99 protein-coding genes and 1 riboswitch (1 of these 100 running past the window's edge) are annotated in these 115,343 nt (G+C 72.7%); of the genes, 76 read left to right on the top strand and 23 right to left on the bottom strand.

The features are described 5' to 3' along the window. The 7 genes from ruvA to ACIG3E_RS30045 all read left to right on the top strand — a co-directional run. Window positions 1-97, top strand: partial view of a Holliday junction branch migration protein RuvA gene (gene ruvA / locus ACIG3E_RS30075; RefSeq protein WP_399622699.1) — the 3' portion only. It extends 515 nt beyond the left edge of the window; the window shows 97 of its 612 coding nt (coding positions 516-612); its start codon lies off the left edge, out of view; it ends in the stop codon at window positions 95-97. Window positions 98-179: 82 nt separating this feature from the next. After that, the gene (ruvB, locus tag ACIG3E_RS30070) at window positions 180-1,253 is read left to right on the top strand and encodes a Holliday junction branch migration DNA helicase RuvB (protein ID WP_399622697.1); all 1,074 of its coding nucleotides are present in this window, start codon (window positions 180-182) and stop codon (window positions 1,251-1,253) included. A gap of 177 nt (window positions 1,254-1,430) precedes the next feature. Further along, on the top strand, window positions 1,431-1,907 hold the full coding sequence (yajC, locus tag ACIG3E_RS30065) for a preprotein translocase subunit YajC (RefSeq protein WP_242715563.1): 477 nt from the start codon (window positions 1,431-1,433) through the stop codon (window positions 1,905-1,907). Window positions 1,908-2,078: 171 nt separating this feature from the next. Further along, a complete protein-coding gene (gene secD, locus ACIG3E_RS30060) occupies window positions 2,079-3,902 on the top strand; it encodes a protein translocase subunit SecD (protein WP_399622695.1) in 1,824 nt (607 codons plus the stop codon). 1 nt (window position 3,903) lies between these two features. Then, complete coding sequence (gene secF, locus ACIG3E_RS30055) at window positions 3,904-5,025, top strand: protein translocase subunit SecF (protein ID WP_399622693.1); 1,122 nt, start codon at window positions 3,904-3,906, stop codon at window positions 5,023-5,025. Window positions 5,026-5,042: 17 nt separating this feature from the next. Further along, on the top strand, window positions 5,043-5,582 hold the full coding sequence (locus ACIG3E_RS30050) for an adenine phosphoribosyltransferase (protein ID WP_399622691.1): 540 nt from the start codon (window positions 5,043-5,045) through the stop codon (window positions 5,580-5,582). A gap of 190 nt (window positions 5,583-5,772) precedes the next feature. Then, window positions 5,773-8,370: a RelA/SpoT family protein gene (locus ACIG3E_RS30045; RefSeq protein WP_399622690.1), complete on the top strand. Its 2,598-nt coding sequence runs from the start codon at window positions 5,773-5,775 to the stop codon at window positions 8,368-8,370. Between the two features lie 87 nt (window positions 8,371-8,457). On the opposite strand, the gene ACIG3E_RS30040 is transcribed toward ACIG3E_RS30045, so the two are convergent. Both ACIG3E_RS30040 and ACIG3E_RS30035 read right to left on the bottom strand, forming a co-directional pair. Beyond that, a complete protein-coding gene (locus ACIG3E_RS30040) occupies window positions 8,458-9,690 on the bottom strand; it encodes a DUF349 domain-containing protein (RefSeq protein ID WP_399622688.1) in 1,233 nt (410 codons plus the stop codon). 177 nt (window positions 9,691-9,867) lie between these two features. Then, entirely contained in the window at window positions 9,868-10,695 is an 828-nt protein-coding gene (locus ACIG3E_RS30035) for a peptidylprolyl isomerase (protein ID WP_399622686.1), read from the bottom strand. Between the two features lie 181 nt (window positions 10,696-10,876). Between ACIG3E_RS30035 and ACIG3E_RS30030 the strand changes: the two genes are divergently transcribed. The 5 genes from ACIG3E_RS30030 to rpsD all read left to right on the top strand — a co-directional run bounded on the left by ACIG3E_RS30030 (window position 10,877) and on the right by rpsD (window position 16,037). Beyond that, on the top strand, window positions 10,877-11,599 hold the full coding sequence (locus ACIG3E_RS30030) for an MBL fold metallo-hydrolase (protein WP_172387622.1): 723 nt from the start codon (window positions 10,877-10,879) through the stop codon (window positions 11,597-11,599). A gap of 15 nt (window positions 11,600-11,614) precedes the next feature. Continuing rightward, the gene (hisS, locus tag ACIG3E_RS30025; protein WP_399622683.1) at window positions 11,615-12,877 is read left to right on the top strand and encodes a histidine--tRNA ligase; all 1,263 of its coding nucleotides are present in this window, start codon (window positions 11,615-11,617) and stop codon (window positions 12,875-12,877) included. A gap of 163 nt (window positions 12,878-13,040) precedes the next feature. Continuing rightward, window positions 13,041-13,682, top strand: coding sequence for a vitamin K epoxide reductase family protein (locus tag ACIG3E_RS30020; protein WP_399622682.1), 642 nt, complete (start codon window positions 13,041-13,043; stop codon window positions 13,680-13,682). 57 nt (window positions 13,683-13,739) lie between these two features. Continuing rightward, complete coding sequence (locus ACIG3E_RS30015) at window positions 13,740-15,095, top strand: replication-associated recombination protein A (protein WP_399622680.1); 1,356 nt, start codon at window positions 13,740-13,742, stop codon at window positions 15,093-15,095. A gap of 327 nt (window positions 15,096-15,422) precedes the next feature. After that, window positions 15,423-16,037: a 30S ribosomal protein S4 gene (rpsD, locus tag ACIG3E_RS30010; protein ID WP_138958578.1), complete on the top strand. Its 615-nt coding sequence runs from the start codon at window positions 15,423-15,425 to the stop codon at window positions 16,035-16,037. Window positions 16,038-16,059: 22 nt separating this feature from the next. Here the strand turns inward: rpsD and ACIG3E_RS30005 are convergent, their stop codons facing one another. Further along, window positions 16,060-18,297: an ATP-binding protein gene (locus ACIG3E_RS30005; RefSeq protein ID WP_399622679.1), complete on the bottom strand. Its 2,238-nt coding sequence runs from the start codon at window positions 18,295-18,297 to the stop codon at window positions 16,060-16,062. Between the two features lie 195 nt (window positions 18,298-18,492). On the opposite strand from ACIG3E_RS30005, the gene ACIG3E_RS30000 reads away from it, so the two are divergent. From ACIG3E_RS30000 to nusB, 13 genes are all read left to right on the top strand, one after another. Next, window positions 18,493-18,921 (top strand): DUF948 domain-containing protein, encoded by a 429-nt coding sequence (locus ACIG3E_RS30000; RefSeq protein WP_030681106.1) that lies wholly within the window; start codon window positions 18,493-18,495, stop codon window positions 18,919-18,921. 7 nt (window positions 18,922-18,928) lie between these two features. Then, complete coding sequence (locus tag ACIG3E_RS29995) at window positions 18,929-19,282, top strand: DUF6167 family protein (RefSeq protein WP_399622677.1); 354 nt, start codon at window positions 18,929-18,931, stop codon at window positions 19,280-19,282. Then, window positions 19,282-21,954 (top strand): alanine--tRNA ligase, encoded by a 2,673-nt coding sequence (gene alaS, locus ACIG3E_RS29990; RefSeq protein WP_399622676.1) that lies wholly within the window; start codon window positions 19,282-19,284, stop codon window positions 21,952-21,954. The genes ACIG3E_RS29995 and alaS overlap by 1 nt, the downstream gene beginning before the upstream one ends. Then, window positions 21,951-22,424: a Holliday junction resolvase RuvX gene (ruvX, locus tag ACIG3E_RS29985; protein ID WP_399622674.1), complete on the top strand. Its 474-nt coding sequence runs from the start codon at window positions 21,951-21,953 to the stop codon at window positions 22,422-22,424. The genes alaS and ruvX overlap by 4 nt, the downstream gene beginning before the upstream one ends. A 125-nt stretch (window positions 22,425-22,549) precedes the next feature. Then, window positions 22,550-24,214, top strand: a complete 1,665-nt coding sequence (mltG, locus tag ACIG3E_RS29980; protein ID WP_399622672.1) for an endolytic transglycosylase MltG — start codon at window positions 22,550-22,552, stop codon at window positions 24,212-24,214. Continuing rightward, complete coding sequence (locus tag ACIG3E_RS29975; protein WP_399622671.1) at window positions 24,195-25,037, top strand: shikimate dehydrogenase; 843 nt, start codon at window positions 24,195-24,197, stop codon at window positions 25,035-25,037. The genes mltG and ACIG3E_RS29975 overlap by 20 nt, the downstream gene beginning before the upstream one ends. Window positions 25,038-25,185: 148 nt before the next feature. Further along, window positions 25,186-26,370, top strand: coding sequence for a chorismate synthase (aroC, locus tag ACIG3E_RS29970; RefSeq protein WP_399622670.1), 1,185 nt, complete (start codon window positions 25,186-25,188; stop codon window positions 26,368-26,370). Between the two features lie 53 nt (window positions 26,371-26,423). Further along, a complete protein-coding gene (locus ACIG3E_RS29965; RefSeq protein WP_399622861.1) occupies window positions 26,424-26,906 on the top strand; it encodes a shikimate kinase in 483 nt (160 codons plus the stop codon). Continuing rightward, complete coding sequence (gene aroB, locus ACIG3E_RS29960) at window positions 26,903-27,994, top strand: 3-dehydroquinate synthase (protein WP_138958571.1); 1,092 nt, start codon at window positions 26,903-26,905, stop codon at window positions 27,992-27,994. The genes ACIG3E_RS29965 and aroB overlap by 4 nt, the downstream gene beginning before the upstream one ends. A 158-nt stretch (window positions 27,995-28,152) precedes the next feature. Then, entirely contained in the window at window positions 28,153-29,274 is a 1,122-nt protein-coding gene (locus ACIG3E_RS29955) for an AAA family ATPase (protein ID WP_399622669.1), read from the top strand. A 170-nt stretch (window positions 29,275-29,444) separates the two neighbouring features. Beyond that, window positions 29,445-30,545 (top strand): M24 family metallopeptidase, encoded by a 1,101-nt coding sequence (locus ACIG3E_RS29950; protein ID WP_399622667.1) that lies wholly within the window; start codon window positions 29,445-29,447, stop codon window positions 30,543-30,545. A gap of 46 nt (window positions 30,546-30,591) precedes the next feature. Beyond that, the gene (efp, locus tag ACIG3E_RS29945) at window positions 30,592-31,158 is read left to right on the top strand and encodes an elongation factor P (RefSeq protein ID WP_399622665.1); all 567 of its coding nucleotides are present in this window, start codon (window positions 30,592-30,594) and stop codon (window positions 31,156-31,158) included. Between the two features lie 2 nt (window positions 31,159-31,160). After that, window positions 31,161-31,592, top strand: coding sequence for a transcription antitermination factor NusB (nusB, locus tag ACIG3E_RS29940; protein WP_242715527.1), 432 nt, complete (start codon window positions 31,161-31,163; stop codon window positions 31,590-31,592). Window positions 31,593-31,795: 203 nt separating this feature from the next. On the opposite strand, the gene bldD is transcribed toward nusB, so the two are convergent. Then, the gene (gene bldD, locus ACIG3E_RS29935; RefSeq protein ID WP_016638847.1) at window positions 31,796-32,296 is read right to left on the bottom strand and encodes a transcriptional regulator BldD; all 501 of its coding nucleotides are present in this window, start codon (window positions 32,294-32,296) and stop codon (window positions 31,796-31,798) included. 240 nt (window positions 32,297-32,536) lie between these two features. Between bldD and pyrR the strand changes: the two genes are divergently transcribed. From pyrR to ACIG3E_RS29865, 14 genes are all read left to right on the top strand, one after another. Further along, complete coding sequence (gene pyrR, locus ACIG3E_RS29930) at window positions 32,537-33,112, top strand: bifunctional pyr operon transcriptional regulator/uracil phosphoribosyltransferase PyrR (RefSeq protein WP_030674879.1); 576 nt, start codon at window positions 32,537-32,539, stop codon at window positions 33,110-33,112. Between the two features lie 122 nt (window positions 33,113-33,234). Next, entirely contained in the window at window positions 33,235-34,269 is a 1,035-nt protein-coding gene (locus tag ACIG3E_RS29925) for an aspartate carbamoyltransferase catalytic subunit (RefSeq protein WP_399622662.1), read from the top strand. Window positions 34,270-34,274: 5 nt separating this feature from the next. Further along, a complete protein-coding gene (locus ACIG3E_RS29920) occupies window positions 34,275-35,561 on the top strand; it encodes a dihydroorotase (protein ID WP_399622660.1) in 1,287 nt (428 codons plus the stop codon). A gap of 5 nt (window positions 35,562-35,566) precedes the next feature. After that, entirely contained in the window at window positions 35,567-36,187 is a 621-nt protein-coding gene (locus tag ACIG3E_RS29915) for a hypothetical protein (protein ID WP_399622658.1), read from the top strand. After that, the gene (carA, locus tag ACIG3E_RS29910) at window positions 36,184-37,326 is read left to right on the top strand and encodes a glutamine-hydrolyzing carbamoyl-phosphate synthase small subunit (RefSeq protein ID WP_399622656.1); all 1,143 of its coding nucleotides are present in this window, start codon (window positions 36,184-36,186) and stop codon (window positions 37,324-37,326) included. Before ACIG3E_RS29915 ends, carA begins: the two co-directional genes overlap by 4 nt. Next, window positions 37,319-40,636 (top strand): carbamoyl-phosphate synthase large subunit, encoded by a 3,318-nt coding sequence (gene carB / locus ACIG3E_RS29905; RefSeq protein ID WP_399622655.1) that lies wholly within the window; start codon window positions 37,319-37,321, stop codon window positions 40,634-40,636. The genes carA and carB overlap by 8 nt, the downstream gene beginning before the upstream one ends. Before the next feature lie 56 nt (window positions 40,637-40,692). Further along, a complete protein-coding gene (locus tag ACIG3E_RS29900) occupies window positions 40,693-41,805 on the top strand; it encodes a quinone-dependent dihydroorotate dehydrogenase (RefSeq protein WP_399622653.1) in 1,113 nt (370 codons plus the stop codon). Beyond that, a complete protein-coding gene (gene pyrF / locus ACIG3E_RS29895) occupies window positions 41,802-42,653 on the top strand; it encodes an orotidine-5'-phosphate decarboxylase (protein WP_399622651.1) in 852 nt (283 codons plus the stop codon). The genes ACIG3E_RS29900 and pyrF overlap by 4 nt, the downstream gene beginning before the upstream one ends. A gap of 418 nt (window positions 42,654-43,071) precedes the next feature. After that, complete coding sequence (locus tag ACIG3E_RS29890; RefSeq protein WP_016638838.1) at window positions 43,072-43,395, top strand: integration host factor; 324 nt, start codon at window positions 43,072-43,074, stop codon at window positions 43,393-43,395. Between the two features lie 62 nt (window positions 43,396-43,457). Further along, window positions 43,458-44,015, top strand: coding sequence for a guanylate kinase (gmk, locus tag ACIG3E_RS29885; RefSeq protein ID WP_030674851.1), 558 nt, complete (start codon window positions 43,458-43,460; stop codon window positions 44,013-44,015). A gap of 26 nt (window positions 44,016-44,041) precedes the next feature. Next, the gene (rpoZ, locus tag ACIG3E_RS29880; RefSeq protein WP_005319902.1) at window positions 44,042-44,314 is read left to right on the top strand and encodes a DNA-directed RNA polymerase subunit omega; all 273 of its coding nucleotides are present in this window, start codon (window positions 44,042-44,044) and stop codon (window positions 44,312-44,314) included. A gap of 109 nt (window positions 44,315-44,423) precedes the next feature. Continuing rightward, a complete protein-coding gene (gene coaBC / locus ACIG3E_RS29875; protein WP_399622648.1) occupies window positions 44,424-45,632 on the top strand; it encodes a bifunctional phosphopantothenoylcysteine decarboxylase/phosphopantothenate--cysteine ligase CoaBC in 1,209 nt (402 codons plus the stop codon). Between the two features lie 309 nt (window positions 45,633-45,941). After that, window positions 45,942-47,150 carry a methionine adenosyltransferase gene (gene metK, locus ACIG3E_RS29870; protein ID WP_242715497.1) on the top strand — a complete coding sequence of 403 codons (1,209 nt, stop codon included), beginning with the start codon at window positions 45,942-45,944 and terminating at the stop codon, window positions 47,148-47,150. A 113-nt stretch (window positions 47,151-47,263) separates the two neighbouring features. Beyond that, the gene (locus tag ACIG3E_RS29865; protein WP_399622646.1) at window positions 47,264-49,414 is read left to right on the top strand and encodes a primosomal protein N'; all 2,151 of its coding nucleotides are present in this window, start codon (window positions 47,264-47,266) and stop codon (window positions 49,412-49,414) included. Window positions 49,415-49,610: 196 nt separating this feature from the next. On the opposite strand, the gene ACIG3E_RS29860 is transcribed toward ACIG3E_RS29865, so the two are convergent. Next, window positions 49,611-50,156, bottom strand: coding sequence for a hypothetical protein (locus ACIG3E_RS29860; protein WP_399622644.1), 546 nt, complete (start codon window positions 50,154-50,156; stop codon window positions 49,611-49,613). A 533-nt stretch (window positions 50,157-50,689) separates the two neighbouring features. Here ACIG3E_RS29860 and fmt point away from each other — a divergent pair. Next, the gene (gene fmt, locus ACIG3E_RS29855) at window positions 50,690-51,634 is read left to right on the top strand and encodes a methionyl-tRNA formyltransferase (RefSeq protein WP_399622642.1); all 945 of its coding nucleotides are present in this window, start codon (window positions 50,690-50,692) and stop codon (window positions 51,632-51,634) included. A 73-nt stretch (window positions 51,635-51,707) separates the two neighbouring features. Next, window positions 51,708-53,174, top strand: a complete 1,467-nt coding sequence (locus tag ACIG3E_RS29850) for an RsmB/NOP family class I SAM-dependent RNA methyltransferase (RefSeq protein WP_399622640.1) — start codon at window positions 51,708-51,710, stop codon at window positions 53,172-53,174. 54 nt (window positions 53,175-53,228) lie between these two features. On the opposite strand, the gene ACIG3E_RS29845 is transcribed toward ACIG3E_RS29850, so the two are convergent. Beyond that, complete coding sequence (locus ACIG3E_RS29845; protein ID WP_399622638.1) at window positions 53,229-55,400, bottom strand: MMPL family transporter; 2,172 nt, start codon at window positions 55,398-55,400, stop codon at window positions 53,229-53,231. Between the two features lie 145 nt (window positions 55,401-55,545). Between ACIG3E_RS29845 and rpe the strand changes: the two genes are divergently transcribed. The 9 genes from rpe to ACIG3E_RS29800 all read left to right on the top strand — a co-directional run bounded on the left by rpe (window position 55,546) and on the right by ACIG3E_RS29800 (window position 66,881). Next, a complete protein-coding gene (rpe, locus tag ACIG3E_RS29840) occupies window positions 55,546-56,232 on the top strand; it encodes a ribulose-phosphate 3-epimerase (protein WP_399622636.1) in 687 nt (228 codons plus the stop codon). Between the two features lie 171 nt (window positions 56,233-56,403). Next, window positions 56,404-57,402 (top strand): sugar-binding transcriptional regulator, encoded by a 999-nt coding sequence (locus tag ACIG3E_RS29835; protein WP_242715483.1) that lies wholly within the window; start codon window positions 56,404-56,406, stop codon window positions 57,400-57,402. Between the two features lie 92 nt (window positions 57,403-57,494). Next, window positions 57,495-57,911: a ribonuclease domain-containing protein gene (locus tag ACIG3E_RS29830; RefSeq protein ID WP_399622634.1), complete on the top strand. Its 417-nt coding sequence runs from the start codon at window positions 57,495-57,497 to the stop codon at window positions 57,909-57,911. Between the two features lie 13 nt (window positions 57,912-57,924). Then, a complete protein-coding gene (locus ACIG3E_RS29825) occupies window positions 57,925-58,335 on the top strand; it encodes a barstar family protein (protein ID WP_399622632.1) in 411 nt (136 codons plus the stop codon). Between the two features lie 104 nt (window positions 58,336-58,439). Continuing rightward, entirely contained in the window at window positions 58,440-61,205 is a 2,766-nt protein-coding gene (locus ACIG3E_RS29820) for an AAA family ATPase (protein ID WP_399622631.1), read from the top strand. A 237-nt stretch (window positions 61,206-61,442) separates the two neighbouring features. After that, window positions 61,443-62,669: an MFS transporter gene (locus tag ACIG3E_RS29815; RefSeq protein ID WP_399622629.1), complete on the top strand. Its 1,227-nt coding sequence runs from the start codon at window positions 61,443-61,445 to the stop codon at window positions 62,667-62,669. 373 nt (window positions 62,670-63,042) lie between these two features. Then, window positions 63,043-64,485 carry a GuaB1 family IMP dehydrogenase-related protein gene (locus tag ACIG3E_RS29810; protein WP_399622627.1) on the top strand — a complete coding sequence of 481 codons (1,443 nt, stop codon included), beginning with the start codon at window positions 63,043-63,045 and terminating at the stop codon, window positions 64,483-64,485. 421 nt (window positions 64,486-64,906) lie between these two features. Continuing rightward, window positions 64,907-66,400: an amino acid permease gene (locus ACIG3E_RS29805; protein WP_399622625.1), complete on the top strand. Its 1,494-nt coding sequence runs from the start codon at window positions 64,907-64,909 to the stop codon at window positions 66,398-66,400. Window positions 66,401-66,425: 25 nt separating this feature from the next. Beyond that, window positions 66,426-66,881 carry an Lrp/AsnC family transcriptional regulator gene (locus ACIG3E_RS29800; RefSeq protein ID WP_399622624.1) on the top strand — a complete coding sequence of 152 codons (456 nt, stop codon included), beginning with the start codon at window positions 66,426-66,428 and terminating at the stop codon, window positions 66,879-66,881. A 69-nt stretch (window positions 66,882-66,950) separates the two neighbouring features. Here ACIG3E_RS29800 and ACIG3E_RS29795 read toward each other — a convergent pair whose 3' ends face one another. Then, entirely contained in the window at window positions 66,951-67,565 is a 615-nt protein-coding gene (locus ACIG3E_RS29795; protein ID WP_399622623.1) for a Repetin, read from the bottom strand. Between the two features lie 316 nt (window positions 67,566-67,881). Between ACIG3E_RS29795 and ACIG3E_RS29790 the strand changes: the two genes are divergently transcribed. Then, complete coding sequence (locus ACIG3E_RS29790; protein WP_399622620.1) at window positions 67,882-68,679, top strand: carbon-nitrogen hydrolase family protein; 798 nt, start codon at window positions 67,882-67,884, stop codon at window positions 68,677-68,679. A gap of 54 nt (window positions 68,680-68,733) precedes the next feature. Next, window positions 68,734-70,428, top strand: a complete 1,695-nt coding sequence (locus ACIG3E_RS29785; protein WP_399622619.1) for a flavin monoamine oxidase family protein — start codon at window positions 68,734-68,736, stop codon at window positions 70,426-70,428. A gap of 46 nt (window positions 70,429-70,474) precedes the next feature. Here the strand turns inward: ACIG3E_RS29785 and ACIG3E_RS29780 are convergent, their stop codons facing one another. Next, window positions 70,475-71,404 (bottom strand): LLM class F420-dependent oxidoreductase, encoded by a 930-nt coding sequence (locus tag ACIG3E_RS29780; protein ID WP_399622618.1) that lies wholly within the window; start codon window positions 71,402-71,404, stop codon window positions 70,475-70,477. 103 nt (window positions 71,405-71,507) lie between these two features. After that, window positions 71,508-72,164: a DUF5995 family protein gene (locus tag ACIG3E_RS29775; RefSeq protein ID WP_399622860.1), complete on the bottom strand. Its 657-nt coding sequence runs from the start codon at window positions 72,162-72,164 to the stop codon at window positions 71,508-71,510. A 240-nt stretch (window positions 72,165-72,404) separates the two neighbouring features. On the opposite strand from ACIG3E_RS29775, the gene ACIG3E_RS29770 reads away from it, so the two are divergent. Then, complete coding sequence (locus ACIG3E_RS29770; protein ID WP_399622859.1) at window positions 72,405-73,454, top strand: glycoside hydrolase family 6 protein; 1,050 nt, start codon at window positions 72,405-72,407, stop codon at window positions 73,452-73,454. On the opposite strand, the gene ACIG3E_RS29765 is transcribed toward ACIG3E_RS29770, so the two are convergent. Next, entirely contained in the window at window positions 73,433-74,857 is a 1,425-nt protein-coding gene (locus ACIG3E_RS29765; protein WP_399622858.1) for a uracil-xanthine permease family protein, read from the bottom strand. The genes ACIG3E_RS29770 and ACIG3E_RS29765 overlap by 22 nt on opposite strands. Window positions 74,858-75,107: 250 nt before the next feature. Here ACIG3E_RS29765 and ACIG3E_RS29760 point away from each other — a divergent pair, with 250 nt between their 5' ends. Then, complete coding sequence (locus ACIG3E_RS29760; RefSeq protein WP_399622617.1) at window positions 75,108-76,373, top strand: alginate lyase family protein; 1,266 nt, start codon at window positions 75,108-75,110, stop codon at window positions 76,371-76,373. Between the two features lie 7 nt (window positions 76,374-76,380). Here ACIG3E_RS29760 and ACIG3E_RS29755 read toward each other — a convergent pair whose 3' ends face one another. Next, on the bottom strand, window positions 76,381-77,604 hold the full coding sequence (locus ACIG3E_RS29755) for an MFS transporter (protein WP_399622615.1): 1,224 nt from the start codon (window positions 77,602-77,604) through the stop codon (window positions 76,381-76,383). A gap of 150 nt (window positions 77,605-77,754) precedes the next feature. Between ACIG3E_RS29755 and ACIG3E_RS29750 the strand changes: the two genes are divergently transcribed. Further along, on the top strand, window positions 77,755-78,921 hold the full coding sequence (locus tag ACIG3E_RS29750) for an ROK family transcriptional regulator (RefSeq protein WP_399622613.1): 1,167 nt from the start codon (window positions 77,755-77,757) through the stop codon (window positions 78,919-78,921). Between the two features lie 173 nt (window positions 78,922-79,094). On the opposite strand, the gene ACIG3E_RS29745 is transcribed toward ACIG3E_RS29750, so the two are convergent. After that, on the bottom strand, window positions 79,095-81,440 hold the full coding sequence (locus ACIG3E_RS29745; protein ID WP_399622612.1) for a chitinase C-terminal domain-containing protein: 2,346 nt from the start codon (window positions 81,438-81,440) through the stop codon (window positions 79,095-79,097). A 321-nt stretch (window positions 81,441-81,761) separates the two neighbouring features. After that, a riboswitch (FMN riboswitch) is annotated at window positions 81,762-81,892 on the top strand. Between the two features lie 195 nt (window positions 81,893-82,087). On the opposite strand from ACIG3E_RS29745, the gene ribD reads away from it, so the two are divergent. From ribD to ACIG3E_RS29695, 10 genes are all read left to right on the top strand, one after another. Then, complete coding sequence (gene ribD / locus ACIG3E_RS29740; RefSeq protein ID WP_399622857.1) at window positions 82,088-83,152, top strand: bifunctional diaminohydroxyphosphoribosylaminopyrimidine deaminase/5-amino-6-(5-phosphoribosylamino)uracil reductase RibD; 1,065 nt, start codon at window positions 82,088-82,090, stop codon at window positions 83,150-83,152. Between the two features lie 2 nt (window positions 83,153-83,154). Continuing rightward, window positions 83,155-83,769 carry a riboflavin synthase gene (locus tag ACIG3E_RS29735; protein WP_399622611.1) on the top strand — a complete coding sequence of 205 codons (615 nt, stop codon included), beginning with the start codon at window positions 83,155-83,157 and terminating at the stop codon, window positions 83,767-83,769. After that, complete coding sequence (locus ACIG3E_RS29730; protein ID WP_399622609.1) at window positions 83,766-84,434, top strand: nicotinamide riboside transporter PnuC; 669 nt, start codon at window positions 83,766-83,768, stop codon at window positions 84,432-84,434. Before ACIG3E_RS29735 ends, ACIG3E_RS29730 begins: the two co-directional genes overlap by 4 nt. Beyond that, the gene (locus ACIG3E_RS29725; protein WP_399622608.1) at window positions 84,431-85,759 is read left to right on the top strand and encodes a bifunctional 3,4-dihydroxy-2-butanone-4-phosphate synthase/GTP cyclohydrolase II; all 1,329 of its coding nucleotides are present in this window, start codon (window positions 84,431-84,433) and stop codon (window positions 85,757-85,759) included. The genes ACIG3E_RS29730 and ACIG3E_RS29725 overlap by 4 nt, the downstream gene beginning before the upstream one ends. A 41-nt stretch (window positions 85,760-85,800) precedes the next feature. Then, window positions 85,801-86,286, top strand: coding sequence for a 6,7-dimethyl-8-ribityllumazine synthase (gene ribH / locus ACIG3E_RS29720; protein ID WP_138958531.1), 486 nt, complete (start codon window positions 85,801-85,803; stop codon window positions 86,284-86,286). 35 nt (window positions 86,287-86,321) lie between these two features. Further along, a complete protein-coding gene (locus ACIG3E_RS29715) occupies window positions 86,322-86,594 on the top strand; it encodes a phosphoribosyl-ATP diphosphatase (protein ID WP_030674739.1) in 273 nt (90 codons plus the stop codon). Window positions 86,595-86,677: 83 nt separating this feature from the next. Then, a complete protein-coding gene (gene hisG / locus ACIG3E_RS29710; RefSeq protein WP_399622607.1) occupies window positions 86,678-87,526 on the top strand; it encodes an ATP phosphoribosyltransferase in 849 nt (282 codons plus the stop codon). Window positions 87,527-87,546: 20 nt separating this feature from the next. Further along, window positions 87,547-87,999 (top strand): PH domain-containing protein, encoded by a 453-nt coding sequence (locus ACIG3E_RS29705; protein WP_399622606.1) that lies wholly within the window; start codon window positions 87,547-87,549, stop codon window positions 87,997-87,999. Window positions 88,000-88,197: 198 nt separating this feature from the next. After that, the gene (locus ACIG3E_RS29700; protein WP_399622605.1) at window positions 88,198-89,547 is read left to right on the top strand and encodes a hemolysin family protein; all 1,350 of its coding nucleotides are present in this window, start codon (window positions 88,198-88,200) and stop codon (window positions 89,545-89,547) included. Further along, the gene (locus tag ACIG3E_RS29695; RefSeq protein WP_399622604.1) at window positions 89,544-90,605 is read left to right on the top strand and encodes a hemolysin family protein; all 1,062 of its coding nucleotides are present in this window, start codon (window positions 89,544-89,546) and stop codon (window positions 90,603-90,605) included. The genes ACIG3E_RS29700 and ACIG3E_RS29695 overlap by 4 nt, the downstream gene beginning before the upstream one ends. 74 nt (window positions 90,606-90,679) lie before the next feature. Here the strand turns inward: ACIG3E_RS29695 and ACIG3E_RS29690 are convergent, their stop codons facing one another. Continuing rightward, window positions 90,680-91,387: a response regulator gene (locus ACIG3E_RS29690; RefSeq protein WP_399622603.1), complete on the bottom strand. Its 708-nt coding sequence runs from the start codon at window positions 91,385-91,387 to the stop codon at window positions 90,680-90,682. Window positions 91,388-91,730: 343 nt separating this feature from the next. Here ACIG3E_RS29690 and ACIG3E_RS29685 point away from each other — a divergent pair, with 343 nt between their 5' ends. After that, window positions 91,731-91,901, top strand: a complete 171-nt coding sequence (locus ACIG3E_RS29685; RefSeq protein WP_399622602.1) for a hypothetical protein — start codon at window positions 91,731-91,733, stop codon at window positions 91,899-91,901. 39 nt (window positions 91,902-91,940) lie between these two features. On the opposite strand, the gene ACIG3E_RS29680 is transcribed toward ACIG3E_RS29685, so the two are convergent. From ACIG3E_RS29680 to ACIG3E_RS29670, 3 genes are all read right to left on the bottom strand, one after another. Further along, window positions 91,941-93,902 (bottom strand): sensor histidine kinase, encoded by a 1,962-nt coding sequence (locus ACIG3E_RS29680; RefSeq protein WP_399622601.1) that lies wholly within the window; start codon window positions 93,900-93,902, stop codon window positions 91,941-91,943. Window positions 93,903-94,028: 126 nt separating this feature from the next. Beyond that, entirely contained in the window at window positions 94,029-95,912 is a 1,884-nt protein-coding gene (locus tag ACIG3E_RS29675; RefSeq protein WP_399622600.1) for an AAA family ATPase, read from the bottom strand. A gap of 455 nt (window positions 95,913-96,367) precedes the next feature. Continuing rightward, window positions 96,368-97,018, bottom strand: coding sequence for a uridine kinase (locus ACIG3E_RS29670; protein WP_399622599.1), 651 nt, complete (start codon window positions 97,016-97,018; stop codon window positions 96,368-96,370). 292 nt (window positions 97,019-97,310) lie between these two features. Between ACIG3E_RS29670 and ACIG3E_RS29665 the strand changes: the two genes are divergently transcribed. Next, the gene (locus ACIG3E_RS29665; protein WP_399622598.1) at window positions 97,311-98,660 is read left to right on the top strand and encodes a peptidase C39 family protein; all 1,350 of its coding nucleotides are present in this window, start codon (window positions 97,311-97,313) and stop codon (window positions 98,658-98,660) included. Between the two features lie 55 nt (window positions 98,661-98,715). Here the strand turns inward: ACIG3E_RS29665 and ACIG3E_RS29660 are convergent, their stop codons facing one another. Then, window positions 98,716-100,200, bottom strand: coding sequence for a M1 family metallopeptidase (locus tag ACIG3E_RS29660; RefSeq protein ID WP_399622597.1), 1,485 nt, complete (start codon window positions 100,198-100,200; stop codon window positions 98,716-98,718). Window positions 100,201-100,418: 218 nt separating this feature from the next. Here ACIG3E_RS29660 and ACIG3E_RS29655 point away from each other — a divergent pair, with 218 nt between their 5' ends. After that, window positions 100,419-100,601 carry an SCO1431 family membrane protein gene (locus ACIG3E_RS29655; protein WP_399622596.1) on the top strand — a complete coding sequence of 61 codons (183 nt, stop codon included), beginning with the start codon at window positions 100,419-100,421 and terminating at the stop codon, window positions 100,599-100,601. Here the strand turns inward: ACIG3E_RS29655 and ACIG3E_RS29650 are convergent. Genes ACIG3E_RS29650 through ACIG3E_RS29640 form a run of 3 tightly spaced genes read right to left on the bottom strand, consistent with a single transcriptional unit; the run spans window position 100,579 to window position 103,106 of the window. Further along, the gene (locus tag ACIG3E_RS29650; protein ID WP_399622595.1) at window positions 100,579-101,493 is read right to left on the bottom strand and encodes a hypothetical protein; all 915 of its coding nucleotides are present in this window, start codon (window positions 101,491-101,493) and stop codon (window positions 100,579-100,581) included. The genes ACIG3E_RS29655 and ACIG3E_RS29650 overlap by 23 nt on opposite strands. A gap of 21 nt (window positions 101,494-101,514) precedes the next feature. Then, window positions 101,515-102,594 (bottom strand): DUF6114 domain-containing protein, encoded by a 1,080-nt coding sequence (locus tag ACIG3E_RS29645; RefSeq protein WP_399622594.1) that lies wholly within the window; start codon window positions 102,592-102,594, stop codon window positions 101,515-101,517. Further along, window positions 102,585-103,106 carry a DUF6230 family protein gene (locus ACIG3E_RS29640; protein WP_399622856.1) on the bottom strand — a complete coding sequence of 174 codons (522 nt, stop codon included), beginning with the start codon at window positions 103,104-103,106 and terminating at the stop codon, window positions 102,585-102,587. The genes ACIG3E_RS29645 and ACIG3E_RS29640 overlap by 10 nt, the downstream gene beginning before the upstream one ends. 256 nt (window positions 103,107-103,362) lie before the next feature. Here ACIG3E_RS29640 and ACIG3E_RS29635 point away from each other — a divergent pair, with 256 nt between their 5' ends. Then, complete coding sequence (locus ACIG3E_RS29635; protein WP_399622592.1) at window positions 103,363-104,043, top strand: TetR/AcrR family transcriptional regulator; 681 nt, start codon at window positions 103,363-103,365, stop codon at window positions 104,041-104,043. 84 nt (window positions 104,044-104,127) lie between these two features. On the opposite strand, the gene ACIG3E_RS29630 is transcribed toward ACIG3E_RS29635, so the two are convergent. Continuing rightward, entirely contained in the window at window positions 104,128-105,375 is a 1,248-nt protein-coding gene (locus ACIG3E_RS29630) for a glycoside hydrolase family 18 protein (protein ID WP_399622591.1), read from the bottom strand. Between the two features lie 407 nt (window positions 105,376-105,782). Here ACIG3E_RS29630 and ACIG3E_RS29625 point away from each other — a divergent pair, with 407 nt between their 5' ends. Continuing rightward, window positions 105,783-106,955: an acyl-CoA dehydrogenase family protein gene (locus ACIG3E_RS29625; protein ID WP_399622589.1), complete on the top strand. Its 1,173-nt coding sequence runs from the start codon at window positions 105,783-105,785 to the stop codon at window positions 106,953-106,955. Here ACIG3E_RS29625 and ACIG3E_RS29620 read toward each other — a convergent pair. Next, entirely contained in the window at window positions 106,947-107,585 is a 639-nt protein-coding gene (locus ACIG3E_RS29620; RefSeq protein WP_399622587.1) for a hypothetical protein, read from the bottom strand. The genes ACIG3E_RS29625 and ACIG3E_RS29620 overlap by 9 nt on opposite strands. 294 nt (window positions 107,586-107,879) lie before the next feature. Between ACIG3E_RS29620 and ACIG3E_RS29615 the strand changes: the two genes are divergently transcribed. Further along, window positions 107,880-109,007, top strand: a complete 1,128-nt coding sequence (locus ACIG3E_RS29615) for a hypothetical protein (protein WP_399622586.1) — start codon at window positions 107,880-107,882, stop codon at window positions 109,005-109,007. Between the two features lie 41 nt (window positions 109,008-109,048). Then, window positions 109,049-110,140 carry a phosphotransferase family protein gene (locus ACIG3E_RS29610; protein WP_399622584.1) on the top strand — a complete coding sequence of 364 codons (1,092 nt, stop codon included), beginning with the start codon at window positions 109,049-109,051 and terminating at the stop codon, window positions 110,138-110,140. 51 nt (window positions 110,141-110,191) lie between these two features. Here ACIG3E_RS29610 and ACIG3E_RS29605 read toward each other — a convergent pair whose 3' ends face one another. Beyond that, window positions 110,192-110,641: a hypothetical protein gene (locus tag ACIG3E_RS29605; protein ID WP_399622583.1), complete on the bottom strand. Its 450-nt coding sequence runs from the start codon at window positions 110,639-110,641 to the stop codon at window positions 110,192-110,194. Between the two features lie 386 nt (window positions 110,642-111,027). On the opposite strand from ACIG3E_RS29605, the gene ACIG3E_RS29600 reads away from it, so the two are divergent. The 4 genes from ACIG3E_RS29600 to fxsA all read left to right on the top strand — a co-directional run bounded on the left by ACIG3E_RS29600 (window position 111,028) and on the right by fxsA (window position 115,198). Continuing rightward, on the top strand, window positions 111,028-111,468 hold the full coding sequence (locus tag ACIG3E_RS29600) for an Lrp/AsnC family transcriptional regulator (protein ID WP_366794143.1): 441 nt from the start codon (window positions 111,028-111,030) through the stop codon (window positions 111,466-111,468). 99 nt (window positions 111,469-111,567) lie between these two features. Continuing rightward, on the top strand, window positions 111,568-113,208 hold the full coding sequence (locus ACIG3E_RS29595; RefSeq protein ID WP_399622581.1) for an amidohydrolase: 1,641 nt from the start codon (window positions 111,568-111,570) through the stop codon (window positions 113,206-113,208). Between the two features lie 548 nt (window positions 113,209-113,756). Then, a complete protein-coding gene (locus ACIG3E_RS29590) occupies window positions 113,757-114,560 on the top strand; it encodes a polyprenol monophosphomannose synthase (RefSeq protein ID WP_399622579.1) in 804 nt (267 codons plus the stop codon). 47 nt (window positions 114,561-114,607) lie between these two features. Then, window positions 114,608-115,198: an FxsA family membrane protein gene (gene fxsA / locus ACIG3E_RS29585; protein ID WP_399622578.1), complete on the top strand. Its 591-nt coding sequence runs from the start codon at window positions 114,608-114,610 to the stop codon at window positions 115,196-115,198. Window positions 115,199-115,343: the final 145 nt, after the last annotated feature.

Below are 115,343 nucleotides of genomic sequence, written 5' to 3'. Positions count from 1 at the left end.
CACCGCCGTCGCCCCGCAGGCCGCGGCCGCCGGGGGGAACCCGCAGGTGGGCCAGCTCCTCAAGGCCGCCCTGCAGACGCTGAACCGCACCCGCTGACCGCACCCGCCGCCCCCCGGCCCCGCGCCCCGGCGCGCACCACGGCCGCACGACTTTCGACGAGCTACGCGAGGCACACCGCATGAACTGGGACGACCCGACCGCCGAGGCCGCCACCGCCGCCGAGCGGCTGGTGGAAGCCGTCGCCGACGGCGAGGACCAGGCGGTCGAGGCCGCCCTGCGCCCCAAGGACCTGGGTGAGTTCATCGGTCAGGAGAAGGTCAGGGAGCAGCTCGACCTGGTCCTGCGCGCCGCCCGCGCCCGGGGCGCGACCGCCGACCACGTGCTGCTCTCCGGCGCCCCCGGCCTCGGCAAGACCACCCTGTCGATGATCATCGCCGCCGAGATGGGCGCCCCGATCCGCATCACCAGCGGCCCGGCCATCCAGCACGCGGGCGACCTCGCGGCGATCCTGTCCTCGCTCCAGGAGGGCGAGGTCCTCTTCCTCGACGAGATCCACCGCATGTCCCGGCCCGCCGAGGAGATGCTGTACATGGCGATGGAGGACTTCCGCGTCGACGTCATCGTCGGCAAGGGCCCCGGCGCCACCGCCATCCCCTTGGAGCTGCCGCCGTTCACCCTGGTCGGCGCCACCACGCGCGCGGGGCTCCTGCCGCCGCCGCTGCGCGACCGCTTCGGCTTCACCGCGCACATGGAGTTCTACGAACCGGCCGAGCTGGAGCGGGTGATCCACCGCTCGGCGCACCTCCTCGACGTGGAGATCGACACCGCGGGCGCCGCCGAGATCGCGGGCCGCTCCCGGGGCACCCCGCGCATCGCCAACCGCCTGCTGCGCCGCGTACGGGACTATGCGCAGGTCAAGGCGGACGGAGTGATCAACCGCGAGATCGCGGGCGCCGCCCTCGGGGTGTACGAGGTCGACTCGCGCGGCCTCGACCGCCTCGACCGCGCGGTGCTCGAAGCCCTCCTGAAGCTCTTCGGCGGCGGCCCGGTCGGCCTGTCCACGCTGGCCGTGGCGGTGGGGGAGGAGCGCGAGACGGTCGAGGAGGTGGCCGAGCCGTTCCTGGTGCGCGAGGGCCTGCTCGCCCGCACCCCCCGCGGCCGCGTCGCCACGCCCGCCGCCTGGGCGCACCTGGGCCTGACCCCGCCGGGCCAAGGGACGGGAAGTGGCCAACAAGACCTGTTCGGGACGTGACACGGACGGTGACGGCGCGGAGAGTCGCACGGTCAGGAACTGCGGTGCCATGCTGAGCGTTGTTCGTTAGGCGCGGACTCGCTTAGACTCCGCCGATGCCGCCTCTATAGGCAGCGCCGCCCACCCCCATCCATCAGGCCGCCTCACCACGCGGTCGTGCGAAGGAAACTCCGTCCCGTGAATATCGTGACCCTCCTCCCGTTCATCGTGCTCATCGGGGCCATGTTCCTGATGACCCGGTCCGCCAAGAAGAAGCAGCAGGCGGCCGCCCAGATGCGCAGTGACATGACGCCTGGCACCGGCATCCGCACCATCGGAGGCATGTACGCCACCGTCAAGGAGGTTCACGACGACTCGGTCCTCCTTGAGGTGGCCCCCGGCGTCCACGCGGTTTACGCGAAGAACGCCATCGGCGCCGTCCTGGACGACGACGAGTACAACCGCATCGTGCACGGCGCGGAGCCCGAGGACGAGACCCCGGTGGTGCCGGACGACGCCTCCTCCCTCACCGAGACCGACGAGACCGACGAGACTGACAAGCTCGCGTCTGACGACTCGCGCATCGACCTCGGCAAGAAGGACGCGGCCGACGAGGCCCCCGAGGCCGCAGACGCAGAGCCGAAGAAGACCGACGGCGAGTCCGGCGCGAAGTAGTCACAGCCGGGGGCCCGACGTGCGCCCGCTCGCGCACCGCGACCCCCGCCGCAGGTGATTTCGCGCCGCGTCTCGACACAACTTCATGGCCGCCCGCCCGGGACCCCCTCCGCTCAGCGAAGGCCAGGGGAGCACCCCGCAGGCCGGCGGTTGGACAGGGAGAACGAGAAGGTGGCAGCACCCAAGAAGGGCAGAAGGCAGGGTACCCAGGGGAAACCGGGTCGCACCCTGGTCTTCATCCTGATCGCCCTGGTGGCGCTCACCGGGGGGATGTTCCTCTCCGGGCACACCACGCCCCGCCTCGGTATCGACCTCGCCGGTGGTACGAGCATCACGCTCCAGGCGAAGAACGAGCCGGGCCAGAAGAACGCGATCAACGAGACCAACATGAACACGGCTGTTGACATCATCAACAAGCGTGTCAATGGTCTGGGTGTCTCCGAGGCCGAGGTTCAGACCCAGGGCTCCGAGAACATCATCGTCAACATCCCCAAGGGCACGAACGCCAAGCAGGCGCGCGAGCAGGTCGGCACGACCGCGCAGCTGTTCTTCCGGCCGGTCATCGCCCGTCAGCCCAGTGTTCCCGTGGACGGCGGCAAGGACAAGGGCGACAAGGGCGACAAGGACAAGAAGGACAAGCCAAGTTCGTCCCCGACCCCGGGTGCCAGCGACAAGGGCACGGACAAGGACGGCGACAAGGACGGCAAGGGCGACAAGTCCAAGGACGAGTCGGCCTCCCCCTCCGCCACGCCCACGACCCAGGGCCGTTCCGTCACCGACGGCCTGAAGGACGAGCCCACCCCGTCCGGCAAGTCCAGCGACAAGCCGCAGGGCAAGAAGGACGAGACGCCGAAGCCCGACCCCACCGGCGACCCCTCCGCCAAGCTCCAGGAGCAGTTCGCCAAGCTCGACTGCACCGACCCCAAGGTCCGCACGAAGATCAAGGAAGGCGTCAAGCCGTCCGACCCGGTCGTGGCCTGCGGCAAGGACAGCGACGGCAACTGGAACAAGTTCATCCTTGGCCCGTCCGAGGTCAGCGGCAAGGAGGTCGACGACGCCAAGGCCGTCTTCGACACCACGGGTGCCGCCGGCTGGAAGGTCACCATGGACTTCTCCAAGACCGGCACCAAGCAGTTCGGCGACATCACCGGCAAGCTCGCGGGCAAGCAGTCCCCGCAGAACGAGTTCGGCATCGTCATGGACGGCGAGGTCGTCTCCTGGCCCTTCGTCCAGCAGGCGCTCACCGGCGGCCAGGCCGAGATCTCCGGCAGCTTCGACCAGGACGAGGCCAAGGACCTGGCCAACATCCTGTCCTACGGCGCGCTCCCGCTGACCTTCAAGGAGCAGAGCGTCACCACTGTCAGCGCGGCCCTCGGCGGCGAGCAGCTGCACGCCGGTCTGATCGCCGGCGCCATCGGCCTCGCGCTCGTCATCATCTACCTGGTGGCGTACTACCGCGGCCTGGCGCTCATCGCCATCGCGAGCCTCGGCGTCTCCGCGGCGCTGACGTACACGATCATGACGTTGCTCGGCCCGACGATTAAGTTCGCGCTGAACCTCCCGGCCGTCTGTGGCGCGATCGTCGCGATCGGCATCACCGCCGACTCCTTCATCGTCTACTTCGAGCGCATAAGGGACGAGGTCCGCGAGGGCCGTACGCTGCGGCCCGCCGTCGAGCGCGCCTGGCCGCGGGCCCGGCGCACCATCCTGGTCTCGGACTTCGTGTCGTTCCTCGCCGCCGCGGTGCTCTTCGTCGTCACCGTCGGCAAGGTCCAGGGCTTCGCGTTCACGCTGGGCCTGACCACGCTGCTCGACGTCGTGGTGGTGTTCTTCTTCACCAAGCCGCTGATGACGATCATGGCCCGCAAGAAGTTCTTCGCGGGTGGCCACAAGTGGTCCGGTCTCGACCCGAAGCGGCTCGGCGTCACTCCGCCGCTGCGCCGCGCGCGCCGTACGAGCGCCCCCGCCGCCCCCGTCGACCCGAAGGAGGCGTGAGATGTCGAAGCTCGGCAATCTCGGCGCCCGGCTCTACCGCGGCGAGGTCGGCTACGACTTCGTCGGCAAGCGCAAGATCTGGTACGGCATCTCCATCCTCATCACCATCACGGCCTTCGTGGCCCTGATGGTGCGAGGCCTGCACATGGGCATCGAGTTCGAGGGCGGCGCCGTCTTCAACACGCCCAAGACCAGCGTCTCCGCCGCCAAGGCCGAGGAGGTCGCGGAGGAGGCGTCCGGCCACCAGGCGATCGCCCAGCGGCTCGGCAACGACACGCTGCGCATCCAGATCAGCGGCGTGGACACCGACAAGTCCGACCACATCAAGTCCGAGCTCGCCAAGGAGCTGGACGTGAAGGCGGACGACATCAACGCCGACCTGGTGGGTCCCAGCTGGGGTGACCAGATCGCCAACAAGGCCTGGCAGGGCCTGGCAATCTTCATGATCCTCGTGGTGATCTATCTGGCGATCGCCTTCGAGTGGCGCATGGCCCTGGCCGCCCTCATCGCGCTCATCCACGACCTCACCATCACCGTGGGTGTGTACGCCCTCGTCGGCTTCGAGGTCACGCCGGGCACGGTCATCGGCCTCCTGACGATCCTCGGCTACTCGCTGTACGACACGGTCGTGGTCTTCGACAGCCTCAAGGAACAGTCGAAGGACCTCACCAAGCAGACCCGCTTCACCTACAGCGAGGTCGCCAACCGCTCGATCAACAGCACGCTGGTCCGGTCGATCAACACCACGGTCGTCGCGCTGCTCCCGGTGGCCGGTCTGCTGTTCATCGGCGGCGGCTTCCTCGGCGCGGGCATGCTGAACGACATCTCGCTCTCGCTGTTCGTCGGCCTCGCCGCGGGCGCGTACTCGTCGATCTTCATCGCCACTCCGCTGGTCGCGGACTTCAAGGAGACCGACCCGCAGATGAAGGCGCTCAAGAAGCGGGTGCTCGCCAAGCGCCGCGCCGCGGCCGCCAAGGGCGAGTCCGAGGAGACCCCGGCGCCCGACGCCGAGACCACCGAGGATGCCGAGGACACCCCCGCGGTCGTCGGCCCGCGCTCGGGCCCCCGCGCCCAGCCCGTCCGCAACCGCGGCCGGGGCCGCCCCTCGGGCAAGCGCCGATGACGGAGACGGAAACGCCGATGACCGAGATCAAGGAACTGCTGCTCAGCCGCATCCGCGACGTGGCGGACTACCCGACGCCCGGAGTGATGTTCAAGGACATCACACCGCTGCTCGCCGACCCGGCGGCCTTCGCGGCGCTCACCGACGCGCTCGCCGACCTGAGCGTGCGCAGCGGCGCCACGAAGATCGTCGGCCTGGAGGCCCGCGGCTTCATCCTGGGCGCCCCGGCGGCCCTGCGCGCCGGACTCGGCTTCATCCCGGTCCGCAAGGCGGGCAAGCTCCCCGGAGCCACGCTCAGCCAGGCCTACGACCTGGAGTACGGCAGCGCCGAGATTGAGGTGCACGCCGAGGACCTCGCCGCGGGCGACCGCGTCATGGTCATCGACGACGTCCTGGCCACCGGCGGCACCGCCGAGGCGTCGCTGCGGCTCATCCGCCGGGCGGGCGCCGAGGTGGCCGGTGTGGCGGTCCTGATGGAGCTGGGCTTCCTGGGCGGCCGGGAGCGGCTGGTTCCCGCTCTGGACGGCGCGCCCCTGGAGGCGCTCCTCACGGTCTGAGGACCCCGTGGGGCCGCCGAGGCGGCCCCACGGGACATCGGGGCGGGCCCGGCGGAATCCGGCGCCCGCCTCTGGCGTTTCTCCAGTACGGAGCCGTCTCACCGGCCGAGGGCGAGCCGCGGGCCCAGGATCGATACCATGGGCACTTCGGGACCTCACCGGGGGACCCGATCGCGCACAGGGAGCGCTCTTGCCAGACGAGTCCCAGCCACTTGCCGCCGCCAAGCCCGTCGATGAGTCCGAGCGGGCCACGGCGCCCGCCGCCACGTCCGCGCGCCGGGCGCCGAGCACGGCGCCGGCGGCCCCCGCGCCGGGCGGGACGACCACGCCCGGCGCCACCCCGGCCCGCGGCGAGCGGAGCGAGCAGGCCGCCGGGGCCGACAAGCCGGAGCGGGCGGCCGAGCGGCAGCCCCGCCCCGCGCCCCAGCCCGAGCGCCCCGCCCCGCCGCCCGCGACGGCCCGCCCCGCCACCGGCAAGCCGGAGCGCTCCGGCTCCTCCAACCGGGTGCGCGCCCGCCTGGCCCGCCTGGGCGTGCAGCGCTCCAACCCGTACAACCCGGTCCTGGAGCCCCTGCTGCGGATAGTGCGCAGCAACGACCCCAAGATCGAGACCGCCACGCTGCGCCAGATCGAGCGGGCCTACCAGGTCGCCGAGCGCTGGCACCGGGGCCAGAAGCGCAAGAGCGGCGATCCGTACATCACCCACCCGCTGGCCGTCACCACGATCCTGGCGGAGCTGGGCATGGACCCGGCCACGCTCATGGCGGGCCTGCTCCACGACACCGTCGAGGACACCGAGTACGGCCTGGAGCAGCTGCGCCGCGACTTCGGCGACCAGGTCGCCCTCCTCGTCGACGGCGTCACCAAGCTCGACAAGGTCAAGTTCGGCGAGGCCGCGCAGGCCGAGACCGTGCGCAAGATGGTCGTCGCCATGGCCAAGGACCCCCGCGTCCTGGTCATCAAGCTCGCCGACCGCCTGCACAACATGCGCACCATGCGCTACCTCAAGCGCGAGAAGCAGGAGAAGAAGGCCCGCGAGACGCTGGAGATCTACGCTCCACTGGCGCACCGCCTGGGCATGAACACCATCAAGTGGGAGCTGGAGGACCTCGCCTTCGCGATCCTCTACCCCAAGATGTACGACGAGATCGTGCGCCTCGTCGCCGAGCGCGCCCCCAAGCGCGACGAGTACCTGGCCATAGTGACCGACGAGGTCCAGGCCGACCTGCGCTCCGCGCGCATCAAGGCCACCGTCACCGGCCGCCCGAAGCACTACTACAGCGTCTACCAGAAGATGATCGTCCGCGGCCGTGACTTCGCGGAGATCTACGACCTGGTGGGCATCCGCGTCCTCGTCGACACGGTCCGCGACTGCTACGCCGCCCTCGGCACGGTGCACGCGCGCTGGAACCCGGTCCCCGGCCGGTTCAAGGACTACATCGCGATGCCCAAGTTCAACATGTACCAGTCGCTGCACACGACGGTCATCGGCCCCAACGGCAAGCCCGTCGAGCTGCAGATCCGCACGTTCGACATGCACCGCCGCGCCGAGTACGGCATCGCCGCGCACTGGAAGTACAAGCAGGAGGCCGTCGCGGGCGCCTCCAAGGTGCGCACCGACGCCCCCAAGTCCTCCGGCAAGAAGGACGACCACCTCAACGACATGGCGTGGCTGCGCCAGCTGCTCGACTGGCAGAAGGAGACCGAGGACCCGGGCGAGTTCCTGGAGTCCCTGCGCTTCGACCTGTCGCGCAACGAGGTCTTCGTCTTCACCCCCAAGGGCGACGTCATCGCGCTGCCCGCGGGCGCCACTCCCGTGGACTTCTCGTACGCCGTCCACACCGAGGTCGGCCACCGCACCATAGGCGCCCGGGTCAACGGCCGGCTCGTGCCGCTCGAATCGACCCTCGACAACGGCGACCTGGTGGAGGTCTTCACCTCAAAGGCCGCGGGCGCGGGCCCCAGCCGCGACTGGCTCGGCTTCGTGAAGTCGCCCCGCGCGCGCAACAAGATCCGGGCCTGGTTCTCCAAGGAGCGCCGCGAGGAGGCCATCGAGCAGGGCAAGGACGCCATCGTGCGGGCCATGCGCAAGCAGAACCTGCCGATCCAGCGCATCCTCACCGGCGACTCGCTCGTCACGCTCGCGCACGAGATGCGCTACCCCGACATCTCGTCCCTGTACGCCGCGATCGGCGAGGGCCACGTCACCGCGCAGAGCGTGGTGCAGAAGCTCGTCCAGGCCCTCGGCGGTGAGGAGGCCGCCAACGAGGACATCGCCGAGAGCGCGCCGCCCGCCCGCAGGGGCCGCTCCAAGCGCCGCTCCAGCGCGGACCCGGGCGTCGTCGTCAAGGGCGTCGACGACGTGTGGGTCAAGCTGGCACGCTGCTGTACGCCGGTGCCGGGCGACCCCATCATCGGCTTCGTCACGCGCGGCAGCGGCGTATCGGTTCACCGCAGCGACTGCGTGAACGTGGACTCGCTGTCCCGTGAGCCCGAGCGCATCCTCGAGGTCGAGTGGGCGCCCACGCAGTCCTCGGTGTTCCTCGTGGCCATCCAGGTCGAGGCCCTGGACCGCTCGCGCCTGCTCTCGGACGTCACGCGCATCCTCTCGGACCAGCACGTCAACATCCTGTCGGCGGCCGTCCAGACCTCCCGTGACCGCGTCGCCACGTCCCGCTTCACCTTCGAGATGGGCGACCCCAAGCACCTGGGGCACGTCCTGAAGGCGGTCAGGGGAGTGGAGGGCGTGTACGACGTGTACCGCGTGACGTCGGCGCGCCGACCGTAAGCACACCCCCGGAAAACCGGGCTCCACGCAGAGGGGCTCCCGTACGTCACGTACGGGAGCCCCTCTAGGTAGCCGGTGGAGAACCGCTCAGCCGCCGAACTCCTCCAGGCCCTTGAGGGCCTGGTCCAGCAGCGCCTGACGGCCGTCGAGCTCCTTCTGGAGCTTGTCCGCCTTGGCGTTGTTGCCCGCCGTGCGGGCGGCCTCGATCTGGCCCCGCAGCTTGTCCACGGCGGCCTGGAGCTGGCCGGTCAGGCCCTCGGCGCGCGCCCGCGCCTCGGGGTTGGTCCGGCGCCACTCGGCTTCCTCGGACTCCTGCAGGGCTCGCTCCACGGCGTGCATCCGGCCCTCGACCTTGGGCCGGGCGTCACGCGGGACGTGGCCGATGGCCTCCCAGCGCTCGTTGATGGAGCGGAAGGCCGCGCGGGCCGCCTTCAGATCCGTCACCGGGACGAGCTTCTCGGCCTCGTCGGCCAGCTCCTCCTTGAGCTTGAGGTTCTCGCCCTGCTCGGCGTCGCGCTCCGCGAAGACCGAGCTGCGCGCCGCGAAGAACACGTCCTGGGCGCCGCGGAAGCGGTTCCACAGGTCGTCCTCGTGCTCGCGCTGGGCACGGCCCGCCGCCTTCCAGTCGGCCATCAGCTCGCGGTAGCGCGCCGCCGTCGGGCCCCAGTCCGTCGAGTTCGACAGGGCCTCGGCCTCCGCGACCAGCTTCTCCTTGGCCTTGCGGGCCTCCTCGCGCTGCGCGTCCAGCTGCGCGAAGTGGGCCTTGCGGCGCTTGGAGAACGCCGAGCGGGCGTGCGAGAAGCGGTGCCACAGCTCGTCGTCGGACTTGCGGTCCAGGCGCGGCAGCCCCTTCCAGGTGTCCACGAGCGCCCGCAGCCGCTCGCCCGCCGACCGCCACTGCTCGCTCTGCGCGAGCTCCTCGGCCTCCGCGACCAGCGCCTCCTTGGCGTGCCGCGCCTCGTCCGACTGCTTGGCCTTCTGGGCCTTGCGCTCCTCACGGCGCGCGTCGACCGACGCGACGAGCTTGTCGAGCCGCTTGCTCAGGGCGTCCAGATCGCCCACGGCGTGCGCCTCGTCGACCTGCTGCCGCAGGTGGTCGATGGCGACCGTCGCGTCCTTGGCCGACAGATCGGTCGTCTGCACCCGGCGCTCGAGAAGTCCGATCTCGACGACCAGACCGTCGTACTTGCGCTCGAAATAGGCCAGGGCCTCGTCGGGAGATCCTGCCTGCCACGAACCGACCACTCGCTCGCCGCCGTCGGCCGTACGCACGTACACGGTCCCCGTCTCGTCGACGCGGCCCCACGGGTCGCTGCTCACAGCGCCTCCTCCACATGATGCCTGCACAAGGCCACGGGCCCCCGGCATCGTCCACAGTTTCGTCACCGCCAACATAGGCGACCGGCGGGGCGGCTGTCCGCATCCAGCACGAGCGAAATTCACCGCCCGTGCCCGGGACGCGCACGGGGTCGCCTTCCGGACTTCTCCGGTGCCGCCTCAGGACTTCCGTACGGTCGCCTTGTCGATGACCACGGTCGCGTTCGGCGCCCCGTCGCCCTGTCCGGAGCTCTCACCCGCGGCGGCGATCTTCTTCAGGACCTTCATGCCCGCCGCGGAGACCGTGCCGAACGGCGTGTAGTCGGGCGGCAGCTGACTGTCCTGGTAGACGAGGAAGAACTGGCTGCCGCCGGTGTCGCGCCCGGTCTTCTTCCCGGCGTTGTAGCGGTTCGCCATCGCCACCGTGCCCGCCGGGTACACATTGCCCTTCAGGCGCTTGTCCTTCAGGTTCTCGTCCGGGATCGAGTAGCCCGGGGTGCCCTCGCCGGTGCCCTTGGGGTCGCCGCACTGCAGCACGTTGACGTTGCCCGAGGTGAGGCGGTGGCACGCGGTGTGGTCCAAGTACCCCTTGTTCACCAGGAAGTCGAAGGAGTTGACGGTGTGCGGGGCCTTCGCCGCGTCCAGGGCGAGGTCGATGTCGCCGCACGTCGTGCCCAGCTTCATCGTGTACGAGGCCGACGTGTCGATGGTCAGCGGCGGCTCCTTCTTGAAGCTGAGCGGCTTGACCTTGCCCGGGGCCGCCTTGCGGCAGGGGTCCGCGGGCTTGCTGGGCGTCGGGCTCGGCGCGGCGTCGTCCTTGGTGGAGCCGCCGCCGTCGAAGGCGCCCGCCGCGTAGGAGGCGGCGCCTGCGGCCACGACCAGGGCGAGCGCGCCCGCGATGACTCCGTTGCGCAGGCGCCGGCGGCGCTGGGCGGCCTCCCGCCGCTGCTGCTGCCGCAAGTACTTCTCCCGTGCGAGCTGCTTACGCCGCTGCTGCTGGCTGACCACCGGGCCCACTCCTCGAACGTCTCATCCGTCGTCTCGTCTGCTGTCGTCGGCGCGCGGCACGAGGGGCCGCGCGTGCCCCGTACCGTATATGGGTTAGCTGTGGAATCGGCAGCGCCGGTAGGCTCTGACCCGCCGCAATCTCCGCTGCCACTCAGCCGTACGACCAAAACGAAGGACGATCGTGCTCATTGCCGGGTTTCCCGCCGGAGCCTGGGGCACCAACTGCTATCTGGTCGCCCCCGCCGCAGGCGAGGAGTGCGTGATCATCGACCCGGGGCACGAAGCCGCCCCGGGCGTCGAGGAAGCGCTCAAGAAGCATCGGCTCAAGCCCGTCGCCGTGGTCCTCACGCACGGCCACCTCGACCACGTCGCCTCGGTCGTCCCGGTCTGCGGCGCGCACGACGTGCCCGCCTGGATCCACCCCGAGGACCGGTACATGATGAGCGACCCGGAGAAGGCCCTCGGCCGCTCCATCGGGGCCCAGCTCATGGGCGAGCTGACGGTCGGGGAGCCCGACGACCTGCGGGAGCTGACGGACGGGGCGAGCCTGAGCCTCGCCGGACTCGACCTCACCGTCGCGCACGCGCCGGGCCATACGAGGGGGTCGGTGACCTTCAGGATGCCCGAGACGGCCGACATCCCGTCGGTCTTCTTCTCGGGCGACCTGCTGTTCGCCGGCTCCATCGGCCGCACCGACCTGCCCGGCGGCTCCCACCCCGAGATCCTCGAGTCGCTGGCCCGGGTGTGCCTGCCGCTCGACGACTCGACCGTGGTGCTTTCGGGCCACGGCCCCCAGACGACCATCGGCCAGGAGCGCGCCACCAACCCGTATCTGCGGCAGGTGGCCGCCGACCGCCAAGGCCGGGGTGCGGACCCGACGTCCGCACCCCGACGAGGAATGTGACGAGAGACTGCTGAAGTGAGCACCTTCAAGGCCCCCAAGGGCACGTACGACCTGCTGCCGCCCGCCTCCGCCACGTATCTGGCGGTGCGCGAGGCCATCGCGGCCCCCCTGCGCAACTCCGGCTACGGCTATGTGGAGACCCCTGGCTTCGAGAACGTCGAGCTGTTCGCGCGCGGCGTCGGCGAGTCCACGGACATCGTCACCAAGGAGATGTACGCCTTCGAGACCAAGGGCGGCGACAAGCTCGCCCTGCGCCCCGAAGGCACCGCCTCCGTGCTGCGCGCCGCCCTGGAGGCCAACCTGCACAAGGCGGGCAACCTCCCCGTCAAGCTCTGGTACTCGGGCTCGTACTACCGCTACGAGCGCCCGCAGAAGGGCCGCTACCGCCACTTCTCGCAGGTCGGCGCGGAGGCCATCGGCGCCGAGGACCCGGCGCTCGACGCCGAGCTGATCATCCTGGCCGACCAGGCCTACCGCTCCCTCGGCCTGAAGGAGTTCCGCATCCTGCTGAACTCGCTCGGCGACAAGGAGTGCCGCCCCGTCTACCGCGCCGCGCTCCAGGACTTCCTGCGCGCGCTCGACCTGGATGAGGAGACGCGCCGCCGCATCGACATCAACCCGCTGCGCGTCCTGGACGACAAGCGCCCCGAGGTCCAGCAGCAGCTCGTCGGCGCCCCGCTCCTGCGCGACTACCTGTGCGACGCCTGCAAGGCGTACCACGAGCAGGTGCGCGAGCTCCTGACGGCGGAGGGCGTCGTCTACGAGGACGACCCGAAGCTGGTCCGCGGCCTGGACTACTACACGCGCACGACCTTCGAGTTCGTCCACGACGGCCTCGGCTCGCAGTCCGCCGTCGGCGGCGGCGGCCGCTACGACGGCCTGTCCGAGATGATCGGCGGCCCCGCCCTTCCGTCCGTCGGCTGGGCGCTCGGCGTGGACCGCACGGTGCTCGCGCTCGAGGCGGAGGGCGTCTCGCTCGACCTGCCCGCGGCCACCAGCGTCTTCGCGGTGCCCCTCGGCGACGAGGCCCGCCGGGTCCTCTTCGCGAAGGTGGCACAGCTGCGCAAGGCCGGGATCGCGGCGGACTTCTCGTACGGCGGGAAGGGCCTGAAAGGCGCGATGAAGAACGCCAACCGCAGCGGCGCGCGCTTCACCGTCGTCGCCGGTGAGCGCGATCTGGCGGAGGGCGTCGTCCAGCTCAAGGACATGGAGTCCGGCGAGCAGGAGGCCGTCGCCGTGGACGAGATCGTGGAGCTCCTCAAGGGCAAGCTGGCCTAGGACGGCAACGACGCAGGGGTGGGGCGCGTTCTCGCGTCCCACCCCCGCGTCGTTCGCGCTTCCCCCGTAGGTGTCCCCTTATGTCCGCCCGACGGTGGACACACAGGAGCTTGCGGCACAATGACCCTGCCCCGGGCCACCCACGAGCGATGGAAACGGCGTGATGAGCAAAACGATGTCAGTCAAGAACGGCGCCGCTTCGGGCGAGGACCGTGCGGACGCGTCCCGTTCCGTCGGCGGGAGCCGGGCGTTCGCGCTGCTTCTGGTGGTCACGGGCGTGGCGGGGCTGTGGGCTTCGTGGATCATCACGCTCGACAAGTTCGAGCTGTTGAAGGACCCGAACTTCCAGCCCGGGTGCAGCATCAACCCGGTGGTGGCCTGCGGCAGCATCATGAAGAGCGAGCAGGCGGAGGCGTTCGGGTTCCCGAACCCGATGCTGGGGCTCGCGGCCTACGCCGTGGTGATCGGCGTGGGGATGAGCCTGCTGGCCGGGGCGCGGTTCCCGCGGTGGTACTGGCTCACGTTCAACGCGGGCACGGTGTTCGGCGTGGGGTTCTGCACGTGGCTGCAGTTCCAGTCCCTGTACCGGATCAACGCGCTGTGCCTGTGGTGCTGCCTGGCGTGGGTCGCCACGATCCTGATGTTCTGGTACGTGACGTCCTTCAATATCCGCAACGGCTTCCTGGCCGCGCCGCGCTGGCTGAAGACGTTCTTCGAGGACTTCACCTGGGCGCTGCCGGTCATGCACGTCGGCGTGATCGCCGTACTGATCTTCACGCGGTGGGGCACCGACCTCTGGGCCTGAGCCCGCGCACCGGCGGCCCCGGACCGATTGTCAGTGGGGTGGCATAGGGTTCTCGACGTGGAGCCCGACCTGTTCACCGCCGCAGCAGAGGACCGCCAGGAGAAGGACCCGGCGAGCAGTCCTCTGGCCGTCCGCATGCGCCCGCGCACGATCGACGAGGTCGTCGGCCAGCAGCATCTGCTGCGGCCCGGGTCGCCGCTGCGCCGCCTCGTCGGCGAGGGCAGCGGCGGGCCCGCGGGACCGTCCTCGGTGTTCCTGTGGGGCCCGCCCGGCATCGGCAAGACGACCCTGGCGTACGTGGTCTCCAAGGCGACGAACAAGCGCTTCGTGGAGCTGTCCGCGATCACCGCGGGCGTCAAGGAGGTCCGCGCGGTCATCGACGGCGCCCGCCGGGCCATGGGCGGCCACGGCAAGGAGACGGTGCTCTTCCTCGACGAGATCCACCGCTTCAGCAAGGCCCAGCAGGACTCCCTGCTCCCCGCCGTCGAGAACCGCTGGGTGACCCTGATCGCGGCGACCACCGAGAATCCGTACTTCTCGGTGATCTCCCCGCTCCTGTCCCGCTCCCTGCTCCTGACCCTGGAGCCGCTCACGGACGACGACCTGCGCGGCCTGCTGCGGCGCGCCCTCACCGAGGAGCGCGGCCTCGGGGGAGCGGTCACCCTGCCCGAGGAGGCCGAGGCGCACCTCCTGCGGATCGCCGGCGGTGACGCGCGGCGGGCCCTGACCGCCCTGGAGGCGGGCGCGGGCGCGGCCCTCGCCAAGGGCGAGAAGGAGATCACGCTCCAGACCCTGGAGGAGTCCGTCGACCGCGCGGCGGTGAAGTACGACCGCGCGGGCGACCAGCACTACGACGTCGCGAGCGCCCTCATCAAGTCCATCCGCGGCTCGGACGTGGACGCGGCCCTGCACTATCTGGCCCGGATGATCGAGGCGGGCGAGGACCCCCGGTTCATCGCCCGCCGCCTGATGATCTCCGCGAGCGAGGACATCGGCCTGGCCGACCCGGGCGCCCTGCCCCTCGCCGTCGCCGCGGCCCAGGCCGTCGCCATGATCGGCTTCCCCGAGGCCGCGCTGACCCTCAGCCACGCCACCATCGCCCTCGCCCTCGCCCCGAAGTCGAACGCGGCGACGACGGCGATCGGCGCCGCCCTGGAAGACGTCCGCAAGGGCCACGCGGGCCCGGTCCCGCCCCATCTGCGCGACGGCCACTACAAGGGCGCGGCCAAGCTGGGCCACGCCCAGGGCTATGTCTACCCGCACGACCTGCCCGAGGGCATCGCCCCCCAGCAGTACGCCCCGGACGCCCTCAAGGACCGCACGTACTACACCCCCACCCGCCACGGCACCGAGGCGCGCTACGCGGACGCGGTGGAGTGGACCAGGAAACACCTGGGTCGCAAGCGGCCCTGAGCAGCCTGTAGACTTCCCCGAAGTGCTGAGTCCCGTGTCCGGTCCCGTACCGGCACCACCAGAGCGGGACATCCAGCCGGAGATCCGGCCCCCGGGCGGGGATCTCCAGGAGCGTCGCGCACCGTCGAAGGTGTCGCGGGCAGCCCACCACCATCCCCGAGGGGAAGCGGTCGGTGGGCCACTCGCGTGCTGCACATAGTGCCCAGACCCAGGAGCGGCTGCCGGGTGTGTCCCTCAGGGACCCGCCGGGTTTCCCGGGCTGCGGATGTGACCTCCCCTAACCCTGGTGAAGCCGATTTCGCACAGAAGAGCAGAGGTGTTTGGTTCATGGCGAACCAGTCCCGCCCCAAGGTCAAGAAGTCGCGTGCCCTCGGCATCGCGCTGACCCCGAAGGCCGTCAAGTACTTCGAGGCCCGCCCCTACCCGCCGGGCGAGCACGGCCGCGGCCGCAAGCAGAACTCGGACTACAAGGTCCGTCTGCTCGAGAAGCAGCGTCTGCGCGCGCAGTACGACGTGTCCGAGCGCCAGCTCGTCCGCGCCTACGAGCGTGCCGCCAAGACCCAGGGCAAGACCGGTGAGGCCCTGGTCATCGAGCTCGAGCGTCGTCTCGACGCCCTGGTCCTGCGTTCGGGCATCGCCCGCACGATCTACCAGGCCCGTCAGATGGTCGTCCACGGCCACATCGAGGTCAACGGCCACAAGGTCGACAAGCCGTCCTTCCGCGTGAAGCCGGACGACGTCGTCATGGTCCGCGAGCGCAGCCGCCAGAAGCCGCTGTTCGAGGTCGCGCGCGAGGGTGGCTTCGCCGCCGACGGCGAGACCCCGCGCTACCTCCAGGTCAACCTGAAGGCCCTGGCCTTCCGCCTGGACCGCGAGCCGAACCGCAAGGAGATCCCCGTGATCTGCGACGAGCAGCTCGTCGTCGAGTACTACGCCCGCTGACCCGGACGTAGCCTCACCTGGCTCAGCCCGTCGTCTCCCCGCCCTTACGGGTCGGGGAGGCGGCGGGTTCGCGCGTGTGCGGGGCCGGTCCTTCGGCCCGGGCCGTGCGCCTGCCGCGCCGCGGCCCCGGGGCCGCGGCGCCGCCCCGGCCGAGCGCCCGCGCCACCGCCGCGTCCGGCGGCAGCAGGGCCCCGGCCCGCAGCTGGGCCTCGTACAGCTCGTCGCCGAGCCGCTCCCTGGCCCGCGCCTCGCACAGCGCGTGCGGGCCGCCGAAGTACTGCGAACCGAACAGCGGAAGCCCCACCGACGGCCAGATCCGCGAGGCCACGCCCTGGAGCACGGCCGCCTCCGCCGCGTCGCCCTCCGTCGCCGTGAACAGCGCGAGCAGCTCCACCGCGAGGACCGTGCCGAGCAGGTCGTGGAAGGCGTGGTCGAGGTCGAGGCAGCGCGTGACGAGCTCGCGCGCGAGGTCCGGCTCACCCCGCGTCCACGCCGCGTACCCGAGGACGTACAGCGCGTAGGCCAGCGTCCAGCGCTCGCCGTGGTCCTCGCAGACCTGCCGCACCTCCTCGCACAGCGCCACGGCGTCGTCGAGCGACCCCTGGAAGGCCAGGGTCATGGCCAGCTCGACCTGGCCCATCAGCACGTTGCTGTTCAGCTCGCCGATGCGCCGGTACTCGTCGAGGGCCGTGCGCAGCAGCCGCTCCGCGCGCGGCATGTCGTCCGAGACCAGGGCGAGACAGCCCAGACGGTGCACCGCGTACGCCGCCGCGACGGCGCTGCCCGTGCGCTCGGCGGTGTCCTGGCACTCCTGGAGCGCGCACAGCGCGGGCACCGTGTCGCCCTGGAGGATCGCCACGTAGCCGAGCACCCACAGCGCCTTCAGGCGCGACTCCTCGTGGCCGCCCTCCAGGTCCACGGCCCGGTCCAGCCAGTGCCTGCCCTCCGCGAGCCGACCGCAGCCCACCCAGCAGAACCACAGCGTGCCCGCCAGGTACTGGCCGAGGTGCGTCTCCTCCGGCTCGGTCAGACAGAACTCCAGGGCGGCCCGCAGATTGGGCAGCTCGCACTCGACGAGCGTGGCGACCTCCGTCTGCCGCGGCGAGAACCAGTCCAGCTCGCACCAGGTGGCCAGGCCCATGTACCAGTCGCGGTGCCTGCGCCGCATCCGCGCGGTGTCCCCGGTCGCCCGCAGCCACTCGGCGCCGTACGCCCTGACGGTGTCGAGCATGCGGTAGCGCACGCCCGTGGGGCTCTCCTCGCGGGTCAGGACCGACTGCGCGAGCAGCTCGTCGACGATGTCGAGCACCTCTTCGGCGAGCAGCCCGTCGCCGCTGCACACGTATTCGACGGCCTCCAGGTCGAAGGGCCCGGAGAACACCGAGAGCCGGGTCCACAGCAGCCGCTCCTGCGCCGTGCACAGCTCGTGGCTCCAGCCGATCGCCGTACGCAGCGTCTGGTGCCGGGGCAGCAGATCGCGGTGGGCCCCGGTCAGGAGCCGGAAGCGGTCGTCCAGGCGGGCGAGCAGCTGCCCCGGCGAGAGCGCCCGCAGCCGCCCGGCGGCGAGCTCGAGGGCGAGCGGGATGCCGTCCAGGCGGCGGCACAGCTCAAGGACCTCGGCCTGGTGGCCGCCGTCGAGGGCGAAGCCGGGCAGACAGGCCGCGGCCCGCTCGGCGAACAGGGCCGCCGCGTCCGGCTCCGCCATCGGCGCGAGTGGGAAGACGCGCTCGCCCGCCATGCCCAGCGGCCTGCGTCCGGCGGCGAGGACCCGCAGGCCGGGGCAGCGCACGAGGAGGTCGTGCACCAGGGAGGCGGTGGCCGCCACGAGGTGCTCGAACCCGTCCACCACGAGCAGCAGTTCCCGCCCGGCGAGCCGGTCGAGCAGCACCTGGCGGGGCGAGCGGCTCGTGTGGTCGGTCAGCTCCAGGGCGCTGGCGAGCGCGTGTTCCACCAGCTCGGGGTCGCGCACGGAGTCCAGCTCCACCAGCCAGGCGCCGTCGCGCGGCCGGACGGCGGCGGCCGCCCGCACCGCGAGCCGCGACTTGCCGACGCCGCCGACCCCGGTCACCGTGATCAGCCGGGCGGTGGCCAACGCCTCGGTGAGGGCGTCCAGTTCGGCGCCGCGGCCCACGAAGGCGGTGAGCTCCGCCGGGAGGTTGCCCGCGGGGCCGTCCGCCGCCGGGTCCGGGGGAGGGGACGACGGGCCGGCGGCGGCTGCTGAATCGTTCCGACGGTCGTCGGGGCGCTGAGGGCGTCGCATGGGGTACGGAGCGTACTCACGCGTACGCGGTCCGTACAATCAGCTCGCGCCAGTTCCGCTCATGCCCCCCGCTCCAAGTGCCGCGTGCGGTAATGCGGTACGGAGCCGGGGCCCCGGCGCGATAGGGTCGGAGCACGACTTTTCGACGTTCGACGACCCTGGAATCCAGGGCGGTGTCTCAGGGAGCGGTGCACAGTGTCCGGTGGAGAGGTGGCCGGGATCCTGGTGGCCGTCTTCTGGGCGATTCTGGTCTCCTTCCTGGCGGTGGCGCTGGCGAGGCTGGCGCAGACGCTCAGGGCGACCACCAAGCTCGTCGCGGACGTGACCGAGCAGGCGGTGCCGCTCCTCGCCGACGCGTCGACGGCGGTGCGCTCCGCGCAGACCCAGATCGACCGCGTGGACGCCATCGCCTCCGACGTCCAGGAGGTCACGTCGAACGCGTCGGCGCTGTCGACGACCGTGGCCTCCACCTTCGGCGGCCCCCTGGTCAAGGTCGCGGCGTTCGGCTACGGAGTGCGCCGGGCCATCAGCCGTAAGGAAGTGCCCGCCAAGCCGTCCCGTCGTACGGTGATCGTGGGCCGCACCCTCCCGTCGGCACGGCGGGGCAAGCGGAAGAAGGACTGACGCAGCGATGTTCCGACGTACGTTCTGGTTCACCGCGGGCGCGGCCGCCGGCGTCTGGGCCACCACCAAGGTCAACCGCAAGCTGAAGCAGCTCACCCCCGAGAGCCTCGCCGCGCGGGCCGCCGACAAGGCCGTCGAGGCCGGACACCGGCTCAAGGACTTCGCGCTCGACGTCCGTGACGGCATGGCCGAGCGGGAGGCCGAGCTCGGTGACGCCCTCGGCCTGAACGCCCCGGTCGACCCCGAGCTGCCCGCCCAGCGCCGCCTCGCGCTCGTCGAGCCCGCCACCGACAAGAACCCCAAGTCCCTCGCGAACACGACGGACACGACGTACTCGTACAACCGGAATGAGGACCACTGATGGAGTCGGCTGAAATCCGTCGCCGCTGGCTGAGCTTCTTCGAGGAGCGTGGGCACAAGGTCGTGCCGTCGGCGTCACTGATCGCGGACGACCCGACGCTGCTCCTCGTCCCCGCGGGCATGGTGCCCTTCAAGCCCTACTTCCTGGGCGAGACCAAGCCGCCCGCCCCGCGCGTCACCAGCGTCCAGAAGTGCGTGCGCACGCCGGACATCGAAGAGGTCGGCAAGACGACCCGGCACGGCACGTTCTTCCAGATGTGCGGCAACTTCTCCTTCGGTGACTACTTCAAGGAAGGCGCGATCAAGCTCGCCTGGGAGCTGCTCACCTCGCCCCAGGACAAGGGCGGTTACGGCCTGGACCCGGAGAAGCTCTGGATCACCGTCTACAAGGAGGACGACGAGGCGGAGCGCATCTGGCGCGACGTGATCGGCGTCCCCGCCGAGCGCATCCAGCGCCTGGGCATGGGCCCGAACTTCTGGTCCATGGGCGTGCCCGGCCCCTGTGGCCCGTGCTCCGAGATCAACTACGACCGCGGTCCTGAGTTCGGCGAGGAAGGCGGCCCGGCCGTCAACGACGAGCGCTACGTGGAGATCTGGAACCTGGTCTTCATGCAGTACGAGCGCGGCGCGGGCCAGGGCAAGGAGGACTTCCCGATCCTCGGCGACCTGCCGTCGAAGAACATCGACACGGGTCTCGGCCTGGAGCGCCTGGCCATGATCCTGCAGGGCGTACAGAACATGTACGAGACCGACACCCTGCGCGTCGTCATCGACAAGGCCACCGAGCTGACCGGCGTGCGCTACGGCGCCGAGCACGGCTCGGACGTCTCGCTGCGCGTGGTCGCCGACCACATGCGCACCTCCGTGATGCTCATCGGCGACGGCGTCACCCCCGGCAACGAGGGCCGTGGCTACGTCCTGCGCCGCATCATGCGCCGCGCCATCCGCAACATGCGTCTGCTCGGCGCCACCGGCCCGGTCGTCGCCGAGCTCGTCGACACGGTCATCACGACCATGGGCGAGCAGTACCCGGAGCTGCTCACCGACCGCAAGCGCATCGAGACCGTCGCGCTCGCCGAGGAGGCCGCCTTCCTCAAGGCCCTCAAGGGCGGCACGAACATCCTCGACACGGCCGTCAGCGAGACCAAGGCCGCCGGTTCCCGCGTGCTGCCGGGCGACAAGGCGTTCCTGCTCCACGACACCTGGGGCTTCCCGATCGACCTCACCCTGGAGATGGCCGCCGAGCAGGGCCTGACCGTGGACGAGGACGGCTTCCGCCGCCTGATGAAGGAGCAGCGGGAGCGCGCCAAGGCCGACGCCCAGGCCAAGAAGACCGGCCACGCGGACATGGGCGCCTACCGCGAGATCGCCGACAGCTCCGGCGCCACCGACTTCACCGGCTACAGCCTGACCGAGAACGAGGCCGTGATCGTCGGCCTCCTGGTCAACGGCGCCTCCTCGCCCGCCGCCACCGAGGGCGACGAGGTCGAGGTCGTCCTGGACCGCACCCCCTTCTACGCCGAGGGCGGCGGCCAGATCGGCGACACCGGCCGCATCCGCCTGGACAGCGGTGCCGTCATCGAGGTCCGCGACGTCCAGAAGCCGGTGCCGGGCGTGCACGTCCACAAGGGCGTCGTGCAGGTCGGCGAGGTCACGGTCGGCGCCCCGGTGTGGGCCTCGATCGACGCCCACCGCCGCCGCGCCATCGCCCGCGCCCACTCCGCCACGCACCTCACGCACCAGGCGCTGCGCGACGCCCTCGGCCCGACGGCCGCCCAGGCCGGTTCCGAGAACCAGCCGGGCCGCTTCCGGTTCGACTTCGGCTCGCCGTCCGCCGTGCCGACGGCCGTGATGACGGACGTCGAGCAGCGGATCAACGAGGTCCTCTCCCGCGAGCTGGACGTCCAGGCCGAGGTCATGTCCCTGGACGAGGCCAAGAAGGCGGGCGCCATCGCCGAGTTCGGCGAGAAGTACGGCGAGCGCGTGCGCGTGGTGACCATCGGCGACTTCTCCAAGGAGCTGTGCGGCGGCACCCACGTGCACAACACCGCCCAGCTGGGTCTGGTGAAGCTGCTCGGCGAGTCCTCCATCGGCTCCGGCGTGCGCCGCATCGAGGCCCTGGTCGGCGTGGACGCGTACAACTTCCTGGCCAAGGAGCACACGGTCGTCGCCCAGCTCCAGGAGCTGGTCAAGGGCCGTCCGGAGGAGCTGCCCGAGAAGATCTCCGGCATGCTCGCCAAGCTGAAGGACGCCGAGAAGGAGATCGAGAAGTTCCGCGCGGAGAAGGTGCTTGCGGCCGCCGCCGGTCTCGCCCAGGGCGCCAAGGACGTGGGCGGCGTCGCCCTCGTCACCGGCCAGGTCCCGGACGGCACGGGCGCCGACGACCTGCGCAAGCTGGTCCTCGACGTGCGCGGCCGCATCCCCAGCGACCGTCCGGCCGTGGTCGCCCTGTTCACCTCGGCCAACGGCAAGCCCCTCACGGTCATCGCCACCAACGAAGCCGCGCGTGAGCGCGGTCTCAAGGCCGGTGACATGGTCCGCACCGCCGCCAAGACCCTCGGCGGCGGAGGCGGCGGCAAGCCGGACGTCGCCCAGGGTGGTGGCCAGAACGTGGCCGCCGTCGGCGACGCCATCGCCGCCGTCGAGCGTCTCGTCGGCGAAACCGCCCGATGAGCTCCGTCCGACGGGGCCGCCGCCTGGCGATCGACGTCGGGGACGCCCGGATCGGGGTCGCCTCGTGCGACCCCGACGGGATCCTCGCGACGCCGGTGGAGACGGTGCCGGGCCGGGACGTCCCGGCCGCCCACCGCCGTCTGCGTCAGCTCGTCGAGGAGTACGAACCCATCGAGATCGTGGTCGGACTCCCTCGCTCCCTCAAGGGGGGCGAGGGCCCGGCCGCCCTCAAGGTCCGCGCCTTCGCCCAGGAGCTCGCCGCCGGGATCGCCCCCGTTCCGGTGAGACTCGTGGACGAGAGGATGACCACAGTCACGGCCAGCCAGGGACTGCGCGCCTCCGGCGTGAAGTCCAAAAAGGGCAGGTCTGTCATCGATCAGGCCGCGGCGGTCATCATCCTGCAGCAGGCCCTGGAGTCCGAACGGGCGTCAGGCGAGGCTCCGGGTGAGGGCGTCGAAGTGGTCATCTGATCGCGATACGGTAACGTTCCGCGCGGTGTGGCGGCGTTCGAACAGCCGCCGCGCAGCATCAAGAGGCGGAGCGGTTGCCCTGGGATCCAGGCAGCGGCCCCCGCCTCGCGGCTCGTAGGGGATCGATGACTGAGTATGGCCGGGGCCCAGGCTCCGAACCGTGGCATCCGGAGGACCCGTTGTACGGGGACGGCGGATGGGGAGGACAGCAGGCCGCGGACGGCCAGTCCCCCTACGGCGGCCAGGGGCAGTACCACCCGCAGCAGCCGCAGCAGGCCCACCCCCAGCAGCCGTACGGCGAGTGGGACGCGGGCCAGCAGCAGTCCTACGGTCATCAGCAGGGGCCCGATCCCCTGCAGGCGCAGTACAACGGCGACCCCCAGCCGCACGACGGCGGCTGGGACGCCGGTCGGCCCGGCCAGGTCCCCTACGGCGGCGACCCGGCCGACCCCTACGGGCAGCAGCCCGCCGCGTACGGCGAGGAGCGCCCGGACTTCTACGGCACGCCCGAGGCGTATCCGCCGCCCGAGCCGCCGGGCCGGCGCCGCCCCGCCCCCGAGCCCGACCACGAGACCGGCTGGGATCCCGGCCCCGACCAGGGCGAGCACGCGTTCTTCGCGGGCGGCGACGAGGACGAGGACCGTGAGGACGCGGCCCGCGGCAGCCGGAGCGAGCGGCGCGGCCGCGGCGGCAAGAAGCCCAAGAAGCGGCGCAGCGGCTGCGCCTGCCTGGTCGTGGCCGTGGTCTTCGCGGGCGGCATCGGCGGGGTCGGGTACTTCGGCTACCAGTTCTACCAGGATCGTTTCGGCACGGCCCCGGACTACACGGGCGACGGCATCGACGCCAAGGCGACGGTCACGATCAACAAGGGTGCCACCGGCGGCGCCATCGGCCAGGCGCTCAAGGACGCCGGGGTCGTGAAGAGCGTCGACGCGTTCGTCTCCGCGCAGGGCAAGAATCCCGACGGCCAGAAGATCCAGGCGGGCGTCTACACGCTCAAGAAGGAGATGTCGGCCGCGTCCGCCCTCGAACTGATGCTCAGCCCGAAGAGCCGCGACAACCTCATCATTCCGGAAGGCAAGCGGAATAAGTGGGTGTATGAGCAGATCGACAAGCGGCTCGAACTCGCCGAGGGCACCACGAAGAACATCGCCCAGAAGGACTGGAAGCGACTCGGGCTTCCCCAGTGGGCCGTCGCCAACATGGGCGGCAAGGTCAAGGACCCGCTGGAAGGCTTCCTCTACCCCTCCAGCTATCCGGTCGCCAAGGGCCAGAAGCCCGAGGACGTCCTGAAGAAGATGGTCGCCCAAGCCGCCGAGGAATACGACGAGTTGGGCGTCGAGGGCAAGGCCAAGGAGCTGAAGCTCAAGAACCCGTTCGAGCTCATCACGGTCGCGAGCCTGGTCCAGGCCGAGGGCAAGACCCACGAGGACTTCCGCAAGATGGCCGAGGTCATCTACAACCGGCTGAAGCCCGGCAACATGGAGACGGTCGGCTATCTCCAATTCGACTCGACCTTCAATTACCTGATGGGTCAGAGCAAGATCAAGATCAGTGAGAGCGAGATCAAGACCAACCCCGACCCGTACAACACGTACAAGCACACGGGGCTGCCGCCGGGGCCGATCGGAAATCCGGGCGAGGAGGCGCTGAAGGCGGCGCTCAATCCGTCGACGGATGGCTGGCTCTACTTCGTCGCCACCGACGGCATGAACAAGACCGAATTCGCCAAGACCCACGCCGATTTCCTGAAGCTGAAGGAAAAGTTCAATGCGAGCACAGGAGGCTGAGGCCCGGCACCGGGCGGCCGTACTCGGATCGCCCATCGCCCACTCCCTCTCCCCGGTGCTGCACCGCGCCGCGTACCAGGAGCTGGGCCTCGCCGAGTGGCGCTACGACCGCTTCGAGGTCGACGAGGCGGCGCTGCCCGGGTTCGTCGAGCGGCTCGGGCCCGCGTGGGCGGGGCTCTCGCTCACGATGCCGCTGAAGCGCGCGGTGATGCCGCTGCTCGACGAGGTCAGCGAGACCGCCGCGGCCGTGGAGGCCGTCAACACGGTCGTGCGCACGGACGACGGACGGCTCCTCGGCGACAACACCGACATCCCCGGCATGGTCGCGGCGCTGCGCGAGCGCGGCATCGAGCAGGTGGAGAGCGCCGCGATCCTGGGCGCGGGCGCCACCGCCTCGTCCGCCCTCGCCGCCCTCGCGCGGATCTGCACCGGCGAGGTCGTCGCGTACGTCCGCAGCGCGGAGCGCGCCGCCGAGATGCGGCAGTGGGGCGAGCGGCTCGACGTCGCGGTGCGCACCGCCGACTGGGCGGACGCCGAGCAGGCGTTGCGGGCGCCGCTGGTGATCGCCACCACCCCCGCGGGCAGCACGGACGCCCTGTCCCACGCGGTGCCCGAGCGGCCCGCCACGCTCTTCGACGTGCTCTACGACCCCTGGCCCACCGCCCTCGCGGCCCGCTGGTCGGCGTACGGCGGGGCCGTCGTCAGCGGCCTCGACCTGCTCGTGCACCAGGCCGTCCTCCAGGTCGAGCAGATGACCGGGCGCTCGCCCGCGCCCCTCGACGCCATGCGCAAGGCGGGCGAACAGGCGCTGGCCGTGCGCTGAGGCCCGGTGCGGACTTGCCCATCCCGGTGTCCGCCGAGTGGACCGGGGCCGGTGCGGGGCGCCGGACGTGGGAGGATCTGGGGAGGCGGGCCAGGCCGCGCACCCGGTCGCGCCGTCGCAGTTCCAGGCGCGAGCAGGAGGAGCACCGTTGAGCAGGTTGCGCTGGCTGACCGCGGGGGAGTCCCACGGCCCCGCACTCGTCGCGACGCTGGAGGGACTTCCCGCCGGCGTGCCGATCACCACGGAGATGGTGGCGGACCACCTGGCCCGGCGCCGCCTCGGCTATGGACGCGGCGCCCGCATGAAGTTCGAGCGTGACGAGGTCACCTTCCTCGGCGGCGTGCGCCACGGCCTGACCATGGGCTCGCCCGTCGCGGTCATGGTGGGCAACACCGAGTGGCCCAAGTGGGAGCGGGTCATGGCGGCCGACCCGGTCGACCCGGCCGAGCTCGCCGAGCTGGCGCGCAACGCGCCGCTGACCCGCCCCCGCCCCGGCCACGCCGACCTCGCGGGCATGCAGAAGTACGGCTTCGACGAGGCCCGGCCCGTCCTGGAGCGCGCCTCCGCCCGTGAGACCGCGGCCCGCGTCGCGCTCGGCGCGGTGGCCCGCTCGTACCTCAAGGAGACGGCCGGGATCGAGATCGTCTCCCACGTCGTGGAGCTGGCGAAGGCCAAGGCCCCCTACGGCGTGTACCCGACGCCCGCCGACGTGGAGCGCCTCGACGCCGACCCGGTGCGCTGCCTGGACGCCGACGCGTCGAAGGCGATGGTCGCCGAGATCGACCAGGCCCACAAGGACGGCGACACCCTCGGCGGCGTCGTCGAGGTGCTCGCCTACGGCGTGCCCGTCGGGCTCGGCTCGCACGTGCACTGGGACCGCCGTCTGGACGCGCGCCTGGCCGCGGCCCTCATGGGCATCCAGGCCATCAAGGGCGTCGAGGTCGGCGACGGCTTCGAGCTCGCCCGGGTGCCCGGCTCGCAGGCGCACGACGAGATCGTCGCCACGGACGACGGCATCCGGCGCACCACCGGCCGCTCCGGTGGCACCGAGGGCGGTCTGACCACCGGCGAGCTGCTGCGCGTACGCGCGGCGATGAAGCCGATCGCGACGGTGCCGCGCGCGCTGGCCACGGTCGACGTGGCCACCGGCGAGGCCACCAAGGCCCACCACCAGCGCTCCGACGTGTGCGCGGTCCCGGCCGCCGGGATCGTCGCCGAGGCCATGGTCGCCCTCGTCCTGGCGGACGCGGTCGCGGAGAAGTTCGGCGGCGACAGCGTGCCGGAGACCCGGCGCAACGTGCGGTCGTACCTCGACCACCTCCAGATCCGGTGAGCGCCCCGGCACCTGAGGGCGCCGGCGCGCCGCGCGTCGTGCTCGTCGGGCCCATGGGCTCCGGCAAGTCCACCGTCGGCGGGCTGCTCGCCGAGCGGCTCGGCCTGCCCTACCGGGACACCGACGCGGACATCGTCGCGGCCGAGGGCCGCGAGATCTCCGACATCTTCGTCGAGGACGGCGAGGAGCACTTCCGCGCCCTGGAGCGCGCCGCTGTGCGCGCCGCCGTCGCCGGGCACGAGGGCGTACTCGGCCTCGGCGGCGGCGCGATCCTCGACGAGGGCACCCGGTCGCTGCTGCGCGGCCTGCCCGTCGTCTACCTCTCGATGGGCGTCGAGGAGGCGGTGCGCCGCGTCGGCCTCGGCACCGCGCGGCCGCTGCTCGCCGTCAACCCGCGCAAGCAGTGGCGCGAGCTGATGGACGCCCGCCGTCCCCTGTACGAAGAAGTCGCCCGTGCCGTCGTCGCCACCGACGGCCGGACCCCCGAAGAGGTCGCGGAAGCGGTCCTCGACGCCCTGGAGTTGACACAAGCATGAGTGAGGCAGTGACGCGGATCCCCGTCGGCGGCACGGCGGGCACGGAGCCGTACGAGGTGCTCGTCGGGCGACAGCTGCTCGGTGAGCTCGGCGGCCTGATCGGCGGCTCGGCCAAGCGCGTGGCCGTCATCCACCCCGAGGCGCTCGCCGACACCGGCGAGGCGCTCCGCCAGGACCTCGCGGACCAGGGGTACGAGGCCGTGGCCATCCAGGTGCCCAACGCGGAGGAGGCCAAGACCGCCGAGGTCGCCGCCTACTGCTGGAAGGCGCTCGGCCAGTCCGGCTTCACCCGTACCGACGTGATCGTCGGCGTGGGCGGCGGCGCCACCACCGACGTGGCCGGTTTCGTGGCCGCGACCTGGCTGCGCGGGGTGCGCTGGATCGCGGTCCCCACCACCGTGCTCGCCATGGTGGACGCGGCGGTCGGCGGCAAGACCGGCATCAACACCGCCGAGGGCAAGAACCTGGTGGGCTCCTTCCACCCGCCCGCGGGCGTGCTCTGCGACCTCGCGGCGCTGGACTCGCTGCCGGTGCACGACTACGTCTCCGGGCTCGCGGAGATCATCAAGGCCGGGTTCATCGCGGACCCGGCGATCCTCGACCTGATCGAGGCCGACCCGCAGGCGGCCCGCACGCCCGCCGGGCCGCACACCGCCGAGCTGATCGAGCGCTCCATCAGGGTCAAGGCCGACGTCGTCTCCGGCGATCTGAAGGAGTCCGGACGGCGCGAGATCCTCAACTACGGGCACACGCTGGCGCACGCCATCGAGAAGAACGAGCGCTACCAGTGGCGGCACGGCGCGGCCGTCGCGGTCGGCATGCACTTCGCGGCCGAACTGGGCCGCGTGGCCGGGCGGTTGGACGACGAGACGGCGGACCGGCACCGCACGGTCCTGGAGTCCGTGGGCCTGCCCCTGAGCTACCGCTACGACCAGTGGCCCAAGCTCCTGGAGACGATGAAGGTCGACAAGAAGTCCCGTGGCGACCTGCTGCGCTTCATCGTCCTCGACGGCCTCGGCAAGCCGACCGTCCTGGAGGGGCCGGATCCGGCGGTGCTGCTCGCCGCGTACGGCGAGGTCGCCGACTGACCGCTCGCTCCGCCCGCGCGCGGGCGGAGCGAAACAAGCCACGGGCACTTCGGGGCCGCCCCGGCCGTTCACACAACGTCGGCCGGGGGCGGTACCGTTCAATGCGGGTGGCCCCGCCGCCCGTACCAGGTCAGTCGCACGAGACGGAGTGGCACCGGATGCAGCACACCGTGGGGTCTCCGCTGCCGCCGCCCCTTCAGCCGGGGCACGGACCGGCCACCGGCTGGTCGATGACCGCCCACCACCCGAGCGCCCCGCAGCCCGGTGCCGTGCCGGTCGGCGCGCCGCACCCGGCGCCCGCGCCAGGCTTCACGGCCACGGCCTCCGGCCCCGCGCCGGGCTTCGCGGCCACCGCCTCCGGTCCCGCGCCGCACCCTCCGGGCCCGGCGCCCCTGCCGCCCGCGGCCCACGCTCCGGGGGCCCCACAGGCCCCGCAGGCCCCAGGCGCCCCGCACGCACCGGCAGCGCCCCACGCACCTGGCGGCACCCCGCACGCGCCAGGGGGAGCCCCGCACGCACCTGGCGGCGCCCCACACGTGCCCGGGGGAGCCCCCCACGTCCCGGCGGGAGCCCCGCACCCCCACGCCGTCCCGCACGTCGCGCACCACGCCCCGGCCCCGGCGCCGCCCGCCCGTGACACCACGAGCCACATCCAGCTCCCGCCCGGCGGCCCCGTCGCCGTGCCGAGTCCGCCGCCCGGCACGGCCCCCGCCGACACGGCCGCCACGACCCTCGCCGTGCTCCTCATCGGCCCCGCGGGCGCGGGCAAGACCAGCGTCGCCAAGTACTGGGCCGAGCACCGCCGGGTGCCCACGGCCCACATCAGCCTCGACGACGTCCGCGAATGGGTGCGCTCGGGCTTCGCCGACCCCCAGACGGGGTGGAACGACAACTCCGAGGCGCAGTACCGCCTGGCCCGCCGCACCTGCGGCTTCGCCGCGCGGAACTTCCTGGCCAACGGCATCTCCTGCGTCCTCGACGACGCGGTCTTCCCGGACCGCCCGGTCGTCGGCCTCGGCGGCTGGAAGCGGCACGTGGGCCCCGGCCTGCTGCCCGTCGTCCTGCTGCCCGGCCTGGAGATCGTCCTGGAGCGCAACGCCCAGCGCTCGGGCAACCGCCGCCTCACGGACGAGGAGGTGGCCCGCATCCACGGCCGCATGGCCGGGTGGTACGGCTCGGGCCTGCCCATCATCGACAACTCCCAGCTGGACGTCCCCGCCACGGCCCACGTCCTGGACGAGGTCCTCACCCGCGCCCTCACGAGCCCGCCCCAGTGGTAGCCCGGAGGGCGTGGGTGGATACGGCTGGCTCATGGCGTCCCCCCAGGGGTCGTACGCGCTGGGAGCAGCCCGTCAACGCGGCCCGGTCCCGCCCCTCGTCCGCGCGGCCCTGACGCCCGGTCGGACGCGCTGAACCGGCCCGGACCGGAGCGCGCTCTTAGGCTCGCCCCATGTCAGAGGTGTACGCGGCCCGGCGGGAGCGGGTCAGGGAGCGGTGTGCGGGGGGCGGCGCGGCCCTGGTGTCACGGCCTGCCAACATCCGCTATCTCGCGGGTGCGGCGCCCCAGGGGGCCGTCCTCCTCCTGGGCCGGTCCGAGGACGTCCTGCTGTGCCCGCGGCCGCCGGGGGAGGAGGACGGCCCCGAGCGGCCCGACGCCGAGCTGCGCACCCGGGTCCTCGACGCACCGGACGGCGACGCCGCCGTCGCGGCGGCCGGGCAGGCCCAGGCGCAGGGCGCGGAGTCCCTGGCCGTCGAGGAGCACCACCTCAGCGTGGCCCGGCACCGGGCCCTGGCGTCCGTGGCGCCCCGGCTGCGCCTGGTCGACCTCGCGCGCGGTGTGGAGCAGCTGCGCCTGGTCAAGGACGAGGAGGAGATCTCCTGTCTGCGGATCGCGGCGGAGATCGCCGACCAGGCCCTCGGGGAACTCCTGGAGTCGATCCTGGTGGGCCGCACCGAGCGCCACCTCGCCCTGGAACTGGAGCGGCGGCTCGTCGACCACGGCGCGGACGGCGCCGCCTTCCCGACCTCCGTGGCCACCGGGCCGCACTCCGGGCGCGGCGGCCACCGCCCCACCGACCGGCGCGTCGAGGAGGGCGACTTCCTGTCCGTGTGCCTCGGCGCCGCGTACCGCGGCTACCGCTGCGAGGTCGGGCGGACCTTCGTGATCGGAACGTCGCCCGCGGACTGGCAGATCGAGCTCTACGACGTCGTCTTCGCCGCGCAGCGGGCGGGCCGCGAGGCCCTCACACCCGGCGCCGCCTGCCGCGACGTGGACCGCGCGGCCCGCCACGTCCTGGACGCCGCCGGGTACGCGGAGGGCCTCGCCGCCCGCACCGGACACGGCGTCGGGCTCGAAAACGACGAGGACCCGCAGTTGGCGCCCGCAGCCATGGGTAAACTGGACGCTTGCGTGCCGGTCACCGTCGAACCGGGGGTTCACCTCCCGGGCCGGGGCGGGGTCCGGATCGATGACACGCTCGTCGTCCGCTGCGAGGCGGACGGCGGACCCGAGCTACTCACCATCACGACCAAGGAGCTGCTCGCGCTGTAGCGCGTGCGCCGGGGTCGTCCACGTCAGTCCAGGAGATTCCGCAACCGTGGCTTCCACGAACGACCTCAAGAACGGCATGGTGCTCAAGCTCGACGGGGGCCAGCTCTGGTCCGTCGTCGAGTTCCAGCACGTCAAGCCCGGCAAGGGCCCTGCCTTCGTGCGCACCAAGCTGAAGAACGTGCTCTCCGGCAAGGTCGTCGACAAGACGTTCAACGCCGGCGTCAAGGTCGAGACGGCCACTGTCGACAAGCGCGACATGCAGTTCTCGTACATGGACGGCGACTACTTCGTCTTCATGGACATGGAGACCTACGACCAGCTGCACATCGACAAGAAGGTCGTCGGCGACGCCGCGCACTTCCTGATCGAGGGCTTCGAGGCCACCGTGGCGCAGCACGAGGGCGAGGTGCTCTTCGTCGAGCTGCCCGCCGCCGTCGAGCTCACCATCCAGGAGACCGAGCCGGGCGTCCAGGGCGACCGCTCCACCGGTGGCACCAAGCCCGCCATCCTGGAGACCGGCCACCAGATCAACGTGCCGCTCTTCATCACGACCGGCGAGAAGATCAAGGTCGACACCCGTGACAGCAGCTACCTCGGCCGGGTGAACAGCTAACCGTGGCCGCCCGTAACACGGCCCGCAAGCGCGCCTTCCAGATCCTCTTCGAGGCCGACCAGCGTGGCGTCGACGTGCTCACCGTGCTCGCGGACTGGGTGCGTCACTCGCGCAGCGACACCCGGCAGCCGCCGGTGAGCGAGTACACCATGGAGCTCGTCGAGGGCTACCAGGAGCACGCGGCCCGCATCGACGAGCTGATCTCCCAGTACGCGGTGGGGTGGACGCTCGACCGCATGCCGGTCGTCGACCGGAACATCCTGCGGCTCGGCGCGTACGAACTGATCTGGGTGGACGGCACGCCCGACGCCGTCGTCCTGGACGAGGCGGTTCAGCTCGCCAAGGAGTTCTCGACCGATGACTCGCCCGCCTTTGTGAATGGGCTGCTCGGTCGGTTCAAGGACCTCAAGCCGAGCCTTCGCCGGGACGCATAGCGACAGTTCGATTTCGCGGTACCCCGGAGGGCCCGCGGCCAATACGGCCGCGGGCCCTCCGGGGTTTTCCGCGTCACGGCGAGGGTTTCCGCGTCACGGCGAAATCCACTGGGCATGACAAAGCCGCCGGGGTGGCCGGAAACCCTCTCTGGGTTTCCGGCCACCCCGGCGGCACGTTTCTGCTGGAATCTCCCTTGACGGGCTCAGACCTCTTCGTGGGCCACGGCGCGGCGCGCGTCCGCGTCCAGGACGCCCCAGCTGATCAGCTGCTCCGTGAGCACCGACGGCGACTGGTCGTAGATGACGGCGAGGGTGCGCAGGTCGTCCTGGCGGATCGAGAGCACCTTGCCGTTGTAGTCACCGCGCTGCGACTGGATCGTGGCGGCGTACCGCTGCAGCGGGCCTGCCTTCTCGGCGGGGACGTGGGCGAGGCGCTCCAGGTCCAGGACCAGCTTGGGCGGCGGCTCGGCGGCACCGCCGGGCGGGGTGCCCGGAAGCAGTTCCTGCACCGGAACGCCGTAGAAATCCGCCAGCTCGGCAAGGCGCTGCACGGTCACGGCGCGGTCGCCGCGCTCGTACGACCCCACTACGACCGCCTTCCAGCGACCCTGGGACTTCTCCTCGACACCGTGGAGGGAAAGGCCCTGCTGGGTACGGATGGCGCGGAGCTTGGCCCCGAGCTGTTTGGCGTATTCGCTGGACATATAGCTCCCCGGACGCTGTGACAACGTGCGGCTCCGCCGCGCGGCTGGTGACTCACTGTGAGGTTACGCAGCGTTACTTGGCTGCGTCAAGCCGAATGGGTCCGAGGGCCCCTTCCGAGGGGGAGGTGACGGCCCACGTTGCCGTTGCTGGTACCGTGAAAGACGCTGTAGGCGCCAGATGGCGCAAATTAGACGTCCTTTAAGGTCCGTCCCGTGAGGCGGAGAAGGAGGTCCGTTTTTATGGACACGCATGCCTCCGGTGTGCCGCGGCCCGTTCTCGAAGGCCCGGACATCGCACGGGTGTTGACCCGTATCGCCCACGAAATCGTGGAGCGCGCCAAGGGCGCCGACGACGTCGTTCTGCTCGGCATTCCGACCCGCGGCGTCTTCCTCGGCCGGCGGCTCGCCGCCAAGCTCGAGGAGATCACCGGCCGCAAGGTCCCCGTCGGCTCCCTCGACATCACGATGTACCGCGACGACCTGCGCATGCACCCGCCGCGCGCCCTCGCCCGCACCGAGATCCCCGGTGACGGCATCGACGGCCGCCTGGTCGTCCTGGTCGACGACGTGCTCTTCTCCGGTCGCACCATCCGTGCCGCCCTCGACGCCCTGAACGACATCGGCCGCCCGCGCGCGGTGCAGCTCGCCGTTCTCGTCGACCGCGGTCACCGAGAACTGCCCATCCGCGCCGACTACGTCGGCAAGAACCTCCCGACGTCGCTGCGGGAGACGGTCAAGGTCCAGCTCGCCGAGGAGGACGGCCGCGACGCCGTGCTGCTCGGTGCCAAGCCGACCGCCGCGGCCGGCGAGCAGTAGCCCGCCCCGTACCGGTACCGGACCCGTCGGGTCCGTACTGGCGCGCGCCCGCGCGCCGCTGCCCGGCCCAGGGACGCCCCCAGGCCTGAAGCACACCTGAAATCCCTTACGGAGCCCACCAGATGATGCGACACCTCATCTCGGCCGCCGACCTCACCCGCGACGACGCCGTCCTCATCCTCGACACCGCCGAGGAGATGGCCCGCGTCGCCGACCGGCCGATCAAGAAACTGCCGACGCTGCGCGGCCGTACCGTGGTCAACCTCTTCTTCGAGGACTCGACCCGCACCCGGATCTCGTTCGAGGCCGCCGAGAAGCGGCTGTCCGCCGACGTGATCAACTTCAGCGCCAAGGGGTCGAGCGTCTCCAAGGGGGAGTCCCTGAAGGACACGGCGCAGACCCTGGAGGCCATGGGCGTCGACGCCGTCGTCATCCGGCACGGGGCCTCCGGCGCGCCGTACACACTCGCGAACTCCGGCTGGGTCGACGCGGCCGTCATCAACGCCGGTGACGGCACCCACCAGCACCCCACGCAGGCCCTGCTCGACGCCTTCACCATGCGCCGCAGGCTGGTCGGCCGCGACACCGGCCTCGGGCAGGACCTGAGCGGCAGGCGGATCACGATCGTCGGTGACGTGCTGCACAGCCGTGTCGCCCGCTCCAACGTGGACCTGCTGCACACCCTCGGCGCCGAGGTCACCCTCGTCGCCCCGCCCACCCTGGTGCCGGTCGGCGTCGAGCACTGGCCGTGTGAGGTGTCGTACGACCTCGACCGCGTCCTGCCGAAGTCCGACGCCGTGATGATGCTGCGCGTCCAGCGCGAGCGCATGAACGCCGCGTTCTTCCCGACCGAGCGCGAGTACTCGCGCCGCTACGGCCTGGACGGCGAGCGCATGGCCAAGATGCCCGACCACGCGATCGTGATGCACCCGGGCCCGATGGTCCGCGGCATGGAGATCACCGCCGAGGTCGCCGACTCCGACCGCTGCACGGTCGTCGAGCAGGTCGCCAACGGCGTCTCCATCCGCATGGCCGTCCTCTATCTGCTGCTCGGCGGCCAGGAGCCCGCCGTCACCCACACCCGCCCGCCCGTCTCCCACCACCACCCTTCCAACGAGCGCTCCGCGCACACCGATTTCGCGGCCGAGGAGAAGTAGACATCATGAGCAAGATCCTTATCCGTGGTGCGCGGGTGCTCGGCGGCGAGCCGCAGGACGTGCTGATCGACGGCGAGACCATCGAGGCCGTGGGCGCCTCGCTGAGCGACGAGGGCGCCACCGTCGTCGAGGCGGACGGCAAGGTCCTCCTGCCGGGCCTGGTGGACCTGCACACCCATCTGCGCGAGCCCGGCCGCGAGGACTCCGAGACCGTCCTCACCGGCACCCGCGCGGCCGCCAGCGGTGGCTACACCACCGTGTTCGCGATGGCCAACACCTTCCCGGTCGCCGACACCGCGGGCGTCGTCGAGCAGGTCTGGCGGCTCGGCAAGGAGTCCGGCTACTGCGACGTCCAGCCGATCGGGGCCGTCACCGTCGGCCTGGAGGGCAAGAAGCTCGCCGAGCTGGGCGCCATGCACGACTCGGCCGCCGGGGTCACGGTCTTCTCCGACGACGGCAAGTGCGTCGACGACGCCGTGATGATGCGGCGCGCCCTGGAGTACGTGAAGGCGTTCGGCGGCGTCGTCGCCCAGCACGCCCAGGAGCCGCGGCTCACCGAGGGCGCCCAGATGAACGAGGGCGTCGTCTCGGCGGAGCTCGGGCTCGGCGGCTGGCCCGCCGTCGCCGAGGAGTCGATCATCGCCAGGGACGTGCTGCTCGCCGAGCACGTCGGCTCCCGGGTGCACATCTGCCACCTGTCCACGGCCGGGTCCGTCGAGATCGTCCGCTGGGCCAAGTCCCGCGGCATCGACGTCACCGCCGAGGTCACCCCGCACCACCTGCTCCTCACCGACGAGCTGGTCCGCTCGTACAACCCGGTCTACAAGGTCAACCCGCCGCTGCGCACGGAAGCCGACGTCATGGCGCTGCGCGAGGCCCTGGCCGACGGCACCATCGACATCGTGGCCACCGACCACGCCCCGCACCCGCACGAGGACAAGGACTGCGAGTGGGCCGCGGCCGCCATGGGCATGGTGGGCCTGGAGACCGCCCTCTCGGTGGTCCAGCACACGATGGTCGACACCGGCCTGCTCACCTGGGCCGGGGTCGCGGACCGGATGTCCGCCAAGCCCGCCGAGATCGGGCAGGCGCGCGGCCAGGGCCGCCCCGTCGCTCCCGGCGAGCCTGCGAACCTCACCCTCGTCGATCCGGCATACCGTGGAGCCGTGGACCCCGCGGGCTTCGCCTCCCGGAGCCGCAACACCCCCTACGAGGGCCGTGAGCTTCCGGGACGCGTCACGCACACCTGGCTCCGGGGTCGGGCCACGCTCGTCGACGGGAAGCTTCAGTGACCGCAATGCGTCTCCGCACCTCCTCCGCCCTGCCCCAGCTGGCCGCCGACGAGAAGTCCGCGCAGGTCACCGACTGGGCCGCGCGCATCGGCTGGGTCGTCGGCATCCTGCTCTTCGTCGCGCTCGTCTACTGGCTGATGCGCGAGGGCTGGAAGTGGCGCGGCACCCTCCAGGGCGACGTCCCCGAGCTCTTCGACGCGCCGTCCGAGCCCGGTGCGACGAAACTTGAGCTGACCGGCCGCTACCACGGCTCGACCACCGCGGGCCAGTGGCTGGACCGCATCGTGGCGCACGGCCTGGGCACCCGCAGCCGGGTGGAGCTGACCCTCACCGAGACGGGCCTGGACGTCGTCCGCCCCGGGGCGCGGGACTTCTTCATCCCGAAGCAGGCCCTGCGCGAGGCCCGGCTCGACAAGGGCATCGCGGGCAAGGTCCTCGCCGAGGGCGGCCTGCTGATCGTCACCTGGGCGCACGGCGACCGCCTGATCGACTCCGGCTTCCGCTCCGACCACGCCGCGGAGCAGGCCGACTGGGTCGAGGCCATCAACAACATGATCGACCACACCGAGATCGACGGCACCGGCGCCGGGATCCACAGCACGACGGAAACGGAAGGCGCACGATGACGACCTCCACTAGGGGAGCCACCAAGACTCCCGCTGTACTCGTCCTGGAGGACGGCCGCGTCTTCCGCGGGCGTGCCTACGGGGCCGTGGGGGAGACCTTCGGCGAGGCCGTCTTCTCCACCGGCATGACCGGCTACCAGGAGACCCTCACCGACCCCTCGTACCACCGCCAGGTCGTCGTGATGACCGCGCCGCACGTCGGCAACACCGGCGTCAACGACGAGGACCCCGAGTCGCAGCGCATCTGGGTCGCGGGCTACGTGGTCCGCGACCCCGCCCGGGTGCCCTCCAACTGGCGCTCCCGGCGCTCCCTCGACGAGGAGCTGCGGCGGCAGGACGTCGTCGGCATCAGCGGCGTCGACACCCGCGCCCTCACCCGCCACCTGCGCGAGCGCGGCGCCATGCGCGTCGGCGTCTTCTCCGGCGACGCGATCGCCCCCGACGCCGAGCTCCTGGCCAAGGTGCGGGCGCAGCCGCAGATGAAGGGCGCGAACCTCTCCGCGGAGGTCGCCACCAAGGAGGCGTACGTCGTCCCGGCGATCGGCGAGAAGCGCTTCACCGTGGCCGCCGTCGACCTCGGCATCAAGGGCATGACCCCGCACCGCATGGCCGAGCGCGGCATCGAGGTGCACGTGCTTCCGGCCACGGCGACCGCCGAGGACGTCTACGCCGTGAACCCCGACGGCGTGTTCTTCTCCAACGGCCCCGGTGACCCGGCGACCGCCGACGGCCCCGTGGCCGTCATGCGGGAGGTCCTGAGGCGGAAGACGCCGCTGTTCGGCATCTGCTTCGGCAACCAGATCCTCGGTCGCGCCCTCGGCTTCGGCACGTACAAGCTGAAGTACGGCCACCGCGGCATCAACCAGCCCGTCCAGGACCGCACCACGGGCAAGGTCGAGGTCACCGCGCACAACCACGGCTTCGCCGTCGACGCGCCGCTCGACAAGGTCTCCGACACCCCCTTCGGACGCGCCGAGGTCTCCCACGTGTGCCTCAACGACCAGGTGGTGGAGGGGCTCCAGCTCCTCGACCAGCCCGCGTTCAGCGTCCAGTACCACCCCGAGGCGGCCGCGGGCCCGCACGACGCCGCGTACCTCTTCGACCGCTTCACTTCCCTGATGGAGGGCCAGCGTGCCTAAGCGCACCGATATCCAGTCCGTCCTGGTCATCGGCTCCGGCCCGATCGTCATCGGCCAGGCCGCGGAGTTCGACTACTCCGGCACCCAGGCGTGCCGCGTCCTCAAGTCCGAGGGCCTGCGCGTCATCCTCGTCAACTCGAACCCCGCGACGATCATGACCGACCCGGAGATCGCCGACGCCACGTACGTCGAGCCGATCACCCCGGAGTTCGTCGAGAAGATCATCGCCAAGGAGCGGCCCGACGCGCTCCTGCCCACCCTCGGCGGTCAGACCGCGCTCAACACCGCGATCTCCATGCACGAGCAGGGCGTCCTGGAGAAGTACGGCGTCGAACTGATCGGCGCCAACGTCGAGGCGATCAACAAGGGCGAGGACCGCGACCTGTTCAAGGAGGTCGTCGAGGCCGTCCGCGCCAAGATCGGCCACGGCGAGTCCGCGCGCTCCGTGATCTGCCACTCCATGGACGACGTCCTCAAGGGCGTCGACGAGCTCGGCGGCTACCCGGTCGTCGTGAGGCCCTCCTTCACCATGGGCGGCGCGGGCTCCGGCTTCGCGCACAACGAGGACGAGCTGCGCCGCATCGCGGGCCAGGGCCTCACGCTCTCGCCGACCACCGAGGTGCTCCTGGAGGAGTCCATCCTCGGCTGGAAGGAGTACGAGCTGGAGCTGATGCGCGACAAGAACGACAACGTCGTGGTCGTCTGCTCCATCGAGAACTTCGACCCGATGGGCGTGCACACCGGTGACTCGATCACCGTCGCGCCCTCGATGACCCTCACCGACCGCGAGTACCAGATCCTGCGGGACGTGGGCATCGCGATCATCCGTGAGGTCGGCGTCGACACCGGCGGCTGCAACATCCAGTTCGCGGTCAACCCGGTCGACGGCCGCGTGATCGTCATCGAGATGAACCCGCGCGTCTCGCGGTCCTCCGCGCTCGCATCGAAGGCCACTGGCTTCCCGATCGCGAAGATCGCCGCGAAGCTGGCCGTGGGCTATACGCTCGATGAGATCCCCAACGACATCACCGAGAAGACCCCGGCCTCCTTCGAGCCGACCCTCGACTATGTGGTCGTCAAGGCGCCGCGATTCGCCTTCGAGAAGTTCCCGCAGGCCGACTCGACGCTGACCACGACGATGAAGTCGGTCGGCGAGGCCATGGCCATCGGCCGCAACTTCACCGAGGCCCTGCAGAAGGCGCTGCGCTCCCTGGAGAAGAAGGGCAGCCAGTTCTCCTTCACCGGCAAGCCCGGCGACAAGTACACGCTGCTGCGCGCCGCCGTGCGCCCCACCGACGGCCGCATCAACACCGTCATGCAGGCCATCCGCGCCGGGGCCACCCCGCAGGAGGTCTTCGACGCCACCAAGATCGACCCGTGGTTCGTCGACCAGCTCTTCCTGATCAAGGAGATCGCGGACGAGCTGACCGAGGCCGACGACCTCACCCCCGAGCTGCTCGCCGAGGCCAAGCGGCACGGCTTCTCCGACACGCAGATCGCCGAGATCCGCGGCCTGCGCGAAGAGGTGGTGCGCGAGGTCCGGCACGCTCTGGGCGTCCGTCCGGTCTACAAGACGGTCGACACCTGCGCCGCCGAGTTCGCCGCGAACACGCCGTACTTCTACTCCTCCTACGACGAGGAGTCCGAGGTCGCGCCGCGCGAGAAGCCCGCGGTGATCATCCTGGGCTCGGGCCCGAACCGCATCGGCCAGGGCATCGAGTTCGACTACTCCTGCGTGCACGCCTCCTTCGCGCTCAGCGACGCGGGCTACGAGACCGTCATGGTCAACTGCAACCCGGAGACCGTCTCCACCGACTACGACACCTCCGACCGCCTGTACTTCGAGCCGCTCACGCTCGAAGACGTGCTGGAGATCGTCCACGCCGAGTCCCTCGCGGGCCCGATCGCGGGCGTCGTCGTCCAGCTCGGCGGCCAGACCCCGCTCGGCCTCTCGCAGGCCCTGAAGGACAACGGCGTGCCGGTCGTCGGCACCCCGCCGGAGGCCATCCACGCCGCCGAGGACCGCGGCGCCTTCGGCCGCGTGCTCGCCGAGGCGGGCCTGCCCGCGCCCAAGCACGGCACCGCCACGACCTTCGCCGAGGCCAAGGCCATCGCCGACGAGATCGGCTACCCCGTGCTCGTGCGGCCCTCGTACGTGCTCGGCGGCCGCGGCATGGAGATCGTGTACGAGGAGGCCCGCCTCCAGGCGTACATCGCCGAGTCCACCGAGATCGGCGCCGACCGCCCGGTCCTGGTCGACCGCTTCCTCGACGACGCCATCGAGATCGACGTGGACGCGCTCTACGACGGCCACGAGCTGTACCTGGGCGGCGTCATGGAGCACATCGAGGAGGCCGGGATCCACTCCGGCGACTCGGCGTGCGCCCTGCCGCCGATCACGCTGGGCGGCCACGACATCAAGCGCCTGCGCACCTCCACGGAGGCCATCGCGCGCGGCGTCGGGGTGCGCGGCCTGATCAACATCCAGTTCGCCATGGCCGGGGACATCCTCTACGTCCTGGAGGCCAACCCGCGCGCCTCGCGCACCGTGCCCTTCACCTCGAAGGCCACCGCGGTGCCGCTCGCCAAGGCCGCCGCCCGCATCTCGCTGGGCGCGACCATCGCCGAGCTGCGCGCCGAGGGACTGCTCCCGGCCACCGGCGACGGCGGCGAGCTGCCGCTCGACGCGCCGATCTCCGTCAAGGAGGCCGTGATGCCGTGGTCGCGCTTCCGCGACATCCAGGGCCGCGGCGTCGACACCGTGCTCGGCCCGGAGATGCGCTCCACCGGCGAGGTCATGGGCATCGACTCCGTCTTCGGCACGGCGTACGCCAAGTCGCAGGCGGGCGCGTACGGGCCGCTGCCCACCAAGGGCCGCGCGTTCATCTCCGTCGCCAACCGCGACAAGCGCTCGATGATCTTCCCCGCGCGCGAGCTCGTCGCGCACGGCTTCGAGCTGCTCGCCACGTCCGGCACGGCCGAGGTCCTCAAGCGCAACGGCATCAACGCCACGGTCGTGCGCAAGCAGTCCGAGGGCGAGGGCCCGAACGGCGAGAAGACCATCGTCCAGCTGATCCACGACGGCCAGGTCGACCTCATCGTCAACACCCCGTACGGCACCGGCGGCCGCCTCGACGGCTACGACATCCGCACCGCGGCCGTCGCCCGGTCCGTGCCGTGCCTGACGACGGTCCAGGGCCTCGCCGCCGCGGTGCAGGGCATCGACGCCCTCCACCACGGCGGAGTGGGCGTGCGCTCGCTCCAGGAACACGCGCAGCATCTGACGGCCCTGTCCGCGGACCGCGACTAGACAGCCCACGAGGGGGACACCGGATCCGGTGTCCCCCTCCTCATGAGGACACCAGCATGTACGCATTCTTCTTCCGGCTCGTCTTCCGGCGCATGGACCCCGAGCGCGCCCACCACCTCGCCTTCGCCTGGATCCGCCTGGCCGCGCGCGTCCCCGTCCTGCGGACCTTCGTGGCCGCCGCCCTGGCCCCCCGCTACAAGGAGCTGCGCACCGAGGCCCTCGGCCTGCGCATGCACGGTCCCTTCGGGCTCGCCGCCGGGTTCGACAAGAACGCCGTCGCTGTCGACGGCATGGCCATGCTCGGCTTCGACCACGTCGAGATCGGCACGGTCACCGGCGAGCCGCAGCCCGGCAATCCCAAGAAGCGCCTCTTCCGCCTCGTCGAGGACCGCGCCCTGATCAACCGCATGGGCTTCAACAACGACGGCTCCGCGGCCGTCGCCGAGCGCCTCGCGACCCGCACGCCGGTCTTCCGTACCACCGTCGGCGTCAACATCGGCAAGACCAAGGTCGTGCCCGAGGCCGAGGCCGCCGCCGACTACGTGAAGTCCACCGAGCGCCTGGCCCGCCACGCCGACTACCTCGTCGTGAACGTGTCCTCGCCGAACACGCCGGGACTGCGCAACCTCCAGGCCACCGAGTCGCTGCGGCCCCTGCTGAGCGCCGTGCGCGAGGCCGCCGACCGCAGCGTCGAGGGCCGCCGCGTCCCGCTGCTCGTCAAGATCGCGCCCGACCTGGCCGACGACGACGTCGACGCGGTCGCCGACCTCGCCGTGGAGCTCGGCCTGGACGGCATCATCGCCACGAACACGACCATCGCGCGCGAGGGCCTCGGCCTGGTCTCCGACCCGGAGCTCGTCCAGGAGACCGGCGGACTGTCCGGCGCGCCCCTCAAGGAGCGCTCCCTGGAGGTCCTGCGCCGCCTCTACGCGCGCGTGGGCGACCGGATCACCTTGGTGGGCGTCGGCGGCGTAGAGAACGCCGAGGACGCCTGGCAGCGCATCCTCGCGGGCGCGACCCTGGTGCAGGGCTATAGCGCGTTCATCTACGAGGGCCCATTCTGGGCGCGCGGGATCCACAAGGGCCTCGCCGCGCGGCTCGCCGCCTCCCCGTACGCCACCCTCGCCGAAGCGATCGGCGCCGACACCCGAAAGGCCTCCGCCGCATGAGCCCTCAGGAACCCTTCGGCGCGCGCCTGCGCCAGGCCATGGACACCCGCGGCCCGCTCTGCGTGGGCATCGACCCGCACGCCTCGCTCCTGTCGGCGTGGGGCCTCGGCGACGACATCAAGGGCCTGGAGACCTTCACGCGCACCGTCGTGGAGGCCCTGGGCGACCAGGTCGCCGTCTTCAAGCCGCAGGCGGCGTTCTTCGAGCGCTTCGGCTCGCGCGGCGTCGCCGTCCTGGAGCGGGCCGTCGCGGAGCTGCGTGCCGCCGGGGGCCTGGTCGTCATGGACGCCAAGCGCGGAGACATCGGCTCCACCATGGCCGCGTACGCGGAGAGCTTCCTGCACAAGGACGCGCCGCTGTTCTCGGACGCCCTGACCGTCTCGCCCTACCTCGGGTACGGCTCCCTCGCCCCCGCGGTGGACCTGGCCAGGGAGAACGGCGCGGGCCTCTTCGTGCTGGCCCTCACCTCCAACCCGGAGGGCGCCGAGGTGCAGCGTGCCGTCCGCCTCGACGACCCGGACCGCCCCACCATCGGCGCGACCATGCTCGCCCACCTCGCCCGCGAGAACGCCGACGCGACCCCCATGGGCTCCTACGGCGCGGTGGTCGGCGCGACCCTCGGCGACCTGTCGTCCTTCGACCTGGACATCAACGGGCCGCTCCTCGCCCCCGGCATCGGCGCGCAGGGGGCGACGCCCGCGGACCTGCCCCGCGTCTTCGGCGCGGCCGTGCGCAATGTCGTGCCGAACGTGAGCCGCGGCGTGCTGACGGCGGGCCCCGACGCCGGGGCGCTGCGGGAGGCCGCCGCGCGCTTCGCGGACGAGGTGCGCGAAGCGGTCGGCGGCTAGCCCCGCACGAGCCCGAGGCGTCCGCCCCGGGGCCGGTCCGTCCGGTCCCGGGGCGGACGCATGGGTGCCCGGACCTGGCGGGCGACCTCGCACGGGGGTCGGTCTCGGCCACGTGTGTGTTCCGCATTCGGCCCCGTGGACGCTCCGCGGGCGCCGCGCACCGACGGCATCAGCCCGCCGAACTAACGCGTTGCTTACACGACACCCGGCCAAAACAGGGGTGAATTGCCCGATATGCCCGGCTCGATAGAGGCTGACCTGGACTTTTCGCTTGTTCTCGCTGACTCAGGCGGCCATGGCCGCTAGTCTCCGACCAGAGCCAACGGGCAAGCGCGTTGCACGTTGCTCCCCTGGTGTGGGGCGACTAGGTTCCTCACCGGTCCGTATCCGACAGTTCGATCTTCGAGGTGACGTAGGCGTGGCTCTTCCGCCCCTTACCCCTGAACAGCGCGCAGCCGCGCTCGAAAAGGCCGCCGCGGCTCGCCGGGAGCGGGCCGAGGTCAAGAATCGACTCAAGCACTCCGGCGCCTCCCTGCATGAGGTCATCAAGCAGGGCCAGGAGAATGACGTCATCGGCAAGATGAAGGTCTCCGCCCTCCTGGAGTCCCTGCCGGGCGTGGGCAAGGTCCGCGCCAAGCAGATCATGGAGCGCCTCGGCATCTCCGAGAGCCGCCGCGTGCGCGGTCTTGGCTCCAACCAGATCGCGTCCCTGGAGCGCGAGTTCGGCGGCAGCGGCGCCTGACGGCCCCGCGCCGTCCTGGGAACCTGGTCTCAGGCACCTCTGAGAACCTGGATAATCGCTGCATGAGTGAACGTCCGCGGCTGACCGTGCTCTCCGGCCCCTCCGGGGTCGGCAAGAGCACGGTCGTCGCCCATATGCGCAAGGAACACCCCGAGGTCTGGCTCTCGGTCTCGGCGACGACCCGCAAGCCGCGCCCCGGCGAGCGCCATGGTGTGCACTATTTCTTCGTCTCCGACGAGGAAATGGACAAGTTGATCGCCAATGGTGAGCTCCTGGAGTGGGCGGAGTTCGCGGGCAACCGCTACGGCACGCCCCGCCGGGCCGTCATGGACCGCCTGGAGGCGGGCGAGCCCGTCCTCCTGGAGATCGACCTCCAGGGCGCCCGGCAGGTGCGGGAGTCGATGGGCGACGCCCAGCTGGTCTTCCTCGCCCCGCCGAGCTGGGACGAGCTGGTCCGCCGCCTCACCGGCCGCGGCACCGAGGCGGCCGAGGTCATCGAGCGCAGGCTCCAGGCCGCGCGCGTGGAGCTGGCCGCGGAGCCCGAGTTCGACACCACCCTGGTCAACACCTCGGTCGAGGACGTGGCGCGCGAGCTGCTAGCCTTGATGAAAGTTGTTTGATCTTCACCCCCTTCGGAAGGCAGAGAGTGTCCTCTTCCATCACCGCGCCCGAGGGCATCATCAACCCGCCGATTGATGAGCTGCTCGAGGCCACCGACTCGAAGTACAGCCTCGTGATCTACGCCGCCAAGCGCGCCCGTCAGATCAACGCGTACTACTCGCAGCTCGGTGAGGGCCTCCTCGAGTACGTCGGCCCGCTCGTGGACACCCACGTGCACGAGAAGCCGCTGTCGATCGCGCTCCGCGAGATCAACGCCGGCCTGCTGACGTCCGAGGCCATCGAGGGCCCGGCGCAGTAAGCAGTCATACGTTCACCACAGGCCCGGCAGAGCACCTGCCGGGCCTGTGGTGTGTCATGGAGTCGTACGCGCGCGGCAGCGGCCGCGCAACCGAGTGCGGGGAGGCACGGTGGACAAGCCGAAGGTCGTTCTGGGGGTCAGCGGTGGAATCGCCGCCTACAAGGCGTGCGAGCTGCTGCGCAGGCTCACCGAGTCCGGCCACGACGTACGGGTCGTGCCCACCGCGTCCGCGCTGCACTTCGTCGGCGCCGCGACCTGGTCGGCGCTGTCCGGCCACCCCGTCTCCACGGAGGTCTGGTCCGACGTCCACGAGGTGCCGCACGTGCGCATCGGGCAACACGCCGACCTGGTGATCGTGGCGCCCGCCACGGCCGACATGCTCGCCAAGGCCGCCCACGGCCTCGCCGACGACCTCCTGACGAACACGCTGCTCACGGCCCGCTGCCCGGTCGTCTTCGCGCCGGCCATGCACACCGAGATGTGGGAGCACCCGGCCACCCAGGAGAACGTCGCCACGCTGCGCCGCCGCGGCGCCCTCGTCGTGGAACCGGCCGTCGGCCGCCTCACCGGCGTCGACACCGGCAAGGGGCGCTTCCCCGAGCCCGCCGAGCTCTTCGACGTCGTACGCCGCGTCCTCGCGCGCGGCACGGCCGCCCAGGACCTCGCGGGCCGACACGTCGTCGTCAGCGCGGGCGGCACCCGCGAGCCCCTCGACCCCGTGCGCTTCCTCGGCAACCGCTCCTCCGGCAAGCAGGGCTACGCCCTCGCCCGCAGCGCCGCCGCGCGCGGCGCCCGCGTCACCCTCATCGCGGCGAACACCGCGCTGCCGGACCCCGCGGGCGTCGACCTCGTGCCCGTGGGCACCGCCGTGCAGCTGCGCGAGGCCGTCCTGAAGGCGGCGGCCGACGCCGACGCCGTGGTCATGGCCGCCGCCGTCGCCGACTTCCGCCCGGCCGCGTACGCCACCGGAAAGATCAAGAAGCAGGACGGCGAGGACCCGGCGCCGCTCACCCTCGTCCGCAATCCGGACATCCTCGCCGAGCTCTCGGGCGACCGCCCGCGCCCCGGGCAGGTCGTCGTGGGCTTCGCGGCCGAGACGGACGACGTGCTGGCCAACGGCCGGGCCAAGCTCGCCCGCAAGGGCTGCGACCTGCTCGTAGTGAACGAAGTGGGTGAGCGCAAGACGTTCGGCTCTGAGCGGAACGAGGCCGTGGTGCTCGGTGCCGACGGCAGCGAGACGCCGGTGCCCTATGGGCCCAAGGACGATCTCGCCGACACGGTGTGGGACCTCGTCGTTCCGCGCCTTGACCGGTCGTAACGCCACTGAACCCAGCGGTCCGGATCGCGACCGGGCCGATGGCCGGATTCGGCCTTCCGTGCACCTTTCGCCCCTCTGGCCTCGTTAAACCCGCCTCAAACCCGCCAAATGCGGGCCTTGAGCCCTCTGGTGGAGACCGATCGTCGTATCGCACAATGCAGTGCCGCAGGTCACAGGGCTCTCTTCTGACGAGAGAGGTGGCCATGCGGCCGTGTGTGACCGATAAACTGGTCTCGGACGTCGTCGAGCGCAGCTCTCGGCCCGTCCATCAATGATCAGCCAGCAGCCGCTGCAACCACAGGGAGCGATGTGTCCCGCCGTCTCTTCACCTCGGAGTCCGTGACCGAGGGTCACCCCGACAAGATCGCTGACCAGATCAGCGACACCATTCTCGACGCGCTTCTGCGTGAGGACCCGACGTCCCGGGTCGCCGTCGAAACGCTCATCACCACCGGCCTCGTGCACGTCGCCGGTGAGGTCACGACCAAGGCGTACGCGCCGATCGCGCAGCTGGTGCGCGAGAAGATCCTCGAGATCGGCTACGACTCCTCCAAGAAGGGCTTCGACGGCGCCTCCTGTGGCGTCTCGGTGTCCATCGGCGCGCAGTCCCCGGACATCGCGCAGGGCGTCGACACGGCGTACGAGAGCCGCGTCGAGGGCGACGAGGACGAGCTCGACCGCCAGGGCGCCGGTGACCAGGGCCTGATGTTCGGCTACGCCTGCGACGAGACCCCGGAGCTGATGCCGCTCCCGATCCACCTCGCGCACCGCCTCTCGCGCCGCCTCTCCGAGGTCCGCAAGAACGGCACCATCCCCTACCTGCGTCCCGACGGAAAGACCCAGGTCACCATCGAGTACGACGGCGACAAGGCCGTCCGCCTCGACACGGTCGTCGTCTCCTCGCAGCACGCGTCGGACATCGACCTGGAGTCGCTCCTCGCCCCCGACATCCGCGAGTTCGTCGTCGAGCCGGAGCTCAAGGCCCTGGTCGACGACGGCATCAAGCTGGAGACCGAGGGCTACCGCCTCCTGGTCAACCCCACCGGCCGCTTCGAGATCGGCGGCCCGATGGGTGACGCGGGCCTGACCGGCCGCAAGATCATCATCGACACCTACGGCGGCATGTCCCGCCACGGCGGCGGCGCCTTCTCCGGCAAGGACCCGTCCAAGGTGGACCGCTCGGCGGCGTACGCGATGCGCTGGGTCGCCAAGAACGTGGTGGCCGCGGGCCTCGCCTCGCGCTGCGAGGTCCAGGTCGCCTACGCCATCGGCAAGGCGGAGCCGGTCGGTCTGTTCGTCGAGACCTTCGGCACCAACACGATCGACACGGACAAGATCGAGCAGGCCATCAGCGAGGTCTTCGACCTCCGCCCGGCCGCGATCATCCGCGACCTCGACCTGCTCCGCCCGATCTACTCCCAGACCGCCGCGTACGGCCACTTCGGCCGCTCGCTGCCGGAGTTCACCTGGGAGCAGACGGACCGCGTGGACGCGCTGCGGAAGGCCGCCGGTCTCTGATCGAGCCCAGCTACGCACGGCCCCGGACCCCTGTGGTCCGGGGCCGTTGTCGTCTGCCCGCGCGGGTTCGCCGGGCCGTGGCGCTGTCGGTGACGTCTGGTAGGAATTTGGCTGTGAGCGGCGAGAACGGGTCAGGTGGCGGGGCGGTGGGTGAGGGGCCGGAGCAGCTCGCGCTCATTCGGGAGAGTGTGCGGAAGGCGAAGGCGCCGAAGGCCAAGCCGCGGACGTGGCGGGGGGCCGCGCTCGCCGAGGAGCTTCCGGTGGCGCGGGTCGTCGTGGACAAGGGCGTGCTGCACCTCGACCGGTACTTCGACTACGCGGTGCCCGCGGAGCTCGACGAGCAGGCGCAGCCCGGGGTGCGGGTGCGCGTCCGCTTCGGCGCCGGCTCGCGGAACGTGCGCGAGGGGCGCCGTGAGGGCGGCGGCCTGATCGACGGCTTCCTGGTCGAGCGCGTCGCCGAGTCGGACTACAGCGGGCCGCTGGCGGCCATCGCCCAGGTCGTGTCGCCCGAGCCCGTCCTTGACGAGGAGCTGCTCGGGCTCGCCCGGGCCGTGGCCGACCGCTATGCGGGAAGCCTCGCTGACGTGTTGCAGCTGGCGATTCCGCCCCGGCACGGCCGGGCCGAGGGGCGGCCGTCGCCGCCCGCCCCGCAGCCGCCGTCCGCGCCGGAGCCCGGGTCGTGGCGGCGGTATGCGCGGGGGCCCGAGTTCGTCGCCGCGCTGGCGGCGGGCGGGGCGCCCCGGGCCGTGTGGACCGCGCTTCCGGGGCCGCTGTGGGCCGAGGAGATCGCCCGGGCCGTGCAGGCGACGCTCGCCTCGGGGCGCGGCGCGCTCGTCGTCGTGCCCGCCGGGCGGCCCGCGGCCCGGGTGGACGCCGCGCTGCGGGCGCTGCTCGGCGAGGGGCAGCACGCGCTGCTGACCGCCGACGCGGGGCCGGAGCGGCGGTATCGGGAGTGGCTGGCCGTGCGGCGCGGCTCCGTGCGGGCCGTGGTCGGGACGCGCGCCGCCATGTTCGCCCCCGTACGCGACCTCGGCCTCGTCGTCGTCTGGGACGACGGGGACGCCAGCCACGCGGACGACAACGCGCCCTTCCCGCACGTCCGGGAGGTCCTGGAGCTGCGGGCGTCGCGGGACAGGTGCGCCTTCCTGCTCGGGAGCTGGGGCTGCACGGTCGAGGCCGCCCAGCTCGTCGAGAGCGGCTGGGCGGCGCCCGTGGTGGCCGACCGGGAGCAGGTGCGGGCCGCGGCGCCGCTGGTGCGCACCGTGGGGGACGGCGACCTCGCGCGCGACGAGGCCGCCCGGGCCGCCCGGCTGCCGAGCCTGGCCTGGCAGATCGCCCGCGACGGCCTGAAGCACGGCCCCGTCCTGGTGCAGGTGCCCCGGCGGGGGTACGTACCGCGGCTCGCGTGCGAGCGGTGCCGGGAGCCCGCGCGGTGTCGGCACTGCGCGGGGCCGCTGGAGGCGCGTGGCGCCGGGGCCCTGGTCTGCGGCTGGTGCGGGCGGGACGAGGCCTCCTGGCACTGCCCCGAGTGCGGCGGCTTCCGGCTGCGGGCGCAGGTCGTGGGCGCGCGGCGCACCGCCGAGGAGCTGGGGCGGGCCTTTCCCGCGGTGCCGGTGCGGACCTCGGGGCGCGAGCAGGTGCTCGACACGGTGGGCGGGGCGCCCGCCCTGGTCGTGAGCACGCCGGGCGCGGAGCCCGTGGCCGAGGGGGGCTATGCCGCCGCGCTGCTCCTCGACGGCTGGGCCATGCTCGGGCGGCCGGACCTGCGCGCGGGCGAGGACGCGCTGCGGCGGTGGATCGGCGCCGCCGCGCTGGTGCGCGACCAGGGCGCGGGCGGCACCGTGGTGATCGTCGCCGAGCCGACGCTGCGGCCGGTGCAGGCGCTGGTGCGGTGGGATCCGGTCGGGCACGCCGTCCGGGAGCTGGCCGAGCGGGCGGAGCTCGGGTTTCCGCCGGTGTCGCGGATGGCGTCGGTGACGGCCGCCCCCGAGGCGCTCACCGAGTTCCTGGCCCAGGCGGAGCTGCCCCCGGACGCGGAGGTCCTCGGGCCCGTGCCGGTGCCCGCCGCCGAGCCCGGCCGCCCGCGCCGCCCCGGCGACGCGCCTCTGGGCGAGCGGTGGGAGCGCGCCCTGGTGCGGGTGCCGCCGGGCAGCGGCGCGGCGCTGGCCCGCGCCCTCAAGACGGCGCAGGCCGCGCGGATGGCGCGGGGGGTGGCGGCGCAGCAGGCGGTCCGGGTGCGGATCGATCCGGCGGACATTGGGTGATCCCGGCGGACATCGGGTGCCCCTGGCCGGACATCGGGTGACCGCTGGGCTCGGGGGGCCTCCGGCCGGGCGCGGGAGAAGGCCTTCGTCGCGCCTTCTCGGGCTCGGCGGTACCCGGTCCGGGCGTCCCGGCCCCGTCCTGTCACAGGACACAGCGATGCCCCTGCCCGGCACCCGGGCAGGGGCATCGTGGACGTCAGCCGTTGCGCGGGCCGGGGAAGGCGCCAGGGCGGACGTCGTCACGGAGGCCGGGGCTGCCCGCCGTGGGCTGGGTGGGCATGGCGCGGGCCGCGGGGACGGAGGGGAGCGGGGTGCCCACGGGAACCGTGCGGGTGGTGGTGGAGGGCTCGGTGGCGCGGTCCGGCTCGGCGGCGGCCGGTGTGGCCTGTGCCGTGGTCCTGCGGGCGCCGTAGCGGCGGTGGACCGCCTGCTTGGTGACGCCGAGCGCGGAGCCCACCGCGTCCCACGAGAAGCCCAGCGAGCGGTCGAAGTCGACCGCGGCGGTCACCAGGGTCTCGACGCTGTCCCGCAGTTCCTGGGCGAGGCGGACGGTCGGAGCGGGTGCGCGTCCGTACACGACGAAGCCCGCGGAGGGGCTGGAGCGACGCGGGCGGTAGACGTTGCCGAGCTGCGCGGTGAGGGTGCGCAGCGCGTCCACCTGCCGGCGGACCCGCTCGATGTCCCGTACCAGGAGGTGCAGGCTGGCCCGTGCCTGGGCGTCGTGGGTTGCGTGGTCGGCCATGAACAAGCCTCTCGAACCGGCGTTGAGGGATCGGTTGGTGTGGAGTGGTCGGGCTGGGAGGTCGGAAACGGGGTGGGGACGGGGCGGGGCGGAAGCGGCGGGTGTCCCGGCCGCCGTGCGGGTGCGCGGGACGCCTCGGGGGTGGTGGTGAAGGAAATGACGGGGAACGACGGGCAATGCGGAGAGGGCCGCGTGTGCGGCCCGTTCCGGTCAACTTTTTCTTGACCAACGCGCTACGTCGTGAGGGGTCACGGTCCCCGGGCGTATCCGCATATGCGCAGGGCGCGCGGGGGTGCGTACGCCCCCAAGGCGCTGCCACGGTCGCTCCGGGCCGCCCGCCAAAGACGCCCCGAGGTGCCCCGAACCGTGCTGAACCGATACTTCGGGCAAAGCCATCAAGTCACCTGAAAGCCGCTTAAGAGGGCTTGTGTGCCGTCCCCCGTCGGCGGAACCGCGGCGGCCCATAGACTGGTGCGCTGCCGTCGCCGCACGGCGCGCCGCCGCCGACCCCCAGAAATCCGAGGTAGCACCCAGTGAAGCTGGTCTTCGCAGGCACCCCCGAGGTCGCCGTCCCCGCCCTGGACGCCTTGATCGCCTCCGGTCGGCACGAGGTGGCCGCCGTCGTCACCCGCCCCGACGCCCCGGCGGGCCGGGGCCGCAGGCTGGTCGCGAGCCCGGTCGCCGAGCGCGCGGCGGAGGCCGGGATCGAGGTGCTCAAGCCCGCGAAGCCGCGTGACGAGGAGTTCCTCGCCCGGCTCCGGGAGATCGCGCCGGACTGCTGCCCGGTGGTCGCCTACGGCGCCCTGCTGCCCAAGGCGGCCCTGGACATCCCCGCCCACGGCTGGGTCAACCTGCACTTCTCGCTGCTCCCCGCCTGGCGCGGCGCGGCCCCCGTGCAGCACTCCCTCATGGCCGGTGACGAGATCACCGGTGCCTCGACCTTCCTGATCGAGGAGGGCCTGGACTCCGGTCCCGTGTACGGCACGGTCACCGAGGAGATCCGGCCCACCGACACCAGCGGCGACCTGCTGACCCGCCTCGCGTTCGCGGGCTCGGGGCTGCTCGCCGCGACCATGGACGGCATCGAGGACGGCAGCCTGACCGCCGTACCGCAGCCCGCCGACGGCGTCACCCTCGCGCCGAAGATCACGGTCGAGGACGCGCGCGTCGACTGGGCGGCCCCCGCGCTGCGCGTGGACCGCGTGGTGCGCGGCTGCACCCCCGCGCCGGGCGCCTGGACCGTCTTCCGCGGCGAGCGCCTCAAGCTGATCCAGGCCGTGCCGGCGGTGGACCGCACCGACCTCGCCCCCGGCGAGCTGTCCGTCGGCAAGAAGAACCTGTACGTCGGCACGGGCTCGCACGCCGTGGAGCTGCTGTGGGTGCAGGCGCAGGGCAAGAAGCCGATGGCCGCCGCCGACTGGGCGCGCGGGGCGCGGATCGCCCCGGGTGAGACCCTGGGCGCGGGCGACGTACGCTGAACTGGTCCGTCCCTCGGCCCGCAGCGGGCCCTCAGCCTGGGCGGACGTCTGATCCTCACGCAGCGGAGCACCTTTGAACGACCAGCCGAGCCGCCGTCCCCGCACCCAGGGCAAGCCCGGGAAGTCCGGGAAGCCCGGCAGGCCCTCCAAGCCCTACCGACGCCCGCAGAAGGACCCGGTGCGCTTCCTCGCCTTCGAGGCGCTGCGGGCCGTGGACGAGCGCGACGCGTACGCGAACCTGGTCCTTCCGCCGCTGCTGCGCAAGGCCCGTGAGAAGGGCGACTTCGACGCGCGGGACGCGGCGCTCGCCACCGAGCTGGTCTACGGCACGCTGCGCCGCCAGGGCACGTACGACGCGATCGTCGCGGCCTGCGTCGACCGGCCGCTGCGCGAGGTCGACCCGCCCGTCCTCGACGTGCTGAACCTGGGCGTGCACCAGCTGCTCGGCACCCGCATCCCCACGCACGCCGCCGTGTCCGCGTCCGTGGAGCTGGCGCGCGTGGTCCTCGGCGACGGGCGGGCCAAGTTCGTCAACGCGGTGCTGCGCAAGGTCGCGGGCGACGACCTCGACGGGTGGCTGGAGAAGGTCGCCCCGCCGTACGAGGACGACCCCGAGGACCATCTGGCCGTGGTGCATTCGCATCCGCGATGGGTCGTCTCCGCGCTGTGGGACTCGCTCGGCGGCGGCCGGGCGGGCATCGAGGACCTGCTCGAAGCCGACAACGAACGGCCCGAGGTGACCCTCGTGGCCCGCCCCGGCCGGTCCACGGCCACCGAGCTGCTGGACGCGCTCGACAGCGAGGCCGCGCTGCCCGGCCGCTGGTCGCCGTACGCCGTGCGGCTCGCCGAGGGCGGTGAGCCCGGGCGGATCGAGGCGGTGCGCGAGGGGCGCGCCGGGGTGCAGGACGAGGGCAGCCAGCTCGTCGCCCGCGCGCTCGCGGACGTGCCCATCGAGGGGCCCGACACGAAGTGGCTCGACGGGTGCGCGGGGCCCGGGGGCAAGGCCGCGCTGCTCGCGGGGCTCGCCGCCGAGCGCGGGGCGGTCCTGCTCGCCGCCGAGAAGCAGCCGCACCGGGCCGGGCTCGTGGGCCAGGCCCTCGCGGGCAACCCCGGCCCGTACCAGGTCATCGCCGCCGACGGCACGCGTCCGCCGTGGCGGCCCGGCACCTTCGACCGGATCCTCATGGACGTGCCCTGCACGGGGCTCGGCGCGCTGCGGCGGCGGCCCGAGGCGCGGTGGCGGCGCCGCCCCGAGGACCTGGAGGGGTTCGCTCCGCTCCAGCGGTCGCTGCTGCGGAGGGCGCTGGAGTCCGTGCGCGTGGGCGGTGTCGTGGGGTACGCCACGTGTTCGCCGCACCTCGCGGAGACCCGGGCCGTCGTGGACGACGTGCTCAAGCAGACGGGCGGAGCCGAGCTGGTCGACGCGCGCCCGCTGTTCCCGGGGGTGCCCGCGCTGGGGGAGGGGCCCGACGTGCAGCTGTGGCCGCACGTGCACGGTACGGACGCGATGTATCTGGCGGTCATGCGGCGTACGGGCTGAGCCGAGGCCCTCGCGGGGCGCCCGAGACCAGGGGGCTCCGCCCCTGGACCCCCGTCAATCGGCGCTTCGCGCCTCGTCCTCCATCGCCGGACGGGCTTGGGGTTCCAGGGCATGCGGCCACCAGATCCTCGGGCCCACGTCCAGGAACACGCTGGTGACCAGGATCGAGCGGACGACGAAGGTGTCCAGGAGGACGCCCAGGGCCACGGCGAAGCCCACTTCGACGAAGGCGACCATCGGGACCGTGCCGAGGACGGCGAAGGTGCCCGCGAGGACCAGGCCCGCCGAGGTGATGACCGCCCCGGTGGCGGCCAGGCCGCTCACGACGCCGGGGCGGGTGCCGTGGGCGGCCGCGTCCTCGCGGACGCGGGTGGTCAGGAAGATGTTGTAGTCGATGCCCAGGGCCACGAGGAAGACGAAGACGAACAGCGGGAAGTCCGTCGACTCGCCGGGGAAGTCGAAGACGTGGCGGAAGACCAGCGCGCTGATGCCGAGGGCCGCCGAGAAGGACAGGACCACGGTGGCGATGAGCAGCAGCGGCGCCACGATCGCCCGCAGCAGCAGGGAGAGGATCAGCAGGACCACCACGAGCACGAGCGGGATGACCAGTTTGTCGTCGTGGATCGTGGCCCTGTCCATGTCGAGCAGCGTGGCCGTGCCGCCACCGATCTTCGCATCCGCGTCGGGTACGCCGCGGACGGCGTTCCGGACCCGTTCGACGGTGTCCTTGGCCGCCTCGCTGTCGGAGGGGTCCGTGAGGACCGCCTCGTAGAGGACCTTGCCGTCGTGCTCGGGTTGGGTGCCCGGCGGTACGGCCACCGTCGCCGGGTCCACGCCCCGGGTCCCGCTGACGACGCGGCTGACGTCCTTGGCCCTGGCCCGGTCGGCGACCACGACGAGGGGGTCGCCGCTGCCCGCGGGGAAGTACTCCGCCGAGACCTCCTGGCCGGTGACGGAGTTCGGCTTGTCGAGGAAGGCGTCCTCGTTGCTGACACCCGCCGCGCGCAGCTGGAGCAGGCCCAGGGAGAGCGCCGCGAGCGCCACGGAGGTGGCGGCCCACGTCAGCCGGGGGCGGCGCGCGATGCGGCGGCCCATGCGGGCCCACACGCCGTGCTCGGCGGGGTCGGCGGAGCCATAGCGCGGGATCTTCGGCCAGAACAGCCAGCGGCCGCAGATCACCAGCAGGGCGGGGAACAGCGACAGCATCACGAGCAGCGCGACCCCCACGCCGATCGCGGCGACGGGGCCGAGGCCGCGCGTGGAGTTCATCTCGGCCGTGAGCAGCACCAGCATGCTCAGGACGACGGTCGCGCTGGAGGCGATGACGGCGGGCCCGGCCCGGTGCAGGGCGAGGGCCATGGCCTCGTGCCGGTCCTCGTGGCGGCGCAGCTCCTCGCGGTAGCGGGCGACCAGGAGCAGGGCGTAGTCCGTCCCCGCGCCGAAGACGAGCACGGTGAGGATGCCCGCGCTCTGGCCGTTCACGGTCAGGCCCGCGTGCTCGGCGAGGAGGTAGATCAGCGCCTGGGCGGTGAAGAGGGAGACGAACGCGGAGAACAGGGGCACCAGGAGGAGGACGGGGCTGCGGTAGGTGATCAGCAGCGCCACCACGACGACGCCGCCCGCGGCGAGCAGCAGCGTGGAGTCGATGTCGGCGAACGCCTTCGCGAAGTCCGCGCCGATCCCGGCGGGCCCCGTGACGTAGACGTCCAGGCCGTCGGCGCTGTCGCCCACCGCGTCGCGCACGTCGTCGACGGCGTCCGGCAGGTCGTTGTAGGTGTCGTTGTTCACCGTGAGCGGCACGTACACCTGGGCCGCGTGGGCGTCGCCGCCCTTCTTGTCGAAGGCCGGGCCGCGGGTCTCGTCGCCGCGGATCCAGTGCGAGCGCAGCTGCTTGACCCCGCCGACGCCCTTGTCGATCCGCGCGCGGTCCGCGGCCGTCAGGGGGCCGTCCGCGCGCGCGAACACGACGACCATCGGCATCGTCTCGGGCCTGAACTCCTCTGACACGTCCAGGACTTGGGTGGACTCGGCGGACCGCGGCACCCAGGACGAGGTGGTGTTGTCCTGCTCGTCGGCGAGCTTCTGGGCGAACGGCGCCGCGAGGACCAGGGCGGCGAGCCACAGCACGAGCACCAGCCACTTGGCGCGCCGTCCGCAGACCAGCCACGCCGCCCCCCGGCGGGCCTGCCGCCGGTGGTCGGGCCGTGCCTTCGGCGTTCCTGGCATAGGTGCCCCCTGCCGCCCCACGCACTGCCGGTGGGCGGCCAGCATGGCACGCGGCGTGCGGGCGCGGGAGGGAGTACGGGGACGCCCCGCACGCCTTGGCGGGACCGGAGCGGGCAACCACCGCCGGGCATGGCAGGCTTGGGGCATGGCCCCGCAGATCAGCCCCAGCATCCTGTCCGCCGACTTCGCCCGCCTCGCCGAGGAGGCGAAGGCCGTCGAGGGCGCGGACTGGCTCCATGTCGACGTCATGGACAACCACTTCGTGCCGAACCTCACCCTCGGGGTGCCGGTCGTAGAGTCCCTGGCACGGGCGACGGACACGCCGCTGGACTGCCATCTGATGATGGAGGACCCGGATCGCTGGGCCCCGCAGTACGTCGAAGCGGGGGCCGGGTCCGTCACCTTCCACGCCGAGGCCGCCGCGGCGCCCGTCCGGCTCGCCCGCGAGATCCGCGCCAAGGGCGCCCGCGCCTCCATGGCGCTGAAGCCCGCGACGCCCATCGAGCCGTACGAGGACCTGCTCCCCGAGCTCGACATGCTGCTGATCATGACGGTCGAGCCCGGCTTCGGGGGCCAGGCCTTCCTCGACATCATGCTCCCCAAGATCCGCCGCACCCGTGAGCTCATCGGCAAGCACGGCCTCGACCTGTGGCTCCAGGTCGACGGCGGGGTCTCGGCCGCCACCATCGAGCGGTGCGCCGAGGCGGGCGCCGACGTCTTCGTCGCCGGGTCCGCCGTGTACGGCGCCGAGGACCCGGCCGAGGCGGTCCGCTCCCTGCGCGCCCGGGCCGCGGCCGCCACGGCGAGCGCCGGGTGGGCGTGCGGCCACTGAGCCCCGCGCGGCCAACGGCTTGGCCACGGGAACGTGAACGCGGCCCATCGAGGCTGATCAAGTACGCCGGATCTGCGAGGATGAACAGCGAATCCAGGTGTACGAATGTCGTGAACAGCAGTGAGCAGTGAGGAGAGCGCCGTGTCGGCCATGTCGGCGGGTCGGTCAGCCATGCGGATGGGACCCGCGGAGCTGGTGCAGGCGGCGGCCATGGCCCGCCGCTTCTACCTCGAGGGCAAGTCCAAGATCCAGATCGCCGAGGAGTTCGGCGTCAGCCGCTTCAAGGTGGCCCGGGTCCTGGAGACCGCGCTCGAACGGGACCTCGTACGGATCGAGATCCGCGTGCCCGCGGAGCTGGACGCCGAGCGCTCGGACGCGCTCCGCGCCCGCTACGGCCTGCGGCACGCCGTCGTCGTCGAGTCGCCGTCGTCCACGGACGACGTCGACGAGTCGCCCGACCCGGAGAACCTCGGCGAGGTCGCGGCGGGACTGCTCGGCGAGCTCGTGGCCGAGGGTGACGTGCTCGGCCTCGCGTGGGGCCGCTCGACCATCAACATGGCGGCGGCGCTTGAGGCGCTGCCGCCCTGCACCGTCGTACAGCTCACGGGCGTGTACGACGCGGGCACCGCGGAGCGCGGCTCCGTCGAGGCCGTGCGCCGCGCCGCGCAGGTCTCCGGCGGCGACGCCCACCCCATCTACGCGCCCATGCTCCTTCCGGACGCGGCGACGGCCGCCGCGCTGCGGCACCAGACGGGCATCGCCCGCGCCTTCGAGTACTTCGACAAGGTGACGGTCGCCGCGGTGTCCATCGGCTCCTGGGAGCCGGGCATCTCCACGGTGCACGACATGCTCACGGACGAGGAGCGGGCGCACTACGCCTCGCTCGGCGTCGCCGCCGAGATGTCCGCGCACCTCTTCGACGCCGAGGGCCGCAGGGTCGGGCGCGACCTGGGCGAGCGCTGCATCACCGTCGAGGCGGACCGGCTGCGCCGCATCCCGGAGGTCGTCGCGATCGCCGGGGGCCAGCGCAAGGCCGCGGCCATCGACGCGGTGCTCCGCTCCGGGCTCGTGACCAGCCTGGTCACGGACACGGCGGCGGCCGACCACCTCCTGGAGAAGGGCCCGGCCCCCCGGCCCGCGCTCGACCGCGCGGACCCGGACGGGAACTGACCCGTTCGCGGGCACGACCAGGGGCCCGGTGGTGTCCGGCGTCCGGACGCCGGCGCGTGCCGGTGCGCGGAGGCTGTGGCAGCATCGGGCCCATGATCATTCGGTCGGCGGGGCGCGTCCTGGGCGCGCTGCTCGTCTGTCTCGCGGTCCTCGTCACGGGCTGCGGCACACAGCGGGACAGCGGCACGGCACGGGACCGCGGCGCGGCCTCGACACCCGCCTGGGCGCGCGGCATGGAGACCGTCACGGCCGCCCGGCTGCCCGCCGAGGCCCGCAGGACCCTGCGCCTCATCGACGAGGGCGGGCCCTTCCCCTACGCGAAGGACGGCACGGTCTTCGGCAACTTCGAGGGCCGGCTGCCCCGTGAGCCACGCGGCTACTACCACGAGTACACCGTCCGTACGCCGGGGGAGCGCGGCCGGGGCGCCCGGCGCCTCGTCACCGGCCGCGAGCACGAGACGTACTACACGGACGACCACTACGCGTCGTTCAAGGCGGTGCTGAGATGACGGAGGCACAAGCGTGACGACGGGTGACTGGGCGGGCGGGGACCCCGCCGCCGCGGACGGCGCGTCGCCGGGGGCGCTCGCGGGGGTGCTCGGGGCCGTGCGCGGCACCGGGTGGACCACCGTCGCCCTGGAGCTGAGCGGCGTCCGGGACAAGGACGCCTTCATGGAGCGGTGCGCCACGGCGTTCGCGCTGCCGGAGTGGTTCGGGCGCAACTGGGACGCGCTGGCCGACTGCCTCACGGACCTGTCGTGGCAGCCGCCCGCCGCCGGGCGCCTCGTGGCCGTCACCGGCTGGCAGGAGTACGCGCGCCGGGCGCCGGGCGACTGGGAGATCGCGCAGGACGTCTTCGCCACGGCGGTCGAGCACTGGCGGGGCGAGGGAACGGCACTGGTGATCGTGCTGGCCCTGGGGCCGCCGGAGTGACGGCACCGGAGCGTGCGCCGCGCTGACGGCGTACCGGCACAGGAACACACCGGGCGGACGGCGCGCACACCGGCGGACGCCCGGACACACGGGGGGAACGGGGCATGGAGCTGTACGGGCGGGACCAGGAGCGGGCCGTCGTCGACGGGCTGCTCGACGGGGCGAGGAAGCAGCGCGGCGGGGTGCTCGTCGTGCGCGGCGAGGCCGGGATCGGCAAGACGGCGCTCCTCGACCACGCCGCCGAGCGCGCCACGGACCTGCGGGTGCTGCGCGGGCTCGGCATCGAGTCGGAGTCGGAGCTGGCCTTCGCGGGACTGCATCTGCTGCTGGGGGCCCACGCCGACCGGCTCGACGCGCTGCCCGCGCCGCAGGCACGGGCGCTGCGCGCGGCGTTCGGCCTGGACGTCGACACCCAGGGCGCCGCCGCCGACCGCTTCCTCGTGGGGCTCGCGGTCCTGTCCCTGCTCGGGGAGATCGCCGAGGAGCGGCCCCTCGCCGTGCTCGTCGACGACGCCCAGTGGCTCGACCAGGCGTCCGCGGAGGCGCTCCTGTTCGCCGCGCGGCGGCTCGGGTCCGACCCCGTCGCGCTGGTCTTCGCCGTCCGCGACGGGCACCCCTTCGCCGCGACCGGTCTGCCCGAGCTGCGGCTCGCGGGTCTGGACGAGGGGGCGGGCGCCCGGCTGCTGCGTCAGCACGCCGAGGGGCTCCCGGCCCACGTACGCACCCTGGTCCTCCGGGAGGCGCACGGCAATCCGCTGGCCCTGCTCGAACTGCCCGCCGCGCTCAGCGCCGCGCAGCGCTCCGGCGAGCTGCACGCCGACTTCTTCCACCTCGGCGCCCAGGCCGTCTCCGAGCGCATCGAGCGGACCTTCCTCGGCCGGGTGCGCGCCCTGCCCGCCCGCGCCCGGGACCTGCTCGTGGTCGCCGCCGCCGAGGCCACCGGCGAGCTGAGCGCCGTCCTGGACGCCGGGCGGGCCCTGGACGCCTCGGCCGCCGACCTGGCCGCCGCCGAGGAGAGCCGCCTGATCCGGGTGGCCGACGGGCGGCTCGCCTTCACGCACCCGCTGGTCCGCTCCGCCGTCTACCGCGCGGCGCCGCTCGCCCTGCGGACCGCCGCGCACCGCGCCCTCGCGGAGGCCACGACCGCCGACCGCCGTGCCTGGCACCGGGCGGCCGCCGCCACAGGCCCGGACGAGAGCGTCGCCGCCGACCTGGAGCGCACCGCCGAGGGCGCCCGCCGCCGCGGCGGGCGCCAGGCCGAGGCCGCCGCGTACGAACGCGCCGCCGACCTCTCGCCCGGCCAGGACCAGCGGGCCCGACGGCTAGCCGCCGCGGCCGCGGCCGTCGAGAACGCGGGCCACCCGCAGCGCGCCGCGGACCTCGCGGACCGGGCCGCGGCGCACCCGCAGGACCCGCTGACCCGCGCCCGGCTCGCCCGCATCCGCGCCACCGCCGCGAGCGCCAGGGGCGAACAGCGGGCGGCGCACGCCCTCCTGGTCGACGCCGCGGCGGAGGTCGGGCCGCACGACCCCGAGGCCGCCGCGTTCATGTTCCTGGACGCGCTGTCCGCCGCCTGGGCGATCAACGACCCGGGCATGATCGAGCGGACCTCGGCCCGGCTCGCGGACCTCACCCCGCCGCCGGACGTCGCGCGCCTGGTCACCGCCGTCGAGGGCCTGGCGGCCGTGGCCCTCGGCGACCCGGCCCGCGGCCTTCCCGCGGCCCGCGTCCTGGTCGAGCCGCCCGGCGGAGTGGTGCCCGGGGCGGGCCTGTGGGAGCGCGCGAGCACGCACTGGTGGCACCAGCTCATCGGGGACCTCGACGCCGCGTACGACCGGGCCAGGGCCCTGGAGCGGGACAGCCGGGCCAGTGACACGATCGGCCTCATGCCCGCCGCGCTGTTCCACCTCGCGCGGGCCCAACTGCTCATGGGCCGCCTCCGGGACGCCACGGCGTCCGCCGCCGAGGGCGCCCGGATCGCGGAGGACACCGCGCAGGGCCTGTTCGCGGGGAATCTGCGCGGCGTCCTCGCGCACATCGCCGCGGCCGAGGGCGACGAGGACCGCTGCCGAGCGCTCACCAGGGAGCTCTCCGCGCAGGGCCTGCCCATCGCGGGCGCCTGGTCGGGCGGCGCGCTCGCCCTGCTCGACCTCGGCCACGGCCGCCACGACGAGGCCCTGCGCCGCTTGGAGGACCTGTGGGCCGGGCCGCACGGGCACTCCGGCTTCGCCCTGTACGCCCTGCCCGACCTGGTGGAGAGCGCGGTGCGCGTGGGCAGGCCCGAGCGCGCCGAGGCCGCGGCCGCCGCGTTCGCGACGTGGGCGGACGCCACCGGCCAGGCCTGGGCGAGGGCCGTCGCGCTGCGCTGCCGCGCGCTGCTCGCCACGGTGGGGGCCGCCGGGGCCGTGGAGGCCACCGGGGCTGCCGACCTCGCCGACGCCCTCTTCGCCGAGGCCGTCCGGGTCCACCTGCACGACCAGCGCCCCTTCGAGCGGGCCCGCACCGAGCTCCTGTACGGGGAGTGGCTGCGGCGCAGGCTGCGCAGGTCCGACGCCCGGCCCCGGCTGCGCGCCGCCCTGGAGCTGTTCGACGCGGTCGGCGCCCCGCTGTGGGCGGAGCGCGCCCGCGCCGAGCTGCGGGCCACCGGCGAGACCACACCGGTCCGCGACCGCGGGCCGGGCCTGCTCGACCGGCTCACGCCGCAGGAGCTCCAGATCGTGCGGCTCGCGGCGACCGGCCTGAGCAACCGGGACATCGCGGCCCAGCTGTTCCTCAGCCCGCGCACCGTCGGCTACCACCTCTACAAGGCGTATCCGAAGCTGGGCGTCGCCTCGCGCGGTGAGCTGGCCCGCATGGACCTGGGGGAGTAGGGGCCGTCGCCCGGCCGGGGCGGGGTGGGGCGGGGCGGGCGCCGCGGGTGCCGGGACCGGCGTAGGGCCGACGACGGACGCACACAGGCAGAGGCACACCGGGCAGACGTACACGAGCCAGACGCACACCAGTCATGTGACTGATTCGCCTCCCGGCGCCGCTTCCTAGCGTGTTCCTCGCGGCCTTCACCCGCCGCGCACAGCCCCAAGCGAACCGCTCGGAACGGGAGTTCAGCCATGTCCGGCCCCAGCACGTCAGCCGCCTCCGCCACACCCGCCGCTCCCGTCACCCCCACCACGCCCGCGCCGCCGCCGGACCGGGTCTCCGTCAAGACCTGGCTGGCCGTCGTGGCCATGGCGCTCGGCACCTTCGCCATGATCACCGTCGAGGCCCTCCCGGTCGGCCTGATGACCTCGATCAGCGGCGGTCTCGACGTCTCCGAGGGCGCGGTCGGCCTCCTGGTGACCGTGCCGGGGCTCGTGGCCGCGGTGACCGCGCCCGTCCTGCCCGTCCTCATCGGCCGCCTGGACCGGCGGCTCGTGCTGCTCGCCCTGCTCACGCTGATGGTCGCGGCCAACGCCCTCTCGGCCGCCGCGTCCGGTTTCGCCCTGCTGCTCGTCGCGCGGTTCGTCGCGGGGGTCAGCATCGGCGGGTTCTGGGCCCTCGCGGCGGGCATCGCCGTGCGGCTCGTGCCCGAGCGGCACATCCCGCGGGCCACCGCGCTCGTCTTCGGCGGCGCGACCGCGGCCAACGTGATCGGCGTGCCCGCGGCGACGTTCGTCGGTGAGCTCTCCGACTGGCGGGTCGCGTTCCTCGCCGTCGCCGGGCTCGGTCTGCTCGTGGTCGCGGGCCTGGTGTTCCTGCTCCCGAGCCTGCCCGCCACCGAGCCGGTGCGCCTGTCCGAGCTGCCCCGGCAGTTCCGCAACCGCACGGTCCGCGCGGGCGTCATCGCCACCGGCCTGCTCGTGGGCGGCCACTACGCGGCCTTCACCTTCATCAGCCCGATCCTCCAGGACACCTCCGGCGTCAGCGAGAGCCTGATCGGTCCGCTGCTGCTCGTCTACGGCCTCGCGGGCATCGGCGGCACGGTCCTCGCGGGCGTCACCGCGACCCGTGACGTGCGCGCCACCATCATCGCCATGAGCGTGCTGCTCGCCGCCGTGCTCGCGCTGTTCCCGCTGGTCGGCCGGAGCCCGGCGACCGGGATCGTGCTCCTGGTGCTGTGGGGCCTGGCCTTCGGCGGCATCCCGGTGGCCGTGCAGACCTGGGTGCTCAAGGCCGCGCCCGGCTCGACCGAGGCGGCGACCGCCCTGAACACCTCGATGTTCAACCTCGCCATCGCCTCGGGCGCGGCGCTCGGCGGCGTGGTGGTCAGCGCGGTGTCGCTCACCGCGGTCCTCGGCTTCGGCGCGGCCTTGAGCGCGCTCACCTCGCTGGCCGTGTGGCGCACCCGGAAGATCTAAGCGGTCTTGTGGAAGTGGGGTGCGGTTCGGCAGCGCCCCGAAGGGGCGCGGGGCTGTGCCGATATGCGGCTCCGCCGCGAAGGGGGTCCCCCCTGTTCGAGCGAAGCCGAGAACTTGGGGGAGCGACCAGCCACGACGGGCCCGCAGGCGATCGACGGCCCGTCGTGGCGATTCCAGCGAAGCGCTGAGCCGCGGCGCGGGCCCGCGGCAGCGGACGGTGGCGCCCTTGGAGGATCTGACCAGGGAGTTCCCGCGCCGCCTGGGTGATCGTCCCAGGCGGCGCAATCGGTTGGGCATGGGACAATGAAGTACGTGCTTTTCCCCCGGCTGTCCGGTTCGGGGGCCACCTCTGATCGACTGGGATGAGCAGCACGTGCGTTTCCTCAATGACATCCAGCCCGCGTACGACCTGACGTACGACGACGTCTTCATGGTCCCGAGGCGCTCCGCCGTCGGTTCCCGCCAGGGTGTCGACCTCGCCTCGCCCGACGGCACCGGCACCACGATCCCGCTGGTCGTCGCCAACATGACGGCGATCGCGGGCCGCCGCATGGCCGAGACCGTCGCCCGTCGCGGCGGGCTCGTCGTCATCCCGCAGGACATCCCGATCGAGGTCGTCACCGAGGTCATCTCCTGGGTGAAGACGCGCCACCACGTCCTGGACACCCCGATCGTCCTCTCGCCGTCGCAGACCGTCGCGGACGCGCTCGCGCTGCTCCCCAAGCGCGCGCACAACGCGGGCGTCGTCGTGGACGCGGACCACCGCCCGGTCGGCGTGGTCACGGACGCGGACCTGAGCGGCGTCGACCGCTTCACGCAGCTCGCCGAGGTCATGTCCAAGGACCTGGTGCTGCTCGACGCGGACATCGACCCGCGCGACGCGTTCAACAAGCTGGACGGCGCCAACCGCCGCTACGCGCCCGCCGTCGACAAGGACGGCCGCCTCGCGGGCATCCTCACCCGCACCGGCGCCCTGCGCGCGACCCTCTACAAGCCCGCCCTGGACGCGGACGGCAAGCTGCGCGTCGCTGCCGCCGTCGGCATCAACGGCGACGTGGCGGGCAAGGCCAAGCAGCTGCTCGACGCCGGTGTCGACACGCTCGTCGTGGACACCGCGCACGGCCACCAGGAGTCGATGATCGCCGCGGTCAAGGCCGTGCGCGCGCTCGACCCGCGGGTGCCGATCGTGGCGGGCAACATCGTCGCCGCCGAGGGCGTCCGCGACCTGATCGAGGCCGGTGCCGACATCATCAAGGTCGGCGTGGGCCCCGGCGCCATGTGCACCACCCGCATGATGACCGGCGTCGGCCGCCCGCAGTTCTCCGCCGTCCTGGAGTGCGCCGCCGAGGCCAAGAAGTTCGGCAAGCACGTCTGGGCCGACGGCGGTGTCCGCCACCCGCGCGACGTCGCCATGGCGCTCGCCGCGGGCGCGTCGAACGTCATGATCGGCTCCTGGTTCGCGGGCACGTACGAGTCCCCGGGCGACCTCCAGCACGACGCCCAGGGGCGCGCCTACAAGGAGTCCTTCGGCATGGCCTCCGCCCGTGCCGTGCGCAACCGCACGTCCGACGAGTCGGCGTACGACCGCGCCCGCAAGGCGCTGTTCGAGGAGGGCATCTCGACCTCCCGCATGTTCCTGGATCCGGCGCGTCCGGGCGTCGAGGACCTGATCGACTCGATCATCGCGGGCGTCCGCTCCTCCTGCACCTACGCGGGCGCGGGCTCCCTGGAGGAGTTCGCCGACCGGGCCACCGTCGGCATCCAGAGCGCCGCCGGATACGCCGAGGGCAAGCCGCTGCACGCCAGCTGGAGCTGACGCACCGGCCCCCGGGCCAACTCATCGACGGCCCCCGCGAGTTCGCTCGCGGGGGCCGTCGGCGTGTCCGCGGTGCTTCGGGAAGATCACAAACGGAATACGGATCGGCCGACGGGCGGGATACGGGAGCCGTGCCGACGGCGGCCGCGCCGGAAACAAACGGAATCCCCAGCGGCGGACAAAACGGGCGTCACGCAACGGACGAAAGGGACGGCGCAATAAAGGTCCATACAATCGACGCTCACGCAACGATCTTCCGCCGGTGCGCAACGTTGCTGCATTTCGGCTGAGAAGCGGAACCCCTTAGAGTCTGGCGCTGTACGTGGCGTGGCGGGGACTGCCTGCTCGGTGGTTCCCGTGGTGATGCTCGGGCTGCCGTGGGTCCCGGCCATTTCGACCGGCAGCGATTAAGGAGCCACCCGTGCTCGACCAGGGCGCCCCCCCGAAGACCCGCCCACGCCCCCAGGGCGACAGCGGTTTCGGCAGCCGAATAACGCGGCGCAAGCCGGTGGACCGCCTGGTCGCCGAGGGCGGCCAGGGCGAGGGCGGCACGCTCCGCCGGACCCTCGGCATGTGGCAGCTGACCATGATCAGCATCGGCGCGACGCTCGGCACCGGCATCTTCGTGGTGCTCGGCGAGAGCGTGCCCAAGGCGGGCCCGGCCGTGACGGTCTCCTTCGTCATCGCCGGACTCACCGCCCTGTTCTCGGCCCTGTCCTACGCCGAGCTCGCGGGCACCATCCCGGTCGCCGGATCCTCGTACTCGTACGCGTACGCGACGATGGGCGAGCTCGTCGCCTGGGTCTGCGGCTGGTGCCTGGTCCTGGAGTACGGCGTGTCCGTCGCGGCCGTCGCCGTCGGCTGGGGCCAGTACCTGAACGAGCTGCTCGACGGCACCATCGGCGTCACCATCCCGAACGCGCTCTCCGCGGCGCCCGGCGAGGTCGACGGGGCGATCATCAACCTGCCCGGCCTGATCGTCGTGCTGCTCGCCATGGTGTTCCTGCTCGGCGGCGCCAAGGAGTCCGCCCGCGCGAACACGATCATGGTCATCGTGAAGATCGTGGCCCTCGTGCTGTTCTGCGCGGTCGGCTTCACGGGCTTCAAGTCCGGCAACTACGCCGACTTCATGCCGCTCGGCGTCGCCGGGGTCAGCGCGGCCGGAGCGAGCCTGTTCTTCTCCTACATCGGCTTCGACGCCGCCTCCACCGCCGGTGAGGAGGCCAAGAACCCGCAGCGCGACCTGCCCCGCGCGATCATGCTGTCGCTGATCATCGTCACCGCCCTGTACGTCCTGGTCGCCGCCGTCGCCGTCGGCGCCTGGAACTGGAAGGACTTCGAGGGCTCCGAGGCGTCGCTCACCGCGATCATGAACGACGTGACCGGCCAGACCTTCTGGGGCACCCTGCTCGCCGCCGGTGCCGTCATCTCCATCGCCAGCGTCGTCCTGACCGTCCTCTACGGCCAGACCCGCGTGCTGTTCGCGATGTCCCGCGACGGCCTCGTGCCGAAGACGTTCGCCAAGGTCAGCGGCAAGACCGGCACGCCCCGCGTGAACACCGTCATCGTGTCCCTGTTCTGCGGCCTCCTCGCCTCGGTGATCCCGCTCGGCAAGCTCGTCGACGCCACCAGCATCGGCACGCTCTTCGCCTTCGGCCTGGTCAACATCGCCGTGGTGATCCTGCGCCGCACCCGCCCCGACATGCCCCGCACCTTCCGGGTGCCGCTCGGCTGGCTCTTCCCGGTGCTCGGCTTCGGCTTCTGCGCGTACAACATGTACAACCTCGACGCGGCGACCTGGAAGGTCTTCGGTGTCTGGATGGTCGTCGGGCTCGTGTTCTACTTCCTGTACGGGATGCGCCGCTCCCGTCTGGAGACCGAGCCGCCCGCCGCGGAGGCCTCCGCAGTGAAGTGACACGCAGAGAAGTGAACGACCCCCAGTGCGACTGAACGATCTCGACGAACGCATCGTGCACGCCCTCGCCGAGGACGCCCGCCGCTCCTACGCCGACATCGGCCAGCTCGTCGGCCTGTCCGCGCCCGCCGTGAAGCGGCGCGTGGACCGGCTGCGGGCCACCGGAGCGATCACCGGATTCACCGTGCGGGTCGACCCGGCCGCGCTCGGCTGGGAGACCGAGGGGTTCATCGAGATCTACTGTCGCCGCAATACCTCGCCGGAGGCGATTCAGCGGGGGTTGGAGCGGTACCCCGAGATCGCGTCCGCCTCCACCGTTACCGGGGAGGCGGACGCGCTCGTGCAGGTCTTCGCTGCGGATATGCGGCATTTTGAGCGCGTGCTTGAGCGGATTGCGGGGGAGCCGTTCGTTGAGCGCACCAAGTCGGTGCTGGTGCTTTCGCCGCTGATGCGGCGGTTCTCGTCGGGGTCGCCTGCCTAGTCTTCCGTCTGCTGGCGCGTCGTGGCTTGTCGCGCAGTTCCCCGCGCCCCTTCGGGGCGCTGCCCCAGCTCAGTTGTTCTTGGGGTACGGCGGGTTCCACGGGGTTACGTGGAAGTCGCCCGTGCCCTTTCTGACCGTCTCGAAGGGGGCGGCGCTGTTGCACTTCGTCAGCTTCTTGTCGCCGGTGGGGCGGCCCGTCGCGGCCCAGCTGTAGCCGACGCGGTCCAGCTTGCCGCGGCCCTTGTCGTGGACGCTGAAGCCGACGCGGCCGCCGTCGATCTTCTTGATGTTGGTCTCCGTGATGATGCCGGTCGCCGTCGCCACCTTGCCGCCCGTCACCAGGCAGTCGATCCGGCCCTTCGCCCAGCCGCCCTTGCCGCCGGGCTTCTCCAGGTGCACGAACTCGAAGGTGCCGGTGGCCTTGTCCGGGCGCTTGACGTTCTTGGTGGCCAGGTGTGCGTCGAAGGTGAAGGTGACGTCCTCCGTCGTCTTGCGGAACATCTTCGCCGAGCCGGTGAGCGCCGCCGCCTCCCGGGGCTTCGCCTGCTTCTCGGCGGCCGGTACGGGGCGCGTGACGTCCTCGCCGGACGCGGCGGCCACGCCCGCCGCACCCGCGGTGACCAGGAGTGCCGCGCTCACGGCGAGAGCGCGGGTGCTGTTGCGGGTGAAGGTGATGCGGCTCACGGGAAGCCCTCCGTCGGTCGAAGTGACCCGGTCGTTCCGGGTGACTTCACGATCTCCCGGGGAGGGGCACCGGCACGTCGGGCCGAAGGCTGCTCTCCGCTTCCCCCGCGCGGGGGAGCCCCCGGGCGGCCGTCTGCGCCCCAGGTCGGACCTCCCGTAACCCTCGCAACGAATCTCCGCCCCGGCCCCCGGACGCGCAACGGATCGCGGGGGCAGGCGCAACGGTCGTGTCTTGTCCCGTCACACCCGCGAAACGTACGGTCTATCCGACTCACCCCGCCCCCGCCCGCGCCCCTTCCGCCCCCCGAGGTCCGCCATGCCGCCGCTGCGCACCGCCCTGCTCCAGAGCTCGGGGCGTCCCGGCTCCGTCGCCGCCAACCTCAAGGTCCTGGACGGGGCCGCCGCCCGCGCCGCGGCCGCCGGGGCGCGGCTCCTGGTGACGCCGGAGATGTTCCTTACGGGCTACGCCATCGGCGACGACGTGCCGCGCCTCGCCGAGCCCGCGGACGGCGAGGCCGCCGACGCCGTCGCCGAGACCGCGGTGCGCCACGGCGTGGCCATCGCCTACGCCTACCCCGAGCGCGACGGCGAGCACGTCTACAACGCCGTCCAGCTCATCGGCGCCGACGGCACCCGGCTCGCCAACTACCGCAAGACCCACCTCTTCGGCTGCTTCGAGCGCGACCACTTCACGCCCGGGGAGCAGCCGGTCGTCCAGGCCGAGCTCGACGGCGTCCGGATCGGCCTGATGATCTGCTACGACGTGGAGTTCCCCGAGAACGTCCGCGCGCACGCCCTCGCGGGCACCGACCTGCTGCTCGTGCCGACGGCCCAGATGCACCCCTTCCAGTTCGTCGCCGAGTCGGTCGTGCCCGTGCGCGCCTTCGAGAACCAGATGTACGTCGCGTACGTCAACCGCGTCGGCCACGAGGACGAGTTCGAGTTCGTCGGCCTGACGACGCTCGCGGGCCCCGACGGCGTGGCCCGCGCCCGTGCCGGGCGCGGCGACGAGCTGGTGTTCGCCGACGCCGACCCGGAGTTCCTGGCCGCCTCCCGCGAGGCCAACCCCTATCTGCGCGACCGCCGCCCCGGCCTGTACGCGTCCCTCGGCTGAGCCCGAGTCTCCACCCGTACCACCGTTCCGTACTGTGCAAGGAGTCCGTACCCCATGACGTCCACGGTGCCCACCGCCGTCCAGCACACCGACGCGCAGCCGCCCATCACCATGTTCGGGCCGGACTTCCCGTACGCGTACGACGACTTCCTCGCCCACCCGGCGGGGCTCGGGCAGATACCCGCGACCGAGCTCGGCACCGAGGTCGCCGTCATCGGCGGCGGCCTGTCCGGCATCGTGGCGGCGTACGAGCTGATGAAGATGGGCCTCAAGCCCGTCGTGTACGAGGCCGACCAGATCGGCGGCCGCCTGCGCACCGTCGGCTTCGAGGGCTGCGACCCGTCGCTGACCGCCGAGATGGGCGCGATGCGCTTCCCGCCGTCCTCGACGGCGCTCCAGCACTACATCGACCTGGTGGGCCTTGAGACGCGGCCGTTCCCCAACCCCCTCGCCGAGGCGACGCCCTCGACCGTCGTCGACCTCAAGGGCGAGTCGCACTACGCCGAGACCGTCGCCGACCTGCCGCAGGTCTACCGCGACGTGGCGAAGGCGTGGAGCGACTGCCTGGAGGAGGGCGCGGACTTCTCCGACATGAACCGCGCGCTGCGCGAGCGCGACGTGCCGCGCATCCGCGAGATCTGGGCGAAGCTCGTCGAGAAGCTCGACAACCAGACCTTCTACGGCTTCCTCTGCGAGTCCGAGGCCTTCAAGTCCTTCCGGCACCGCGAGATCTTCGGCCAGGTCGGCTTCGGCACCGGCGGCTGGGACACCGATTTTCCCAACAGCATCCTGGAGATCCTCCGCGTGGTCTACACGGAGGCGGACGACCACCACCGCGGCATCGTCGGCGGCTCCCAGCAGCTGCCGCTTCGCCTGTGGGAGCGCGAGCCGCAGAAGATCACGCACTGGCCGCTCGGCACCTCCCTGGCCGAGCTGCACGAGGGCCGCGCGCCGAAGCCCGCCGTGACCCGGCTGCACCGCACCGCGGGCAACCACATCACGGTGACCGACGCGAACGGCGACATCCGCACCTACCGGGCGGCGATCTTCACCGCGCAGTCCTGGATGCTGCTCTCCAAGATCGAGTGCGACGACTCGCTGTTCCCCATCGACCACTGGACGGCGATGGAGCGCACCCACTACATGGAGTCCAGCAAGCTCTTCGTGCCGGTGGACCGGCCGTTCTGGCTGGACAAGGACGAGGAGACCGGGCGTGACGTCATGTCGATGACGCTCACCGACCGGATGACGCGCGGCACCTACCTGCTCGACGACGGCCCGGACAAGCCCGCCGTCATCTGCCTCTCGTACACCTGGTGCGACGACAGCCTGAAGTGGCTGCCCCTGTCGGCGAACGAGCGCATGGACGTCATGCTCAAGTCGCTCGGCGAGATCTACCCGAAGGTCGACATCCGCAAGCACATCATCGGCAACCCGGTGACCGTGTCCTGGGAGAACGAGCCCTACTTCATGGGCGCGTTCAAGGCCAACCTGCCGGGCCACTACCGCTACCAGCGGCGCCTGTTCACGCACTTCATGCAGGACAGCCTCCCCGAGGACAAGCGCGGCATCTTCCTCGCGGGCGACGACATCTCCTGGACGGCGGGCTGGGCCGAGGGCGCCGTGACGACCGCCCTGAACGCCGTGTGGGGCGTCATGCACCACCTCGGCGGCACCACGGACCCGACGAACCCCGGCCCCGGCGACCTCTACGAGGACATCGCGCCGGTCGAGCTGCCGGAGGACTGAGGCCGACCGGGGCCCCGCGTGGCGAGCGCGGGGCCCCGGGGCCGCGCTACACCCCCGCGGCCCGCGCCGCCGCGTACAGCTCGGCGGCGACGTCCTTGAGCTCCTGCGCGTCGCGCACATGGGTCTGGATGTCGAGGAAGATCTCGTCGAGGCCCACCGCGGCGTGCGCGGCCAGGTCCTCGGCGATCTGCTCGACGCTGCCCCGGAACGGCGCGCGGTCGGCGCCGTCGTAGGCCTTGGGGGTGTACCGGGGGTTCACACGCAGGACGGACCGGACGGGCTCCGCGCGGCCGCGCTCGACGGCCACCTCGCGGACCCGCTGCCACTGCCCGGCGAGCTTGTCGGCGCCCGCGCCGATCGGCATCCAGCCGTCCGCCCGGTCCACCAGGCGGCGCAGCGCGCGCGGGCTGTTCGCGGGCAGCAGGATCGGGATGGGCCGCGCGGGCTTCGGGCCGACCTCCGACGGCACGATCCGCGACAGCTCGCCCTCGTGCGCCACCGGGTCGGGGCCCCACACCGCGCGGCACACGTCGATGACCTCGTCGAGCACCGCGCCGCGCCGCTCGAAGGGGGCGACCGCGGCGGCCGCGTACTCGTCCACGGACCAGCCGGTGCCGAGGCCCGCGACGACCCGGCCGCCGCTGGCCGCGTCGAGCGAGGCCAGCGAGCGGGCCAGCTGGAAGGGCACGTGCAGCGGGGCCACCAGGACGCTGGTGCCGAGCCGGGCCCGCTCGGTGGCCGTCGCGGCGAGGGCCAGCGTGACCAGGGGGTCGGCGACCGAGCGGTAGTCGTCGGGCCAGGGCAGGCCCGGGACGCCGTACAGGCCGTGCGACGCGGGTTCGGGGAACAGGACGCGCTCGAAGACCCACAGGCTGTCGAAGCCGGTCCGCTCGGCGAAGCGCGCCACGTCCGGGACGTCGCGCCCGAGGTCCGCCCACTTCAGCTGCGGCAGGCCGAGGCCCAGTCGGGTCGTCATCGCTGTCCTCCTGCGGGGGAGATCGCCGTGGCCGGTTCACCGTACGGCGCACGCGCGGCGGTTCCGGCGCGTCCGCTCAGGGCCTGGCCGGATCGGCCCGGCGTCAGTCGGGCAGCGGTGTGAGCAGCATCCGCCCCACCAGGCCCACCGCCCCGTCGAGGCGCTCGCGCAACTCCTCTGCGACGGCGGGGAGTTGGCGCAGTGCCCACAGGGCGCGCGCCGTCGACCAGGCGCTGTCCCGGGCCCGCTCCAGGCTCCAGGAGCCCAGCAGATGGGTCAGCGGATCGGCGACCTGGAACACGTCGGGGCCCGGCATCAGCTCTTCGCGGACGCGCTCCTCCAGCGACACGAGGATGTCGCCCACGCGGTCGAACTCGTCCTCCAGGTCCGCCGGTTCGCAGCCGAGGGCACGGCAGGTGTCGACGACGGCGAGCGCCAGGTCGTGCCCGATGTGCGCGTTGACACCCGCGAGGGCGAACTGCAGCGGCCGTACGCCCGGATGCCGCCGGAGCTGGAACAGCGGACGCCAGCAGGCGGGCGGGCGCCGGTCGGCGGCCACCGCGTCCACGGCCGCCAGATAGCGCTCGGCGAAGCGGACGTCCAGCGTGACCGCGGCCTCGACGTCCGGGAACGCGCCCGCGCCGACCTGTCGGCCGACCTCCTGAGTCACCGCGAGGTACACGCGGTTGAAGACCGCGACGCCGTCCCGGCGCGGCCACGTCCTGTCAAGGGCGCGCATGCGCGCCACCACCGCGTCCACTCCGTGCGCCACCACGTCCACTCCGTGCGCCGGGTGAGTGCACTCGGCCAACCGCTCCAACCGCGCCATGGGGGCAGGGTCCCAGCCCTAGCCTTGCGCACGGGTCCGCCGGGCGGGCGCTTCCCCAGAACGGGGGAACGGCCCGCGACGGACCCTGGGGGAAGCGGTACGAGGGGGGAGCGGGACGTGGGGGAGACACGTGCGCGCGGCCGGGGCGGGCGGTGGCGCGGGCTCGGCGGGATCGCGGCGACGGCGGCCCTGGTGGTGGCCGCCGGGGTGCTGGCCGGGGCGGTGACCGTGGCCGGGGACGACGGGCCGGGCCGGACCGAGGCCGTGGAGGGGCCGCGGTCGGGTCCGGCGCCGTCGGGGCACGCGGCGTCGGCGCGGCCGTCGCGGCCGTCGCGGCCGGGAGGGGGCGCGGCGGCCGGTGCCGGACGGCTGTACCGGTACGAGGGCGCGCAGGTCGTCGCGTGGGTGCGGGCGCACCGGGACGACCCCAGAAGCCCGCTGATCGCGTCCCGGATCGCCGCCCGGCCCGCCGCCGTCTGGTTCACCGACCCCAGGCCGTGGGCCGTCACGGCACAGGTGCGGGCGGTGACGGACCGGGCGGGCGACCGGGTGCCGGTCCTCGTCGCGTACGCGATCCCGAACCGCGACTGCGGCGGCCCCTCGCGGGGCGGCGTGCCGCGCCTCGCCGCGTACGCCCGGTGGATCGAGCGGTTCGCGGCGGGACTCGGCTCCCGTGAGGTCGTCGTCATCCTGGAGCCGGACGCCGTCGCGCTCGCCGATTGCCTCTCTCCGGGCGAGCGGTCGCGGCGGTTCGCGGCGCTGGCCCGCGCGGGCGCCGTCCTGAAGCGGGCGAACCCCGCGGCGCGCGTCTACTACGACGGCGGGCACTCGGGCTGGCACCGGGCCGAGCGGCAGGCGGCCGCGCTGCGCCGGGCGGGCGCGGCGTCCCCCGCCTCGTCGGACGGCGTGTTCACGAACGTGTCCAACTTCCACCGCACCGCCGCCGAAGTGGCGTACGCGCGCCGGGTCCTCACCGCCCTCGGCGGGCCGCGCGGCCTCGGCGCCGTCATCGACACCAGCCGCAACGGCAACGGCGCCCCGGCGGACGGCCGGTGGTGCGACCCCGCGGGGCGCAGCGTCGGCCGCCCGCCCACGCTGCGCACCGGCGCGGCCCGCATCGACGCCTATCTCTGGGTCAAGCTGCCCGGGGAGTCGGACGGCTGCCGGGGCAGGCCCGGCACCTTCTCGCCGGAGTACGCCTACGACTTGGCGCGCGGCTGACCGGGGGAGCCGCCGGTGCCCCGCCCGTCCTCCTGCTCGTCGTACGACGACGTCCCCGAGTCGAGCAGCGGCTCCTGGGACTTGAGGTGGGCGGGGGCGAAGGCGCGCAGCACGTGGTAGCCGGTGATCACCACGATGGTGCCGAGGGCGATGCCGCTCAGGGAGAAGGTGTCGGTGAACTTCAGTGAGACGTTGCCGACGCCGATGATGATGCCCGCGGCGGCCGGGACCAGGTTCAGCGGATTGCGCAGGTCGACGTCGGCGTTGATCCAGATCTGGGCGCCGAGCAGGCCGATCATGCCGTACAGGATGACGGTGATGCCGCCGAGCACCCCGCCGGGGATCGCGGCGACGACCGCGCCGAACTTCGGGCACAGGCCGAAGAGCAGCGCGAACGCGGCGGCCGCCCAGTACGCGGCCGTGGAGTAGACGCGGGTCGCGGCCATCACGCCGATGTTCTCGGAGTACGTGGTGTTGGGCGGGCCGCCGACCGCCGTGGACAGCATGGACGCCGCGCCGTCCGCGGAGATCGCGGTGCCGAGCTTGTCGTCGAGGGAGTCGCCGGTCATCTCGCCGACCGCCTTGACGTGGCCCGCGTTCTCTGCGACCAGGGCGATCACGACGGGGAGCGCGACGAGGATCGCCGACCACTCGAAGCTCGGGCCGTGGAAGGTAGGCAGGCCGATCCAGTCCGCGTCGCCGACCGCGGACAGGTCCAGGCGCCAGTGGTCGGTGACCTTGCCGGAGCCGTCCGCCGAGTGGATCTTGCCGAAGACCGAGTCGAGGACCCAGGACAGCGCGTAGCCGAAGAGCAGGCCGAGGAAGATCGCGACCCGGGACCAGAAGCCTCGCAGGCACACCACGGCCAATCCGGTGAACAGCATGACGCACAGGGCCGTCCACTGGTCCTGCGGCCAGTAGGTCGAGGCCGTCACCGGGGCGAGGTTGAAGCCGATCAGCATGACGACCGCGCCGGTGACGATCGGCGGCATCGCCGCGTGGATGATCCGCGCGCCGAACCGCTGCACGGCGAGCCCCACCACGAACAGCGCCGCGCCCACCACGAACACCGCGCCCGTCACCGTGGCGCTGGAGCCGCCCTGGGCGCGGATCACGGCCGCCACGCCCACGAAGGACAGCGAGCAGCCGAGGTAGCTGGGCACCCGGCCGCGCGTGGCGAGCAGGAAGATGACGGTCGCGACGCCCGACATCATGATCGCGAGGTTCGGGTCGAGGCCCATGAGCACCGGGGCGACGAACGACGCCCCGAACATCGCCACCACGTGCTGGGCGCCGAGCCCGAACGTCCGGGGCCACGAGAGCCGTTCGTCGGGTCGGACGACGGCCCCGGGCGCGGGGGTGCGCCCATCGCCGTGCAGCCTCCAGCGCACGCCGAGATCCATGGTGAGTTCGCTTTCTGTGCGCGGGACGAGCTGTGCCGTCGCGGGGGACGGGCCGTGTCGTCGCGGGGGGACGAGCTGTGTCGTCATGTCGACGATCAGCGTCGACATGTTAGTGCGACATAAGTGCGACTTCTCCCCGGCGGCTTCCGGTACGGCTGCCGGGTCCCGGCGGGTAGGGCTCCTCGGTTCCTTCCGGTACGGTGTCCCGGCCAGGTCTATGAACCATGTTCATGTATCTGATTGGAGTGCCATGACAGCCCGCTCCTTCATAGGTGCCCTGCTCGCGGCGGTGGTCCTCGCCGCAGTGCCCCTGGCCGCCCCCGCCGCGGCCGCCCCGCGGCCCGAGGTCCCCGACACCGTCGTCCTCGACGGTCACCGGCTCGCCGAGGCCAAGCGCCGCCTCGACCGGGGCGACCCCCGGCCGCGCCGCGCCCTGCGCGACCTCACGGCCCGCGCGGACCGCTGGCTGGGCCAGGGCCCCTGGACCGTCGTCGACAAGCCGAGGCCCGCGCCCGGCGGCGACCCGCACGACTATCTGAGCCAGGCCCCCTACTGGTGGCCGACCGGGCCGAGGACCCCCGAGAACCCCTGGGGCTGCCCGTACGAGCAGCGCGACGGCGAACGCAACCCCGAGGTCGACACCGGCACCGACCGCCGGGACGCGGAGAACGTCTTCGACTCCAGCTACGAGCTGTCCCTCGCCTGGTACTACACGGGCGAGCGCGCGTACGCCGAACACGCCGCGACCGTCCTGCGCACCTGGTTCCTCGACCCGGCGACCCGGATGAACCCGCGCCTCGACCACGGGCAGTTCATCCCCTGCCGGTACGACGGCCGGGCCATCGGCATCATCGACTTCTCGCAGTCGTACACGAGCGTCCTGGACGCCCAGGCGATCCTCGCCGCCGGTGCGCCCGGCTGGACCCGGACCGACCGGGCGCGGATGACCGACTGGAACAAGGACTTCCGCGACTGGCTGGCGCACAGCGACTTCGGCGAGCAGGAAGGCGCCGCGAAGAACAACCACGGCACCTTCTACGACCTGCAACTCGCCGCCCTCGCCCGGGCCACCGGCGACGACGCCCTCGCCCGCCGGACCGTCCGCGACGCGCGCGCCCGGCGCGTCGACCCGCAGATCGCCGCCGACGGCAGCCAGCCGCAGGAGCTCGCCCGCACCCGCAGCTGGCACTACTCGACCTTCGACCTGGTCGCCTACGCGCGCCTCGCCGACGTCGGCCGACACGTGGGCGTGGACCTCTGGGCCCACCGGGGCCCCGCCGGGCAGAGCCTGGGCGGGGCCGTCCGCTATCTGCTGCCCGCCGCCACCGGCGAGCGGCCGTGGCCGCACCCCGAGCTGGACTTCCGCCGGTACGCGGCGGCCGACGTCGTGCACGCGGCCGCCGACGCGGGCGAGCGGGCGGCGCGGGCCGCGGTGCCGAAGCTCCAGGACCCGCCCGGCGGCGACCTGTGGGAGCTGCGGCCCGCGGCGGAGCAGCTGGACTCCATCGCCGGGTGAGGGCGCCTCAGCCCTTGCGGTCCACCGCCTCGGTCTGCGGGGCGGGCGCCTGCACGGGCGTCCGCCCGGCCGTGCGCAGCACCCCGGCGAACACCATCAGCCCGCAGGCGAGCGCGGTGACCAGGGTGAAGGAGGCGACCAGGCTCGTCGCGTCGGCGAGCGTGCCGATCGCCGACGGCGCGATCAGGCTGGAGGTGTAGGTGATGGTGGCGACGCCCGCGATGGCCTGGCTGGGGTTGGGGCCGCTGCGCCCGGCCGCGGCGAACGCCAGCGGCACGACGACGGCGATGCCGAGGCCCATCAGCGCGAAGCCGGTCATGGCGAGGGCCGCGTGCGGCGCCGTCACCACGCACAGGCCGCCGACCGCGGCGAGCAGCCCGCCGACCCGCACCGTGCGCACCGAGCCGTACCGGTCGACCACCTTGTCGCCCACGAGGCGGGCGATCGCCATCGTCAGCGTGAAGCCGGTCGTGCACGCGGCGGCCAGACCGGCCGAGGAGTCGAGCACGTCCTTGAGGTACACCGCCGACCAGTCGAGGCTGGCGCCCTCGGCGAACACCGCGCAGAACCCGACCGCGCCGATGAGCAGCGCCGACTTCGGCGGCAGGGCGAAGCGCGGCGGCGGGTCGTCGTCCGGGGCCGCGCCCAGTTCGAGCACGCCCTGACAGGCGATCAGACCGGCCGTGGTGAGCACGGCCGCCGCGAGCGCGTGGTGCGCCCGGGCGTCCGCGCCCAGGTGCGCCGCGACCGTGCCGCCCGCCGAGCCGATCAGGGCGCCGACGCTCCACATGCCGTGCAGGCCCGACATGATGGACTTCTCCATGCGGTTCTCGATCTCGACGCCGAGCGCGTTCATCGCGACGTCCGCCATGCCCGACGTCGCGCCGTACACGAAGAGCGCCGCGCACAGCGTGGGCAGGTTCGGCGCGAGCGCGGGGAGCGTGAGCGCGAGCGTCCACAGCGCGAGCAGCGCGCGCAGCGCCGTCCGCACGCCGAAGCGATGGCTCAGCCAGCCCGCGAGGGGCATCGCGAGGGACGCGCCGATCGCCGGGAAGGCCAGCGCGAGGCCGAGCATGCCCGCGCTGACGTCCGCGTGGTCCTGGATCCACGGCACCCGGGTCGCGAACGACCCGGCGACCGAGCCGTGCACACAGAAGATGACCGCGACCGCGAGCCGCGCCCTGCTCAACTGGCGCTTGCTGTAAACCACTTGGCCCTGCCCCTCACTCATCCGCTCCACCCCTCCACGGTCCCCTCCGGGACCGCCGCAGTAAACTATCAGGAACCCTGCCTGATAGAAGAGGGTCAGGGAACCGCATATCGCGCGCATCGCGACCGCCGCCCCGGCGGACCGACCCGAGCGCTGTGGAAGGATCCGGCCATGCCCGCATCACCGAGCACCGCTCGGGCCATCAACGACCGGCTCGCGCTGCGCCTCCTGCAAAGCGAAGGCCCCTTGACGGCAGGGCAGTTGAAGCAGCTCACGGGGTTGTCCCGGCCCTCCGTCGCCGACCTCGTGGAGCGGCTTCGCGCCTGTGGCCTGATCGCGGTCGTCGGCGAGGCGGGGGAGCGGCGCCGGGGCCCGAACGCGCGCCTGTACGGCATCGTCGCCGACCGCGCCCAGCTGGCCGCGCTGGACGTCCGTACCGAGAGCGTCACCGTCGTCGTCGCCGATCTGCTCGGCACCTCGCTCGCCGAAGCCTCGCTCCCCGTGGACGACGGCACGGGCACCGGGCCCGCCGTCGAGCGGGCCGTCGCCCTCGTCGAGCGCACCGCGGCCACGGCCGGGGCCACGCGGCTGCACACCGTCGGGGTGGGCGCCCCGGGCCTGATCGACCCGGCGACCGGCGACCTGCGCGACTCGGCGGGCCTGCCCGCCTGGCACCGCCGCCTGGTGACGGCCCTGACGGACCGGCTCCCCGCACGCGTCCTGGTGGAGAACGAGACCAACCTCGCCGCCCGCGCCGAGCAGCGCGACGGCGCCGCGCACGACCGCGACACCTTCGTGCTCCTGTGGCTCGGCGCGGGCACGGGCGCGGCCGTCGTCCTGGACGGGGCGCTGCGCAGGGGCGCGTCCGGCGGCACCGGGGAGATCGGCTTCCTGCCGGTGCCCGGCACCGGCGGGCTGCCCTCGGCGACCGCCTGCGACGGCGGCTTCCACACGCTGGCCGGGTCCGGGGCGGTGGCGGACCTGGCGGCGGACCACGGTCTGAAGGCGGATCCTGAGCCGGGCGAACTGCCCGCGGCCGCGCTCGTGCGGCACGCCGTGGAGACGGACCACGCGCCGTTCCTCACCGCGCTCGCCGACCGCGTGGCCATCGGCGCGGCGTCCGTCGTGGCCGTTCTTGATCCGGGGTGTGTGGTGCTCGGGGGCGAGCTGGGACGGGCGGGCGGTGACGTGCTCGCCGCGCGCGTGGCCGAGCGGGTGGCCCTGATGTCGCCGTTGCGCACGGAGGTTCGCGCTAGTGCGTTGGGCGGGGCGGCGGTGCTTCGGGGGGCGTTGCTCACGGCGCGGGACGCGGCGCAGGAGGAGCTTTTCACTACGTGAGCGCCGTTGGGGTGGGGCTGGTGTTGCGTCTGCGGGTTGCGTGTGGCTGGTCGCGCAGTTCCCCGCGCCCCTTCGGGGCGCGTCCCTGTCGGGAAGCCCGGCGGCGGGGCAAGGGCGTTTCTTCCCGCCGCCGGGCGTCAGGGGCGGGGCACCGGGTGCCCCGGGTCAGGCCGTCAGCAGGCTCCCAGGTCCTGCCAGACGCCCCACTGGCCGGTGGTGCCGGGCTCGTCGCCCTTCGTCCACCACTTGGCCTTCCAGGTGTGCGACTTGTGGGACACGGTGGTCCCGGAGCCGTACTCCGACGTCGCGCTCCACGCGGGCGGGGTGCACTTCCCGGGCGGGTCCGTCGGGCCGGGCGGATCCGTCGGGCCCGGGCCCGTGCCGGGCTCGACCACTGTCGTGCCGCGCGCCAGGTCACCGGCGAGCGCGTAGGTCGTACCGCCGATGTTCACGGTCCAGTTCGACGGCGTCGACACCGGCAGGTAGTAGTTGAACGACAGGTCCACGGACGCGCCGGGCGCCAGGGTCTGCCAGGCGGGCAGCTTCAGCGAGACGCGGTGGAAGTCGCCCTTCAGGCCGCCCACGTTGTTCCCGGTGTGGCCGGTGCTGATCACCTTCGTGCCGAAGCCGGACTGGTCGGAGGCGTTGGCGGGGGCCGAGGTGGAGTAGTCGAACTGGAACTCCGTGCCGCCGGGCAGGGTCGTCTTCGTGTTGTTGGTGATCTTCAGCTTGGGCGTGATCGGGTAGTTGGAGTCGCCGAGCTTGAAGTCGCCGAACTCCACGCCGATGTCCACGGCCTTGGCGGGCAGGTCCTTGCCCGCGACCTTCGCGCCGTAGGGGGTGGCCGACTTGAACGTGTCGTACATCGTCGTGGTGAGCGTGTCGCCGATCTCGTACTGGCCCTTGGCGGCGTTGTACGCGTAGTCGCCCGCGAGCTCCCACACCATGGTGCCGCCGATGCCCTTGTCGACCACGTAGTCGGCCTTGGCCTTCACGGACTGCTCGTCCTCGGTGGACAGGAACACCTTCTTGTCGGCGTTCCACAGCCAGGGCGCGACCAGCTTCGCGTCGTACTTGCGGGCGTAGGTGCCGGTGAGCTTGGTGTCGGCGGCGAAGCCGTACTTGGTCACGTAGTCCCCGACGACGCCCTTCTCCAGGTTCTTGGCGTGCCACATCGGGTTCGACCCGGCCGGGGACTCCTTGCCGTTGTCGTCCTTGTCGTGCCACAGGTTGTCGATGCCGACGGCGCCGTCACCGCACTTGGTGAGCCCGGAGCCGGCCGGGCAGTTCGTCGTGGCCGCCTTGCCCCACAGGCCGTCGGTGCCGCCCTGCACGTTCTTGAAGCCGCGCGTGTAGTACGGAAGGCCGATGTTGATGCGCCCCGCGGGCATCGAGCCGCGGAAGTAGTGGTACGCCCAGTCGGTGTTGAGGTAGCCGATGCCGCCGTACTGCTGGCTGCCGTACACGCCCGCCGCCGCGAGCTCGCTGTCCTTGCCGTCGTCGTAGAGCGAGGCGTTCGGACCGACGTGCTCGTTCCAGGCGCCGTGCAGGTCGTACGACATGATGTTGACGTAGTCCAGGTACTTCTGGACCTGGAAGGTCTCCATGCCGCGCAGCAGATAGCCGGAGGAGGGCGCGGCGACGGTCAGCAGGTAGTGCTTGCCGTCACTGGCCCCGGCCCGGTCGAGCTTCTCGCGCAGCGTCTTCATCAGCGCCGCGTAGCTCTTGACCAGGCCCGCGCGACGGCCGTTGGCGAGCTGCCAGTCGAGCGGGTTGCCCGCGTCCTTCATCGTCGTCGGGTACTCGTAGTCGATGTCGACGCCGTTGAAGCCGTACTTCCGGATGAAGTCGACGGTCGACTCGGCGAAGGTGTTGATGCCCGCCTGGTTCACCGAGCCGTCGGCGTTGGTGGCCATCGAGTAGAAGCCGCCGGAGTTCACGCGCTTGCCGTCGTCGCCGAAGTAGCCGCCGGTCTCGGCCCAACCGCCCACGGAGACGAGGGTCTTGACGTTCGGGTGCTTCTTCTTGAACTTGTTCAGGAGGTTGAAGTGGCCCTTGTAGGAGAACCCGGGGTCCATCTCGGCGCCCGCGACGCCCGGCCACGTCATGCCGGTGGCGGCGTTCTTCTCGCCGTCGGAGCCGACGGAGATCTTGTTGTCCTTGTCGACGTGCGCGAAGGCGTAGTTGAGGTGGGTGACCTTGTCCCAGGGGATGTCGGAGGCGAGATAGGCGGGCTCGCCGTTCTTGCCGGTGCGCCAGCCGGTGAAGTAGCCGATGACGCGGCGCTGGTGGTCGGCGCCCATCTTCTCCCGGCCGTCGGCGTCGTAGACGGAACAGTAGGGGACGTCGACGCCGGGGGTCTTGTAGAGGCCGTCGGGTCTGCACGACTCGTTGGCCACGGGGTCCGCGGCCTGGGACGTCGTGGCGGCGAGCGTGCTCAGGAGCAGACCGGCGACGGCGGCGCCGGTGGCCAGGAGCGTGGTTCTCGCGGTGGTTCTCGCGCGGGTGGGGGTGGGCACGTGGTTCCTCCTGGGGAGGCTCGGTGTCGCACAACGGACGGGGACGTCGGCCCACGATGTGCGCACACCGGGCGGGCCTTTCCGCAGAGTGACGCAGACGTTAAAAGGACTAGACCAGAGCGTCAATAGGTATGGACCAACCCCGTTGCGGAGGGGGATTCGCCATTTCCGGACCGGCGGTCGGCGGAATCCGGTCAGAACGGGGCGACATGATCCGGCCGGGCCGGATCGCGGGCGGCACGGCGTCCGCTGTGAGCCAGCCCACAGAAGGCGGCCCGCACGGTCGCTACCGGGCGTGGCACACTGGCTGCGTACCAAAAGCAGCGCACTCCGGGGTCGGTGTAATTCCGAACCGGCGGTTATAGTCCGCGACCCGGTCACCTCCAGTGGCCGGTTGACCAGGTGAAACTCCTGGACCGACGGTGAAAGTCCGGATGGGAGGCAGTGCGCGGCGAGCAGGCACACCCTGGTGTGCCGTGCCGCCGTAGTGGCTTGTTCCTGACAGGGGACAGGTCTCTTCCGGCGTCCGCGGCCCCGAGCGTTCCCGGTGTTCCCGCTCGTTCCTTGTCGTCGTCATCGACGCGCCCCGGAGTCCGTGCCCGAAGAGGCAGGAGGACCCGGTGGCCACCCAGGCCGAAGCAGCCGCCATGCGGCACGCGCTCGCACTCGCCGTGCGCGGACTCGGCTTCACCAGCCCCAACCCGGTCGTCGGCTGCGTCATCATCGACGCCGCGGGACGCACCGTCGGCGAGGGCTACCACCAGCGCGCGGGCGGACCGCACGCCGAGGTCCACGCCCTGCGCGCGGCGGGCGACAAGGCCCGCGGCGCCACCGCCGTCGTCACCCTCGAACCCTGTAACCACACCGGCCGCACCGGCCCCTGCGCCCAGGCCCTCGTCGACGCCGGGATCACCCGCGTCGTCTACGCGGTCGGCGACCCGAACCCGCAGGCCACCGGCGGCGCCGCCACCCTGCGCGCGGCCGGGGTGGACGTCGAGGCGGGCCTGCTCGCCGCCGAGGGCGAGGCGGCCAACGCCGCCTGGCTCACCTCCGTGCGCCGCGGCCGCCCCCACGTCACCTGGAAGTACGCCGCCACGCTCGACGGCCGCACCGCCGCCGCCGACGGCACCAGCCGCTGGCTCACCTCCGCCGCGTCCCGCGCCGACGTGCACCGCCTGCGCGCCGAGTGCGACGCCGTCGTCGTCGGTGCGGGCACCCAGCGCGCCGACGACCCGCACCTCGCCGTCCGCGGCATCGAAGGCGCCCGGCAGCCGCTGCGGGTCGTCGTCGACACCCACGGCACCGCCGTGCGCCCCGGCGCCCGCGTCCTGGACGACGCGGCCCCCACCCTGATCGCGGTGGCCGACGACACCGACGCGGCACGGCACCCGTCCGGCGCCGACACGGTGCGCCTGCCGCGCGCCGCGGGCGGCCTGGACGTCACGGCGCTGCTCGCCGCGCTGCACGCCCGCGACGTGCGCTCCGTCCTGCTCGAAGGCGGCGCGACGCTCGCGGGCGCCTTCGTCGCCGCGGACGCCGTCGACCGCGTCATCGGCTATCTCGCGCCCGCCCTGCTCGGCGCGGGCCCCGCCGCCCTCACCGGCGGCGGAATCACCACCGTCACCGAAGCGTTGCGGCTCGACATGAGCGAGGCCGTCCGCATCGGACCCGATCTGCGGATCACCGCGACCCCCGCACCGAAGGAGCGCTGAGCGTGTTCACCGGAATCGTCGAAGAGCTGGGCGAAGTCACCGCCGTCGAGACCCTGGCCGACGCGTCCCGCTTCCGCCTGCGCGGTCCCGTCGTCACCGACGGCGCGAAGCACGGCGACTCCATCGCCGTCAACGGCGTGTGTCTCACCGTCGTCGACCACGAGGGCGACGAGTTCACCGCCGACGTGATGGCCGAGACGCTGAACCGCTCCAGCCTCGGCGCCCTCGCGCCCGGCTCGAAGGTCAACCTGGAGCGCCCCACCGCCGTGGGCGCCCGCCTCGGCGGCCACATCGTGCAGGGCCACGTGGACGGCACCGGCACCGTCCTCGACCGCAAGGCCTCCGAGAACTGGGAGATCGTGAAGGTCTCCCTGCCCGCGGATCTCGCCCGCTACGTGGTCGAGAAGGGCTCCATCACCGTCGACGGCGTCAGCCTGACCGTCGTCGACGCCGGAGTCGACTACTTCACCGTCAGCCTCATCCCCACGACGCTCGCGCTCACCACGCTCGGCGTCAAGCAGCCCGGCGACCCCGTCAACCTGGAGGTCGACGTCATCGCCAAGTACGTGGAGCGCCTGCTCGGCACCCGCTCCCAGAGTGAGGAGCCCACGCGATGAACCACTTCGACTGGCTCAACGCCGAGGCCTTCACCGCCTTCGGCCAGCACATCATGTGGTCCGACATGGTCGGCAACAGCATCGGCTTGATCGCCCTCGCCCTCGGCTGGCGCCGCTCGATATGGACCTGGCCCGCCCAATTCCTGTCCGGCGTGATCCTCGTCGCCGCGTACGCCTCCGCCCAGCTGTCCGGCGGCGTCGGCAAACAGCTCCTCGTCATCGGCGTCGCCGTGTGGGGCTGGCGGCAGTGGACCCGCGGCAGCCAGAAGGCGCAGGACGGCTCCATCGCCGTCCGCTTCGCCACCTGGAAGGAGCGCGGACTGCTCCTCGGCGGCACCGCCGTCGGCACCCTCGCGGTCGGCGCGCTGTTCTCCGCCGTGCCCGACCTCTCCTGGAACCCCTGGCCGGACGCCTACATCTTCGTCGGCACGCTCGCCGCGATGGTCGCCCAGGCGCGCGGCCTGGTCGAGTTCTGGTTCGCGTGGCTGCTCGTCGACGTCGTCGGGGTGCCGCTCGCGTTCTCCAGCGGGCTCGCCTTCTCCGGCCTCGTGTACGTCGTCTACCTCGCCCTCGTGCTGTGGGGCCTGCGCGACTGGTGGCTGCGCTCCCGCCGCGCCACCGCCGCTCCGCAGCCGCAGCCCGCCATCGAAGGAGTCCCGGCATGACCACCCACACGCCTCCCGCCGCCCCCGATGACGCCGGGCCGGTGCACCCCTTCTACTACACGGCCGACAACTCCGAGGACCTCTGCCTCGACCCCGTCGAGCTGGCCGTCCGGGACATCGCCGCGGGCCGCCCCGTCGTGGTCGTCGACGACGAGAACCGGGAGAACGAGGGCGACCTCGTCGTCGCCGCCGAGAAGGCGACCCCCGAGATCGTCGCCTTCATGATGACCGAGTGCCGCGGCCTGATCTGCGCCCCCATGGAAGGCGACGAGCTCGACCGCCTCGACCTGCCGCAGATGGTCACGGACAACACCGAGTCCATGCGGACGGCCTTCACCGTGACCGTCGACGCCGGGCCCGCGCACGGCGTGACCACCGGCATCTCCGCCGCCGACCGCGCCACCACCCTCCAGATGCTCGCCAGTGGCAAGGCCAAGGCCGACGACTTCGTCCGCCCCGGCCACATCTTCCCGCTGCGCGCCAAGGAGGGCGGCGTCCTCGCCCGCAACGGCCACACCGAGGCCGCCATCGACCTGGCCCGGCTCGCGGGCCTGCGCCCGGCCGGGGCCATCTGCGAGATCGCCGGCGAGGACGGACGCATGCTGCGCCTGCCCCAGCTGATCCCCTTCGCACGGAAGCACGGACTGACCATCATCTCCATCGAGGACCTGATCGACTACCGGCGCTCCGCCGAGCCCACCGTGCGCCGCGAGGCCGAGGTCCACCTGCCCACGGCCTTCGGCGAGTTCACCGCGTACGGCTACCGCTCCACGGCCGACGGCGTCGAGCACGTGGCGCTCGTCCACGGCGACATCCAGGACGGCGAGGACGTCCTGGTGCGCGTCCACTCCGAGTGCCTGACCGGCGACGTCTTCCACTCCCTGCGCTGCGACTGCGGCCCGCAGCTCCAGGAGTCCATGCGGCGCATCGCCACCGCGGGGCGCGGCGTCGTGGTCTATCTGCGCGGCCACGAGGGCCGCGGCATCGGCCTGATGTCCAAGCTGCGCGCGTACGAGCTCCAGGAGCGCGGCAGCGACACCCTGGACGCCAACCTGGAGCTGGGCCTGCCCGCCGACGCCCGGGACTACGGCGCGGGCGCGCAGATCCTCGACGACCTCGGCGTGCGCAGCCTGCGCCTGCTCACCAACAACCCCGACAAGACCGAGGCGCTCACCCGCCACGGCCTCAAGGTCATCGCCCGCGAGCCCATGCCGGTCACCGCGGGCGAGCACAACCTGCGCTATCTGCGCACCAAGCGCGACCGCATGGGCCACGACCTGCCCTGGCTCGACGCCACGGACATGTCCGCCTGCGGCAACCAGTGACGTTCCACCACCGTCCACCCCACCACCCCTAGGAGAAGCGCGTGAGCGGCAAGGGTGCCCCCGAACTGAGCGTGAAGAACTGCGGTGACCTGCGCGTCGCCGTCATCGCCGCCCTCTGGCACGAGAAGGTCATGGACGGCCTCGTCGACGGCGCGCTGCGCGCCCTGCACGAGCTCGGCATCGACGAGCCGACCCTGCTGCGCGTGCCCGGCAGCTTCGAGCTGCCCGTCGTCGCCAAGGTCCTCGCGGGCCGCGGCTACGACGCGATCGTGGCCCTCGGCGTCGTGATCCGCGGGGGCACCCCGCACTTCGACTACGTGTGCCAGGGCGTCACCCAGGGCCTCACCCAGGTGTCCGTCGACACCGGTGTGCCGATCGGCTTCGGCGTACTGACCTGCGACACCGAGGAGCAGGCGCTGGACCGCGCGGGCATCGAGGGCTCCAGCGAGGACAAGGGCCACGAGGCGGTCACGGCGGCCGTCGCGACGGCCGCCACCCTGCGCACGGTCTCCGAGCCCTGGCGCTGAGCGGGCCACCGCGGGCGCGTAGAGTAAGCGGCATCATGTCCAAGAAGACTTTCGAGGAGCTCTTCACCGAGCTCCAGCACAAGGCAGCCCACGGCGACCCCGCCACCTCCCGCACCGCGGAACTGGTGGACAAGGGCGTCCATGCCATCGGCAAGAAGGTCGTCGAGGAGGCCGCCGAGGTGTGGATGGCCGCCGAGTACGAGGGCAAGGAAGCCGCCGCCGAGGAGATCTCGCAGCTCCTGTACCACGTGCAGGTGATGATGGTCGCCCGCGGGATCTCCCTCAGCGACGTATACGCCCACCTCTAGGACGAACGTTCTATCCGGTGCGCGGCCAGTACGCCGCCGCGCACCTTTCGCACCCGCACCTTCACGCAAAGGAATCCGCCCTCATGCTGCGCATCGCCGTCCCCAACAAGGGTTCACTGTCCGGACCTGCGTCGGCGATGCTGCATGAGGCCGGATACCAGCAGCGCCGCGAGTCCAAGGAACTCGTCATCGTCGACCCCGAGAACGAGGTCGAGTTCTTCTACCTGCGCCCGCGCGACATCGCCATCTACGTCTCCTCGGGCAAGCTCGACATCGGCATCACCGGCCGCGACCTGCTGATCGACTCCGGTGCCAGCGCCGAGGAGATCCTGCCGCTCGGCTTCGCCCGCTCCACCTTCCGCTTCGCCGCCAAGCCGGGCACCGCCCACGGCCTCGCGGACCTCGCGGGCCGCACCGTCGCCACCTCCTACGAGGGCATCGTCGCCAAGCACCTGGCCGACAGCGGCGTCGACGCCTCCGTCATCCACCTCGACGGCGCCGTCGAGACCGCCATCGAGCTGGGCGTCGCCCAGGTGATCGCGGACGTCGTGGAGACCGGCACCAGCCTGCGCAACGCGGGCCTCGAGGTGTTCGGCGAGCCGATCATGAAGTCCGAGGCCGTGGTCATCCGGCGCACCGGCGCCGAGGCCGACGACCCCAAGGTGCAGCAGTTCCTGCGCCGCCTCCAGGGCGTCCTGGTCGCCCGTACGTACGTGATGATGGACTACGACTGCCGCGCCGAGCACCTGGAGCAGGCCGTGGCCCTCACCCCGGGCCTGGAGTCGCCGACCATCTCCCCGCTGCACAACGAGGGCTGGGTCGCCGTCCGCTCCATGGTGCCCACCAAGGACGCCCAGCGGGTCATGGACGACCTGTACGCCATCGGCGCGCGCGCCATCCTGACCACGGCGATCCACGCCTGCCGCCTGTGACCGGACAGGGAAGCACCGTCATGACTGAGTCCTCCGCCCCGCCCGCGCTCCCGGTCACCTTCCGGCCCGGGCGCACCCGGGCCGTGCTGCTCACCGCCGCCGCCGCGATCTTCGCGGTCCTGGTGGTGATCGCGGTGATCCTGCCCGACCTCAACCCGGGCGAGCGCATCAGCTTCGTCTTCACCGGAGCGCTGCTCTCCGGCGCTCTGGTGCTGCTCAGCAGGCCCAAGGTGGTCGCCGACGAGTCCGGCGTCACCGTGGTCAACATCGCCACCCGGCGTCGGCTCGCCTGGGCCGAGATCGTCCAGGTCAACCTGCGCCCCGGCGACCCGTGGGTGTTCCTCAACCTCACCGACGGCACCAGCCTGCCCGCCCTCGGCATCCAGCCGGGCATCGCCAAGCAGCAGGCCATCAGCGACGCCCGGGCGCTGCGCTCCCTGGCCGACGCGCGTTCGGGCAGCGAGCACGGCTGACCTCAGCGGGGGGTCTTGATTAACCTGGTGGCGGGGTCGGCCCGGTGTGCCGCCCCGCCCCTGCCGGGCCCGCGGCCCCCAGGGGCTCCTGCTATCCGAGGAGTGACTCCCTCCGGCGATGGACGGATCGTCCTGTAGTACCTGCGCCGCCCCCTCCCGACATACCGGGACCCGCGCACCGGGCGAGGCGGCGGCATCATGACCATCCCCCTGCTGCTCCTCGGAGCGGCCTTCCTGCTGATCCTGGCCAACGGCTTCTTCGTCGCGGCCGAGTTCGGCCTCGTCACCGTCGAGCGGCCCGACGCCGAGCAGGCGGCGGCCGACGGCGACCGCCGCGCCCGCAGGGTCGTGAGCTCCCTCAAGGAGCTGTCCTTCCAGCTGTCGGGCACACAGCTCGGCATCACCCTCACCTCCCTCGTCGTCGGCATGCTCGCCGAACCGGCCCTCGCGCACCTGCTCGCGGGCCCGTTCACCGCAGCGGGCCTGCCCGAAGCGGCGGTTCCGGGGGTCTCCGTGGCCGTCGGCATGCTCCTGGCGTCCGCCGTGCAGATGGTGATCGGCGAACTCGTGCCGAAGAACTGGGCGGTGTCGAAGCCGCTCCAGGTGGCCCGGTTCGTCGCGGGCCCGCAGCACGCCTTCGCGCGCCTGTTCCGCCCGGTGATCGCCGCGCTGAACGCCGTCGCCAACCGGCTCGTGCGCGCCCTCGGCGTCGAGCCCACCGAGGAGCTGGCCTCCGCCCGCACCCCCGGTGAACTGGTGTCGCTCGCCCGGCACTCGGCCCGCGCCGGGGCCCTGGAGCAGGACACCGCCGACCTGTTCGTCCGCACCCTGTCCCTCGGCGAGCTGACCGCGCAGCACGTGCTGACGCCGCGCGTGAAGGTCAGCGCGCTCCAGTCGTCCGCCACCGCCGAGGACGTGGTCAACCTGACCCGCGCCACCGGCCTGTCCCGCTTCCCGGTCTACCGCGAGCGGATCGACGAAATCGTCGGCGTGGTCCACCTCAAGGACGCCCTGGCCGTGCCCGGCCACGCACGCCTGCGCACACCCGTCAGCCGCATCGCCAAGCCGCCGCTGCTCGTCCCCGAGACGCTGCCCGTGCAGCCCCTCCTGGAGCGGCTGCGCAGCGAGCAGCCCATGGCCGTCGTCGTCGACGAGTACGGCGGCACGGCGGGCGTCGTCACCCTGGAGGACATCGTCGAGGAGCTCGTCGGCGAGGTCCGCGACGAGCACGACCGCCAGGACCTGCCCGAACTCGCCGCGGCCCCGCCCGAGGACGGCCGCCCCGCCTGGGACGCCGACGGCGGCTGCCGCGTCGACACGCTCCAGCGCATAGGCCTCGACGTCCCCGAGGGGCCGTACGAGACGGTGGCCGGGCTCGTCGCTGACCTCCTCGGGCGCATCCCCGCGCCCGGCGACCGGGCCGAGCTCCCGGGCTGGCGGCTCGCGGTGCGCCAGGTCGGGCACTACCGCGCCGAGCGCGTGCGGCTCGTACGGACCGCCGGGGCGCGGCCCGCCGGGGACAGGGCCGTCGCGGAGGCGGTGCGATGAGCGCCCTCCAACTCCTCCTGGCCCTGCTGCTCGTGCTCGCCAACGGCTTCTTCGTGGGGGCCGAGTTCGCGCTCGTCTCCGTGCGCCGCAGCCAGATCGAGCCGCTCGGCACGGCCCGGGCCCGGCAGGTCCTGTACGGCCTGGAGCACCTGCCGCAGATGATGGCCGCCGCCCAGTTCGGCATCACCGTCTGCTCGCTGACGCTCGGCGCGGTCGCCGAGCCGACCGTGGCGCACCTCCTGGAGCCGCTGTTCGAGGCGGCCCACCTGCCGGACGGCGTGATCCACCCCCTCGGGTACGTGATCGCGCTCGCGGTGGTCGTCTTCCTGCACCTCGTCATCGGCGAGATGGTCCCCAAGAACCTCGCGATGGCGGCGCCGGAGCGGACCGCGCTCTGGCTCAGCCCGGGTCTGGTCGCCTTCGCCCGGCTCTGCCGCCCGGTCACGGCCGCGCTCGGGGCCTGCGCCCGGGTGATCCTGCGGCTGTTCGGGGTCGAGCCCAAGGACGAGGTCGAGGCGGTCTTCACCAGCGTGCAGCTGGGCCGCCTGGTCGAGGACGCGGGCCAGGCCGGGCTGCTCGACCCGCAGGAGCAGGAGCGCCTGGAGGACGCCCTGGAGCTGGGCTCGCGCCCGGTCACCGACGTCCTGCTCGACAGCGCGTCCCTGGTCACCGTCGGCCCGTCGGTCACCCCCGACCAGGTGGTCGACCTCACCGCCCGCACCGGCTACTCCCGCTTCCCGGTGCGTGCGGAGAGCGGCGCCTTCATGGGCTATCTGCACGTCAAGGACGTCCTCGACCTGGAGGACACCGACCGTGCGGTGCCGCAGCACGTCTGGCACCAGATGACGACGCTGCGGGCCGAACTGCCCCTGGACGACGCCCTGTCGGTGATGCGGCACGCCGCGACCCATCTGGCGCAGGTCGCCGACCCCTGCGGCCGGATCCTCGGCCTGGTCGCCCTGGAGGACGTCCTGGAACTCCTGGTCGGCGAGGTCAGGGACCCGGCCCACCGGGTGACGGTGCCACGGGCCACGCGAGGGAAGGCACTGGTGGGCTGACTCCTGGGAGCGCCGGACGGGCAGTATTAAGCCCGTCCGGCGTTTGAGGACGAGCGCGCAGCGCGAAAACCCGCTCAGGCCCCCTGCCCCAGGCCCGCGTCGCGGGCCCGCACGATGGCCGTGGCCCGGTCGGCGACCTGGAGCTTCACAAAGATCGCCGAGACGTGGTTGCTGATGGTCTTCGGCGCCAGCTGGAGCCTGCGGGCGATCGCCGGATTGGCCATGCCCGCGGCGATCAGATCGAGGACCTCCAGCTCGCGCGCCGTCAGCTCCGGGAACGGCGAGCGCGCCGCGGCGTCCCGCGGCCGGGCCATCCACTCGGCCACGCGGCGGGCGATGCGCGGCCCGAAGATGGCCTCCCCGGCGGCCACGCAGCGGACCGCGCGGACGATCTCGTCCTGCGCCGCGCCCTTGAGGATGTAGCCGCGGGCGCCCGCCCGCATCGCCGCGAACACCGACTCGTCGTCCTCGAACATCGTCAGGACGAGCACCGCCGTGTCCGGCGCGGACGCGAGCACCTCCCGGGTCGCGCCGACCCCGTCGAGGTCCGGCATCTCCAGGTCGACGACGAGCACCCGGGGCCGGTGGAGCAGCGTCTCGCGCACGGCGTCGCGGCCGCCCGCCGCCTCGCCGACCACTCTGATGCCGTCGATGGACCCGAGCAGCGCCCGCAGGCCTCCGCGGACCACGGGGTGGTCGTCGGCCAGGACCACGGTCAGCTCACTGGACTCGGCGGGCGTCGTCAAGGCGCGGCTCCCAACGGCGGCGATGCGTCCTGCCATGTCTACCCATCGTTCCGGACGCTGGACCCTCTGTCCCGGGCGCGGGCACCCGCGTCGACCGGGAGGACTTCCCGGCACGGCAAGGAGCACGGGCCCTGACCCGAAGGGCCCGCACCGGACCATGCTGAGCCTGGAAACGGGGGGCTGCCGGGTCCGTGCCAGCGGGCCCGGCAGGCACATGAAGCCCCGCAAAGCCGATGACCAGGCCCCGGAACGGAGGCACACCCGATGCGCCGGACACCTCCTCGCGGGGCACCGCCCTTGAGCCCGCCGGTCTGCACGTGCGCGGCCCGGCACGTGCTCGTTCCCACGAGCCCGCACCCCAAGGACAAGGAGAACGGCAATGCGCGACACACTCAAGACAGTTGGCGTGGCGACCCTTGCCGCGGCGGCCCTCTGCGCCGGTTTCGCCGGGACAGCGGCGGCCGCGACGGGGGGAGGTGGTGCGGTCACGAGGGTGGTGGCCGCGGGTGAGTACGTCCACCACGCGTGGACACGGATCCTGTACGGCTGACGGAATCAGGGGCCTCAGCCGCACAGTGCCGCGCTGGTGCTAGTGGGACCGCAACGGCAGGACGGCGCTCACCTCCCCGCCCTCCGGACCGGACCGGCACCGGCACCAGCCGGCGAGCTCGGCGGCCCGCTCCGCCATCGTGGACATGCCCACCCCGGGCTGCCACGGCAGGGCGGACGGGCCGCCGTTGTCGGTGACCCGGATGCGCAGCGCGTCGTCGACGCGCAGCCGGACCAGGGCGTGGTCGGCCCGCGAGTGCCGGGCCGCGTTCGTCAGCGCCTCGGTCGCGATCCGGTACGCCGCCACCTCGACCGCGGCCGGCAGCCGGGGGAGCCTGCCGGGCGCGTCGATGGTGATGGCGAGCGGCGCGCCGCCGACGCGGTGGCTGAGCCGCTCGGCCTGCCGGGCGAGGGCGGCCACCAGCCCCAGCTCGTCCAGGGCGGGCGGCCGCAGCCCCTCGACGAGACGGCGGATCTCGTCGATGGCGCCGCTCGCGTGCCCACGCAGCTGGTCGAGCAGGAGCTCGGCCGTGGCCGGGTCGGAGCGGATCAGATTGCGCACCGCGTCGGCGGTGAAGGCGAGGCCGGTGAGGGTGGGGCCGAGTCCGTCGTGCAGATCGCGGCGCAGCCGCCGCCGCTCCTCCTCGCGGGCCGACACCAGGCGCTCGCGCGAGGACTGGAGCTCCTCGGACAGGACGGTCGCCCGCACCGCCACCCCCAGCGGCACCACCAGGACCTGGAGGGTGCGCAGGTCCTCCGCGTTGAGCCGGGCCTGCCCCCGGCGGGTGCCCACGACCAGTTCGGCCTCCTTGGAGCCGGGCGCGGGCAGCGGCACCATCGCGCAGCCGGGCGGCGGGGTGCCGGAGGCCGCCACCGGTCGCCCTTCGAGGTGGAAGGCGGCGTACGGCAGGCGCAGCGCGTCGCGGACGGCGAGGAGCAGTCCGTCCAGGCCGGTCTCGGCGGTGAGCCGGGCGCCCAGCCGGTTGAGCGCGCGCACGGGGTCGGCCCGGTCGCCGTAGAGGAGCCGGTCGATGCCGTGCTGGAGCGCGCCGCGCACGGGGTGGAAGGCGATCGCGACGGCGATGGCGACCAGCGCGGCCCCGCCGATGTGGAAGGTCTCGCGCAGCACCCGGTCAAGGAACAGGACCGCGGCCGTGTACACGCCGAGCACCCCGAGGGACAGCGTCATGTACAGCAGGGCGCGGGAGACCACCCACTGGATGTCGAGGACCTGCGGGCACAGGATCGCGACGGCGATCGCGATCGGCTGGGCGGTGATGAGGACCTGGAGGGCCTCCGCGTTCATGCCGAGCGGCCACCACGGCACGGCGCAGAGCACGGCGAGCATCAGCCACAGCATCTGGCGGCGCAGCCGCTCGTCGCCCCAGCGGTAGCGCACTATCAGGGCGGCGAGGTCGATGAGCATGGGCACGAAGATGCCCAGGAGGTCGGTCTGCGCCCGGTACGGCTCCAGCGGCGGCCAGCTCAGGACCCGCAGATAGCCGGAGGGGCCGCCGAGCGCGTACGGCTCCGGCGTCGTCACGCTCCACAGCCAGAACAGGCCCCCGATGGCGGCGGTGCCCCAGAGCACCGGGCGCCAGCGCGGGCCCGGGAGCTCCCCGGTGGGGAACAGCAGGAGCGCGAGCGGCACGAAGAGCCGCAGGCCCAGCGGCCAGGCGGCGAGGGCGAGGGTCACCAGGAGGCGGAGCGTCGCCGGGGCCCAGCCCTCGCGCAGGCCGAGGGCGAGGAGGCCGAGGCTCAGGACGGTCCCGGCGTGCGCCGCGCCGCCGCCGAGCAGGAGCCAGCCGATGGGGTTGCGGGGGCGGCGCCAGGCCACGGCGACCCCGCAGGCGGCGAAGACGAGGGACAGCGTGGTGTCGGTGACGACGAAGCTGTCGGCGGCGAGCTGGAAGCTGAGCCCGCAGGCGATCCACAGGGCCACACCGGTGCCGGTGGCCGTCGTGACGGCGGCGAAGGATCCCCATGCCAGCCAGGTGGTCATCGTCGCGCACCCCCACCGTGTCCGCGCCCTTGTGGTCAGGGTCGCGGACTTCTGGCCAGGACCTGCATGCTTGGGCGGCAAATGCCCCTAAGGGGTGACAGGCGGGGCCGTTCCGCCCGGGTGCGGTCAGCCCGCTCCGGTGGGTCCCGTGGGGCCCCGGCCCGAGAGGACCTCGCCGTACGCCTGCATCAGGTCGGGCAGCCGCAGCGTCGCCAGGTCGGTGCGCGTTGGCTCGCCCGGGTAGCCGGAGAGCCGCAGGTCGCGATAGGCGCAGCTCTTCTCGTACAGGGTGCGCAGGAACCTTCCGTTGCCCAGTTCGTCGATCCAGGCCTGGTCGACGACGTGGCCGCTGATGGACCGCAGCTCGTCGAGGGCCTCCTCGTCCCACACGTCGCCGTTCTCACCGGCGAGCACCTCGCCGATCGCGGTGAGTTCCAGCGGGCGGTACGAGGGGAAGTCGACGCGGGTGGTGAAGCGCGAGGACAGGCCGGGGTTCGCGGCGAGCAGGCGGTCCATGCCCTCCGGGTAGCCGGCGAGGATCACCACGAGGTGGTCGCGGTTGTCCTCGGCGCGCTTCAGGAGCACTTGGAGCGCCTCGTCGCCGTACGCGTCGCCCTTGCCGTAGCCGGAGTTGGACAGGGCGTAGGCCTCGTCGACGAAGAGGACGCCGCCGATGGCGGAGTCGATGAGCTCGTTGGCCTTGACGGCGGTCTGTCCCAGGTACTCGCCGACCAGGTCGGCGCGCTGGGCCTCCACCAGGTGGTCGCCGCCGAGCAGGCCGAGCGCGTAGAAGACCCGGCCGAGGATGCGGGCCACGGTGGTCTTGCCGGTGCCCGAGGGGCCGGAGAAGACGAAGTGTCGTTTCGGCGGTTGCACGGGCAGGCCCTGGGCCGCCCGCAGGCGGGCCATGTTGAGCTGTGCGGACAGCGCCTTGACCTGCCGCTTGACGGGTTCGAGCCCGACCATGCGCTCCAGCTCGGCGATGGCCTCGGCGAGCAGGGCCGGATCCGCGGGGCCGGGCGGCAGCTGCGGCGGCGGGGGTTTGACGGGGATGATCGCCTTCTCCCGCACGGTGTCGGCGGCGGGCGGGTCGGCGGGACCCGTGCCCGGCGGCAGATCGGGCTCGGTGACCTTCAGATCGCGGCCCTCGGCGCCGAACAGGGCGTCCACGCCGTCGGGCGCGTCGAGCACGTCCTGGCCGAGGCCGGTGAGGGTGACGGCGGCGAGGTCGCTGCCGTCGTCGAAGCCGTCGCCCTCGGCGATGGCCGCAAGCCGCGCGGAGGTGTCCATGAAGGCGGGGTCGACCCGGTGCACCGCGCGGTACAGCGGCAGGGCAGCGGCGGACCTGCCGGTGCCCTCGTGCGCGCGGGCCAGCCAGTAGCGCAGCTCCTTGCGCTGCGGCTGCTCGCTGCGGCAGCGCATCAGGGCGGCGGAGAGCAGCGGCTCGGCCTGGCCGTACATGTCGAGCCGGACCCGGGCCATGCCGCCGAACAGGCCCGCCTCGATGCCGAGCATCGGGTCGTCGAGCAGCGGGTCGGTGTGCCGCACCAGCTGCTCCCAGTCCTTGACCAGGTAGGCGCGGCAGGAGTGCAGGAAGCGCACCTGGCTGTCGGTGTCGACGGGCGGCAGGCCCGCGAGCGCCCGGTCGAGCTCCGGGACGTGGCGGCCGTCCAGCCAGTGCGAGGCGTGCGCGAGCAGCAGGTCGCGGATGGACTCCAGGACGGGCTGGACCCACCAGCCGAGCCAGTACCAGGAGTTGAGGGTGCGGCCGTGCCGGGCGCGCTGCTCGCCGAAGCGGTCCCGGTGTTGGTACATGCGCAGGAGCGCCGTCGTCGTGTCGACGCGCAGCGCGTGCAGCCCGAGCCAGCCGTCGGCCATGCCCGGGTCGATGCGCACCGCGGCCCGGAACTCCTCCTCCGCCTGCGGATAGGCGCCCATCGTGTAGGCGTCGACCCCCCGCAGCCAGGCGAGGTCGGCCGGGGCGGCCCGGCCCTGCGTGCCGAAGTCCATCACGTCCCCCACAAGCCGTGCCCCCGTGTGTGTGCCACCGGGCCGCTGCCCGTCGGCGACCGATCTGAACCGCCGTGCTGCGGACGGGAGTTGACTCGGTGCGCGAAGCCGCCGTCCGTTTGGTCGCACCGAGAGGCATCGTACCTGCGGAGAGGTGCCCGGCCGTAGGGTGCGGGGGCGCGGGATCGGGCGCGGAGGGTGCGGAAGCCGCCCTGGTGGGAGCGGGCGCGACGGTCACCCAGGGTGAGCGAATGACGGCTCGCGGCGCCCGGCGGAAGGGGTGTGCGGGCAGAACGAAGCCCCCGATCACGGGGGAACAACCGGGGGCTTCGCGTAGAGGGGCGACCCGAAAGGGCGCTCCTTGAGAACGTAAGTCCTGTAAGGCCCCCGGGTCAAGCAGAGTTGAGCCACTCACCGAAACTGGCCATGTGGTCGGAAACGGACTTCCCGAAGTTTCAGCGCGCTGCCGACGGGCCTTCACTCTGAGTTACAATTTTGGCGTCCGCTGCCGTCCCGGCGGGCCCCGTCAGCACCTCGTACCCCTGGGGCAACTGGCGTACCAGAAGCTCCGCGTACGGCCGCGACGGGTCTTCGGCGAAATGACGCCGCTCGGCGTCTTCCCAGCCGTCCCAGAAGTCGCGTTGTTCCGGTCCGTCCCGATGGCGCCCGCGGGCCCAGGACTCGGCGCACGGCAGCTCCATCCACAGCAGTCGCGCCAGGCGCGGGCGTAGCACGCGGCGGCCCGCGCCGACACCCTCGACGAGGACGACGGGGGCGGGCGGCAGGGGGCGACTTGCAGGGCCGAAGCGGCGCGCGTGCCAGTCGTACGCCTCGTAATGCGCTGTTTCGCCCCGGGACAGCGGGGCGATGACCTGCTCCCGCAGCCGGTCCGTCCAGTCGAACAGGGCCTCGTGGCTCGCGATGTCGTCGAGCCGGAGCACCGGCGCGCCCCCGAGCGCGTCGGCGAGCCGCGAGGCGAACGTCGACTTGCCGGAGCCCGCGTGTCCGTCGACGGCGACGAGGCGGACGGGGCCGCAGGACGGGGGGAGCGCGCACAGCGCACGGGCGAGGCGCGGGAGGGGGGTGGGGCGCCGGGTCATGGTCATCATCCGCCAGCCTAGGCCCCCGCGCCCATTTCCGAACAGTTGCACGGTTCGGCGCGGCGTCGCAGGTCATACCAGTGGTGGAGGCCCATGTTGGTGGGTTTCGCCGGGTCAGCTCCCTGGTGGAACCCGCCATCGAGCAGCCATAGTTGGCGCACTGTCGTGCACCTGACGAGTCTGGTCCGGGCCGCGTCCCGGCGGGCCTCGTCCCCACGGGCTCCGCTCCGGGGCCCGTCACCGAAACGTCCGGCTGGTGCCGGAACCCATGCCGACCGGGGGCCCGATCATGGACAGCATGTCCCGCAGAACCCTCCTCGTCGCCACGGCGGGTGCCGTGGCCGCCGCGGCCGTGGCGGACCCCGCCGCCGCCCGCCCGCGTCCCCCGCGCGCCGACCGCCCGGTGGACAACCGCTTCTGGACCTCCCGCAAGGACTGGTCCGCCGGGGCGGCGGACGGCGTGCGCACCGTCGCCAAGCCCCGCGCCGGGGTCGAGCTGGCCAGGCCGGTCGGCACCGTCGCCTACGCGGACCCGCACACCGGCAGGACCACCACCTGGGAGTACGCCCGCTGGACCGGCCCCGTGCACCGCTCCACCGTGCCCGGCACGGAGGTCATCGCCTCCTGGAACGCCCGCACGCCCCGCGGCACCTGGATCCAGGTCGAGGTGGAGGCCACCTACTCCGACGGCGCGCGGACGCCGTGGTACGTCCTCGGCCGCTGGACCTCCGGCGACGACCGGCAGGACCCGGCGGCCCCGGTCATCCGGCGCACCTCGGTCGACGGCCAGGAGGACGGCAGGTCGACCGTGTGGACGGACACCCTGTCCCTCGACGACACCACGACCGGCCTGCGCCTCGTCTCGTACCGGCTGCGCCTGACCCTGTACCGCGAGCCCGGGACCACGCTCACCCCCACGGTGTGGCGGCTCGGCGCGATGACGTCGGACGTGCCCGACCGCTTCACGGTGCCCGCGTCCGAGCCGGGGTACGCCGGGGAGCTCGCGGTGCCGCGCTACTCGCAGGAGATCCACAAGGGCCAGTACCCGGAGTACGACAACGGCGGCGAGGCCTGGTGCAGCCCCACCTCGTCCCAGATGATCCTGGAGTACTGGGGCCGTGGGCCCACGGCCGCGGACCTCGCCTGGGTCGACCCCTCCCTGGCAGACCCGCAGGTGTGTCACGCGGCCCGCTTCACCTACGACTACCAGTACGGCGGCTGCGGCAACTGGCCGTTCAACGCCGCCTACGCCGCGACGTACCGGGACATGCAGGGCGTCGTCACCCGGCTCGGGTCGCTCACCGACCTGGAGACGCTGATCGCCGCGGGCATCCCCGCCATCACGTCGCAGTCGTTCCTGAAGGAGGAGCTGACCGGCGCGGGCTACGGCACGGCGGGCCATCTGATGACCGTGATCGGCTTCACCGCCGAGGGCGATGTGATCGCCAACGACCCGGCGTCGCCGAGCAACGCCGCGGTGCGGCGCGTGTACCGGCGGCGCGAGTGGGAGACGATCTGGCTGCGGACCAAGCGCAGGAACGCGCAGGGCAAGGTCGTCTCCGGCACCGGCGGCGTGTGCTACCTGTACTTCCCGCTGCGGCCTTCCAAGGCCCAGCTGGCCGCGCTCGCCGCGGTCGGCGTGCGCTGACGCGCGGGGCCCCGCCCCCGGTACGTCCCGGAGGCGGGGCCCGTGGTCACGGCGCTCAGGTCGCCGGATCCACCACCCAGTCCGGGTGTCCGGGCATCGGCGGCGTCTTCGCCCCGTACAGCCACGGCTTGAGGAAGCCCTCCAGGTCCTCGCCCGCGACCCGCGAGGCCAGGTCGACGTAGTCCCGCGTGCTCGCGGCCTTCCCGCGGTACTCGGTGACCCAGGCCCGCTCGATCTTCTGGAAGGTCTGCTCGCCCACCCGCTCGCGCAGCGCGTACAGGACGAGCGCCGAGCCGTCGTAGCGCATGCGCTTGAAGAGGTTGGGCTCGGTGGGCTCGGCGGGCGCGCCGTAGTCCTTGCGCCACTGGTCGTGCGCCTTGTACGCGGCCTTCATGGCCTCCTCGAAGCTGGTGCCGCCGTGCTGCTCGGAGTACAGGCGCTCGTAGAAGCGGGCGTGGCCCTCGCTGACCCACAGGTCCGACCAGCCCTTGAGCGCGACGCTGTCGCCGAACCACTGATGGGTCAGCTCGTGCACCAGATTGCGCTCCGCGTCGACCTGGGTGCCGAGCAGATCGGCCTTGGGGACGAGCGAGAGGGTCTGGGTCTCCAGGGCGACGCCGAGGTCGGTGTCGCCGACGAGGATCCCGTAGCGGTTGAAGGGGTAGGGGCCGAGCTTCTCCTGGAGCCAGGCCAGGTGGTCCTCGGTGAGCTTGCGGTACTTCGCGGTCGGCTCGACGAGGGCGTCCGGCACCACGTCGCGGATCGGCAGCCCGCCCGGGCCCGTGCGGTCGTCGAGGGTGAACCTGCCGACGGCCAGCTGCACCAGCTGCGTGGACAGCGGCTGCTCGGAGTCGTACGTCCACTGCACGCGGTCGCCCGGCTTGGCGGCCTTGCCGACCAGCTTGCCGTTGGCGACGGCCGTCAGGTCCTTCGGCGTGGTGATGCGGAAGGTGATGGGGGCGCGCTGGCTGGGGTGGTCGTTGGCGGGGAAGATCAGCCGGGCGCCGTTGGGCTGGGGGTAGACCACCGTGCCGTCGGGCGTGGGGATCCAGCCGTAGTCCTCGATGGCGTCGTCGCGGTGGCGGACCTGGGTGGGGTCGGCGGTGTAGGTCACCTTCACGGTGAAGGAGCGGCCCTTGGCCAGCGGCGCCTTGGGCGTGACGGTCAGCTCGTCGCCCGCGCGCGAGGTGCCCGCGGCCCTGCCGTCGACGGTGACCGCGTGCAGGGTGTTGCCGCCGAAGTCGAGGTTGAAGCGGGACAGCGCCTGGGAGGCCGTGGCCTTGATGGTCGCGGTCGCCTCGAACGGCGTCTTGGGCGCCTGCCAGTCGAAGTCCAGGAGGTAGCGGTCGACCTGGTAGCCGCCGTTGCCGTCCAGCGGGAACATCGGGTCGCCGAGGCCCGGGGCGCCGGGCGACGGCTTGGCCTCGGGGGTCGAGGCGGAGGTGGCGTACGAGACCGGTCCGGTGAGGGCGGCCGCCACGGTCACGGCCGCCGCCAGGGCGAGCCGCGCTCTGCGGCGGGGCGTCGGGAACGTACTCATCGGAAACCCTTCGGTCGATGGTGCGTGGACGTACGAGTACGACCGGTGGCGCGCGGACGTACGCCGACTTAGACGCACGGCACGGGGTCCGAGTTGTGGGGTGACCAACGTCTCGCCCGATACGAGTGATTTCGCTGGCATGGTGGAGGGGGCAGTGGGAGGGGCCACTGTCGGCCAGTGGGGGGACACCACTGCCGGACGACGTATCGAGAGTTGCCATGACCGCGAGCTCCGCCACCGCCACCGTTCTCCAGACCCACGAGGGGCTCCGGGCCCGTGCGGGGCTCCGGGCCCGCACCGGCGGCCCCCAGGAGGACGGGCCGAGGCTCCTGGAGCACCTCCTCGGCTGGACGCTCGTCGTCGTGCTCGCGATGCTCGTCACCCAGACCGGTCTGATGTGACCCCCGCCACGCCCGGGGCGGCGCTCGCGTCGAGGTCCGCCCGCCAGTGCCGGTGCGGTACGCCCACCAGGTCGTAGAGCCGCCGTACGGGCGAACGCCGCGGCAGCAAGGCGACACCCGCGAGCACCGCGAACAGCGGCAGGCCCAGGAGGGCGCCGAGCAGCCGCACCAGCGCGCTCGCGGCCACGGCGCCGAGGAACGGCAGGCCGTAGACCCCGGCCGCCGCGATCGCCACGGCCAGGACGCGGTGCACCTTGCGGTCCTCGTCCGCGCCGGGCAGCGACCAGCCCTCGACGAGCCAGCCGATCTGTGTGATCAGCATGGTGCCGATGACGGCCGCGCCGAAGACGAGCAGGGCGAGGAACGTGCCGGAGGTCAGGAAGTCCAGGGCGTTGTTCACCACGCTGTCCCGCGGCCAGTCGGCCCAGTCGCGGGCCCCGGGGGAGAGGAACCGCTCGTAGCCGCTGCCGTCCCAGCCGTGCACCAGCGTGCCGAACAGCAGGAAGTAGCCGCCCACGCACTGGAGGTAGGCCCAGTAGCCCGCGCCCACCAGGACCAGGACCTGCGCCGCGAGGAACCCGAGGACCGCCCCGAGGGGGATGCCGCCCGCGTAGAGCAGGACGAAGCCCGCCCACACCCCGCCGTGCCCGTCGGCGACGTGCATGGTCGCCCAGGACGGGTTCTGCCACAGCACGAAGAGCCCCGTCGGCACCATGAGCACGGCCGCGAAGAGCAGGGTGAGCGCCAGATAGGGGTTGGCGGCACGGCTGCGGGTGCGCGGGCCCTCGCCCGCGTTGATCCGCTCCCACACCTGGAGCTGGCGCCCCGCGGCGAGCGCGAAGGTCGCGCCCGCCGCGTACGCCCAGAACAGCGCTGCCTGGATCTGGATCACGATGACCTCCCAGGTGGCCTCTCAGGGGTGCGCCCGCAGGCTGAGCCCGCCCGCGGTGATCACGTCCGAGGTGACCAGGGCCTGCTCGGCGCTCACGTCGGTCATGAAGACGAACGGCGGCACCAGCGGCGGCACCGGAAGCCGGTCGGGCGTGAACGTCAGGCACAGCAGGCCCTCGATGCAGCCCTTGAACTTGGTCAGATACAGGGTGACCTTGCCGCTCAGGTCCAAGGTGTCGGCGCCCAGGGCGAGTTCGCGGCCGCCGTCGCGGGTGCGCAGCCGGTAGTCGGTGAGGGAGGCCGCGTTCATGTGCAGCACCATCACCTTCAACGGCCCGTCGGCGGTGGGGATCTCGCGCACGCCCGCGACGATGAAGCCCTTCGGCGCGAAGAGCGTCGTCGTGACGGTCGGCGGCGTCCGCGCCGCCACCACGGGCGCGTCACCGGGCGCCCGCGGGGCCGCGTGCGCCCCGCCCACGGCCCCGCCCGCCGCCCCGCCGACGACTCCGCCCGCCGCCCCGCCGACGACTCCGCCCGCCGCCCCGCCCACGGCTCCGCCCACGGGGACGGCCTTCGCCGGAGCCGCGCCCCACAGCGCCGCCCCGGCGAGGACCACCGGAAGCAGCACGGCGAGGGTCCGCGTGCCCTGCCCGTCGCGGAGCCCGGGGCGCCGCGCCTCCTCCTGGCCGTCCTCGGGCACCGGCGTCCACCCGAAGCCCATCGCGCTGCCCACGATGCCGAGCAGCATGCCGACCAGGAAGCCGCCGAGGTTGGTCGCCGCGAACGACAGGACCGACAGGATCAGCGCGTTGACGGACACGTAGTGGTGCGCCTGCGGCAGCAGCCACAGGAACAGCCCGGCGGCCATCAGGGCGATCCCGATGCCGATCGCGGCGATCCCGCCGAGCCCGAGGCTCACCAGGACCGTCAGCGGCGACAGCGGTACGACGAGGAGTTCCGCCCCGCCCAGGACGAGCAGCAGGCCGCCCCAGAACGGGCGGGTGCGCCGCCAGCCGCGCACCGCCCGGCGCACCTCCCGCAGCGGCAGCCGTTCGTCGAGCCAGCCGCCCTCGCGCGGCGCGCCCGGCCCGCTCAGAAGCACTTCTTGCCGTCCAGGCTGACGTCCACCCGCATGCCCTTGAGGCGGAAGTTGCCGCCGGTGGCCGACCAGGCGTGCGACCTGACCCCGGACACCTCGATGTCCCCCGCCTGGAGGCCGAACTTGCCCTTGTCGCCCTTGACCCCGGGCACCTCGTCGAGCGTGGAGGCGTCCCGGCCGATCTGGGCGGTGCCGAAGCGGGCGTCGCCGACGAGGTCCTCGGCGTCGATGATCAGGTTGCTGGCGGTGACGTTGCCCGCGTCGCCGCCCGCCGTCAGCTTGAACACCACCGTGCCCAGCGGCGTCTTGACCGAGGCGGACTGACAGATGTCGGACAGGGTGGCGTCGCCGATGCCGAGCAGCGCCACCGGGTGGCCCTTGCCGTCGACGCTCCGGTCGGTCTCCACGTAGCTGGCCAGACCCTGGCTCGTCAGCTTGCCCGACGAGACCTGGAAGCTGGTGCCGGAGACCGCGAAGGACGCGGCGAGCGCGCCCTCCGCCATGATCGACGCCATCGCGCCGACCGCCACGAACGCGGGCAGCGCGATGACGGCCGTCTTCTTCCAGTTGGTTCTGCCCTCGGGGGCGGCCCCCGCTCCGGGCCGCTTGGATGCGCTCACTGTCTTCCTCCCGTACGAGTCAGCCGTACCGCGGGTGCGTCAGGGGAGTGCGTTACAGGGCGCCGTCGGGAGGGCCGCGCCGTTCCGGGCAGGCGGCGAGGGTCTGCCATACTGCGGCCCATCCCAAGGCAGTTGGAGACTAGGGCCGAAATTGAATAATAGTCAACAGCGCGGTAGCGACCGTTCCACCGACGCTGACCGCCCGCAGGCACGCGGCACCGACCGCTCCATGGCGCGCCGCGCCGAACTCATCACCATCGGCCGGAAGCTGTTCGCCGACAGGTCCTACGACGCGCTCTCGATGGACGACATCGCGAGACAGGCGCGGGTCGCCAAGGGGCTGATCTACTACTACTTCAAGTCCAAACGCGGGTACTACCTGGCGATCATCGAGGACTCGGTGGCCGACCTCGTGGAGCGGGCGGCCGGGGACACCGAACTCCCGCCCCTGGAGCGGGTGCACCGCACCATCGACGGCTATCTGCGCTACGCCGAGCACCACCAGGCGGCCTACCGCACGATCGTCAGCGGCGGCGTGGGCTTCGACGCCGAGGTGCACGCCATCCGCGACGGCGTGCGCGAGACGATGGTCGGCACGATCGCCGAGGGCGCGTACGGCCGCGGCACGGTCCCCGCGCTCGCGCGCACCGCGCTGCTCGGCTGGCTGTGCAGCGTCGAGGGGATCACGCTCGACTGGATCGGCCGCGGGGGCGGGGCGGACGAGCGGGAGCTGCCCCGGGACACGGTGCGCGAGCTGCTGGTGCGCACGCTCCGCGAAACCCTGAACGTCATCGAGGAGTTCGAGCCCGGGTGCCCGGCGCCGCCGCCGTGAGACGACGTCCGCGACCCCGCGGACGTGACATGGCGAAGGGGCGGGAGCCCGCCGACTCCCGCCCCGATCGCCCGCTGCGGACGGCTAGTTGATGGCCTTGATCAGCTCGCCGTTCGAGGTGTCACCGCTGAGCTCCCAGAAGAAGGTGCCTCCCAGGCCCTGCTGGTTCTTGTAGCTCATCTTCCCCGCGATGGTGGCCGGGGTGTCGTAGCTCCACCAGTTGGTGCCGCAGTGCGCGTACGCGGTCCCGCCGACCGTGCCGTTGGCCGGGCACTTGGTCTTGAGCACCTTGTAGTCGTCGATCCCCTGCTCGTACGTGCCCTGCGCGGGCCCCGTCGCGGTGCCGCCCGGTGCCTTCTGGGTGACGCCGGTCCAGCCGCGGCCGTAGAAGCCGATGCCGAGCAGCAGCTTGTCCGCGGGGATGCCGAGGCCCTTGAGCTTGGCGATCGTCGCCTGTGAGTTCCAGTCGGCCTTGGGGATGCCGGGGTAGGAGGTGAGCGGCGAGTGGGGCGCCGTCGGCCCCTTGGCGTCCCAGGCGCCGAAGAAGTCGTACGTCATCGGGTTGTACCAGTCGACGTACTGGGCGGCGCCCGCGTAGTCCGCGGCGTCGATCTTGCCGCCGGAGGAGGCGTCGGCCGGGATGGCGGCCGTGACCAGGTTCTTCGAGCCGAACTTGGCCCGCACCGCGGACATCAGGTTCTTGTACGCGGCCCGGCCGCTGGTGTCACAGCTCAGACCGCAGGCGTTGGGGTACTCCCAGTCGATGTCGATGCCGTCGAAGACGTCGGCCCACTTGGAGTTCTCGACCAGGTCGTAGCAGGACTGGGCGAAGGCCTGCGGGTTCTTGGCGGCCTCGGTGAAGCCGCCGGACCAGGTCCAGCCGCCGAAGGACCACAGGATCTTGAGGTCGGGGTGCTTCTTCTTCAGCTTGCGCAGCTGGTTGAAGTTGCCGCGCAGCGGCTGGTCCCAGGTGTCGGCCACGCCGTCGACGCTCTGGTCGGCGGAGTAGGCCTTGTCGGTCGCGGCGTAGGCGTCGCCCATCGTGCACTTGCCGCCCTGGACGTTGCCGAAGGCGTAGTTGATGTGCGTGAGCTTGTTGGCGGAGCCCGACGTCTCGACGTTCTTGACGTGGTAGTTCCGGCCGTAGACGCCCCATTCGGTGAAGTAGCCGACGACGCGTGAGCCCGCCTGGGCCTCGGCGGCCTTGGGGGCGGAGCTCTGGTCGGCCGTGGCGGTGCCCGCACCGGCGAGCAGGCCCGCGCCCAGGACGGCGGTACAGGCGGTGGCCACGAGCGCCCTGAGGCGGGCGCGGGGACGGTGTGGTCTTGGCATCGCTGTCTCCTCGTGGGGGAAGAGGGGAGCAAGGGGGATGGTGCTGTTGACCAAAGAACAGTCGCGCTTTGAATTGGCATGAACGCGAAGGATTCCGTGCCGCTGGACTCTAGGGAGGACTAGACCATTGCGTCAATGGTTCGGACCAATTCCCGTTCTCCCTGGCCCTCGTGGCAGGGGCCCGCGCACCCCGTGACATGGCTGATTCGAAGATCGGAAAGCGGCCGGGAGAACCCGTGACGCCATGCCGCCGATCGGGCATACTCAACGCGCCACCGTCGCTGGTCAGCAGCTTCCGCGATCCGGAAGGGCAGCATCGGCGTGGCAGTGTCCCGGCGGCGTCGTCACACCCCGTGCGCGCGTCCGCTGCAAGCCCCCGACAGGGGAACAGGGGAGAGGAGAGCGGGATGCCCGACGGAGCCGTGCAGCCGGTGGAACGCCAACTGCCCACACAGGAGGCCCAGGATCTGCTGGCGCTGGTCCGCGAGCTGGTCCAGCGGGAGATCGCCCCGCACGCGGTCGACGAGGAGGCCGCGGGACGCTTCCCGCGCGAACTCTTCGCGCTGCTCTCGGAGTCGGGCCTGCTCGGGCTCCCCTACGACTCCGCGTTCGGCGGCGGCGACCAGCCCTACGAGGTGTACCTCCAGGTCCTCGAAGAACTGGCCGCGGCCCGCCTCACGGTCGGCCTCGGCGTCAGCGTGCACTCCCTGTCCTGCCACGCCCTCGCGGGCTACGGCACCAAGGAGCAGCGGGCCGAGCACCTGCCGCGGATGCTGGGCGGCAAACTCCTCGGCGCCTACTGCCTGTCGGAGCCGTCCTCCGGCTCCGACGCCGCCTCGCTGCGCACCAAGGCGGTGCGCGACGGCGACGACTGGGTCCTCACCGGCACGAAGGCCTGGATCACGCACGGCGGCGTCGCCGACTTCTACACCGTGCTCGCCCGCACCGGCGGCGAGGGCGCCAAGGGCGTCACGGCCTTCCTGGTGCCCGGGGACGCGCCCGGCCTCTCGGCGGCCGTCCCGGAGAAGAAGATGGGCATGAACGGCTCGCCCACGGCGCAGCTCCACTTCGACGGGGTCCGCGTGCCCGACGCCCGCCGCATCGGCGACGAGGGGCAGGGCTTCGCGATCGCCCTGTCCGCGCTGGACTCGGGGCGGCTCGGGATCGCGGCGTGCGCGATCGGCGTGGCCCAGGCGGCGCTGGACGAGGCCCTGAGGTACGCGACCGAGCGCCGGCAGTTCGGGCGGCCCATCGCCGACTTCCAGGGCCTGCGCTTCATGCTCGCCGACATGGCGACGCAGATCGAGGCGGGCCGGGCGCTGTATCTGGCCGCGGCCCGGCTGCGGGACGCGGGCAAGCCGTTCTCCAAGCAGGCCGCGATGGCCAAACTCCTGTGCACCGACGCCGCGATGAAGGTCACGACGGACGCCGTGCAGGTCCTGGGCGGCTACGGCTACACCGCCGACTTCCCGGTCGAGCGCTATATGCGCGAGGCCAAGGTCCTCCAGATCGTCGAGGGCACCAACCAGATCCAGCGCATGGTCATCGCCCGCCACCTCGCGGGCCCCGACTCACGCTGATCCGGGCCGGAGCCCGAAGGAGCTCTGCGGGGCGGGGCTGATCAGCAGCCGGGGGTCCGGCCCTGCCGGGCGGGCGTCCCGCTCCGCGTCCGGGTCCGGGCCGGGATCCGGGGGGACCGGCGGGACCTGCGGGCGCCGGGCCCGGCCGTAGGGCTCGTGGCCGCCGATGGGCAGGGTGTCGTCACCGGCGCCGCGCATGCCGTACGGGGAACCCCGGCCCGTCTCGTACCGCGTGCCCGGCGCCAGGTCGTACGCGGAGCCGAAGGCCGTGTCCTGGCCCGTCCCGAAGTGGTCCGTGAACTGGCCGCTCGGCGCGGGCGGGGCCGCGAGCCGCACCCACTCGGGGTCGTGGCGCCCCGGCAGCGTCCGGCCGCGGTCGGCCCACTGGCGGATCAGCGCCCGGTAGATCGGCGGGTCCTGGGGCGGCGCGGGCTGCGGCGGGGGAGGGGGCGGCTGGTGCTGCGGGGAGTAGCCGGATGGTGCGTACGAGGTCTGGGGGGAGTACGGGGCCTGGTGTGAGTACGGCTGCTGCTGTGCGTAGGGGGATCGGTGAGGAACCGATTCTGCGGCGGGGGGACGCGGCGCCGGCGTGCGGCGGTGCTGGCCTGCCGGAGCATGGGTGGGGGTCATGTCCGGCCAACGCGCGGCCCCGTGGCCAGGTCACCATCGGGTCGAATCGAGAGTGCGTTCAGGGTCCGCCGTCGCGCGGCGCGCGCGTCGCACCGCACCAGCGCCGCCGTACGCGGCGGCACGCCGTCGCAGTCGCACGCGCCGACGGCGCCTCGCGCGCCCGCCACCCGGGTCGCGCGCGTCCGCCGCTGACACGTGTATGGCTCCCGCACAGCATCTGACGTACCGTCAACTCCGGTCCGGGCGCGCGCCGCCCGCGCCTTCCGAGCACCCTGTCCCCCAGGGAGGCACTCCGTGCCGGACGACCGTCCCGTGCCCCTCGACGAGTACCCCGTCCACCAGGTCCCGCTGTCCATGAAGCACGTGGCCACCGGCGACCGCAACGCCTATGACCGGTGCATCTTCCACCTCTTCGACCACCGGGGCCGGGCCCTGCTGATCCTCGGCCTCGGCGTCTATCCGAACACGGGCGTCATCGACGCGTACGCCACCTTGCGCACCGGAGATACGCTGCACGCCGTACGCGCCTCCGACGCGCTCGGCGACGACCGTATGGAACTCTCCGTCGGCCCCCTCCGCATCGTGGTCGAGGAGCCCCTGCGCAGACTCCGTCTGACGTGCGCCGCCGACCCCGACGACGCGGCCTCGCTCGGCTACGACCTCACCTGGCACGCCGACTTCCCGGCCCTGTGGGAGCCGCACCACCTCCAGCGGCGCGGCGACCGGCTCACCCTCGAAGGCCGCAGGTTCGTCCAGGCGGGCCACTGTGCCGGAACGATACGCCTCGGCGGCGAGGAGATCCCGGTGACGGCCGGGGAGTGGACGGCGACCCGGGACCGCAGCTGGGGCGTGCGGCCCATCCCCGGCGAGGAGGGCGGCCGCCTCGCCGAGGAGTACCCCACGGACGGCTTCCACTGGATCTGGTGCCCGGTGCGCTTCGACGACCGCTTCCTGATGGTCATCACCCAGGAGGACGCCGACGGCTACCGCACCCTCAACGACGCGACCCTGGTCCGCCCCGGCGACCGCGACCGCCAGCTCGGCTGGCCCCGCGCCGACGTCGCCTACCGCTCCGGCACCCGGCACCCCGAGGCCGCGGTCATCCACCTGACCGACCCGCTGACCCACAAGCCGCTGGAGCTCGGCGTCGAGGTCCTCACCTCGCTGCCGCTCGCCGTCGGCGCGGGCTACCCGCCCGCCGACGACTGGCAGCACGGCACCTGGCGCGGCCGCTCCTGGTGCGAGCGCCGCTCCTACGACCTGTCGGACCCCGCGGCCCACCCCCTCGCCGCGTACGGCGTCGTCGACCACGCGGCCCGCTGCACCCTCGACGGCCGCGTCGGCCACGGCATCTTCGAGCACGGCACCTTCGGCCGCCACGACCCCAGCGGCTTCACCGGCTTCGGCTCCGTCGCGCCCTGACCGGCGCCCGCGCCCGCCCCCCCCCCGAGAGGAGCGCCGCCATGGCCACCACGCCCCGGCCCCGCACCAGCACGCGCGACCCCGAGGCGCTCGCCCGCCGTCTGACCGACTGGCTCGGGGCGCGGCTGCCCGGCGCCAGGGCCGTCGACGTGAGCGTGCCCGAGTCCAACGGCATGTCGAGCGAGACGCTCCTGTTCACCCTCGACCACCCCCGGCCGCCCGTGCGCGCCTGCGCGGCCCGGCTCGCGGCGGACCCGGCCGCGTACACGGTCTTCCCGGTGTACGACATGCCACGCCAGTACCGCACCCTGCGGCTCGTGGCCGAGCGCACCGACGTGCCGGTGCCGCGGGTGCTGTGGCTGGAGGAGGACCCGGCCCCGCTCGGCGCGCCGTTCTTCGTGATGGAGCGCGTCACGGGCCGGGTGCCGCCCGACGTCATGCCGTACACGTACGAGGGCAACTGGCTGCACGCGGCGAGCGACGCCGAGCGCGCGCACCTGGAGGACGCCACGATCCGCGTCCTGGCCCGGCTGCACGACCAGGCCCCGGCCGGCGATGCGGCGTTCCTCGCGCTGCCCGGCGACGGCGATCCGCTGCGCCGCCACGTGCGGGCGCAGCGCGCGTACTACGCGTGGGTGGTGCGGGGCCTGCCCCGCTCACCCCTGATCGAGAGCGCCTTCGCGCGCCTTGCGGACCTGTGGCCCACCGACCCCGGCGAGACGGTCCTCAACTGGGGCGACGCCCGCATCGGCAACATCGTCTACGAGGGCTTCGACCCGGTCGCCGTGCTCGACTGGGAGATGGCCTGCCTGGGGCCGCGCGAGGTCGACCTCGGCTGGACCGTGTATCTGCACCGGTTCTTCCAGGACCTGACGGCGGGCTTCGGGCAGCCCGGCCTTCCCGGCTTCCTGCGCCGCGACCGCGTCGAGGACCGCTATGCCGAGCTGACCGGCCACCGGCCGCGCGACATGGACTTCTACACGCTGTACGCGGCGCTGCGGCACGCCATCGTCATGCTGCGCGTCGCCCACCGGCAGGTGCACTTCGGGGAGGCCGTGGTGCCGGACGACCCCGACCGGCTGATCCTGCACCACGAGAGCCTCGCGGCGATGGTGCGCGGCGACTACTGGTGACGGCCCGCCGGTGGTTGACGGGCCGCCACCGCTGTCTGCCGGAGCGGCCGGTCAGGCCGCGCGGCCGAGCTGCCGCTGCCGGGGCACCCGGATCGGGCGTGAGCCGGGCCCGCCCACGTGCGAGAACGGCTGCGTGCGCCAGTCCAGGCCCTGGGGGAGCGTCAGGAGCCGGGCGGTGTCCTGCTCCTGGGGCTCGGGCGACTCGTCCGCGGACTCGGCCTCGGCCGCGGGGCGGCCCGTGCCCGCGCAGACGGTGAGCCCGAAGGGGTTCCACGGCGTGGGGCACAGGGCGTGCTCGGGCAGGACGTCCTCGTCCGCCAGGAGCGCGATGGGCTGCCCGCAGTCCGGGCAGGTCACGTGGTACATCTCCAGGGTGTCGTAGGCGTCGAACTCCTCGTCCTCGGCGTCGGTGGGTTCGACGCCCTCCGGTGCGGGTTCGAGCAGTTCTACGGCCTGCTGCTTACGGCGCGCGGTACGACCGGGGCGCTTCAGGTTATGCATGGGAATCTCCCCCTCGGGTGGGCCGACAAGGCACTGCGGCCTCGACCACAGCAAGCACTTCCCGTCCCGTCCTGGCGGTAATCGCGGCACTTCCACGGACCCGCCCCCTGATGTGTGGTGTTCGTCACATGTCGGATGAAGATGCCGCTGTGCGCGGGGCGGCTCCCGAGGCGTGCGCAGGTATGCGGACGTGCGAGGAGTCATGCGGAGCGATCCCCTCCCGCGGCCCTGGCCGCCGCCGCGTCCGTGGCACCGGGAGCCAGGGCCGCGGGCGCCCTGCTCGCGCCGCTCCGGGCCCCGCGCGGGCGGCGCCCGGGGCCCGTCCCGGTGCCGTTCGGGTGTCCCTCAGGTATCGGCGGGGATCAAGGGCACTGTAGGTTCGGCGCATGGAGGAGCTGGACCGACAGATCGTGCAGCTGCTCGTCAAGGACGGGCGGATGAGCTACACCGACCTGGGCAAGGCCACGGGCCTGTCCACGTCTGCCGTGCACCAGCGGGTGCGCCGGCTCGAACAGCGCGGGGTGATCCGCGGGTACGCCGCGGTCGTCGACCCCGAGGCCGTCGGCCTGCCGCTCACGGCCTTCATCGCGGTGAAGCCGTTCGACCCCAGCGCGCCCGACGACATCGCCGAACGCCTGGCCCCGGTGCCCGAGATCGAGGCCTGCCACAGCGTGGCGGGTGCGGAGAACTACCTCCTGAAGGTCCGGGTCGCCACCCCGCACGAGCTGGAGAACCTGCTGGCCAGGCTGCGCTCGCTCGCCGGGGTCTCCACCCATACGACCGTCGTCCTCTCCACGCCCTACGAGGCGCGGCCGCCGCGGATCTGAGGCCCGCGCGGGGCCCGCCCGCCCCGTGCCCGGCCGGTGGTCCGGGCGCCGCTCCACCCCGGCGGCACGGCGCCCCCGCGCAGGCGCGAGACTGTCCCCATGAGCGAGCGCACCACCCCCGCGAGCGGGCACCGCACCGTCCTGCTGCGCGGCGGAGAAGTCCACAGCCCTGCCGACCCCTTCGCGACCGCGATGGTCGTCGAGCGCGGCCATGTCGCCTGGGTCGGCTCCGAGGGCGCGGCCGACGCCTTCGCGGACGGCGTCGACGAGGTCGTCCACCTCGACGGCGCCCTCGTCACCCCCGCGTTCACCGACGCCCATGTGCACACCACGGGCGCCGGTATCGCGCTCACGGGCCTGGACCTCTCCCGGGCCGGGAGCCTGGCCGAAGCGCTCGTTCTCGTCCGCGAACACGCCGCCGCGCGCCCGGACGACCGCGTGCTGCTCGGCCACGGCTGGGACGCCGCCCGCTGGCCCGACGGCCGTCCGCCCACGCGCGCGGAGCTCGACGAGGCCACCGGCGGCCGCCCGCTGTACCTGTCGCGCGTCGACGTGCACTCCGCCGTCGTCACCACCGCCCTGCTGGACCTGGTGCCCGGCGTCGCCGAGGCGGCCGGGTACCGCGCCGACGCGCCGCTGACCGCCGCCGCCCACCACGCGGTGCGCGAGGCCGCCCACGGGGCCCTCACGCCGCTCCAGCGCGCCGAGGCCCAGCGCGCCGCGCTCCGCCGCGCCGCGTCGCTCGGCATCGGCTCCGTGCACGAGTGCGCGGGCCCCACCATCTCCAGCGAGGACGACTTCACCGGGCTGCTGCGCCTGGCCGCCGAGGAGCCCGGGCCGCGCGTCGTCGGCTACTGGGGCGAGCTGGGCGCCGAAGGCGTCGCCCGCGCGCGGGAGCTCGGCGCCCGGGGCGCGGCCGGTGACCTCTTCGTGGACGGCTCGCTCGGCTCGCACACGGCCTGGCTGCACGAGCCGTACGAAGACGCGGCCGCCGCCGACCACACCGGCAACGCCTACCTGAGCGCCGCCGACGTCGCGGACCACGTCGTCGCCTGCGCCGAGGCGGGCCTTCAGGCGGGCTTCCACGCCATCGGGGACGCCGCCGTGACCGCCGTGACCGACGGCGTGCGCGCCGCCGCCGACAAGGTCGGCCTCGCCCGCGTGCGCGCAGCCCGGCACCGCGTCGAGCACGCCGAGATGCTCACCCCCCAGACCATCGCCGCCTTCGCCGAGTTCGGCCTGACCGCCTCGGTGCAGCCCGCGTTCGACGCGCTGTGGGGCGGCGACGGCATGTACGCCCGGCGGCTCGGCGCGGAGCGCGCCCGCGCCCTCAACCCGTACGCGGCCCTGCTGCGCGCCGGTGTGCCGCTCGCCTTCGGCTCCGACTGCCCGGTGACCCCGCTCGACCCGTGGGGCACCGTGCGCGCCGCCGCCTTCCACCACACCGCCGAGCAGCGGGTGTCCGTGCGCGCCGCCTTCACCGCCCACACCCGCGGCGGCTGGCGGGCCACCGGCCGCGACGACGCGGGCGTCCTGGTGCCCGGCGCCCCCGCCGACTACGCCGTGTGGCGCACCGGCGAGCTCGTGGTCCAGGCCCCCGACGACCGGGTCGCCCGCTGGTCCACCGACCCGCGCTCCGGCACCCCGGGCCTGCCCGACCTGACGCCCGGCACCGAGCTGCCCGTCTGCCTGCGCACGGTGGTCGCCGGAGAGACGGTGTTCGTACGGCCGGGCGAGTGACGCCGGTGCGGCCGCGCGGCTCCGAACGGGGCCACGCGGCGCGTCGCGCGCGGCCGGGCCCCTCGCCACTGACCTGCTGATCTACGGAAACCGCGCAGGTCACACGGCTATTGACAGACGGCCGATGTGCACGGGTAGTTTCGGCGCGTCCACCACAGGACGTCCGACCGGTGAACCTGCACGCAGTCGTCGAACGCCGCTGGGCCACGGGTGGCGCGCCGCACCGGCGCACCGCCACAGGGAGCCAGGTCCAGCGCCCGCGACGCCCGGGCGCGGGACGCGATCACCGGGGCAAGGGCGTCCCTCCCGCTCCCTGGGAGCCAGGGGGAGGTGCGACCCGGGTGGGGCCCGGACGCTCAGTAGACAACGGCTCTCGGTCGATCCGCAGCCAGCGGGTCCCAGGCCGGCCCGAAGGGCACCGGGCCCCTACCCGCAGGATCGCTTCCGCACCGGCGGCGCCCCGGCGCGGGGGCCGGACCCGTGGCGTCGCGAGAGCCCCAGGCACGGGCCACTATGGTGGTCCCCTGCGTACGAACGAAGGGGCAGTAGTGAGCAACGGCGGCGGGATCAGCGAAGCAGCGGACGCGGGGCGGCAGTTCGGCCCGCTCGGCCAGGCCTTGGTGATCATCCCGACCTACAACGAGGCGGAGAACATCCAGGCGATCGTGGGCCGGGTGCGCACCGCTGTGCCCGAGGCGCACGTGCTCGTCGCCGACGACAACAGCCCCGACGGCACCGGGAAGATCGCGGACGAGCTGGCGGCCGAGGACGACCACGTCCACGTGCTGCACCGCAAGGGCAAGGAGGGCCTCGGCGCCGCCTACCTCGCGGGCTTCTCCTGGGGCTTGGAGCACGGCTACGGCGTCCTGGTCGAGATGGACGCCGACGGCTCGCACCAGCCCGAGGAGCTGCCGCGCCTGCTCACCGCCCTCAAGGGCGCCGACCTGGTGCTCGGCTCGCGCTGGGTGCCGGGCGGACGGGTCGTCAACTGGCCCAGGTCGCGCGAGTTCCTCTCCCGTGGCGGCAGCACGTACTCCCGGCTGCTCCTCGACGTGCCGATCCGCGACGTCACCGGCGGCTACCGCGCCTTCCGCCGCGAGACCCTGGAAGGGCTCGGGCTCGCCGACGTGGCCTCCCAGGGCTACTGCTTCCAGGTCGACCTGGCCCGGCGGGCCGTCAAGGCCGGGTACCACGTCGTGGAGGTGCCCATCACCTTCGTGGAGCGGGAGCTCGGCGACAGCAAGATGAGCCGCGACATCGTCGCGGAGGCGCTGTGGCGGGTCACTGCCTGGGGCGTGGGGGAGCGGGTCGGCAAGGCGCTTGGCCGCAAGCCGTCCGACCCCCGCTCCTGATCACCCTGCTTATCCCGGTCTGAGCCGGGGCCAGGCACACTGGGAGCATGACGACTGGCGCACCGCCTCCCCTCAAGCCCGCACGGCCCCGGCGCTCCCGCGTCCTCAGGTTCCTGCCCCTCGGCATCGCCGCGTGGCTGGTCCTGGAGATCTGGCTGCTCACCGTGGTGGCGGGCGCGTCGAGCGGACTGACCGTGTTCCTGCTGCTCGTGGGCGGCCTGGTGCTCGGCTCCTTCGTCATCAAGCGGGCCGGGCGCCGCGCCTTCATGAACCTGAGCGAGGGGCTGCGCCAGCAGCAGCAGGGCCTGGCGCCCGCGCCGGACCAGGGCGGCGGCAGCGCCCTGACCATGCTCGGCGGGCTCCTCATCATCCTGCCCGGCCTGATCTCGGACGTCCTGGGTCTGCTGCTGCTCGTGCCGCCGCTCCAGAAGGTCCTCAGCCGCAGCGCCGAGCGCGCCTTCGAGCGCAAGCTCACCGCGGCCGCGGCGGCCGCCCCCGGTGGCCTCGGCGACGCCTTCCAGCAGGCGCGCATGCACCGCCCCGACGGCAAGGTCGTCCAGGGCGAGGTGATCCGCGAGGACCAGCCCCCGGCGCGTCCGAACGGCCGCCCGGACGGACCCCAGCTTCCCCGCTCGTAAGCCCTTTGCCCTGGGTGGATACGCGACGAGGGCCGGGGGCGGGGGGGGGGGGGGGGGCCGCCCCCCCGCGGTATTGGTGTTAGACCCGCCCGCCCGAGGGACTGTCGGGGGGTGTGCCGGGGGGGCCCCCGGTTTATAGAGAGCC

This window comes from Streptomyces sp. NPDC053474 (genome assembly GCF_044544845.1).
Lineage (GTDB): Bacteria > Actinomycetota > Actinomycetes > Streptomycetales > Streptomycetaceae > Streptomyces.
Note: the sequence above shows the minus strand (reverse complement) of the source record. Positions and strands in the feature narration are given on the sequence as shown.

Coding starts and splice junctions, on each gene's coding strand:
- ACIG3E_RS29640 (WP_399622856.1), bottom strand. CDS start 103,106: ATGGCGTCGATCATGGCGGAGGGCGCGCTCGCCGCGTCCTTCGCGGTC.
- ACIG3E_RS29975 (WP_399622671.1), top strand. CDS start 24,195: ATGCGAGCACAGGAGGCTGAGGCCCGGCACCGGGCGGCCGTACTCGGA.
- ribD (WP_399622857.1), top strand. CDS start 82,088: ATGCGGCACGCGCTCGCACTCGCCGTGCGCGGACTCGGCTTCACCAGC.
- ACIG3E_RS29695 (WP_399622604.1), top strand. CDS start 89,544: ATGAGCGCCCTCCAACTCCTCCTGGCCCTGCTGCTCGTGCTCGCCAAC.
- carA (WP_399622656.1), top strand. CDS start 36,184: ATGACGACCTCCACTAGGGGAGCCACCAAGACTCCCGCTGTACTCGTC.
- ACIG3E_RS29630 (WP_399622591.1), bottom strand. CDS start 105,375: ATGCCAAGACCACACCGTCCCCGCGCCCGCCTCAGGGCGCTCGTGGCC.
- ACIG3E_RS29605 (WP_399622583.1), bottom strand. CDS start 110,641: ATGCATAACCTGAAGCGCCCCGGTCGTACCGCGCGCCGTAAGCAGCAG.
- ACIG3E_RS29680 (WP_399622601.1), bottom strand. CDS start 93,902: ATGACCACCTGGCTGGCATGGGGATCCTTCGCCGCCGTCACGACGGCC.
- ACIG3E_RS29965 (WP_399622861.1), top strand. CDS start 26,424: ATGGGCTCCGGCAAGTCCACCGTCGGCGGGCTGCTCGCCGAGCGGCTC.
- pyrF (WP_399622651.1), top strand. CDS start 41,802: ATGAGCCCTCAGGAACCCTTCGGCGCGCGCCTGCGCCAGGCCATGGAC.
- ACIG3E_RS29625 (WP_399622589.1), top strand. CDS start 105,783: ATGCCCGACGGAGCCGTGCAGCCGGTGGAACGCCAACTGCCCACACAG.
- ACIG3E_RS30050 (WP_399622691.1), top strand. CDS start 5,043: ATGACCGAGATCAAGGAACTGCTGCTCAGCCGCATCCGCGACGTGGCG.
- ACIG3E_RS29705 (WP_399622606.1), top strand. CDS start 87,547: ATGACTGAGTCCTCCGCCCCGCCCGCGCTCCCGGTCACCTTCCGGCCC.
- ACIG3E_RS29790 (WP_399622620.1), top strand. CDS start 67,882: ATGCCGCCGCTGCGCACCGCCCTGCTCCAGAGCTCGGGGCGTCCCGGC.
- ACIG3E_RS29815 (WP_399622629.1), top strand. CDS start 61,443: ATGTCCGGCCCCAGCACGTCAGCCGCCTCCGCCACACCCGCCGCTCCC.
- ACIG3E_RS29765 (WP_399622858.1), bottom strand. CDS start 74,857: ATGGATCTCGGCGTGCGCTGGAGGCTGCACGGCGATGGGCGCACCCCC.
- ACIG3E_RS29830 (WP_399622634.1), top strand. CDS start 57,495: ATGATCATTCGGTCGGCGGGGCGCGTCCTGGGCGCGCTGCTCGTCTGT.
- ACIG3E_RS29725 (WP_399622608.1), top strand. CDS start 84,431: ATGACCACCCACACGCCTCCCGCCGCCCCCGATGACGCCGGGCCGGTG.
- ACIG3E_RS29860 (WP_399622644.1), bottom strand. CDS start 50,156: ATGGCCGACCACGCAACCCACGACGCCCAGGCACGGGCCAGCCTGCAC.
- mltG (WP_399622672.1), top strand. CDS start 22,550: ATGACTGAGTATGGCCGGGGCCCAGGCTCCGAACCGTGGCATCCGGAG.
- secF (WP_399622693.1), top strand. CDS start 3,904: ATGTCGAAGCTCGGCAATCTCGGCGCCCGGCTCTACCGCGGCGAGGTC.
- gmk (WP_030674851.1), top strand. CDS start 43,458: ATGAGTGAACGTCCGCGGCTGACCGTGCTCTCCGGCCCCTCCGGGGTC.
- ACIG3E_RS29820 (WP_399622631.1), top strand. CDS start 58,440: ATGGAGCTGTACGGGCGGGACCAGGAGCGGGCCGTCGTCGACGGGCTG.
- ACIG3E_RS29755 (WP_399622615.1), bottom strand. CDS start 77,604: ATGAGTGAGGGGCAGGGCCAAGTGGTTTACAGCAAGCGCCAGTTGAGC.
- ACIG3E_RS29785 (WP_399622619.1), top strand. CDS start 68,734: ATGACGTCCACGGTGCCCACCGCCGTCCAGCACACCGACGCGCAGCCG.
- ACIG3E_RS29685 (WP_399622602.1), top strand. CDS start 91,731: ATGCGCGACACACTCAAGACAGTTGGCGTGGCGACCCTTGCCGCGGCG.
- ACIG3E_RS29845 (WP_399622638.1), bottom strand. CDS start 55,400: ATGCCAGGAACGCCGAAGGCACGGCCCGACCACCGGCGGCAGGCCCGC.
- ACIG3E_RS29595 (WP_399622581.1), top strand. CDS start 111,568: ATGAGCGAGCGCACCACCCCCGCGAGCGGGCACCGCACCGTCCTGCTG.
- ACIG3E_RS29915 (WP_399622658.1), top strand. CDS start 35,567: ATGCGTCTCCGCACCTCCTCCGCCCTGCCCCAGCTGGCCGCCGACGAG.
- ACIG3E_RS29670 (WP_399622599.1), bottom strand. CDS start 97,018: ATGACCATGACCCGGCGCCCCACCCCCCTCCCGCGCCTCGCCCGTGCG.
- pyrR (WP_030674879.1), top strand. CDS start 32,537: ATGGACACGCATGCCTCCGGTGTGCCGCGGCCCGTTCTCGAAGGCCCG.
- ACIG3E_RS29660 (WP_399622597.1), bottom strand. CDS start 100,200: ATGAGTACGTTCCCGACGCCCCGCCGCAGAGCGCGGCTCGCCCTGGCG.
- fxsA (WP_399622578.1), top strand. CDS start 114,608: ATGACGACTGGCGCACCGCCTCCCCTCAAGCCCGCACGGCCCCGGCGC.
- ACIG3E_RS29655 (WP_399622596.1), top strand. CDS start 100,419: ATGACCGCGAGCTCCGCCACCGCCACCGTTCTCCAGACCCACGAGGGG.
- aroB (WP_138958571.1), top strand. CDS start 26,903: ATGAGTGAGGCAGTGACGCGGATCCCCGTCGGCGGCACGGCGGGCACG.
- ruvX (WP_399622674.1), top strand. CDS start 21,951: ATGAGCTCCGTCCGACGGGGCCGCCGCCTGGCGATCGACGTCGGGGAC.
- ACIG3E_RS29665 (WP_399622598.1), top strand. CDS start 97,311: ATGTCCCGCAGAACCCTCCTCGTCGCCACGGCGGGTGCCGTGGCCGCC.
- ACIG3E_RS29955 (WP_399622669.1), top strand. CDS start 28,153: ATGCAGCACACCGTGGGGTCTCCGCTGCCGCCGCCCCTTCAGCCGGGG.
- ACIG3E_RS30020 (WP_399622682.1), top strand. CDS start 13,041: ATGAGCAAAACGATGTCAGTCAAGAACGGCGCCGCTTCGGGCGAGGAC.
- ACIG3E_RS29750 (WP_399622613.1), top strand. CDS start 77,755: ATGCCCGCATCACCGAGCACCGCTCGGGCCATCAACGACCGGCTCGCG.
- ACIG3E_RS30005 (WP_399622679.1), bottom strand. CDS start 18,297: ATGCGACGCCCTCAGCGCCCCGACGACCGTCGGAACGATTCAGCAGCC.
- ACIG3E_RS29835 (WP_242715483.1), top strand. CDS start 56,404: ATGCGGATGGGACCCGCGGAGCTGGTGCAGGCGGCGGCCATGGCCCGC.
- ACIG3E_RS29730 (WP_399622609.1), top strand. CDS start 83,766: ATGAACCACTTCGACTGGCTCAACGCCGAGGCCTTCACCGCCTTCGGC.
- alaS (WP_399622676.1), top strand. CDS start 19,282: ATGGAGTCGGCTGAAATCCGTCGCCGCTGGCTGAGCTTCTTCGAGGAG.
- ACIG3E_RS29995 (WP_399622677.1), top strand. CDS start 18,929: ATGTTCCGACGTACGTTCTGGTTCACCGCGGGCGCGGCCGCCGGCGTC.
- ACIG3E_RS29610 (WP_399622584.1), top strand. CDS start 109,049: ATGGCCACCACGCCCCGGCCCCGCACCAGCACGCGCGACCCCGAGGCG.
- ACIG3E_RS29950 (WP_399622667.1), top strand. CDS start 29,445: ATGTCAGAGGTGTACGCGGCCCGGCGGGAGCGGGTCAGGGAGCGGTGT.
- ACIG3E_RS29780 (WP_399622618.1), bottom strand. CDS start 71,404: ATGACGACCCGACTGGGCCTCGGCCTGCCGCAGCTGAAGTGGGCGGAC.
- ACIG3E_RS29700 (WP_399622605.1), top strand. CDS start 88,198: ATGACCATCCCCCTGCTGCTCCTCGGAGCGGCCTTCCTGCTGATCCTG.
- ACIG3E_RS29620 (WP_399622587.1), bottom strand. CDS start 107,585: ATGACCCCCACCCATGCTCCGGCAGGCCAGCACCGCCGCACGCCGGCG.
- ACIG3E_RS29900 (WP_399622653.1), top strand. CDS start 40,693: ATGTACGCATTCTTCTTCCGGCTCGTCTTCCGGCGCATGGACCCCGAG.
- rpsD (WP_138958578.1), top strand. CDS start 15,423: ATGGCGAACCAGTCCCGCCCCAAGGTCAAGAAGTCGCGTGCCCTCGGC.
- hisG (WP_399622607.1), top strand. CDS start 86,678: ATGCTGCGCATCGCCGTCCCCAACAAGGGTTCACTGTCCGGACCTGCG.
- ACIG3E_RS29925 (WP_399622662.1), top strand. CDS start 33,235: ATGATGCGACACCTCATCTCGGCCGCCGACCTCACCCGCGACGACGCC.
- ACIG3E_RS29920 (WP_399622660.1), top strand. CDS start 34,275: ATGAGCAAGATCCTTATCCGTGGTGCGCGGGTGCTCGGCGGCGAGCCG.
- rpe (WP_399622636.1), top strand. CDS start 55,546: ATGGCCCCGCAGATCAGCCCCAGCATCCTGTCCGCCGACTTCGCCCGC.
- ACIG3E_RS29600 (WP_366794143.1), top strand. CDS start 111,028: ATGGAGGAGCTGGACCGACAGATCGTGCAGCTGCTCGTCAAGGACGGG.
- ACIG3E_RS29760 (WP_399622617.1), top strand. CDS start 75,108: ATGACAGCCCGCTCCTTCATAGGTGCCCTGCTCGCGGCGGTGGTCCTC.
- ACIG3E_RS29715 (WP_030674739.1), top strand. CDS start 86,322: ATGTCCAAGAAGACTTTCGAGGAGCTCTTCACCGAGCTCCAGCACAAG.
- ruvB (WP_399622697.1), top strand. CDS start 180: ATGAACTGGGACGACCCGACCGCCGAGGCCGCCACCGCCGCCGAGCGG.
- ACIG3E_RS29690 (WP_399622603.1), bottom strand. CDS start 91,387: ATGGCAGGACGCATCGCCGCCGTTGGGAGCCGCGCCTTGACGACGCCC.
- bldD (WP_016638847.1), bottom strand. CDS start 32,296: ATGTCCAGCGAATACGCCAAACAGCTCGGGGCCAAGCTCCGCGCCATC.
- ACIG3E_RS29675 (WP_399622600.1), bottom strand. CDS start 95,912: ATGGACTTCGGCACGCAGGGCCGGGCCGCCCCGGCCGACCTCGCCTGG.